General features: G+C 49.8%; 78 protein-coding genes and 1 CRISPR repeat array. Of the genes, 38 read left to right on the top strand and 40 right to left on the bottom strand.

What is annotated here, in order from left to right; translation table 11 throughout:
• Positions 1 to 61: 61 nt before the first annotated feature.
• A CRISPR array of direct repeats spans positions 62 to 3,929; the repeat unit is 37 nt; unit sequence GTCTTAATCCTTGTTTTAGTGGATGTGGTACTCTGAC.
• A gap of 318 nt (positions 3,930 to 4,247) precedes the next feature.
• Positions 4,248 to 5,723 (top strand): CotH kinase family protein, encoded by a 1,476-nt coding sequence (locus tag ACXIT9_RS13510; RefSeq protein WP_458056771.1) that lies wholly within the window; start codon positions 4,248 to 4,250, stop codon positions 5,721 to 5,723.
• A 48-nt stretch (positions 5,724 to 5,771) separates the two neighbouring features.
• Here the strand turns inward: ACXIT9_RS13510 and ACXIT9_RS13505 are convergent, their stop codons facing one another.
• The 3 genes from ACXIT9_RS13505 to ACXIT9_RS13495 form a co-directional block, all read right to left on the bottom strand.
• Positions 5,772 to 7,160: an NAD(P)/FAD-dependent oxidoreductase gene (locus ACXIT9_RS13505; protein ID WP_458056770.1), complete on the bottom strand. Its 1,389-nt coding sequence runs from the start codon at positions 7,158 to 7,160 to the stop codon at positions 5,772 to 5,774.
• 54 nt (positions 7,161 to 7,214) lie between these two features.
• A complete protein-coding gene (locus tag ACXIT9_RS13500; protein ID WP_458056769.1) occupies positions 7,215 to 7,955 on the bottom strand; it encodes a hypothetical protein in 741 nt (246 codons plus the stop codon).
• 68 nt (positions 7,956 to 8,023) lie between these two features.
• On the bottom strand, positions 8,024 to 9,439 hold the full coding sequence (locus ACXIT9_RS13495) for an NAD(P)/FAD-dependent oxidoreductase (protein ID WP_458056768.1): 1,416 nt from the start codon (positions 9,437 to 9,439) through the stop codon (positions 8,024 to 8,026).
• Between the two features lie 1,037 nt (positions 9,440 to 10,476).
• Here ACXIT9_RS13495 and ACXIT9_RS13490 point away from each other — a divergent pair.
• The 11 genes from ACXIT9_RS13490 (at position 10,477) to ACXIT9_RS13440 (ending at position 22,067) form a co-directional block, all read left to right on the top strand.
• Positions 10,477 to 11,823: a type I restriction-modification system subunit M gene (locus tag ACXIT9_RS13490; RefSeq protein WP_458056767.1), complete on the top strand. Its 1,347-nt coding sequence runs from the start codon at positions 10,477 to 10,479 to the stop codon at positions 11,821 to 11,823.
• Between the two features lie 98 nt (positions 11,824 to 11,921).
• Entirely contained in the window at positions 11,922 to 12,419 is a 498-nt protein-coding gene (locus ACXIT9_RS13485; RefSeq protein WP_458056766.1) for a hypothetical protein, read from the top strand.
• Between the two features lie 49 nt (positions 12,420 to 12,468).
• Positions 12,469 to 12,822 carry a hypothetical protein gene (locus ACXIT9_RS13480; protein WP_458056765.1) on the top strand — a complete coding sequence of 118 codons (354 nt, stop codon included), beginning with the start codon at positions 12,469 to 12,471 and terminating at the stop codon, positions 12,820 to 12,822.
• 5 nt (positions 12,823 to 12,827) lie between these two features.
• Positions 12,828 to 13,685: a virulence RhuM family protein gene (locus ACXIT9_RS13475; RefSeq protein WP_458056764.1), complete on the top strand. Its 858-nt coding sequence runs from the start codon at positions 12,828 to 12,830 to the stop codon at positions 13,683 to 13,685.
• Entirely contained in the window at positions 13,682 to 13,993 is a 312-nt protein-coding gene (locus tag ACXIT9_RS13470) for a hypothetical protein (RefSeq protein ID WP_458056763.1), read from the top strand. Before ACXIT9_RS13475 ends, ACXIT9_RS13470 begins: the two co-directional genes overlap by 4 nt.
• Before the next feature lie 3 nt (positions 13,994 to 13,996).
• On the top strand, positions 13,997 to 15,070 hold the full coding sequence (locus ACXIT9_RS13465; protein WP_458056773.1) for a restriction endonuclease subunit S: 1,074 nt from the start codon (positions 13,997 to 13,999) through the stop codon (positions 15,068 to 15,070).
• Positions 15,071 to 15,175: 105 nt separating this feature from the next.
• Positions 15,176 to 15,595: a GxxExxY protein gene (locus ACXIT9_RS13460; RefSeq protein WP_458056762.1), complete on the top strand. Its 420-nt coding sequence runs from the start codon at positions 15,176 to 15,178 to the stop codon at positions 15,593 to 15,595.
• 15 nt (positions 15,596 to 15,610) lie between these two features.
• The gene (locus tag ACXIT9_RS13455; RefSeq protein ID WP_458056761.1) at positions 15,611 to 18,679 is read left to right on the top strand and encodes a type I restriction endonuclease subunit R; all 3,069 of its coding nucleotides are present in this window, start codon (positions 15,611 to 15,613) and stop codon (positions 18,677 to 18,679) included.
• Positions 18,680 to 18,839: 160 nt separating this feature from the next.
• On the top strand, positions 18,840 to 19,925 hold the full coding sequence (locus ACXIT9_RS13450; RefSeq protein ID WP_458056760.1) for a cellulase family glycosylhydrolase: 1,086 nt from the start codon (positions 18,840 to 18,842) through the stop codon (positions 19,923 to 19,925).
• Entirely contained in the window at positions 19,922 to 20,203 is a 282-nt protein-coding gene (locus ACXIT9_RS13445) for a DUF427 domain-containing protein (protein WP_458056759.1), read from the top strand. Before ACXIT9_RS13450 ends, ACXIT9_RS13445 begins: the two co-directional genes overlap by 4 nt.
• A gap of 355 nt (positions 20,204 to 20,558) precedes the next feature.
• Positions 20,559 to 22,067, top strand: a complete 1,509-nt coding sequence (locus tag ACXIT9_RS13440; RefSeq protein WP_458056758.1) for a M48 family metalloprotease — start codon at positions 20,559 to 20,561, stop codon at positions 22,065 to 22,067.
• A 28-nt stretch (positions 22,068 to 22,095) separates the two neighbouring features.
• Here the strand turns inward: ACXIT9_RS13440 and ACXIT9_RS13435 are convergent, their stop codons facing one another.
• Positions 22,096 to 23,949, bottom strand: a complete 1,854-nt coding sequence (locus ACXIT9_RS13435) for a carboxypeptidase regulatory-like domain-containing protein (protein WP_458056757.1) — start codon at positions 23,947 to 23,949, stop codon at positions 22,096 to 22,098.
• Positions 23,950 to 24,048: 99 nt separating this feature from the next.
• Here ACXIT9_RS13435 and ACXIT9_RS13430 point away from each other — a divergent pair, with 99 nt between their 5' ends.
• From ACXIT9_RS13430 to ACXIT9_RS13395, 8 genes are all read left to right on the top strand, one after another.
• Positions 24,049 to 25,470 (top strand): BACON domain-containing protein, encoded by a 1,422-nt coding sequence (locus ACXIT9_RS13430; protein ID WP_458056756.1) that lies wholly within the window; start codon positions 24,049 to 24,051, stop codon positions 25,468 to 25,470.
• Between the two features lie 45 nt (positions 25,471 to 25,515).
• A complete protein-coding gene (locus ACXIT9_RS13425) occupies positions 25,516 to 26,328 on the top strand; it encodes a DUF547 domain-containing protein (RefSeq protein WP_458056755.1) in 813 nt (270 codons plus the stop codon).
• A complete protein-coding gene (locus ACXIT9_RS13420) occupies positions 26,312 to 27,688 on the top strand; it encodes an NAD(P)/FAD-dependent oxidoreductase (RefSeq protein ID WP_458056754.1) in 1,377 nt (458 codons plus the stop codon). Before ACXIT9_RS13425 ends, ACXIT9_RS13420 begins: the two co-directional genes overlap by 17 nt.
• Positions 27,685 to 29,232, top strand: coding sequence for a 4Fe-4S binding protein (locus ACXIT9_RS13415; protein WP_458056753.1), 1,548 nt, complete (start codon positions 27,685 to 27,687; stop codon positions 29,230 to 29,232). Before ACXIT9_RS13420 ends, ACXIT9_RS13415 begins: the two co-directional genes overlap by 4 nt.
• A gap of 1 nt (position 29,233) precedes the next feature.
• Entirely contained in the window at positions 29,234 to 30,694 is a 1,461-nt protein-coding gene (locus ACXIT9_RS13410) for a cellulose synthase family protein (RefSeq protein ID WP_458056752.1), read from the top strand.
• 72 nt (positions 30,695 to 30,766) lie between these two features.
• Positions 30,767 to 31,459: a glycosyltransferase family 2 protein gene (locus ACXIT9_RS13405; RefSeq protein WP_458056751.1), complete on the top strand. Its 693-nt coding sequence runs from the start codon at positions 30,767 to 30,769 to the stop codon at positions 31,457 to 31,459.
• A gap of 110 nt (positions 31,460 to 31,569) precedes the next feature.
• The gene (locus tag ACXIT9_RS13400) at positions 31,570 to 31,920 is read left to right on the top strand and encodes a hypothetical protein (RefSeq protein WP_458056750.1); all 351 of its coding nucleotides are present in this window, start codon (positions 31,570 to 31,572) and stop codon (positions 31,918 to 31,920) included.
• An 86-nt stretch (positions 31,921 to 32,006) separates the two neighbouring features.
• Complete coding sequence (locus tag ACXIT9_RS13395; protein WP_458056749.1) at positions 32,007 to 33,428, top strand: SLC13 family permease; 1,422 nt, start codon at positions 32,007 to 32,009, stop codon at positions 33,426 to 33,428.
• A 76-nt stretch (positions 33,429 to 33,504) separates the two neighbouring features.
• Here the strand turns inward: ACXIT9_RS13395 and ACXIT9_RS13390 are convergent, their stop codons facing one another.
• From ACXIT9_RS13390 to tilS, 7 genes are all read right to left on the bottom strand, one after another.
• Positions 33,505 to 35,187, bottom strand: a complete 1,683-nt coding sequence (locus tag ACXIT9_RS13390; RefSeq protein WP_458056748.1) for a mechanosensitive ion channel family protein — start codon at positions 35,185 to 35,187, stop codon at positions 33,505 to 33,507.
• A gap of 73 nt (positions 35,188 to 35,260) precedes the next feature.
• Positions 35,261 to 37,333 (bottom strand): LruC domain-containing protein, encoded by a 2,073-nt coding sequence (locus ACXIT9_RS13385; RefSeq protein ID WP_458056747.1) that lies wholly within the window; start codon positions 37,331 to 37,333, stop codon positions 35,261 to 35,263.
• Positions 37,334 to 37,461: 128 nt separating this feature from the next.
• Positions 37,462 to 39,525 (bottom strand): LruC domain-containing protein, encoded by a 2,064-nt coding sequence (locus ACXIT9_RS13380; RefSeq protein ID WP_458056746.1) that lies wholly within the window; start codon positions 39,523 to 39,525, stop codon positions 37,462 to 37,464.
• A gap of 145 nt (positions 39,526 to 39,670) precedes the next feature.
• A complete protein-coding gene (locus ACXIT9_RS13375; RefSeq protein WP_458056745.1) occupies positions 39,671 to 40,354 on the bottom strand; it encodes a LytR/AlgR family response regulator transcription factor in 684 nt (227 codons plus the stop codon).
• On the bottom strand, positions 40,354 to 43,065 hold the full coding sequence (locus tag ACXIT9_RS13370) for a hypothetical protein (RefSeq protein WP_458056744.1): 2,712 nt from the start codon (positions 43,063 to 43,065) through the stop codon (positions 40,354 to 40,356). The genes ACXIT9_RS13375 and ACXIT9_RS13370 overlap by 1 nt, the downstream gene beginning before the upstream one ends.
• 27 nt (positions 43,066 to 43,092) lie before the next feature.
• On the bottom strand, positions 43,093 to 43,617 hold the full coding sequence (locus ACXIT9_RS13365; RefSeq protein WP_458056743.1) for a Crp/Fnr family transcriptional regulator: 525 nt from the start codon (positions 43,615 to 43,617) through the stop codon (positions 43,093 to 43,095).
• Entirely contained in the window at positions 43,589 to 44,959 is a 1,371-nt protein-coding gene (gene tilS, locus ACXIT9_RS13360; protein WP_458056742.1) for a tRNA lysidine(34) synthetase TilS, read from the bottom strand. Before tilS ends, ACXIT9_RS13365 begins: the two co-directional genes overlap by 29 nt.
• Positions 44,960 to 44,997: 38 nt before the next feature.
• On the opposite strand from tilS, the gene ACXIT9_RS13355 reads away from it, so the two are divergent.
• From ACXIT9_RS13355 to ACXIT9_RS13315, 9 genes are all read left to right on the top strand, one after another.
• Complete coding sequence (locus tag ACXIT9_RS13355; protein WP_458056741.1) at positions 44,998 to 46,644, top strand: OstA-like protein; 1,647 nt, start codon at positions 44,998 to 45,000, stop codon at positions 46,642 to 46,644.
• Positions 46,645 to 46,804: 160 nt separating this feature from the next.
• The gene (locus ACXIT9_RS13350; protein ID WP_458056740.1) at positions 46,805 to 47,521 is read left to right on the top strand and encodes a T9SS type A sorting domain-containing protein; all 717 of its coding nucleotides are present in this window, start codon (positions 46,805 to 46,807) and stop codon (positions 47,519 to 47,521) included.
• Positions 47,522 to 47,578: 57 nt separating this feature from the next.
• Positions 47,579 to 48,535, top strand: a complete 957-nt coding sequence (locus ACXIT9_RS13345) for an outer membrane protein assembly factor BamD (protein WP_458056739.1) — start codon at positions 47,579 to 47,581, stop codon at positions 48,533 to 48,535.
• An 8-nt stretch (positions 48,536 to 48,543) separates the two neighbouring features.
• Positions 48,544 to 48,864: a DNA-directed RNA polymerase subunit omega gene (locus ACXIT9_RS13340; protein WP_009055441.1), complete on the top strand. Its 321-nt coding sequence runs from the start codon at positions 48,544 to 48,546 to the stop codon at positions 48,862 to 48,864.
• A gap of 1 nt (position 48,865) precedes the next feature.
• On the top strand, positions 48,866 to 50,092 hold the full coding sequence (gene coaBC / locus ACXIT9_RS13335) for a bifunctional phosphopantothenoylcysteine decarboxylase/phosphopantothenate--cysteine ligase CoaBC (protein WP_458056738.1): 1,227 nt from the start codon (positions 48,866 to 48,868) through the stop codon (positions 50,090 to 50,092).
• A 13-nt stretch (positions 50,093 to 50,105) separates the two neighbouring features.
• Positions 50,106 to 51,023, top strand: coding sequence for a type IX secretion system protein PorD (gene porD, locus ACXIT9_RS13330; protein ID WP_458056737.1), 918 nt, complete (start codon positions 50,106 to 50,108; stop codon positions 51,021 to 51,023).
• Between the two features lie 10 nt (positions 51,024 to 51,033).
• On the top strand, positions 51,034 to 52,683 hold the full coding sequence (gene recN / locus ACXIT9_RS13325) for a DNA repair protein RecN (RefSeq protein WP_458056736.1): 1,650 nt from the start codon (positions 51,034 to 51,036) through the stop codon (positions 52,681 to 52,683).
• Positions 52,684 to 52,787: 104 nt separating this feature from the next.
• The gene (locus tag ACXIT9_RS13320; protein ID WP_458056735.1) at positions 52,788 to 53,603 is read left to right on the top strand and encodes an enoyl-ACP reductase FabI; all 816 of its coding nucleotides are present in this window, start codon (positions 52,788 to 52,790) and stop codon (positions 53,601 to 53,603) included.
• Between the two features lie 9 nt (positions 53,604 to 53,612).
• On the top strand, positions 53,613 to 54,284 hold the full coding sequence (locus ACXIT9_RS13315; protein ID WP_458056734.1) for a DUF2911 domain-containing protein: 672 nt from the start codon (positions 53,613 to 53,615) through the stop codon (positions 54,282 to 54,284).
• A gap of 210 nt (positions 54,285 to 54,494) precedes the next feature.
• Here the strand turns inward: ACXIT9_RS13315 and ACXIT9_RS13310 are convergent, their stop codons facing one another.
• The 12 genes from ACXIT9_RS13310 to ilvD form a co-directional block, all read right to left on the bottom strand.
• On the bottom strand, positions 54,495 to 57,719 hold the full coding sequence (locus ACXIT9_RS13310) for a S41 family peptidase (protein WP_458056733.1): 3,225 nt from the start codon (positions 57,717 to 57,719) through the stop codon (positions 54,495 to 54,497).
• Between the two features lie 183 nt (positions 57,720 to 57,902).
• Positions 57,903 to 58,769 carry a bile acid:sodium symporter family protein gene (locus ACXIT9_RS13305; RefSeq protein ID WP_458056732.1) on the bottom strand — a complete coding sequence of 289 codons (867 nt, stop codon included), beginning with the start codon at positions 58,767 to 58,769 and terminating at the stop codon, positions 57,903 to 57,905.
• A gap of 72 nt (positions 58,770 to 58,841) precedes the next feature.
• A complete protein-coding gene (truA, locus tag ACXIT9_RS13300) occupies positions 58,842 to 59,618 on the bottom strand; it encodes a tRNA pseudouridine(38-40) synthase TruA (RefSeq protein ID WP_458056731.1) in 777 nt (258 codons plus the stop codon).
• A 144-nt stretch (positions 59,619 to 59,762) separates the two neighbouring features.
• Positions 59,763 to 60,824, bottom strand: a complete 1,062-nt coding sequence (gene leuB / locus ACXIT9_RS13295) for a 3-isopropylmalate dehydrogenase (protein WP_458056730.1) — start codon at positions 60,822 to 60,824, stop codon at positions 59,763 to 59,765.
• Between the two features lie 14 nt (positions 60,825 to 60,838).
• On the bottom strand, positions 60,839 to 62,404 hold the full coding sequence (locus ACXIT9_RS13290) for an alpha-isopropylmalate synthase regulatory domain-containing protein (RefSeq protein WP_458056729.1): 1,566 nt from the start codon (positions 62,402 to 62,404) through the stop codon (positions 60,839 to 60,841).
• 26 nt (positions 62,405 to 62,430) lie between these two features.
• Positions 62,431 to 63,021 (bottom strand): 3-isopropylmalate dehydratase small subunit, encoded by a 591-nt coding sequence (gene leuD / locus ACXIT9_RS13285; RefSeq protein ID WP_458056728.1) that lies wholly within the window; start codon positions 63,019 to 63,021, stop codon positions 62,431 to 62,433.
• A gap of 12 nt (positions 63,022 to 63,033) precedes the next feature.
• Positions 63,034 to 64,434, bottom strand: coding sequence for a 3-isopropylmalate dehydratase large subunit (gene leuC / locus ACXIT9_RS13280; RefSeq protein WP_458056727.1), 1,401 nt, complete (start codon positions 64,432 to 64,434; stop codon positions 63,034 to 63,036).
• Between the two features lies 1 nt (position 64,435).
• Positions 64,436 to 65,950 carry a 2-isopropylmalate synthase gene (locus ACXIT9_RS13275; RefSeq protein WP_458056772.1) on the bottom strand — a complete coding sequence of 505 codons (1,515 nt, stop codon included), beginning with the start codon at positions 65,948 to 65,950 and terminating at the stop codon, positions 64,436 to 64,438.
• Positions 65,950 to 66,996 (bottom strand): ketol-acid reductoisomerase, encoded by a 1,047-nt coding sequence (gene ilvC, locus ACXIT9_RS13270; protein ID WP_458056726.1) that lies wholly within the window; start codon positions 66,994 to 66,996, stop codon positions 65,950 to 65,952. Before ilvC ends, ACXIT9_RS13275 begins: the two co-directional genes overlap by 1 nt.
• A 26-nt stretch (positions 66,997 to 67,022) precedes the next feature.
• Entirely contained in the window at positions 67,023 to 67,520 is a 498-nt protein-coding gene (gene ilvN / locus ACXIT9_RS13265) for an acetolactate synthase small subunit (protein WP_458056725.1), read from the bottom strand.
• Positions 67,521 to 67,530: 10 nt separating this feature from the next.
• Positions 67,531 to 69,213: a biosynthetic-type acetolactate synthase large subunit gene (ilvB, locus tag ACXIT9_RS13260; protein ID WP_458056724.1), complete on the bottom strand. Its 1,683-nt coding sequence runs from the start codon at positions 69,211 to 69,213 to the stop codon at positions 67,531 to 67,533.
• A gap of 18 nt (positions 69,214 to 69,231) precedes the next feature.
• On the bottom strand, positions 69,232 to 70,914 hold the full coding sequence (ilvD, locus tag ACXIT9_RS13255) for a dihydroxy-acid dehydratase (RefSeq protein ID WP_458056723.1): 1,683 nt from the start codon (positions 70,912 to 70,914) through the stop codon (positions 69,232 to 69,234).
• 553 nt (positions 70,915 to 71,467) lie between these two features.
• Here ilvD and ispE point away from each other — a divergent pair.
• Positions 71,468 to 72,280 carry a 4-(cytidine 5'-diphospho)-2-C-methyl-D-erythritol kinase gene (gene ispE, locus ACXIT9_RS13250; RefSeq protein ID WP_458056722.1) on the top strand — a complete coding sequence of 271 codons (813 nt, stop codon included), beginning with the start codon at positions 71,468 to 71,470 and terminating at the stop codon, positions 72,278 to 72,280.
• 96 nt (positions 72,281 to 72,376) lie between these two features.
• On the opposite strand, the gene ACXIT9_RS13245 is transcribed toward ispE, so the two are convergent.
• The 5 genes from ACXIT9_RS13245 to tgt all read right to left on the bottom strand — a co-directional run bounded on the left by ACXIT9_RS13245 (position 72,377) and on the right by tgt (position 77,300).
• Complete coding sequence (locus ACXIT9_RS13245) at positions 72,377 to 72,835, bottom strand: hypothetical protein (protein ID WP_458056721.1); 459 nt, start codon at positions 72,833 to 72,835, stop codon at positions 72,377 to 72,379.
• A 6-nt stretch (positions 72,836 to 72,841) separates the two neighbouring features.
• Complete coding sequence (locus tag ACXIT9_RS13240) at positions 72,842 to 74,047, bottom strand: 6-bladed beta-propeller (protein WP_458056720.1); 1,206 nt, start codon at positions 74,045 to 74,047, stop codon at positions 72,842 to 72,844.
• A 98-nt stretch (positions 74,048 to 74,145) separates the two neighbouring features.
• Positions 74,146 to 75,093, bottom strand: a complete 948-nt coding sequence (locus ACXIT9_RS13235) for a DMT family transporter (RefSeq protein WP_458056719.1) — start codon at positions 75,091 to 75,093, stop codon at positions 74,146 to 74,148.
• On the bottom strand, positions 75,093 to 76,166 hold the full coding sequence (locus ACXIT9_RS13230) for an LptF/LptG family permease (protein ID WP_458056718.1): 1,074 nt from the start codon (positions 76,164 to 76,166) through the stop codon (positions 75,093 to 75,095). Before ACXIT9_RS13230 ends, ACXIT9_RS13235 begins: the two co-directional genes overlap by 1 nt.
• A 3-nt stretch (positions 76,167 to 76,169) precedes the next feature.
• Entirely contained in the window at positions 76,170 to 77,300 is a 1,131-nt protein-coding gene (gene tgt / locus ACXIT9_RS13225) for a tRNA guanosine(34) transglycosylase Tgt (protein WP_458056717.1), read from the bottom strand.
• A 383-nt stretch (positions 77,301 to 77,683) separates the two neighbouring features.
• Between tgt and ACXIT9_RS13220 the strand changes: the two genes are divergently transcribed.
• From ACXIT9_RS13220 to ACXIT9_RS13210, 3 genes are all read left to right on the top strand, one after another.
• Positions 77,684 to 78,295: an RNA polymerase sigma factor gene (locus ACXIT9_RS13220; RefSeq protein WP_040670614.1), complete on the top strand. Its 612-nt coding sequence runs from the start codon at positions 77,684 to 77,686 to the stop codon at positions 78,293 to 78,295.
• 176 nt (positions 78,296 to 78,471) lie between these two features.
• Positions 78,472 to 81,915 carry a pyruvate carboxylase gene (locus tag ACXIT9_RS13215; RefSeq protein ID WP_458056716.1) on the top strand — a complete coding sequence of 1,148 codons (3,444 nt, stop codon included), beginning with the start codon at positions 78,472 to 78,474 and terminating at the stop codon, positions 81,913 to 81,915.
• Positions 81,916 to 82,107: 192 nt separating this feature from the next.
• A complete protein-coding gene (locus ACXIT9_RS13210) occupies positions 82,108 to 82,620 on the top strand; it encodes an SHOCT domain-containing protein (RefSeq protein WP_458056715.1) in 513 nt (170 codons plus the stop codon).
• A gap of 23 nt (positions 82,621 to 82,643) precedes the next feature.
• Here the strand turns inward: ACXIT9_RS13210 and ACXIT9_RS13205 are convergent, their stop codons facing one another.
• The 7 genes from ACXIT9_RS13205 to ACXIT9_RS13175 form a co-directional block, all read right to left on the bottom strand.
• Positions 82,644 to 83,231 (bottom strand): GNAT family N-acetyltransferase, encoded by a 588-nt coding sequence (locus ACXIT9_RS13205; protein ID WP_458056714.1) that lies wholly within the window; start codon positions 83,229 to 83,231, stop codon positions 82,644 to 82,646.
• Positions 83,232 to 83,299: 68 nt separating this feature from the next.
• Positions 83,300 to 85,189, bottom strand: a complete 1,890-nt coding sequence (locus tag ACXIT9_RS13200; RefSeq protein ID WP_458056713.1) for an alpha-amylase family glycosyl hydrolase — start codon at positions 85,187 to 85,189, stop codon at positions 83,300 to 83,302.
• A 159-nt stretch (positions 85,190 to 85,348) separates the two neighbouring features.
• The gene (locus ACXIT9_RS13195) at positions 85,349 to 85,990 is read right to left on the bottom strand and encodes a hypothetical protein (RefSeq protein ID WP_458056712.1); all 642 of its coding nucleotides are present in this window, start codon (positions 85,988 to 85,990) and stop codon (positions 85,349 to 85,351) included.
• Positions 85,991 to 86,030: 40 nt separating this feature from the next.
• Complete coding sequence (gene murA, locus ACXIT9_RS13190) at positions 86,031 to 87,335, bottom strand: UDP-N-acetylglucosamine 1-carboxyvinyltransferase (protein ID WP_458056711.1); 1,305 nt, start codon at positions 87,333 to 87,335, stop codon at positions 86,031 to 86,033.
• A 6-nt stretch (positions 87,336 to 87,341) separates the two neighbouring features.
• The gene (locus tag ACXIT9_RS13185; RefSeq protein WP_458056710.1) at positions 87,342 to 87,992 is read right to left on the bottom strand and encodes a DUF4290 domain-containing protein; all 651 of its coding nucleotides are present in this window, start codon (positions 87,990 to 87,992) and stop codon (positions 87,342 to 87,344) included.
• A gap of 82 nt (positions 87,993 to 88,074) precedes the next feature.
• Complete coding sequence (locus ACXIT9_RS13180; RefSeq protein WP_458056709.1) at positions 88,075 to 90,333, bottom strand: ATP-dependent helicase; 2,259 nt, start codon at positions 90,331 to 90,333, stop codon at positions 88,075 to 88,077.
• Positions 90,334 to 90,389: 56 nt separating this feature from the next.
• On the bottom strand, positions 90,390 to 91,226 hold the full coding sequence (locus ACXIT9_RS13175; protein ID WP_458056708.1) for a lysophospholipid acyltransferase family protein: 837 nt from the start codon (positions 91,224 to 91,226) through the stop codon (positions 90,390 to 90,392).
• A 204-nt stretch (positions 91,227 to 91,430) separates the two neighbouring features.
• Here ACXIT9_RS13175 and ACXIT9_RS13170 point away from each other — a divergent pair, with 204 nt between their 5' ends.
• From ACXIT9_RS13170 to nadD, 4 genes are all read left to right on the top strand, one after another.
• Positions 91,431 to 92,036 (top strand): sigma-70 family RNA polymerase sigma factor, encoded by a 606-nt coding sequence (locus tag ACXIT9_RS13170; RefSeq protein ID WP_458056707.1) that lies wholly within the window; start codon positions 91,431 to 91,433, stop codon positions 92,034 to 92,036.
• Between the two features lie 57 nt (positions 92,037 to 92,093).
• On the top strand, positions 92,094 to 92,378 hold the full coding sequence (locus ACXIT9_RS13165) for an anti-sigma factor (RefSeq protein WP_458056706.1): 285 nt from the start codon (positions 92,094 to 92,096) through the stop codon (positions 92,376 to 92,378).
• Positions 92,379 to 92,470: 92 nt separating this feature from the next.
• Positions 92,471 to 93,046, top strand: a complete 576-nt coding sequence (gmk, locus tag ACXIT9_RS13160) for a guanylate kinase (protein WP_458056705.1) — start codon at positions 92,471 to 92,473, stop codon at positions 93,044 to 93,046.
• A 6-nt stretch (positions 93,047 to 93,052) separates the two neighbouring features.
• A complete protein-coding gene (gene nadD / locus ACXIT9_RS13155) occupies positions 93,053 to 93,619 on the top strand; it encodes a nicotinate (nicotinamide) nucleotide adenylyltransferase (protein WP_458056704.1) in 567 nt (188 codons plus the stop codon).
• Between the two features lie 197 nt (positions 93,620 to 93,816).
• Here nadD and dnaN read toward each other — a convergent pair whose 3' ends face one another.
• From dnaN to ACXIT9_RS13130, 5 genes are all read right to left on the bottom strand, one after another.
• Entirely contained in the window at positions 93,817 to 94,941 is a 1,125-nt protein-coding gene (gene dnaN, locus ACXIT9_RS13150; protein ID WP_458056703.1) for a DNA polymerase III subunit beta, read from the bottom strand.
• A gap of 105 nt (positions 94,942 to 95,046) precedes the next feature.
• The gene (gene gldG, locus ACXIT9_RS13145) at positions 95,047 to 96,726 is read right to left on the bottom strand and encodes a gliding motility-associated ABC transporter substrate-binding protein GldG (RefSeq protein ID WP_458056702.1); all 1,680 of its coding nucleotides are present in this window, start codon (positions 96,724 to 96,726) and stop codon (positions 95,047 to 95,049) included.
• Positions 96,723 to 97,445, bottom strand: a complete 723-nt coding sequence (locus ACXIT9_RS13140; protein WP_458056701.1) for an ABC transporter permease — start codon at positions 97,443 to 97,445, stop codon at positions 96,723 to 96,725. Before ACXIT9_RS13140 ends, gldG begins: the two co-directional genes overlap by 4 nt.
• Positions 97,414 to 98,397: an ATP-binding cassette domain-containing protein gene (locus tag ACXIT9_RS13135; RefSeq protein ID WP_458056700.1), complete on the bottom strand. Its 984-nt coding sequence runs from the start codon at positions 98,395 to 98,397 to the stop codon at positions 97,414 to 97,416. The genes ACXIT9_RS13140 and ACXIT9_RS13135 overlap by 32 nt, the downstream gene beginning before the upstream one ends.
• Positions 98,398 to 98,412: 15 nt before the next feature.
• The gene (locus ACXIT9_RS13130) at positions 98,413 to 99,249 is read right to left on the bottom strand and encodes a purine-nucleoside phosphorylase (protein ID WP_458056699.1); all 837 of its coding nucleotides are present in this window, start codon (positions 99,247 to 99,249) and stop codon (positions 98,413 to 98,415) included.
• 170 nt (positions 99,250 to 99,419) lie between these two features.
• On the opposite strand from ACXIT9_RS13130, the gene ACXIT9_RS13125 reads away from it, so the two are divergent.
• Positions 99,420 to 99,947 carry an NADPH-dependent FMN reductase gene (locus tag ACXIT9_RS13125; protein ID WP_458056698.1) on the top strand — a complete coding sequence of 176 codons (528 nt, stop codon included), beginning with the start codon at positions 99,420 to 99,422 and terminating at the stop codon, positions 99,945 to 99,947.
• The last annotated feature ends 286 nt before the right edge of the window (positions 99,948 to 100,233 follow it).

Below are 100,233 nucleotides of genomic sequence, written 5' to 3'. Positions count from 1 at the left end.
TTGTTTTAGTGGATGTGGTACTCTGACTGGATCCTAAACTACAACAGGAATTTTCTCAAGTGTCTTAATCCTTGTTTTAGTGGATGTGGTACTCTGACACTCTAGAAAGTCAATTAATTGTCTTTCTTGAGAAAAGTCTTAATCCTTGTTTTAGTGGATGTGGTACTCTGACGTTACTTATTGAATACTTAGGTTAACCAAATTAAACGTCTTAATCCTTGTTTTAGTGGATGTGGTACTCTGACCGTTCCAAATAAGGGATTATGTTTAACCTTTAATTGTCTTAATCCTTGTTTTAGTGGATGTGGTACTCTGACAATTCTACAATTAGATATTACGTAAAAAATAGAGAAGTCTTAATCCTTGTTTTAGTGGATGTGGTACTCTGACCGTTGGACATAATAAGGTTGGCTTTTCGGATTGTGGTCTTAATCCTTGTTTTAGTGGATGTGGTACTCTGACTATGTTGCAGGAGAGCCTTCATTGGTAATCCATGTGTCTTAATCCTTGTTTTAGTGGATGTGGTACTCTGACGATATAGTAGAAAGATTTAAAGATCTTTCTGTTATTGTCTTAATCCTTGTTTTAGTGGATGTGGTACTCTGACAACTTCTTACAGTTGGAGTACAAGTGGGATAGTGTTGTCTTAATCCTTGTTTTAGTGGATGTGGTACTCTGACCTTCCTATCAATGATGTTAACGGGAAAATCAAAATGTCTTAATCCTTGTTTTAGTGGATGTGGTACTCTGACCTTTTCTCAATGCCTCTAACGAGGCTGAGAACGTTGTCTTAATCCTTGTTTTAGTGGATGTGGTACTCTGACTTACATGCGTACTATTTTTTGGATGTAGAAGCAGAAGTCTTAATCCTTGTTTTAGTGGATGTGGTACTCTGACTATGCGCTTATTTCTGAAATAGAATATAGCGAAAGGGTCTTAATCCTTGTTTTAGTGGATGTGGTACTCTGACAACTAATGGCGGAATCTATCGATCACTGCGGAAGGGTCTTAATCCTTGTTTTAGTGGATGTGGTACTCTGACAAAATCAAAGTAAAGTACACAATTTCGGGAGAACGTCTTAATCCTTGTTTTAGTGGATGTGGTACTCTGACTTAAAAGTTGTATCGCATTAAAACAGGGGCGTTTTGTCTTAATCCTTGTTTTAGTGGATGTGGTACTCTGACAGTAGGAAAGTCCATCGAAACAAACAAGCAAACAAGTCTTAATCCTTGTTTTAGTGGATGTGGTACTCTGACAATTTTAACATTAAACAATGACATGATGAAAAATTGTCTTAATCCTTGTTTTAGTGGATGTGGTACTCTGACGCCTCTAACGAGGCTGAGAACATATATTTTTCAGTGTCTTAATCCTTGTTTTAGTGGATGTGGTACTCTGACAATGGTTTACAAGTTAAAGGGCAAATTATTGACCTGTCTTAATCCTTGTTTTAGTGGATGTGGTACTCTGACGGTGACAAAAGCATTTTATGTGCTGATGTCACCTTGTCTTAATCCTTGTTTTAGTGGATGTGGTACTCTGACACTAACCAAAATTATGAAAATAATCAATATCAAAGAGTCTTAATCCTTGTTTTAGTGGATGTGGTACTCTGACCTTGGCGTAGAGAAAATTTTCACCTTGGAAGAGGTGGTCTTAATCCTTGTTTTAGTGGATGTGGTACTCTGACATTGACCTTTTAAAAGACAACTACGTATTAGTTAAAGTCTTAATCCTTGTTTTAGTGGATGTGGTACTCTGACTTTAGCCGAAACCGATCCTATGTTAAGGTATAAAGAGTGTCTTAATCCTTGTTTTAGTGGATGTGGTACTCTGACCCTGAACACGATTATTATATTGAGGTTGAAACACAGTCTTAATCCTTGTTTTAGTGGATGTGGTACTCTGACCCTCCTAGCGTGTTTAGCTTGTTAAGTAATCAAAGTCTTAATCCTTGTTTTAGTGGATGTGGTACTCTGACTAAATGGAGAGTTGATTTATAGAAAGAGTTATATAGTCTTAATCCTTGTTTTAGTGGATGTGGTACTCTGACGTTTTTAACTTTCTTGTCAGCCTCTAACGAGGCTGGTCTTAATCCTTGTTTTAGTGGATGTGGTACTCTGACAGGCTCTGTTTTTTATTTTTATTTTGTACTAACTAAAGTCTTAATCCTTGTTTTAGTGGATGTGGTACTCTGACAAGAACGGATACCCGTTCTTAACTTTCTTGTCAGCGTCTTAATCCTTGTTTTAGTGGATGTGGTACTCTGACGGAAGTGGACAGATCTTCTGGTATTGAAATCCTTTGTCTTAATCCTTGTTTTAGTGGATGTGGTACTCTGACATGGGTTCCTCTCAACTTTTGGGACGAAGTCCAGTGTCTTAATCCTTGTTTTAGTGGATGCGGTACTCTGACATCTCAAGGCGTAGATTTATGGATTCCAGTATGTAGTCTTAATCCTTGTTTTAGTGGATGTGGTACTCTGACCAAGCCCGTGTTCGCTCACGATTGCATTCTGGGGTCTTAATCCTTGTTTTAGTGGATGTGGTACTCTGACAGAAGCTTATTTAGCCTTGTCCCTTAAAGGAGCTGAGTCTTAATCCTTGTTTTAGTGGATGTGGTACTCTGACTAAGATTAAAGAGGCGGGAAAGATGTTAGACATTGGTCTTAATCCTTGTTTTAGTGGATGTGGTACTCTGACCTTACAGATGAGGAGAAAGGAATAGTAGCGGCGTTGTCTTAATCCTTGTTTTAGTGGATGTGGTACTCTGACACTTTTGTCAAGTACATGAAGAGTATTTTTGCGGTGTCTTAATCCTTGTTTTAGTGGATGTGGTACTCTGACCTTGCTATGAAAACTACATTAAAATTAATGCTCGGTCTTAATCCTTGTTTTAGTGGATGTGGTACTCTGACACCGACAATTTTCTTAACAGCGCTTATTTTGAAGTCTTAATCCTTGTTTTAGTGGATGTGGTACTCTGACAACTCGAAAACCTCGGCTGGGATTTCACAAACATTGTCTTAATCCTTGTTTTAGTGGATGTGGTACTCTGACAAGTTATGACAACTACATTAAAAATTATGATCGCGAGTCTTAATCCTTGTTTTAGTGGATGTGGTACTCTGACTATGAAAATAACGAACATAAAAGATTTTTGCGAAGCGTCTTAATCCTTGTTTTAGTGGATGTGGTACTCTGACAGTCTGTTCATTGACGAAATCATGGGGTTGTTTAGTCTTAATCCTTGTTTTAGTGGATGTGGTACTCTGACGCTGAGCTCAAGCAAGTACTCCGCATGATGGGTGCTGGTCTTAATCCTTGTTTTAGTGGATGTGGTACTCTGACAGGGAGAAACAGTTTTTTCTCTCTTTTCTGGAGGGGTCTTAATCCTTGTTTTAGTGGATGTGGTACTCTGACACTTCTCCGTCTCATGCTCCGACCTTAGAGGGGGGTCTTAATCCTTGTTTTAGTGGATGTGGTACTCTGACTTAAATTAAATTCAATTGCTATGGAAAATGCACAAAGTCTTAATCCTTGTTTTAGTGGATGTGGTACTCTGACAAATCAACCAGTGATGTCCTCGTACAGATCGAGGAGTCTTAATCCTTGTTTTAGTGGATGTGGTACTCTGACTTGACAATTAAAAAAAGCTTGCTACCTTTGAAATGTCGTCTTAATCCTTGTTTTAGTGGATGTGGTACTCTGACTATGGATTTCATAACCTGACAGCCTATATTAAGGCGTCTTAATCCTTGTTTTAGTGGATGTGGTACTCTGACTGTGTTTAATAGTGTCAACCATGCGTTTAATTATTGTCTTAATCCTTGTTTTAGTGGATGTGGTACTCTGACTCCTCCATTTGACGCATTAGAATATTCGTCAAATTGTCTTAATCCTTGTTTTAGTGGATGTGGTACTCTGACAGCTAACTCCAGTTCGTTTTGATTTTCAGTGAGTTACAAATTAAAACTCTATCAAAAATCTTTAGTTTTACGTTTATAAACTCCATCTTGGCGTTAACAATAGCCGAAAGATAGGGTATTTTTCGCACCAGCGCAAGGAAATAAAAGAGATTTTAAAGCGCTGAAAGCAGCCCTCAAACACTAGCAACATTCGACCTTTCCTATCACCATACCTGCAGATTTTTCCACAGCTACACTTTCCCCCGAAAACATAAAATCACCCTAAAAATTGAATTTATCGCTTGAAAGCACTAAATTCCCTATCGACCCATAAAAACCATGAAGAAAAAGTTCCTACCGACATCCCGTCACGCGCTGCCCCCCCTTATGTTGGCTGTACTAGCCCTACTCTTTACCGCCTGCCAGGAACCCTTAGAAAAAGAACTCCCGAAGGGAGATGATGAACAAGTGTTCGCCCTAGATGTAGGCGATAGCGAAATCCCTTATCTAGTCATCAGCAGCGAAAGCGACATCCCCTTTGAACCGAAGGTTCCCGGCTCCCTAAAAGTCTACCAAAAGAAGAAATTAGTGCAGGAACAGCGGATCGGAATCGAGTACAGAGGCAAGACTTCCTTCCGGCTCTCCGAAAAAAAGGGGTTTAACATAGAAACAGTCGATGACGCCGGAAACAGCATCGACGTGGCATTTTTTGGGATGCCCGAATTAGATGACTGGAGGATCGTCGGACATGTCGTCAATGTGCAAGACAACTATATATGGGACAAAAGCTTAATGTATAACCCATTAGGATATGCACTCTCCCGAAGCATCGGACGGTACGCCGCCAGAAGCCAGTTCGTGGAAATAGAAGTCAATGGCGTCTACATGGGCGTCTATGCGTTCATGGAAAGACTAAAAAGAGGTCGGGATAGAATCGATATCCGTGCCCTGCGAGCAGACTCAGAAAATATTTCAGGAGGCTACCTCCTGACCATCGATAAGTCTTCCATAGGTGAAGCAGGCATCGGACTGCCCTTGAGTTACTTCTATAACAACTGGGACGATGATGCCCGCTACACAGCCGAAAATAGCTTCCGAAGTCACTATGACATTTTAGGCCAAAAGCTGGAAACAGAGCCCTTTGGCCCTCCTTATCATCCCAACATGTATCGAGAGACCTATTTTCTTTACGACTACCCGAGAAGAAGAAACACCATTCCGGCACACGATGCCTACATCCAAAACTACATACATGCTTTTGAAACGGCACTGAGCAGCGATGACTTTTCGAAAAACGAAAGGAGCTACCTCGACTACATCGAAATCGAAAGCTTCGTGGACTATTTTATTCTCAATGAGCTCTGTCGAAATGTCGATGCCTACAGGATTAGCACCTACCTGCAGAAAGATCGGGATGGAAAGTTAGCCATGGGCCCCATCTGGGATATGAACATAGGCTTCGATGAAGGAGAACGTATCCCCATGAATACTTGGGTGATGCGGTATAATGATCTTGTAGGAAACGACCCCTGGATGGTTCCCTTCTGGTGGCCTAGACTCATGGAGGACTCCTACTTCAGAGCTGTGCTAAAGGAAAGATGGACGCACTTCCGTCGTGGCCCACTAACTGACCAGGCCATGCTTTCCCTCGTGGACAGTTTCGCGGATTACCTCGTCTCAAATGGAGCCGTAAAAAGAAATTACGAGCTCTGGGACCAAGGCATCGGTGTGAACTACGAGGAAAGTATAGAAGCATTAAAGCAGTTCCTGAAAACCCGCGCCAGCTGGATGGACAGTGAAATCGCCAGCCTGTAACCTTTATATGACCAGCACGAAACCTTTACATACCTTGCAGGCAAGCCATCACACGCGCTCATCCACCTTTGCCTTCGGATCTTCTACCATCCGCTCCCGCACCTCCTCGGCCTCAAATTTCGGCAGCACAGGACGAATCAGCAGACGTAACGATGCATCAAAAGACAAATAACTCCAGGCCCAATTTAAAAAGATAAACAAGCGGTTTTTCACCCCCACGATCGCCATCAGGTGCACAAACAACCACGCCAACCAGGCGAAAAAGCCCTGAAAACTGAAGAATGGTAAATCTACTACCGCTTTCTTGCGCCCAATCGTGGCCATCGTCCCTAAATCCTTGTATAAAAAGGACTTAAACGGTCTGTTTTTTAAGAGCGATTTAAAATTATACGCACAATTGCTCGCCTGCTGGATGGCCACCTGCGCCACCTGCGGATGGCCCTCCTGGAAATTTTCATCAGGAGTAAGGGCTAGGTCGCCCAATACATACACGCCATCCAAGCCCTCCACTTGATGGTAGGTGTTCGTTTGAATACGTCCCCCTGCGCCGAACACCGCTTCGGGTAAGCCGGGAACAGGGTTGGCCTGAATGCCAGCCGCCCAGATCAAGGTCTGCGTGCGGATCGTCTCCTCTCCAGCCAACTTGACCTCCTCTCCGTCGTAGTCTTCCACGGCACAGTTGAGACGCACCTTTACGCCCAGCCGCTCTAAAAATTCCAAAGACTTTTCTCCCGAGGCATCCGACATACCATTTAGCAGCCGCGGACTCATCTCCACCAGGTAAACCTCCATCTGTGTCCAGTCCATGGTCGGATAGTCATAAGGCAATGCATATTTTTTCATCTCCGCAATCGCGCCTGCTAGCTCCACGCCCGTTGGGCCACCCCCCACTACGACCACATTCATAAGGGTCTCCCGCTCCGCACGATCATTCGTGTTATAGGCTTCTTCAAAGTTACTGATCAACTTATTCCGTAAAAAAAGAGCCTCGGAAACAGTTTTCATAGGCGTGGCATACTTCTGCACATTTTTCATCCCAAAATAGGCGGTATCCCCGCCCATGGCCAGCACCAGATAGTCATAAGTAAGATAGCCTTTGTCTGTGATCACCCGCTTGCCCTCGGTATCCACTTCCAAAAGCTCCATCATTCGAAAAAATAAATTGTCATGCTTTTTAAACACCTTTCGAATCGGAAAAGAGATCGCACTTGGCTCTAAACCCGATGTGGCGACCTGGTAAAAGAGTGGCTGAAACTGATGGTAGTTGTTTTTATCCAGCATGACTACCTGATAGTCGGTCCCTTTCAGTTCGCGCGCCAGCCGGAGTCCAGCGAAGCCGCCTCCTACGATGACAATGCGCTGATAAGCCGCCTTCGGGATGCTATCGATTTCATGTGTAAATGGATCTATGGAAGTGTGGTTCTTGTTCGTTTTCATACTATATAGAACGAAAACGGGAAAAAACTGTTCGCCACAGCAGCCTACATCCCCTCAGCTGGCCCGTTTGTCCGGAAAATCTTCCTCCTTCTTGTCCTCCTCCTTGTTTGCGTCCAACTGGGCAGCCTGCTGCTCTTCCGCTTCCATTTCGGCTAACGTTTTGGCGCAGGCGCAAAACTCCTCATGCATGCACCCCTCTAAATCTCCGGAACAGAAGTTCAAATAAAGAGTCCCAAACTGCACGATCGGCTGAGGTGTCGATAGACAATGCAACAACAGCACATAGGCTCTTCTTACCGGCAGATGCGTCCGAAATATAGGTTCTAAGTTGTAGTACTGGAAAAGCTCGGCGATTTTATCCGACAAACTTCGGAGCTGCCGCTCATTAAGCAGCCGTTCTTCAGGGAAAGCCGCGAGGTCCAGACCACAAAAGCTCGCAAAACTTTTTGGATGCTGCTTGTGTAGCTTCAGGGGCTTGCTAAAATCCGGGTCCGGGAAGTCCTCTTCGATAGCGGCCGCCTCCTCGATGACCCTTAATCCCTCCTCGTAAACACTGAATAAAAAGATATCATCATCATCGTCCTCGTCATCCTCCTCTTCCTCCTCGAGAAAACCATATAGCTCTCCAGAAGCAGTAAAATCCATGAAAAGGGCATCCTCCTCTTCTAAAGAGGTGTCAGGAAGCCCCCCCATGGCATCCAAATCACCGACATCAAAGTCCATTCTTTCTATGTAGCGCGGCACGCGCAAAATTTCGTCGATGTCCTCCATCAGGTATTTCAGATAGTTTTCCATAGCATAAAAATTTAGTAAGGGTGGAAATATCGGAAACCCTGAGGAAAGAAGTCGGAGCAAAAACGTTTTTAAACGACTCGCGAGGTCTTGCGCTCCGAATCATCGTGCTTTGCCGCTGGCGGCACCTCCTGCCCTGCTTTTCCCACCTGCGCCAGCACCTGATCGGACCATTCGGTAGTAGCCGGCGCCTCCGGTTTGGGCTGCACCGGACGAATAAGTAGCCGCAGGGAGGCATCGAAGGAGAGGTAGCTCCAGGCCCAGTTGAGGAAGATAAACAAGCGGTTTTTTACCCCCACGATGGCCATAAGATGCACAAAAAGCCATACGAGCCAAGCGATAAAGCCCTGGAAGCTCAGGTAAGGAAGATCCACCACCGCCAGCTTTTGGCCCACTGTGGCCATACTGCCCAGGTCCTTATATTCGAACTCCTCCCAGCGCCGCTCCTTCTCAAGCGAGCGGAAGTTGTAGGCCAGATTTTTCGCCTGTTGGATAGCCACCTGCGCCACTTGGGGATGCCCCTTCGGGAATTTTGGCGTAGCCATCCAAGCCAGATCGCCGATGGCAAACACCCCTGGGGCGGACTCCACCTGGTTAAAGCGGTTCACCTGGATGCGCCCGTTCGGTAAAAACGCCTCCTCTGGAAGTCCGGGCACTGGGTTGGCACGCACTCCTGCTGCCCATATCAGAGTCTTGGCAGCGATTTTTTGGCCATCGGCCACCAGGACATGCTCGCCATCAAAATCCTTTACGGCGGCATTTAGCGTCACATCTACGCCTAATTTCTCCAAAAAGGCCAGCGATTTCTGTCCACTCGCTTCGGACATGCCATTCAGCAGGCGCGGGCTCGCCTCCAGCAGGCATACCCGCATGCGCTTCCAGTCCATGGTCGGATAGTCCAGAGGAAGGGCATCCCGCCGCATCTCCGCGATGGCGCCGGCGAGCTCCACCCCTGTGGGCCCACCACCCACGACGACCACATTCAGGAGTGCCTCCCGCTTCTGCAGGTCATCGGTATTATAGGCCGCTTCGAAGTTGCTAATCAATTTATTCCGTAAAAAGAGCGCCTCCGAGATGGTTTTCATGGGCGTGGCATGCTTGCGGATGTTTTCCATGCCGAAAAAGTGCGTATCAGCGCCGATGGCCAGCACGAGGTAGTCATAAGGCAACCAGCCGGCATCCGTTTCGATTTCACGGGCCTGTACGTCCACCTGCTTGAACTCCAGCATGCGGAAAATCATCTTGTCATCACGCTTAAACACTTTACGGAAGGGGAAGGCGATAGCGCTCGGTTCCAGGCCGGAGGTCGCCACCTGATAGTAGAGCGGCTGAAACTGGTGGTAGTTGTTCTTATCGATCATGACTACCTGGTAGCCAGTGCCTTTAAGTTCTCGGGCCACTTTTAGGCCGGCGAAACCTCCTCCCACGATCAAGACCCGCTGGTAGGTGGGTTTCGGTATTCCCTGCACATATTTTTTCGCTTCCATCGCTGCATGTATTTCGTTCGCCCTGTGTATACGGGAAAGGCAGTGGGCAGGACATCTTTTTACCGTTTATTTTCGGTAGCCGCCGCAGAGGGCCTAATTTGGCCGCTGGCCAAAAAGTAAGTCCTACTTCAGACCTTTGCTTCTCCTCCTTTCAAAGGTACGATTGAATATTATTTTTCGGTAACATTTAAGTGTTTTTTTACATATTTTTCAATGGAAAGCGGGATGCGCTTCAGTTTTTCTACTTAATAGGCGAAATCATGTGTTTATTTATAGATTGCTTTTTGGAGAAGGGGTGGTAGTGGAGCGGGATAGCGTACAAGCCTAATTTTGGTATGAGAAAAAGTTCCCCGCAACACTTTAGCATCTCCTTATTTAGTATCAATTTTGATATGACATGGATCAGCGGCCAACTCTTAAGCAAGTCGGGGTTATGGGCATTAGGCTCAAGGCTACTCTTGCTTTTAAGCGGAAAAAACCTAAAATTTAGCATTTGAAAGGCAAAACGCACTGATCAAAAATGAGACTGTCCTCACTTTTAACCTATCCAAGTTTTAAATTCTTAGGATTTCATTTATCTTAGACAGAAAATTCCACAGATTAGAGAAATTCCGTCAGCAGAGTGCTGAAAGCGAACGGTAAAGTACTAAGGCCAAAAATAAGTACTGGTTTTCTGTGGTTTTTCGCCATAGGTATTGGGTATTCTTTCTTTTTTTACCAGGAGTTACCTTGTCTATAATTTGTATTGTTACTGCTACTTCAGGAGCCCCCTATCGCATGCTCCTTGAGTTTGAAGTAAAAATCAAAAACTAATTTTACTTTGATAAATGCAGCTTTAGAAAATGATTTGATCTGAGTTCTTGAGTGAATCTACCCACGCTGATTGGATTTCTGTAAAGATGAAATCGATTGATACTTATCAGCATAATAACGGCGGAATAGTATTGACTCATTTATTATTTTTGTAGACACTTCTATTTAAATTAGGAAAAACCGACTCGACAACTTAAAAAAAAATAGACTGAACGAATTGAATTATGAACCAAACGGCACACACTAGACTCATCTCCTTTATCTGGTCCATAGCTGACGATTGCCTAAGAGACGTGTATGTCAGAGGAAAATACAGAGATGTCATCTTGCCCATGGTTGTGTTGAGGAGATTGGATGCTTTGCTCGAACCGACCAAGGAAGCAGTGATGGAAGAGTTGGCTTTTCAGAGAGATGAAGCGGGGTTTACTGAATGGGACGAAACGGGTCTGAGGGATGCGAGTGGTTATGTATTTTACAATACCAGTGAATGGACCTTGCAAAGGTTATATGATACGGCTACCAACAGCCAACAAATTCTACAAGCTAACTTTGAGGACTACCTGAACGGTTTCAGTCCTAATGTGAAGGAAATCATTGAGAAGTTTAAGCTCAAAAGCCAAATCAGACACATGGCATCCAAAGATGTCTTGTTGGATGTATTGGAGAAATTTACTTCTTCTTCCATCAACCTGACGCCTTTTGAAAAGGAAGATCCTGATGGAAGGAAATTACCCCCGCTTTCCAACCTGGGGATGGGTTATGTGTTTGAAGAGCTGATACGGAAGTTTAATGAGGAAAACAACGAAGAAGCGGGGGAACACTTCACTCCAAGAGAAGTGATTGACTTGATGACGCACATCGTTTTTGACCCTATCAAAGACAAACTGCCTCCCGTCATGACCATTTACGATCCTGCATGTGGTTCGGGTGGGATGTTGACCGAATCCCAAAACTTCATCAAAGACGAAGAAGGAGCCATCCGAGCAATGGGAGATGTATATCTCTATGGCAAAGAAATCAATGACGAGACCTATGCCATTTGTAAGTCGGATATGATGATCAAAGGCAACAACCCTGAAAATATCCGGGTGGGATCTACACTTTCAACGGATGAATTTTCAGGACACACCTTTGATTTTATGTTGTCTAACCCCCCTTATGGGAAGTCTTGGGCAAGTGAGGTCAAATACATCAAAGACGGCAAAGACATAATTGACCCCCGATTTGTAGTCTCTCTGAAAGATTACTGGGGCAATGAAGAAGAAGTGGACGCTACGCCAAGGTCATCGGATGGGCAATTACTATTCTTGATGGAAATGGTCAACAAAATGAAGCCTTTAAGCCAAAGTGAGCATGGTTCCCGAATTGCCTCGGTGCATAATGGTTCCAGCTTGTTTACAGGTGATGCAGGTGGCGGGGAAAGTAATATTCGAAGACACATCATAGAGAATGATTGGCTGGACTGTATTGTCCAATTGCCCAATAATTTGTTTTACAATACGGGTATAACTACCTACATCTGGTTTTTGACCAATAATAAGCCGGCAACCGACAAGGGAAAGTCATTTTAATCGATGCCTCCCAGCGCTTTGCCAAGCTTCGAAAAAATCTGGGTGCCAAAAACTGTGAACTGACTGCTACGCATGTCCGTGAAATTCAGGATGCGTATTTGAATTTCACAGCAATCGAGCGCAAGAATGAAGATGGACTAGCTGCCAAGGTTTTTAACAATACTGATTTTGGGTATTACAAAGTAAGCATTGATCGGCCGGCAAGACTGAAAGCCCAATTCACAGCCCAGCGCATAGCCGATCTGCGCTTTGATAAATCACTGAGAGAACCCATGCAGTGGGCTTACGAAACTTTTGGCGAAAATGTGTATACCGATATCAAAGCCCTTGAAAAGGAAATCTTGGAATGGTGCGAGAAAAGCGGTTTAGACTTGAATGCCAAAAAGCGTAAAGAACTTACTTCCAAAGCCACTTGGCAAAAGCAAAAAGATTTGCTGGAAATAGCTATCCTACTTTTAGAAAAAGTAGGTATTGATGAATACGATGATTTTAATGTATTCAGCGCCAAAGTGGACGGAGTCCTGAAAACTGAAAAAATCAAACTCTCTGCAAGCGAAAAAAAATCAGATTTATGGAGCCGTCACTTGGTACGATGAAACCGCAGCAAAGGTCATTAAGAAAATAGAAAAGCTCAGTGGAGATAAATTGGACCAGCTTTTACAGCATTTAGATTGTACGGTAGCCCAACTGCCTGATTTTGGTTATTTCCCCAATGGTAAAGCCAATGAGTACATTATTTACGAAACCCAATCCGACCTGAGGGATAGTGAAAATGTACCTTTGAATGAAAGCATACATGCATATTTTCTACGGGAGGTAAAACCGCATGTTCCCGAAGCTTGGATTGATTTGGACAAAACCAAAATTGGCTACGAGATCAGTTTCAACAAATACTTCTATCAGCACAAGCCTTTACGAAGTCTAGAAGAGGTAAGTGCCGAGATTTCAGCTTTGGAAGAGGAAAGCGAAGGCTTGATTATGGATATTTTGAAAATGTAGTCGCTGTGAAAAATGAAATCATTCTATATCAGTCAGATGAGTTACCACAACATATTGAGGTAAGGTTAGATGAAGCCAATGAGACTTTTTGGTTATCACTCAATCAGATAGCTGATCTTTTTGAAAGGGATAAATCTGTCATATCTAGACACCTGAAGAATATTTTTAAGGATCATGAATTAGATAAAAATTCAGTTGTTGCATTTTTTGCAACAACTGCTGCTGATGGTAAAACTTATAATGTGGAACATTTTAATTTAGATGCCATCCTTTCTGTAGGCTACAGAGTGAATTCAAAACGAGGAACTCAATTTAGGGTTTGGGCAAGTAAGGTTTTAAAAGATTACCTGATGAAAGGCTATGCCCTAAACCAACGGATAGACAGAATAGAAAGCAACTATGAGAACCTGAGCAAAGAAGTGCAACAGATTTCTTTACAGCTGAAAACACATGAACTACCAAACCAAGGCATTTTCTTTGATGGGCAAATCTTCGATGCTTATGTCTTTGCCTCTAACATCATCAAAAAGGCGAAGAAGGAAATCATACTGATTGACAATTACATCGATGAAAGCACCCTTACCCATTTGGCCAAAAAAAGCAAAAAAGTAAAGGTGCTTTTATACACGAAAACTTTGAGCAAACAATTGACCCTCGACCTCCAAAAAGCCAACCAACAATTCGGCAATAGCTTTGAACTCCGTGAGCTAAAAGCAAGCCACGACCGTTTTTTGATAATTGACCAAAAGGAATTGTACCATTTGGGAGCTTCCTTAAAAGACTTAGGGAAAAAGTGGTTTGCCTTTTCGAAGATGGATGGATTGACCCAAATGATTTTAACCCAATTAAATTCAGACCAATGACCATAACAGCTACAAATACAACATTTCAAAAATACCCTGCTTACAAGGATTCGGGGGAATATTGGCTAGCAGAAATACCAACGCATTGGGAAATTAAAAAACTAAAACATGTTTTTCAAGAAAAGAAAAAGGTGACAAATCCAGAGTTGCCATGTGGCTCTATAAGCTTTGGGAAAGTTGTCTATAAGGATGACGAGAAAATTCCAGAATCAACGAAAGCATCTTATCAAGAAGTTCTAGCAGGAGAATATCTAGTAAATCCGCTAAATCTAAATTATGACTTAATAAGCTTGAGAATAGGTCTATAACATATCAATGTTGTTGTAAGTTCAGGATACATAGTTTTGAAAAACGCAATTGAATTGGATAAATCATACTTCAATTATTTACTTCATCGGTATGATGTTGCATACATGAAACTTTTAGGTTCAGGAGTTAGACAAACAATCAGTTTCAATCACATCGCCAATAGTTTATTGGTTTATCCTCCCATTCAAGAACAAACCGCCATCGCCACTTTCCTTGATGATAAAACCGCCAAAATAGACCGTGCCATTACCCAAAAGGAAAAGATGATCGCCTTGCTCAAAGAACGCAAGCAGATTATCATTCAAGATTTGGTAACCAAAGGTCTGAACTATGATTTGTGTGATGATTTTGATTTAGCTGATTCTGATTCAAAAAATCAAAGTCCATCAACCAATCATAAAAAATCAAAGTTCAGACGAATGAAAGACAGCGGAGTGGGATGGATTGGGGAGATACCGGAGTGGTGGGAGGTGAAGAAAATAAAACATCTTGTTAAAAACTCCTTTAGTGGGGGAACTCCCTCCACAGACAAAATTGAATTCTGGGATGGAGGAATACCATGGATTTCATCAGTAGATATTAAAAGTGATTTTTTATCCAAAACTAATAGAGAGATTTCGGAAAAAGGATTGAAACGTTCTTCATCTAATATTGCTCCCAAAGGGTCAGTAGTATTTGTAACAAGGTCTGGAATTTTGCAGCACACTTTTGCACTTTCAATACTACTTAAGGACATGGCGATAAATCAGGATATTAAGTGCTTGATTTTTTCAGAACTTCTTTACGCGCCTTATTTTCTCAGATTAATTCAAGGAAATAACTCGAAAATCCTTACTGAAACAAGACAACAAGCAGCAACGGTGGATAGTATTAATATGGATTCATTCTTCAATCTGCCAATTCCAATTCCCCCAAAAGATGTACAAACCGCCATTGTCGCCCACATTGAAACCCAATCTGCCAAGATAGATCAAGCGATAAGTTTGCAGGGGCGACAGATAGAGAAATTAAAGGAATTTAAATCAACGCTGATAGATGGGGCTGTGACGGGGAAGATAAGGGTGTCTGAACTATGATTTGTTTGATTTATTGATTTTTGTGATTTCTTCTTATATATTATGAATTAGAGTAGTCATAGGATTCTGCCTCAGGCTTTAATGTTAATAATCAACTGATTTGAAATGATTAAGGAACAGTATAAATTTTCTGATTTAACCTCCCAAATTATTGGAAGCGCTATGAAGGTGCATTCAGCTTTGGGTAATGGATTTCAGGAAGTCATTTATCAACGAGCTTTAGAAATTGAAATGACGGATGAGGGCATAAGCTTTAAAAGAGAGTATAACATACCTGTTTATTACAAAAATCAGCAAATAGGCACCAGAAGAGTCGATTTTTTGGTAGAAGGGATCATTGCGGTAGAGCTGAAGGCGCTTGTTCAACTGGAGGATGTACATTTGGCACAAGCGATCAATTACCTGGAAGCTTATGATTTAGAAATAGGGCTTCTGATCAATTTCGGCGCAAAATCATTGCAATTTAAAAGGGTACAAAACAAAAAGTTCAATCAAAAGAATCAGGGTAATCCAAAAATCAAATAAATCAAAGTTCTGACAATGAGTCCAAGTAAAACCAACGAAGCAGCCCTAGAAGCCGCCATAGAAAAAGCCCTAACAGGTTCTCCCCTAGAAGAACAAGGCGGAGATGCCAGCCTAGTTTCTGAACCTCATGCGATCTATCGTGCTGGCAATGGTTTTTACATGGGAGATGCCAATGACTTCAATCCAAAATATGCTTTGGATGAAGTACGGTTTTGGCATTTTTTGGAAAATACACAGGAAGAAGAGTTGGGTAAACTCAAACGGTCAGCAGATTGGAAGCTTAAGATAGTGGAGCGCTATGACCGTATGATCAAGAAATATGGGATACTTCGATTGCTCCGCAAAGGCTTGGAAGTAGAAGATGCCCACTTCACTTTGCTCTATCAAGTTCCGATGTCAAGCAGTAGTCAGGCTGTAAAAGCTAATTTTGAAAAGAATGAGTTCAGCGTAACTCGCCAAGTTCGATATAATATCGACAATCAGCAGGAAGAAATTGACATGGTGGTTTTTATCAATGGCATGCCCATCGCCACACTGGAACTCAAAAATGCCTGGACCGGGCAAACAGCCAAGAGTCATGGCATCCGTCAATACAAGAAAGATAGAGATATTCGTCAGCCATTGCTGCAGTTTGGCCGATGCGTGGTGCACTTTGCAGTTGATACCGATGAAGTATATATGTGTACCAAGTTAGATGGGGATAACTCTTTCTTTCTACCGTTTAACAAAGGCAACAATAATGGCAAAGGAAATCCTGTTAACCCATTTGGGCATCGGTCTTCCTACCTGTGGGAGGAGATTTTTACGAGAGAGAGTTTGGCTACTATTATTCAACATTTCGTGAGGTTTGATGGAAAATCTACAGATCCATTAGGAAAAAGAACCCTATATTTTCCTCGCTATCATCAATTGGATGTTGTTCGGAAATTACTCAATCATGCTTCCAAAAATGGCGTAGGCCATACCTACTTGATTCAACATTCGGCAGGTTCTGGCAAATCAAATTCCATCACGTGGGCAGCCTATCAGCTGATAGAGACTTATCCAGAAAGGGATGATTTGCCCGGTTCAAAAGGGGTTCAAAACCCCCTATTTGATTCGGTAATTGTAGTTACCGATAGGCGTTTGCTTGACAAACAGTTGCGCGAAAATATCAAAGAATTCTCCGAAGTTAAGAATATCGTTGCCCCAGCCTTTTCATCTCGAGATTTGAAAGAGAGTTTGGAACAAGGCAAGAAAATCATCATTACCACCATTCAGAAATTCCCATTTATTGTAGATGGCATAGCAGACCTCAGCGACAAGCGATTTGCAGTTATTATTGACGAGGCCCACAGTTCACAGAGTGGGACAGCAGCCGGCAAGATGAATGAGGCTATGGGAAAGAATTACATCGAAGACCCCTTCGACAAAGCTCAGGGCGAGGAGGAAGAAGATGGCCAAGATATCATTTTGAAAGCCATGCAAGCCCGAAAAATGAAGGGCAATGCATCTTACTTGGCATTTACAGCAACCCCAAAAAATGCCACATTGGAACGATTTGGGACAAAGCAGGAAGATGGCAGCTTCAAACCTTTTCATCTGTACTCCATGAAGCAGGCCATTGAAGAAGGCTTTATTTTGGATGTTTTAGCCAATTACACCACCTATAAAAGCTACTATGAAATAGAAAAGTCCATTCAAGACAACCCCTTGTTTGACACCAAAAAAGCACAGAAAAAGCTCCGTGCTTATGTGGAGCGACACAAGCAAACCATAGCTACCAAGGCCGAAATCATCATGGAGCACTTCATCACCAAAGTGTACAACACCAAGAAGCTCAAAGGGAAGGCGAAAGCGATGGTGATTACACAAAACATTGAATCTGCTATCCGCTATTTTTTGGCCCTCAACCAAATCATTCATGACAAAGGGATGCCTTTCAAAATAGCCATTGCCTTTTCGGGTAAGAAAACAGTGGATGGAATTGAATATACAGAAGCCGATTTAAATGGATTTGCAGAAAAGGATACAAGAGACCACTTTGATTCTGATGATTATCGGATGTTGGTTGTTGCCAATAAATACTTGACTGGTTTTGATCAACCCAAGCTTTGTACCATGTATGTGGACAAAAAGCTACAAGGAGTTTTAGCCGTTCAAGCATTAAGCCGTTTAAATCGTGCAGCCGATAAATTGGGGAAGAAAACTGAAGATTTGTTTGTGCTGGACTTTTTCAATGATGTGGATGAAATTAAACTCTCCTTTGATCCATTCTATACGTCCACTTCACTTAGTGGAGCGACAGATATCAATGTTTTACATGAATTGAAAGGGACTTTGGATGATGTGGGTGTTTATGAATGGGAAGAAGTAGAAGACTTTGTAAGTAAGTATTTTGAAGGTGTAGACGCGCAACAACTGAGTCCCATCATCGATACAGCCGCCGATCGCTTCAATGCAGCATTGGATTTGGAAGACGATGAAAAGGCAGACTTCAAAATCAAAGCGAAGCAGTTTGTGAAGATATACGGACAAATGGCTTCCATCATGCCCTATGAGGTATTGCCTTGGGAAAAGTTGTTTTGGTTTTTGAAATTCCTGATTCCTAAATTGATTGTCAAGACTAAGGAAGATGAATTGATAGATGAATTGTTGGAATCTGTTGATTTATCGACCTATGGCTTAGAAAGAACCAAGCTCAACTACACCATTGGATTAGACGATTCGTCAACCGAATTGGATCCACAAAACCCTAATCCAAGAGGTGCCCATGGAGGCAGTGAAGAAAAAGATCCCTTAGATGAAATCATCAAATCATTCAATGACCGATGGTTTCAATGTTGGGATGCTACACCGAAAGATCAGCGGGTGAAATTCATATCGATCAGCAGACATATTCAAGCCCACCCAGATTTTAAAACCAAAGTAGCTGATAATAGAGATTCTCAGAACCGGGACTTAGCCTTTAAGAAAATTTTAGATGAGGTAATGGGGCAGCAGCGGAAAAAGGAGCTGGAGTTGTATAAATTGTATGCAAAGGACGAATCTTTCTACCAGGCCTTATTTGATACTATGAAACGGATGATCAACCTCTCCAAATAAAATAAATTGATAAGGCAAAGCGTGAGATAAGTAAATCAAACCATAAGCCTCCCCCACACCCTAAAATCACACCCTGACAGTTCAGGGCCCGTAAAAAGTCGAAAAACCCCTAGCGCTCTACAGCCGTTTAAGTAGCAGAAAATGATTACCTTGTATTCCTATGCTTCGATTTCCCAAAACCCTGCTCCTCCTGACCCTTTCCCTGCTGGCAGCCTGCGGCTGGCAAGAACCAGATAACCCGCCCCCCTTTCCGGATACGCCCCAACAGCCCTTCCTGCCCGAACAAATCGATAGCACCTACTACATCGCCGGACATCAAATTTTTTCCAAAAACCTCGGCCCCATCACTCCGAATGGCGTAAATGCCATGCAGTCCTTCGGACTCGTGGACCAAACACTCATGGATGCCTGGAACATCCAAATCGTACGCGAATTTATCGGTAACTTCAACGAACAGCCTTTGGCCGGAGGCCCAGTCCAAGGAACGGATGGCGCCTGGCTGCACCCCCTACAAACAATCGTGGATGCCAACCGCCAGCATGGACGCATCACCATCCTCTGCCCCTTCGGCTGGGTGGATGCGCAGGGAAAACAAACACTGCTCACCGGAAGAAATCCCTCCGACCAAAACTTCTACCCAGACTACTTAATACGCCTTCGTGCACTGGCAGAACAGTTTAAAGGACAGCCCGACGTCTGGATAGAGGTCTGGAACGAGCCCTACCACTGGAATAATGCCAATGCCTACAGCCATGAGCGCTGGCTGCGCGATATGAGCGAAATGAGTGATGCCCTCCGCGCTGTGCCTGACTTTACAAATATCATCCTCATCCCCGGAAATGAACAGGGCCAGTCCGAAGAAGCGCTCCTCGAAAAAGGCCATCAGCTGCTGGAAGGTCGCTACAACCTGCTCTTTGATCTGCATGCCTATGAGAAATGGACGGAAAATAGCAGCCAGCAAGCCATCGAAGCCCGCTTCCGTAGACTCCAAGAGGCCGAGCTGCCCTTCCTCATCGGTGAATTGGGCGTGCTGAATGTTGGCCAAGCACTGCCTGTGGCCCCCTTCCTAGCCGCTAGCACACGCATGCAAGTACCCGTACTGGCTTGGCTCTGGAACGACAACACCCCCTACCCGAATGCCCTGCGCCAAGCCGATGGAAGCCCACATGCCGATCAGGCCAACAACTTCTGGGGCGAGCGCATCTACGACTATTTGCTCCAAAACAACCTAAACGAGACCCCATGAAAGCCATCTGGAACCAAGAAATCATCGCCGAGTCCGACAGCACCGTACAGGTAGAAGGCAACCATTACTTCCCTGCCCACAGCTTGAAGCAGGCCTTTTTCCAACCCTCCGACACCCATACCACTTGCCCCTGGAAAGGGGTGGCCTCCTATTATCATGTAGTAGTAAACGGTGAGGTCAACCAGGACGCCGCTTGGTTCTACCCCGAAACCAGGCCCGCCGCCGCGAACATCCAAGGATATGTCGCCTTCTGGAAAGGGGTAGAGGTACGGCCCTAAAGCCAAGCCACCTAAATAGCAGTTCCCTGCTCCGCCGCAGCATCTGGGCTCCCCGCCTGAAGCAATGGCAACGTAAAGACCCACATAAGGCCCGATTGTAACTTCAGTTTTTTCAATAGCACGCTCCAGCTCCTATGGCATAGCTTCCCTCTAGAGAAGTGATTAACACCTTTCTTTATAGTTATAAAAAGAATAACTACATTATAAATGCTTTATTTTTTGCCCGTATCGGGCAATATTCTTTCGTGCAAAAACCAACCTCTTCCTAGCGCCATCCGTAAACTAGATTAATTCGATAGACAATTGTAAAAAGTCTGTCCGCATGTATTACTTTTGGTTTTTAACCCCAATGCTTATGGCTACCTTCCAGCACCAAAATCTCCTTCAAAAGGCCTTGCTCACGCTCCTTATGGCCCTTATGCTAGCCCCCTTTAGCCTACTACAGGCACAGGATGTCATCCAGATCCGTGGCGTGCTGCAGCGCAACTTCGGAGAACATAGCGCCGGCGATACCGTCCGCCTGTTTACCAAGAGGAAAAACCCGTCCAATCCTCAGGTCTATCAGTATGGCCTCACCTCCAATAACAGCCGTCGCTACATCTCCGAAGAACACGTCTTGCTCCTGGACACCGACTTGGACTTTTGGGAAGCCCGCTGGTTCGAAGAGCGCGGGCAGGCCATCCAAAAAGCCGGCTGGGAACAGGACAAGCGCCAGGAGCTCTTCGAAGATGCCATGGACTATTACAAGACCGCCAAAAACAATGGCCTTATCTTCGAAAATGAATTTTTAAGCGACTATATGTATCAGTTGCTCTACTTCATCCACCCCACCCCCATCCTAAAAGAACAGGAGCGCAACCTCAGCTTGCTCCTTTTGAAAAGCCCTGAGGCAGCCACCTTTGCTTTCGATAATGGCCTGATTGTCATCACGACAGGGCTACTGGCGGGCCTGAACACTGAAAAGGAATTGGCCACCGTCCTAGCCGAGAATATCAGTCATGTGGTGCTGGAGCATAATTTGGTGAATTTTAATAGAGCTCTGCGCCGGGAGCGCAATGCCCGAATATGGGGCGCCGTGGCCGCGGCAGCCGTTACCACTGCCATGGCTGTGGATGAGGTAAAAACCGGGCGCTGGCAAGACTATGGAGCCGCCATAGATTTCGGAAATGCCATTTACTTCGTGGCTTCCGACACACGCCAAAACATCGGCGCTTCTTATGATAATGAACAGCAGTTGGTTGCACGCCGTTTTGCCCTGCGCTTCCTGCGGGAATACCCTGAAGTGTTAACCCTCGACGATACAGAATTCCTCTACCAAATCGCCCCCGCCGTCAGCCAACATGCCGTGGAGCTTTATGCGCTGAAAAATTACGACCAGTCTGCCCGCCTCTTGCAGCGCCTGGAACAAAACGGCTTGGCTACCGATCAAGATTACCTCTTGATGAGCAAGATTTTGCGCCGGCAGGCGCATGACCGCGAAAGCAATCAGCTCGCCATGGACTACCTGATGCTCGCCAAGCAAAAAACGATGCGCCCATGGCCGGAAATCTATAAGGAAGAGGGCCTGCTGCAGCTACGCCTAGGCCAAAAAGAAAAGGCCCGCAGCGCTTTCGAGACCTACCGCGAGTTTTTGATCGCCGCGGATCAGGAGCAGCCTTCCGAGTTTTTCCAGACCGAGATGCGAAATGTAGAGCAGTTTCTGCAGCGCTCCGGAAACCGCATCCGCCTCGGTGATGCGCCGACTGCCGCTCCTGACGCCCCCATACTTCCTGAAAAAGCCGAGGATGCCGCCCGCCCCCAGCAGTCGGAACAAAAATCCGAAGAGGCGCAGCAAAACAGTGCAGGCTCCGCGGAGGAAGCATAGCCTCTCCTCTCAAGACCTGCCCGCACCCTTACGGATGCTGGCGTGCGGGGTAGGCGATCTTAAGCAGCTGCCCCTGAAAGCCCGAACCGCTGCTGCTGTAGGCATCCGTCCGGACGATATAGTAGCCCGGTTCCTTTAAGGCCGTGGTCTGAAGCCAAGCCCCTCCTCCCATGCGATGCTGCGGAAGAGGGGCTTCGTTTTGACCACGAAAGCCCTGCACCCTTCCGACTGAGCCATTGGCCAGCAGCCAGGTGCCTTCCTCCGGGCAGGCGGTACAGTACGCCACCGCGCCCGGCGCAAAAGGCGGAAAGCCCAAAGAGCGCCCTTGCCCCTGCTTCCAAGACGTCAGCCCGGAATGACGTATCAAGACCGTCTCTGTCAGCCGATCCACCAGCATCCAAAAGGGGTCCGGCTCCTCCTCGAAAGGTGCCAAGACCTGTGGCATCTCTGCAGCCCCGCCTAGCGCTAACAGGCCACGCTGGCCCCCACCCGTTCCGTAAGCAAAGAACCCTTTGCCGCCAGGCCGCACCTGAGGAAAGCGGAGCTGAGCAATAAAGCGCTGCGCATCCTCCTGCGCAGGGTGCGGAAACACCCGATGCCCCCCCTGTGTCTCCATGAATAGCCAGCCTTCAAAATCCGTCCCCGGGGCTTCCACCGACAGCAGGCCATTCCCCGCCGCATCGATGGCCAGTGCCACCGCAAAAAAACGAACTCCTTCCATAAAACCCGTCTCCGGTAGCAAGACCTCTTGGACCTGCTGCCCGCTGCCCGGATTAAAGAGGCGAAGGCCCCGCTGGGTACTCACATACAGCAAGCCATTAAAAGGATTAAAGGCCAGGTCGTACACCTCCTCGCCCGGCTGCAGGGAGAAGGAAAACTTTTTCTCCACCTCCATGCGCGTGAAATCAAGCAGCTGCACAGTGGCCGGATCGCGGGTCAGCACCCACTGCTTGTCCTGGATGGGATCTGTTTTCGTGTTCACAATCACTCCCTCGAAGGGCAGCACCTCCTCATAAAAGCGCGCCTCCACATTTTCTTGGTAGCGATTGCCAAATTCATCGGAATAGTCCACCACGAAAGCATAGCTTCCCCCGATGCCTGCGCAGCCGTAGGAATAAAAAAGTGCCCGCTGGTCTTCGGAAGTGGTCCAGGGGACAAAGGTCGGAATGCAGCCTGTGTGGAGGGCACGAATTTCCTCCACCTCCACCGCCGCGGTGAACTGCAACCAGAACCCGGCGGGGCGCTCCTGACTTTCGTCACCATAATCCAGCTGCCCCACCGCTACACGCACGGGAGCAGGCTGCTCCAGTTCGAGGGTGACCTGCGTAGCACCCGAACTTATCAGGATACGCGCCTGGCGGGGCTCCTCGCCCGCGTTCGCATCGAATTGCATGCGAACGGGCGCATTTCCAGAGCCACTCGGGGAGAGCAGCCGCAGCCAGGGGCTGTCCGAGCTGGCCACCCAGGCGCCGGAAGCTTCCAGCCTCATCTCCTCCTGCCCGGCAAAAACGGGCAGGCGCAGAAAAGACTCCTCCAGCGTGAGCGTACCCGACTCCGCTTGCAGCTGCAGGTCTAAGGTCTGCACGACTTGCGCCGTGATCTGCACGGGAAAGGTCTGCTCCGCATAAAAAGGGTGCTTGATCTCCAGGGAGTAGCTCCCCGCTGGAATTTGCTCGAAAAGATAGGCTCCCGAGCTGCCCGTCTGTGTGCTGCGCTCGAATCCCGCCGCGAACAGCCGCAGCTGAACGGCATCCAGCGTCTGCCCGCCCTCATCCCGGACGATGCCCGCTAATTTACCTTGTGTAAGTGGGTCTTCCGCCGTCTCACGGCAGGCACCCAGCAGCAGCAGGCCTGCCAATAGCAGTCCCAGCAGGCTTGACATGTGTTTAGAAGTTTTCACAAAAAATACTTGTAAAATTTTTCACCAAGCTAAAAAAAATTCTTTGCAAAACACTATATTGCACCAAGAAAAATTTTACCCATGCGCCTAAAAACACTTTTTTACAAAATCATCTTTGGGACACTCCCTTTGATTCTTCTTTTGGGCTGCGGCCCTGAAGACAAGCCCCTCGGACAGGGCGTGCTCAGCATCAGTGACACCCAGCTCTATCTGGAGCATCGCGCCGATACCCGCACCCTCACCCTACGGAATACTGGTTCCGGACCCCTCACCTGGGAGATAAAAAGCAGTGCCCCCTACCTACTGGCCAGCCCGTTTTCGGGCACTTTAAAGGCCGGACAGGAGGTCAGCGCCCAGATCCGAACTTTAGCCGAAGCCGTGCCCCAAAACCCAGAGGAATTTCTACGCCTTTTCGTCGTGCAGGACGGAGATCAGGTGACCCCCATCCCCACATTAGTCAATCCTCAGTCCGACCGGCAGCGCAGCATCAGTGCCCAGCTTACGCATGCGCTATACGACTCTACACGGCAGCGCATCATCGCCTCCACGAAGCAGGCCGAGCTGCTGCTCATTCATCCAGAAACAGGGGCCATCCAGCGTGTTTCCCTACCGGAGCCTGCCCATCGCATCGCCCTCAGCCCATCGCATGAACTGCTGGCGCTTGCCTTCCCCTCCAGCGTAGGACTCTACGACCTGCGCCAGATGACAATGCGCACAAAAGACCCGCTGCCCTTTCGCCCCTTCGATGTCGCCGTGAGCAACAGCGGTTGGCTATACCTTTCGGACGACCTCTTCAATCACTCCTCCCTTTTCGCCTTAAGCCCCTCCCCTACCGATCGCCAGCTACAGGAATTCGAAGGGTATTTCGGACAGGGCCGCCTGATCCAGCACCCCTCCGGCAAAGACCTCCTGCTGGCCAGCACCGTGATCAGCCCTTCGAATATCACCAAGTTCAACATCCAAGAGGGGGCACCGCGCTACCGCTACCAAAACCCCGTACATGGAGGGCCACCCTTCGCTGGCATGGTCTGGTTCTACCCGGGTGGACAGCGCTTTATTAGCCGCGCCGGCCATGTCTTTCAGTGGACAGAAAACCGCAGCACCGACCTGGCCTTCCTCTTTTCCCTGCGTGCGCCTCATGGAGAGTTTCAGTCCCTGGGCTTCAGCCATATCACGATAGCCCCGCGTCGTGGCCGCATCCTAGGCGTTTATGACATGGGCGTCTACCGTTTTGGACAGCTAAATGGCACCGCCCCGCAGCTCTGGCACTACAGCATGAATAATGAACTGCTGCACCTCGACACGCTGCGCACCTTCCTCCCCGATCCGGATGGGCAGCGCCTGGTGGCGCAAAAAATGGACGTCGTACTTAGCTTCCTTTCGCCCGATCAGCAGCAAATTTACCTGCTCGAGGCCAGTTATCCCCATGAGCGGCAGCCCGAGTCGCGGCATTTCTTCCCTGAAAATGCCCACTGGAGCTTGCGGACCATCCCCTTGCGCTAGCCCCCCTGCTACATCTTTTCAGTGGCAGAGTACGTATATACAAATATGAAACGAAAGCTAAACCCTCTTTTTATAGGTCTTTTCGCCCTGATTTTCTTCGCCTGCCAGCCGAACAGTGAGGCTGCGGGGAAGGGTGCAGGGAATGATGCAGGTCCATTGGCGCCGAGCGCCAAAGCTCCCGACCACAGCTCCTTTACCACCTTGCTGCAGCGCCACGTGGACCGCGAAGGCATGGTTAATTATAAAGGATTTATCCGAGACATGGCCGCGCTGGACCAGTATCTCGAGACGCTAAGCCGTACTGCGCCGGATAAAAAAACCTGGTCCGAAGCCGAGCAGATTGCCTACTGGATTAATGTCTACAATGCCTTCACCATCAAGCTGATCGCAGACAACTACCCCGTGAAGAGCATCCAGGACTTGCACCCCAAGGTAAAAATTCCGCTGGTCAACACAGTCTGGCATAAGAAATTCTTCCAGATCGGTGGCGAAGACATGTCGCTAGATCAGGTGGAGCATAAAATCCTGCGCAAGGAGTTCGAGGAGCCCCGCATTCACTTTGCGATCAACTGTGCTTCTTACTCCTGCCCGCCGCTCATGAATGCCGCTTTTACGGCAGAAAATTTGGACAAGGAGCTGGACAAAATGACACGCGCCTTCATAAATGACCCGAAGCGAAATAAAATCACAAAAGACCGTGCCGAGCTTTCGAAGATTTTCTCTTGGTTCACGGGCGATTTTACCAAGAATGGGAATTTAATTGCGTATATTAACCGCTATTCGAAGGTGAAGCTGGAGCCTAAGGCGAAAATCAGCTACATGGAGTACGATTGGTCATTAAATGAGCAGAAAAAATAAGCATTTGGTCGTCATCGGGAACGGAATCGCGGGAGCTACCTGCGCACGCCACGTTCGCCGCTATGATCCAGACATACGGATTACGCTAATCTCAGAGGAAAGCCCCCATTTTTATTCACGCACGGCGCTGATGTACATCTACATGGGGCACATGACCTATGCGCATACCAAGCCCTATGCAGATGACTTCTGGCCAAAAAACCGCTTGGAGCTCTTGCAGACGCGTGTGGAGTCTGTCCATCCGAAAGAAAAAGTGCTACGCTTACAGGGGCATGAAAGCCCCTTTTCTTATGATCGTTTAGTCATCGCAACAGGCTCCCGCCCACGCCCACTCCCTGTTCCGGGTGCTGAAGGGCCAGGCGTGCAGGGCTTGTACCACCTCCAAGATCTGGAGCGCCTGGAAGCCATGAGCCCCTATCTGAAGCAGGCCGTCCTTATCGGCGGCGGCTTGATCGGCGTCGAGTGGGCCGAAATGCTCCTGAGCCGGGGCGTAGCCGTCCATTTCTTGGTGCGAGAAAAGCATTTTTGGAACAATGTACTCGATGCCCGTGAAGGGCAGCTCCTCGACCGGCACCTCCGCGAGCATGGCGTGCAGCTGCACCTGGAAACCGAAGCGAGCGAAATCCTGCGGGATGCAGCCGGGCAGGTAAAGGCGGTGCGCACCTCAGGGGGAGAACTACTCCCGGCCCAGCTGGCGGGCATTAGCATCGGCGTGCAGCCCAACATCGATTTCTTGACAGGCAGCGGAATCGAAACCGCCCGTGGGGTGCTTGTCGACGCTTTGAATCGGACCTCCGTGGAAGACGTCTACGCCATCGGCGACTGTGCCGAGTTTCGGGAAGCCCCTGCGCCAGGGCGCAAAACCCTGGAGCAAGTCTGGTACACAGGCCGCATGCAGGGAGAGGCCCTCGCCCACACGCTTTGCCACCCCCAGCAGCCCAGCCCCTATACCCCAGGTCCCTGGTTTAACTCGGCCAAGTTCTTCGATATCGAATACCAAACCTATGGCGATGTGCCTGCCCAGCTTCGCGAAGGGGAGCAGGACTTCTACTGGGAGCACCCCAGCGGGAAAATTGCCTTGCGCCTGCTCTTCAGTCAAGACCACACCGCCGAAGGAGGACCTCGCTTTTTAGGAGTAAACAGTTTCGGCTGGCGTCTGCGGCACGCCTATTTCGATCAAGCGCTGCGCGCGCGTTACCCCATCATGCGCGTGCTGGAGGAGCTAGAGTCCGCCTCCTTCGATGCGGAGTTCAGCCCTGTCCATGCCCCTGCCGTTCGCGCTGCCTTCCGTGCAGCTACAGGCCTTTCGGTCCGTGAACCACGAAAAAAATCATTCTTCAGCTTTCTCTTTTCCTCATGACCTTCCTCCAAAAAACCGGCACGCTGCTCGTACTTATCGGGTTGGGGCTATTTACCTACATGCTCTTTCAAGGCAGCTACCGCCTGGAGCGGGAGGCAGCAGCGTCCGTCATCAAAGACATCCATCAGGAAGCTCTGCTGCCCCTTCTAGAACCTCTTTACGGACAGGAGTACCCCTCCACCCATGCTTTTTTAGCTGCCTATGACGCTCTTTTTGAACCGTATAACCAAGCGCTGAAACAAGAGGAACGCTGGGACGAGGTGATCTGGGACGACTACCACTTTGCGCTCAGCCGCGCCTCCGCCTCCGGAGCAGCGGTAGAGCAGCCCTGGCGCTGGCTGGCCCTGACGGTAGGGCTAATGGTGCTGGGCGGCCTACTGTATATACTCCCCCTCCACCGAGGAGAACCTGCCGGCATTAAAAATAACGGCATCTTCTTCTCTTCCATGAAAAACAGAGGGATCCTCGGCATCCTGACGGGCAGCTACTTGATCAGCTTTTATGTGATCCTCTACTGGTTTCCCGCCTACATGACGCAGGCGGTATCTATGGTGGATCCCCTTTCGAAGGCCTTTTCCGGAAATCCCGCCTCCCAGTGGTTCTTATACGGTTTCCTCTATACGCTGATCATCCTAGTGATGGGCATTCGGATGTTTCGCAAGTACCGACACAGTCGCTACCATAAGATACGCACCAGCTCGCTGATGTTTTTTCAGCTGGGCTTCGCCTTTCTGCTACCTGAAATTCTAGTGCTGCTCAACCAGCCCTGGTATGATTTTAAAAATATCTGGCCGCTGGACTACTCCTTTTTCTACTCCTACCGCTTGGAAGATATGTTGAGCTCCGGGGGCTTTGGGCTATTTATGCTTATCTGGGGCATTCTGCTCATCATCATCGCTGTGCCGGTTTTCACCTACTTCTACGGCAAACGCTGGTACTGCTCCTGGGTCTGCGGCTGCGGAGGGCTGGCTGAAACCGCCGGTGACCCCTACCGGCAGCTTTCGGATAAATCTTTAAAAGCCTGGCAGGTAGAGCGCTACCTCGTACACGGCGTTTTGGTTTTTGCAGTCGGGATGACTTTCGTAACTTTGGCCAATTACTTCAGCAGCTTTGAACTCTTAGGCTACGCCACGGATCAGTTGCACACTGCCTATGGCTTCCTCATCGGCTCGGCATTCGCCGGGGTGATCGGCACGGGCTTCTACCCTTTTATGGGGAACCGTGTCTGGTGCCGCTTCGGATGTCCGCTAGCCGCCTACCTAGGGCTCGTACAGCGCTTTAAATCGCGCTTTCGCATCACCACGAATGGAGGGCAGTGTATTTCCTGTGGCAACTGCTCCACCTACTGCGAGATGGGCATCGATGTGCGCTGGTATGCGCAGCGGGGTCAAAACATCGTGCGCTCTTCCTGTGTGGGCTGCGGTGTCTGTGCTTCCGTATGTCCACGCGGGGTGCTGAAGTTGGAAAATGGTGCTGAAGCGGGCCGCATCCAGGAGGAGCTGCCCATCATCATCGGAAATGATTCGATCAAGATAAAACAGTAACATGTTGCTCCTTTATATAGCCCTAGCGATCTACCTCTTGGCGATGAGCTTTGTGGCTTTTTACAGTCTGGCGCAGGCACACCTGCTGGGGCAGTTTTTTCGCTTCCGCCGTGGCTTCCGAGCGCCGGCAGCTTTGGCCGATGAGGCCCTCCCTACGGTCACCCTGCAGCTCCCGCTCTATAACGAGCGCTACGTGGTGCAGCGCCTGATGGCTGCAGTAGCAAGGCTGGATTATCCGCGGGAAAAGCTGGAGATTCAGCTCCTCGACGACAGCACGGACGATACGGGCGAACTCCTGCGTGAAGAGATGCGGCGCTATCCGGACGTACGCTTTCGTTATCTGCACCGAGAAAATCGAGTAGGCTTTAAGGCCGGGGCCCTGAAGGAAGGGCTGGCGCAAGCGGAGGGCGACCTGATCGCCATTTTCGATGCCGACTTCGTACCGGAGCCGGATTTTCTCCGCCGGATGGTACCCCATTTTCAGGATCCGGAGGTGGGCTTGGTCCAAAGCCGATGGACGCACCTAAACGAACATTACTCGCTTTTTACCCGTCTGCAGGCACTGGCGCTGGACACCCACTTTATGGTCGAACAGATGGGCCGAAATCAGGCCGGCGCCTTTATCAACTTTAACGGCACGGGGGGTGTCTGGCGCAAAGCCTGCATCTTGGATGCCGGCAACTGGGAGGCAGACACCCTCACGGAGGACTTGGACCTAAGCTATCGGGCGCAGCAGCGAGGCTGGCGTTTCGTGTACCGCCCCGACGTTCCTGCTCCTGCAGAACTCCCTCCGGTAATGGCCGCTATCAAGTCCCAACAGTTTCGCTGGACGAAGGGTGGCGCAGAGTGTGCGCGTAAGCATTTGCGAAATGTCTGGCAAAGCCCCGCACCACTGCTGACCAAGGTCCACGCTACGGCACACCTGTTGAATGCGGCCATCTTCATCGCCGTCCTGCTCACCGCCCTAAGCAGCATCCCCCTCTGGTGGGGCTTTTATGCGGGGCACATCCCCTTCGATCTGTATGCAGCGGCACTTTTCTTCCTGCTAGGCTTCGTGCTTATCGCGGCCGTCTATGCGGTGGCCAACTTTACGCTTAGTCCGAAAACCCCGGGAAGCCTGCTGCGCTTTTTCTACGAGCTTCCGCTGTTCCTTTCCGTCTCCATGGGGCTATCCCTGCACAATGCAGGCGCGGTCTGGGAGGGCCTGAGTGGAAAAAAATCCGCCTTTATCCGTACGCCTAAGTATAACCTAGCGGAGGGGCAGCGTGGGGCCTGGGCCCAAAATGTGTACCACCGCTTTCGCATTCCCCTGAGCACCTACGTGGAATTTGGCCTCTTTTTGGTATTCGGCGGCATGGTGCTGCTCGGCTGGTGGACCGGTACACGCGAGCTATTGCTCTTCCACGGCATGCTCTGCTTAGGCTTCGGTCTGGTCAGCATCGCCTCCTTCCGAAGCACCTAGCCCTGCCTCTACCTGAAATGAAAACTTTTTAGGTAGTCGCCACAAACTTGAACCCAAACGAAACCCCTATACATGCGAATAGACGTCCTAATCCCTGCTTATAACGAAGAAAATGCTGTCGGCCATGTGGTGCGGGCGCTGCCCAAAGATCTGGTGCGCCATGTTTTAGTTGTCAACAATGCTTCCCGCGACCGCACAAGGCAGGTAGCGGAGGAAGCGGGCGCCTTGGTGCTGGACGAGCCCCAAAAAGGCTATGGCAGAGCCTGCCTGAGTGGCATTGCTTATTTGCGCCAGCTGGAAAGCCCTCCCGACATCTTAGTCTTCATCGATGCAGACTTCAGCGACTACCCAGAGGAACTACCGCTGGTGGTGGCGCCCCTTCTGGATGGCAAAGCACGCATGGTTATCGGTTCCCGAGCCTTGGGCCGCCGTGAAAAAGGGAGCATGACCCTCCCCCAGCGCTTTGGCAACAAGCTCGCCACCTACTTGCTGCGCCGTGTATACGGTGCGAAATACACCGATTTAGGACCCTTTCGGGCGATCTTTTTTCAAGACCTCCTGGACTTGAATATGGTAGATGAGAATTTCGGATGGACCATCGAGATGCAAATTAAAGCATATCAGCAGGGGATGCGCCATGTGGAGGTGCCGGTGAACTACAAAAAACGGATCGGGGTCTCCAAAGTAAGTGGCACCGTCTCGGGTGTTATCGGGGCAGGTTATAAGATTTTATACACCTTATTTAAATACCGCCCCAAAAAATAAAGAATGCAGGCGAAAACCATTTTTCCGCCTGCATGTAATCGAAAAATCAGTAAGCTTCATCGAAAAAAAATGCGTTAGCTTTCGAGAGCAACTAACTTTACCCGTGTATCATGAAAAAGGAACCGATGTACGACTTTGGCTACCTACGAGAAATTACCGACCACGATCAGGAGTTGATGCAGCAGGTGGTGGACGAATTTTTACTGCTATGTGAGGAAAGCACTCATGCCTTCAGCCACGCGAGTAGCGCACAAGACCCCGCGATGCTCTATACCTTTGCCCATAAAATCAAACCGAACCTGGTGATGCTAGGGGTTCCGAAATCACTGGTGCAGGAGGTGGTATACCTAGAGGCTTCCGGCAAAGGAGCCACTTGGACAGAAGAACTTCAAACACGAATCGAACAGGTGGTCAGTCTCTTGCATGTCCTGAGACGGGAGCTAGCTGCTGCTACACTTTGAATGAGATACCTCTCGTTTTTCCCTATCACATTAGGTTTATTTTTTAGAGTTCCCTAATTTTAGGCCATTGACCAGCTCTAACCACAATGGCCTATAACGACTCTCGACTCGCCGCAGCCCGACTGTACCGTCGCCTGCGTTTAAATTGGATTTTTACCACTTCGACCTTTGCAGGCAATTTCCTTTTAGCCCTATTTATCACGTATTTTTTCCGGCAGCTCGGCTACGATGACGGCGTAAATTACGTCTTTTTTATGGCCCTGCTGGCGATTGGCCTCTGGGTAACCGAGGCGATTCCCCCTTTTGCGGTCGGCATCTTTCTTATCGCGGGGCTGCTGGTAGGCTTCAGCACAGATTTTATCCTCGATGGCTTTTACACGCCGGTAGATGTTTATCTGGGGACCTGGACCAGTAACGTCATCTGGCTCCTTTTGGGCGGATTTTTCCTGGCCGAAGCTATGAGCATTGTCTACTTGGATCGCAAGTTATACCAGTTTACCGTCCGGCGCTTCGGCGCCAAACCTGACCGGCTACTTCTGGGCCTCATGCTCACCACCGCCGTCGGCAGCATGGTCATGTCGAACACCGCCACCACCGCCATGATGATTTCTTCGATTTTACCTTTGGCCAGAGGCCTGGGCAAGAAACATCCTTACACCATTGCCTTACTTATCGGCATCCCGGCGGCAGCCACACTGGGCGGGATGGGCACCATCATCGGGAGCACACCCAATGCCATCGCAGTGGGTGCCCTGCAGGAGCGAGGCATCAGCATCACTTTCGTCGAATGGATGGCCTTCGGGCTACCCACAGGCATGCTGAGCGTGTACTTCTTCTGGCGCTTTTTAGTGTGGAAATTTGGGCTTAAACAGCTGGAAGTTGCCCTCGGAAGCCTACAAGAGGAAAGCCGTGAGGTGAGCCGTTTCGAGGTAAATGCCGTGCTTTTCACCCTCATCGTGACAGTGAGCATGTGGCTAACGGAGCCCCTACATGGCATTCCCGTGGCGGCCACCTCCGCGGTCCCGATCGTTTTACTCACCCTCTTTCAAGTCATCAAAGCCGAACATGTTCGCCGCCTTCCCTGGGATACCCTAATGCTGGTGGCGGGGGGTCTGGCACTGGGCATCGCCATGGTGGATGTGGGCTTAACTACGATCATTATGGAGGAACTGGACAAATTATCTATCCCGATTTTTGGGGTCGTGATTGTCTTCAGCCTACTGAGCGTATTGATTTCAAATGTGATGAGTAATACCGCCGCGGCGGCCATCCTGGTGCCGCTGGGGCTGTCCTTACCGGGGAGTTTCGGCGTAGCCGTACCCCTGATCGTAGCGCTGAGCTGCAGCTGTGCGCTCCTGCTGCCCGTCTCCACCCCTTCGAATGCCATTGCCTTCGCTACGGGAATGGTCGAGCAGAAGTCCTTTCGCTCCGGAGGCTTCCTCATGATCCTGCTTGGCCCACTTTTGGCCATCGCCGCCGTACTCCTATGGGCGTGGATATTCATGTAAACAAGCGCGGAGTACCTCTGCCGAGCGGAAAGGATTGCTCCACTTGTTCCTTATGCCTACAGGGCTCCGCGAAATCCTAATTTCGAGGGTCTCCGTTGGGCTCCCGCCCAAAGAAGCGAGCCGTGGCCTCTTGATAGTCTTTCGCGCTCTGTGCATACTCGGGCACCAGCGTCTTCTTCTCCGGAAAAGACTCCATGTGCAAGGTCTGCGTTGGAAACGCAAAACGTACGCCCAGGTGATTGGCTAGTCGTACCACTTGAATTAGCACCTCATGCCGGGCGCGCAGCTCCTCCCCCCAAGTGGGCACCTGAAAGAAGATATAGAACATGATGTCCTGACTATAGGCATTCAGGTCATTAAAATATACGTGATAATTATCCTTCCAGGTATCCGGATGCTGGCGGACGATCTCACGCAGGCCCTGCACGAATTCTTCGATCAGCTCTGGCGGAGTGTCATAGGTAATGGTCAGTTTCGTATAAAAACGGCGGTAGCGACGCAGGCCATGATTATCGATGGTAGCATCGGCGATTTTGCCATTCGGGATGTAGACCAGGGAATTACGGAAGGTACGCACACGGGTACTGCGGAAGCCTACCTCTTCTACAGTGCCATCCACATCGCCAGAGGTAATCCAGTCCCCCACCTGAAAGGGCTTATCAATAAAGATCATCACTGAGCCGAAGAAGTTCTTAATAGTATCTTGCGCGGCGAGCGCAAAGGCCAAACCACCGATGGAGAGTCCCGTCAAAAAGGGAACGATATCTACGCGCAAGCCCTGCTTGAGGATAAACAGCGTACCTACCAGCACCACGAAAGCCTTTAGGGTTTTGCGCAGCAGGGGCACCAGCTGATCATCCAGGGTAGAGGCTGTCTTTTCGGCTAGGCGCTGAAAATAAGCCGAGACGATGTCCACGATCTTATAAAAGACCACGGTGATAATAAAGGGTTTCGCAGCATTTAAAATTAAAATCAACCAAGACAGCACCTCGATCGGTAGCTGCAGCACGCGAATGAAGAGCAAGGTCAGCTCGACGATGATGTAGATGCTGATGACACGCGCCACCGGAAGCAGGTATTTTTCGGCTATATTCCCATACCCAAAGTACTGAAGGGTGTAAAGAAAGCCTCTGTCTAAGACGACCGTCATGATTTTATGCGCCAGAAAAAGGAGTAAAATCAAGCCAAAAAGTCCCACCAGCTGCCAAAGGTGCAAGCCAAAATAACTGTCCGTACCGATTTCAGGTAGGAGGTTCAACAGGCGGTCTGTGCCGAAAGGAAAGGTCTCCTTATGCAGGTCTGGAATACGATTTACAGTAAAAGAACTAAACTGCCAGCGATCCTCTTTCAGTTCCAGATAGACGAGCGGGAGTATTTGAGCATTAAAAAAGTAGCGGGGCTGGTTGCCCTGATTTTCTTCTTGGAAGTCCACCTCGCGGGGTACTTCCTGCAAGCGTACGAGCACTCCGTTTCCATCGAAAATTTGTTTCAGCTTAAGCACTAAATCCAGGCGCTGCGCCTCGGACATGCCGCTATAACCGCGCAAAGTGCGGGCGGCGAGGTCGGGGTTAAAATTATCCTCGCGGAGGTTATAAAAAAAAGTCAGCGCAGTCGTATAAGGAGAGCTGAGGTTGACATAGCCCTCTTCGTCGTTTATTTCGATGATTTCATCCCCTACGATGAGCTGTGCCTGTGTAGCTTGTAGTCCAAAAAAGAAAAAGAGCAGGAGTCCCACAAGCTGGGTCAGCGTCCTATGCATAGCACTTTATTTTTTAGTTCTCTGCAAAAATACGCAAAAATATGGAGCTCCTGCCCCCCCTGATCCGAAAACCTCAGGGTCTTGAGAAAATCAGGCTGTTGTTGATGTTTTGTTTAAACCAATTTTGGTTTTCATTTCCTCCCGAGCGCGCCCAGGCGGGGAAATCCCGGTAGGCCTCTGTCAGATCTGCATTTTCTATTAGATGCGGCACGAAAGCGGGCACATTGATGGCCCAGTTTAGGCCTGAGCGACTAAGGAAAAAGCGCTGCGCGGAGAAGCTCGAGTTATCATCTCCCCTTCCGAACAGGTTTCTGTTGAACTTATCCGTAGGCTCCTGCCCCGGCAGGTGAATTTCATGGCTGCGGTCGCTACGGCGGAACGTGTAGGGGTTATAGGGGGCGCTGCCCAAAACAGCTCGGCTGACGGGCTCTTCGAAGAGGATGTCCACCGTAAAGGCTTGTTCCTCCACGGGGGGCTGACCGGGCAGCACATTCGAAAATTCCGGCATGACTGCATTCGCATCCTCGAAGAAAATAACGTTAGCCAGACGCTGTCCTGCCTCTGCACCTGTGGGAAGTAGGCTGGTGATCTCCCCTACTTGGCCCGCTCCAGTGACGCTGCGGACATTTGCCGTAGGCGTCTGAAACTGAATCCCAAAGCCCGTGCGGAAACCAGCTCCTGTAGCACGGATGCGCAAGTGAAAGCGAACTCGGCTGATGCGCTGGTTGGCGTCTAGATGTTCTTCTACGCGATAGCCCAGCACGAGGTCATTCATATCATAATCCCCAAAAAAGGGCCATAAATCCTCAAACATCAGCGTGGCTTCTCCCTCTTCCGAGGGGTAGTAGCTGCGGAAAGCACGCTCGGGGTCGTTCGGAAAATCGTCAGTAAAGTCCGGCACCCCATCGCCATCGCTATCCGAGGCACCATCTCCTAGAAGCGACAGCCCACTACGCTGCAGGGCAGTGGGAGAGCCTGCGGAAATTTGGAAAATGTTATCATTAAAATCGTGATCGCTCTGATTACTGTCGCGGCGGGTTTCTTCCCAGGCCAGCAAGGCAGACTGGCTGGCGATATCGTAAAGAAATAAGCCCTGATCACGTAAGGCGGGATTCGTAATAAAGGTATTCAACTGATTTTCGGTAAAAGCAGTGAAGGACCCCACTTCTAGGCCCCGAGCGGCATTTTGCCAAGAATCTGCGATAAAAATAAAGCCCACGCGCGTTCCGGCAGGGAAAATCGCTCCATTCGGGCCTTCCAGTCGCACACGATCACCAGGGCGTAGTATTCCATTATGTACATGTGGAAAGATGATTGTTCTATTCAGCACATCCTGCATCGTCTGTGGGCGATCTCCGGGGCCATAGTAGTAGTAGCCGAGGGCATTTCGGGAGCGATTGCCATTTCCAGTTTTAAGAACGGTCACGAATAGCTCTGTATCTTCCTGCAGGGTCAGCACCCGCTGCCTGTTGGCACCCAGAAGTTCCGGGCTATGCACACGCACATCCCTGCCTTCTGGCAGTGCTGCTGCCACACGGTTTAAGAGGGCCGGCGCGGGAGGAAAACGTCCTAGTAGGTATTCCGGCGTACCATTTGGTCGCCAGGCCCCCAGGGTAAAAAAGCCATTCACCTGCTGCTGGGCTCGCTCATATCCGAGCGTCTGCTTAGCATTCACTTCCGTACCAGAGGTAAGCTCTGAGAGTATGCGCTCATAACGCACGACACCCTGCTGGACGGGCAGGCGAACGAAGCTTTCGACACCGGGAAAGCTGGAGCTCAGCCAGATGCTATCCTGCGTGCTCGGCAGGGCCAGCAGTCCATTAAAGGTACCTCCTTCATTTAGGCGAAATCGGGTGATCAGCTGGCCGCCCGCGTCTGGATCGGCAGTAAAAAGGCTGTACGGGACCCCAGCGGCCGCTTGTTCGGGGCTAAAGCGCACGCGAAACTCTAAGCGCACCTGCTCTTCTGACTGGAAGAGAAAGTTGGGGGGAATCTGTAAGCCTAAAAATCCCGCATCCGGATCGTCGGGACGCTCCACAGAAAGCCCATCATCCGGCGAACAGGCCATAGCTAATCCCAGCCCTAAAAGGACGATGCTGGAGAGAAAGCGATAGATGGGCGTTGTGTTCAGTTTAGGGTAGATCATTTGTATGTATTGCTTTTAGGGTGACTTTTTGCTGTTAAATGAGGCGCTAGGAAGGAAAGGATGTAAACGAAGAAGCCTTTGGGCCTGCGGCCCAAAGTGCATCATTCGTCTATCTTATCCTGAAATCCTTAACGCTTGAATAGAAGCGACTCGGCTATATTCTCGCGGAACCAATTTTGGCGCTCCACGCCTGCTGAACGTACCCATGCTGGAAAATCTTGGTAGACATCCGTCATGTCCACACGTTCTTTCGGATAGCGAACCTCTTGGGGAAGGTGTAGCGCCCAATTCAGATTTGTACGGCTGAGGAAATACTTCCCTGTGGCTGGGTCGCTGTCGTCTGCGGCGGTTTTAAATAGCGCCGTATTAAACAGGTCAGTAGGACGGAAATTCGGAAGGTGAATTTCATGGCTACGGTCATTTGTTCTGAAGATAAACGGACTATAGGGAGCAGCACCGAGGGCTGAGCGATTCACCGCCTGGTTAAAGGTAATTCTTAACTTGATCGTATCAGAGTCTACCACGGGGCGATCGAGGTACACATTCGCCATGGAAGGCATCAGTGTTCGCGTATCGTCGATGGCAATCACCACCGTACCAGACTGACCTGCTTCGGTCCCATTTCCATTGCGCTGAATGCTGTTCGTTGCCAAACGCTGGCCTGTGATGGAGGCCACATTTCCAGGGTTCATGTCGGGCATGAAGAACCCGAAGCCTTTTGGGATGACCCCTCCGGTAGCACGAATCATCAGATCCAGCTCCACATCTTTCACCTGATTTCGAGCATTTAGAATTTCACGGATGCGATATCCCACGACCAGGTCATTCATGTCATAGTCTCCAAAACCAGGCCACAGGTCTTCGTACATCAGCGTGCCAAAGTCCGAACCACTGGGGCCGAAGCTAGTAAATGAGCGTTCAGGATCATCGGGGAACTCGTCCGCATAATCCGGAATACCGTCGCCATCGCGATCCGTCACGTTCGTATCTCCTAATTTAGGATAATTATCTGGGGAAACCGAGGTAATCGGGTTCCAACTGGCATAAAATACGACATCGTTAAAGTCATGGTCGGAACCTTGATTATCACGGCGAATGTCTTCCCAGCCCATGAGCAAGGTTCTATTCACATTATTGTATAAGAAAACCATATGCTCGCGAAGACTTGCCTGAGGAATAAAGGTATTCAAGTTGCGATCTGCATACAAGGTCCAGCGGCCAGTACCAAGCGAGTTCGTGTTCGCAGACCACGCATCTGCTAGCAAGAACCAGCCGATTACTGTCCCGGCTTCGAAAACACCATTATTTGGACCTTGGAGTTTAATTTTATCACCCGTTACGGCTCCACTTCCTGAACTTCGTGTAATGTGAGGAAATAGAATCGTTCTGTTTTTAATGTCGTCAGGAGTTCTCGGCTTATCGTTCTTATTATAGTAATAATAGCCTACAGCATTTCTGTATCCGGCACCTGTATGAACGAAGGTAACCCACACCTCTGCGTCTTCTGTTAGCTCTAATTCACGAGAATAACGCTCATCGAGCAGCTCTGGGGAAGTATTCCGCAGGTCTCTGCTTTCAGGAAGAAAGTGATTAACCCGGTCTAAAAGCTCTTTGGTGATGATATCAGGATTGGTTAAATAATTCGGTCTTCCATTTATGGTCCAGCTGCCCATAGACTGAAAACCAGCAGGTACATTTTCCATCCGCGCAGAAAAAGCCGCCATACGTCCACCTGCTGTAGTCGAGAAAGTTTCACGAGCGGCAGCCAAGACAGCGGCTCCATCATAGCGGTACTGAATGCGCTGCTGCTCCACTTTTACAGGAGCCTGAGGCTCTATCCCGATGTAGTTCGTCTGCAAGTAGTAATCACTCTGAACACGTGGAAGCTCTATTTCTGTATCGACACGCCCCTGCTCATCCGTAGCAAAACGAGCTACCCTACGCGCTCCATCTTCAGACGGATTTCCCTGATACAGCGTATAGATTACTCCATTCAGCGCCTGCTTATCCATAGAAGTAGCTTCTATTTGCACACGTACCGTCTGCGTCGTAGCATAACTAAAATTATCTGGAACTTGCATCGCACGGAAACCTTCCGAGGCGTCTAAGCCAGGAGCTTCCTGTTGCTCTAAAGGAGAGCATGCCGAAAAGGCGATGAGAATAAGACTGAGGAAAAAGAGAAGCTGTTTCATAGGGTATGCAATTCAGGTTTGTGGGATAAAAGTACTTGAAACAAAAAAGAAGGGCTGTTTTTTTCGATAAAGACCCCCTTTTCTTCGATTTAAAGACAGAAAAAGTTCATGCTACAAGAAAAAATAAGCATACAACGCTCAAAGACTACTCCCAATCTTTTAACGCTTTTTTATAGGCGGGACCCAGCGGGACCTCTCTATCCGACAACCATAACGAGCGGGCACCCATTTTCGTGATGGCTTTAGGGTTTACTGCGAAACTTTTATGTACACGAACTAAATAAGGAGCACCTACACTCTCCACAAAAGCCTTTAGCGTGCTGTGGACCACATATTTTTTCTTTTCTGTCTGCACCAACATATAGTCAGAGGCAGCTTCTACGAGGAGTAAATCCTCGGCTGCGATGCGCACTTGCTCTCCATTTACTTTTAACGTGAGCATGAGCCGGTCTGCTTTCACACGCTCACTGTACAAAAGCTTATAACGTGCGCGCGCACGCTCGATCGCCTGCTGAAATTTATAGCGGTCTACGGGCTTGGTAATATAATGTACCGCCTCCTGCTCGAAAGCTTTCAGCGCATACTCATCCTTAGCCGTTACAAAAATCACGAGAGGTTTTTTTTCCAACTTATCCAAAAGCTCAATCCCTGAAATAAGGGGCATTTCCACGTCTAAAAAAAGGAGATCTGCCGTATGATGGGTTAAAAACTCCATAGCTTCGAGGGCATGACTGCAAGAGGCGACCAAGTCCAAGTCTTTCTCTTCGGAGATAAGCTTTTTTAAAATTTCTCTAAAGATGATGTCATCATCGACTATAACGCATTTCATTAAAAAGGTAGTTCGTAGTTATAAAAGGTATCTCCATCCACCACCACTATCTCAAAAAGCCTTCTGGACGAATTGAAAGCTACTGAGAAACCCGTTGATCCCGCTAAAGGCAGCGTGTGCATCATTTCCCCTCGTAGATTGTAAATATATACAAATTCCTGAGTTTTATCTAAAACCGCTAAAATACTTGCTTCCTTACCAAAATTATAAAAACGGAAAGCTACATCTTCCGAATAGCTGGTAATATCGAATAGCTGCTCTTGCTCTTGATCCAGGACCGTGATTTTCCCGAAGGACTGGACGATAAACAAAAAGCGATCCCCGAGGTGATCAGGCAAGAGGGAAAATCGTGCCTCCGCATCGGGCTTGGCCAGCTGGTTGCGGTACGCTACCTCCCCTTTAAAATTCACTTGCACTATCTCTCCCCCTTCAGAAACTGTCGTCAGCCGACTATCCGTGGCCTGACCGCGTAAAACCATGCCATAATCGGTACCTACCACGGCATTTAGGGTCACAGGGCTGCCGACTTGAGGCTCGCCACGCCGGTTAAAGATGTAGACATTACCATCCCGAGTCAGGGCCACCATACGATCCCCCAAACCTGGCACACGATGATGCTGCGGAGCAGTCGCCAGCGGCCCAGAAAGCCGGAGCGGATCCCAACCTTCTAGCAGCTGGCCCTTTTTGTCCATTAAAAAGAGCTCTCCTGAGCTGGTCCCTAAGAAATAGCGGTAATTTTTATTGCGGTCATAATCGACTAGGCTGAGATGGGTAATTTTGCCCTGCCCAGGCAAAGTCAAGGGAAAAGCATCTACGGGGTTCCCTAAACGATCCAACACATGCACGGCCTCTGCTGTCGCAAAAAGCATTTGCAGCTTGCCATTCTGATAATAGTCGATCTGATACACGGGTGTGACCAGCTGCCCTTCGATCTGGTAGGAAAACACCACCTGCTCTTCGTGAATGAGGTGCAGCACATTTTCAGCATCCTGCACCAGATAGTCCACCGAGCGGTCGGTGAAGTTCTGTAGGCGATAGGGCCCTTGCGTTAATGGAGTAGAGAAGCTCAGCCCCCGCTGTAAGATAGCAGCCTGCTGATCGCTCATCGCCTGTGCAGCTGCCATTCCGATCGGAAAGCTAATGCGTGCAAAAGGTTTTCCCGCTATCTCAGCATACTGGCCTTGGAGGGAACTGAAAGCACTGAGTCTACCGCCCTGCTGCTGGAGAAAAGGCCTCCAGCTGGGTAAGGAACGCTGCCCCAGCCCATTCCAAAAGCTCGGCCCATCGAAGTAAAAGGAAAGTCCCGGGCTTTGGCCCAGGCGGGCCCACTGCTCCTGCCCTTTCGCACTATTTTCCCATACCTGCTCCAGCGCTAGGTCATCTAAATAAAGTCGCATGGCCTTACTGCTATTCGTAAACACGAGAAAATCATCCACATGTGTCACGTAGCTATCTTTAAAGCCCTGGAAATTACCGTCTAGCAGATGTGCCGGGAACTCATCCTCTTCGATGTATACGATCAGGCGCTCCCGGTAGCGATCCGTAAATTGATCCTGCTGCCCGGGGCTTTGGCTTTGTACAAAAGCCAACAGCCGCTGCAGCTGCTCCTCTGCCTCACCCGTCTGCAGTAAAAGTACACGGTCGCGCGCCTCCCCTAAGCTCTGCTCCAGCACCATAAACAAGGCGCTGCCCGTTAACTGTTGGAAAAAACCTTTCGACTTCAGCTGCTGTTCGATTTCTGCATCCAGCGTCACCACGCGCTCAAATCGCGGATCACCGAAACCCAAGAGCTGGACAGGATTATCCAGGTCATACTGAAAAACATAACTACTCCGGTTCGACAGGTACTGCGCACTTCGGGAAGCCAGCTCCCCGCTTCCTGAGGCACCGAAGGCCCGCCCCCCGATAACGCGCAGGCTCCCTTCCAGCTCGACCCCTTGCTCACGCAGTAAAACCTGGAAGCTTCCACCCACTTGTCTATTTTTAAGTAAGTCCAGCATGTTTTCCTCTGCACTGTCCACGATGGAGCGGTTTACTATATACAAACCGTCCGCCGTCACCCGCAGCATCGCTAAAGGATCGGAAGGGTCACGGCCACTAAATAGCTCGCTGTAACTAGCCCGAAAGTTGGCCACTGCCTGACCCCGATGCACACGAATCGCCTGCTCGATTAAAAAGGAGGTATAGCTGACCAGCAGCACATTGTCTACCGCTGCGAGAGTAAGGCTAAAGTCGCTCCCCGTCTGCGTGACCTCGTACAGAGGCACGGAGCTGTAGGTCCTGGCTTGCAGGCGCACCCCCTCAGGTAAAATGCGCTCCAGCTGCTGGATGATCCGCTCGGCTTTGCCATCGGCTAGCGCCAAAAGGTACAGGAAGTCAAAACGCTCTTTCCCCACACTATGTAAAGAGACCGTAAAGCGCTGTCCTTTCAGTAGCGCATCCACCTCTCCGGAGCCGCCCAGCAGGGAGTCTAGGGCGAGGAGCTGCTTCCCTGCGGAGCGTATAGCCGGAAGTTCTTCCAAAGTTTCGAAATAAGGCATGCCACTCCATCGGTTCCAGAGCCGGATAGGATCCTGCGTCTCGAGGACAAAGAGCGCATCCGAGGCGATGAAGGCATAGTTGTCCTCTTTTTTCCCATCATACCCGCGATACACCCAAAAAAGGGCCGCGAGCAGCAGGAGGGAAACGATTATATAGCTTATTTTTTTCACGAAAGGAAAATACGATTTAAATCTTGTCTACTGATTGTCCTCATACAGCTGCGAAAGGCTAAAGAAGCCATAAGAGTTTCTGTAAGAAGAAAAGAGAACCTGATTATTTCGGTTATAAAAGGCTGCCAGTGCGGTCATCATCTTGGCTTGAATTTTCGGATGGCTGGCGAAAATTTCCTGAATGGAAAAGTAAGGAATAACGATCAGCTCGGCCTCTTCCGAGTCGACGATAGCACTGTAGACACGCTTGGTATCTGCCAGCAGGGCATTTTCTCCGAAGGCCTCCTGCGCCCGCGCCACACGGATAACTTCCATGTTTTCCTGAATGTCGATATTTAAATTAATCCTCCCCTTTTCGACCAAATAGAGTGCTTGACTCGGATCCCCCCGAAAGAAAACCACCTCCCCCTGCTGATACTTGCGTCGATGAATAGCCGGCAGAAAGCGCGCCATTTCATTCGGGCTCAAGGCCTGAAAAAACGGAATCTTACTGAAGAAATCGAAAATTTCCAGTTCGATAGCCTTAAAACTCTTCGAAAAAGGATTGATCATGAGTATAACGTATGGTCATGTGAAGGCAGCGACGCGCTGCAGCCGGGAGCCGAGTGGCAGCACTTCTGCCTACTCCCGCCACCCACAGCGGAATTTCTTGTGAAATTAGGACTAAAATATGGTTTTTATGTAGCAGTGACAATTTTTTATCGATGAAATAATCACTCAATTTTTTCTGTCCCCGCATGCCGAAAGGCTGCATACGATCGCCTTGCCGCCAGGGGCGCAGCAGGAGGGGCGCTGTCATAGTGTCTGGATCTAACCATACCTGAAAAGGATCCTTCGGGAATTTTTCGGGCACATGGGTATAGGCCCAGTCTAAAAACCCCTTGCCGCCAGGCAAAAGCACCGTGCCCGAACCTTCCTCTGGGAGTGAAAAAGTAAGCGATTCTAAAGGGCGCTGAGCATGGAGATATAGCCTACCACGGTCTATCAACAACTGATACTGTGCATGCGTTACACATTCTTTCGGCTTCTCCTCTCGAATACTTTCAGAAAGCTGGAGCAGCGCTGCGGAGTGAAAGCCTAGCGGCAGTAGCAGCTGGTGCAGGAAGGCGGGCAGGCCTGGACCGAGGGCACGAAGGGCTTCCAGCCCAAAGGACCCGATGCCGAAGGGGTCTATCGTCCACTCCTTTTGAACAAAATATCGCGTCAGGTGCTGCTGCAGCTGCCAGGTGCTCTGGGCATTTTCGGTACTCCGGCTTATGTTAGGGTAGACCTGCGGAAAACGCGCCTCCAGCTGGGGGAACACCACATTGCGCAGATAATTGCGCTGATAGTGGCTATCGGCATTAGAGGCGTCTTCGCGCCAGAGAAGCTGCTGTGCATGTAAAAAAGCGTGCAGCTCCTTTTTCGAAAAGGGCAGAAGTGGTCGCCAGTAGGGGCCCTGCGTGGCACGCATCCCGCCCATCCCTTTAAGGCCTGTCCCCCGCAGCAGCTGGAGCAGCAGGGTTTCCGCCTGATCCTCCTGATGATGGGCCAGTAGGAGCGCCTGCGCCTCGGGATGCTGCTTCAGGATGGATTCGAACCAAGAGTAGCGCACTATACGTGCAGCCTCCTGCGTGCCACCTCCCACTTTTTTTAGCTCCCCAGGCTGACAGCGCTTTACTAAAAGCGGCAGCCGATACCGGCTGGCCAGCTCGCGGACAAAAGCCTCATCCCCATCACTTTGCGCCCCGCGCAACCCGTAATTCACATGTGCCAGTAGCAGGGGAAAGCCCGACAGCCGCATCAGATGCAGCAGCGCGGTGGAGTCCAGTCCCCCACTGATGGCCAGCAAGGTAGGTTTTTTAGGATCAAAACCCGGGAATGTGCGAAGATGGGCCTGAAATTTGTCCAGCATAGCTCAAAACTATTAATTTTGCGGGGACTTCATACGACATGACAAAAATATTTACACCGCTGCTCCTGATTTTAGGGCTTTTTTCCCTGACAGTCCGGGCCCAAAATCAAAATGCCAACTACCTGGACTTTAAGCGAGCCGAACGTGTTCGCGGCGGCGCGGAGGTGGAGCGTTTTTATGGTAATGTGCTCATGATCAACAGGAACACCATCGTGGAATGTGATTCCGCCTTCTTTTTCAAGCGGGAGAATATGGCCAAGCTCTACGGAAACGTGCGCATCACAGACAAAGAAGATCCTATAGTGACGACGGCCGCTTATGCCGAATATGAGGGTGCTTCGCAAATGGCCCGGCTACGCCAAAATGTCGTGATGGACAACGAAGGCACACTGCTTTATACAGATTTTCTTGATTATGACCGCAGCACAGCTACCGCAAATTACTTTAATGGGGGGCGCGTGGTGGATTCCGTGAATGTCTTGACCTCGGAGAAAGCGGTCTATGAAACACAGATCGAGCGCATCACCTTTACCGAACGAGTGGATCTGGTAAACCCAGACTACCACATGAAAACCGAATATCTCATCTACCGTACGATCCCGAAGACAGCCGAGACGCTGGGGCTGACGAATGTGATTTCGGCAGAGGGCAACAGGCTAAACGCGCAGAAAGGGGCTTATTACGAGACTGAAGGGGGTATTTTTCGCTTTTACGATGGTGATGCTGAAACGGAAGATGCCATTATTTTCGGGGAAACCTTATACTACGATGAAAATAGGGGCTATTATGAGGCGCGAGAAGATGTGTCGATTTTATACAAAAAAGACGAAATCGAACTCTTCGGAGACGAGGGTTACCACCTGGAGCTGGAAAAATATAGCCGTATGTACGGCCGTGGGCTGGTACAAAAATACTTGGAGGCGGATACACTCTTCATGATTGCGGATACGCTCATTTATCGAGATGATGAGCTTCCTGCCAACCGGGAGCTTAGCGCCTTTTACAATGCCCGTATTTTTAAAACAGATCTGCAGGGGCGGGGGGATTCGATCGCCTATGTGTTTGCGGATAGCAGCATTCACTTGTATCGCGACCCGGTTTTATGGAGTGACAACAATCAAATTACAGCCGACTCCATTCGGATGCTGATCGTGGATGAGACGATTGAAAGGGCCTTTTTTGATCGGAATGCCTACTTGATCGGAGAGGATACCATCCAAAACTACAATCAGATAAAAGGCCGCAAGATGGTGGCCCATTTCAAGGAGGAGCAGATTCAGCAGCTGGATGTCAATGGGAATGGGGAATCTTTGTATTTCGACTTGCTAGAGGACAATACGCTACGGGGGATGAACTTACTGCTATGTGCGCGCATGATTATTTACTTCGAGGATGGGCAGGTGAACCGCATTAAATCCCTAGTGAAACCCGATGGCACCTTTACGCCACCCCACGAGATCGATGATAAAAAGCGGAAGTTGAAGGATTTCCGCTGGCGAATAGAGGAAAAACCAGACCGGGAGCAGATAGCAGCATGGCGAACGCCAAAAATTAGGCCAAGCGGCAGGCGCAATTTATTCGACCTTCCGGATGCACGCGTTCCGGCACCAGAAGATGAAGAAATCCAAAAATTATTAGACGAAAAGCAGATACAGGAGGGTGAAACTGAAAATCCAGCGCTTTAAAAAATTTAAAAAGGAATGTTAACGTCTCCGCTTAAAAAAAATTTTGCGGAGCTTAACAAAAATTAACCGGAAAATGAGACAAAAGCCAAACCTTCTACGTATTTTTATAGTATAGATTAGCATACAAAATATAAAGATTTGCCTATAGAATAGTATTTACATGAAACACCTTTTACGCATCGTTTTTTTTAGCATCCTGCTTTTCGGGGCACTTCCGGGATTTTCCCAGGTAGTGGTGCTATCTGATGCAGTGGAGTTTAGTGGAAAGATAGGCACTTCTCAGCGGAAGACACTCTTGATTCAAAATGAATCAGATGTCATCAAGCACTACACGCTCAAGTTTTTACGTGGCAATATCGGTTCTTCGCAGCAGCTAAGGCTCTGCATCGGAGAGACTTGTTATAATCCAACGAAAGATTTAGCGAAAGTAAAACTCACACTTCGCCCAGGAGAGCTTTTCACGGAGATGTATTTAGAGTTCGACTTAGGCATAACCGAAACGAAGGGCTATTTTAGCATGCAGTTCGTTAGCACAGAAAATATTCGAGAAATATTCAATATCGAGGCCAGGTATGACGTTTATGATCCGAATGCGGAAGGAAATGCCTTCACGCATCCGGATATTCGCATGGGGAATATTTATCCGAATCCAAGTAATCAAATTGCGACAATCGATTATGAAATGCTTAACCCATCGGTCCAAGCGAGCATAGCGCTGACGAGCTTCATCGGTAACCCTGTAGCCACCTACACCTTAGATCCGATGCGTGAGAGCCTTGTATTAAATACCTCCGATCTAAAGCCGGGTGTGTATTTTTATACGCTTTACGTAAACAACAAAAACATCGTAACGAAGAAGCTTTTCGTAAAGCGCTGATCTAGCACCCTCTTTCCATTTGATAACCAGAATAAATGCCGTATATTTGCGGTTCTTATGATGAAAAGCGTACGCCATATTACCCTGATTTTGTTTACAATAGGACTTCTCGCTTCCTGTGGACAGTTTTACAAGCTAGAAAAAAGTTCAGATTGGGAGGTGCTTTACGATGCCGCTAATATGTACTACGAAAAAGGTGAGTGGAATAAAGCGATTATCTTATACGACAAAGTACTTCCCATCATTCGAGGTTCAGAAAAGGCCGAGCTGGCAGATTTCAACTATGCCTATGCCCACTATCGTATGAAGCGCTATATCGAATCGGCGGGTTATTTCCAAACCTTCTATCAGACCTATAACCGAAGTCCGTTTGCTGAGGAAGCGCTTTTTATGAATGCTTACTCTCTGTATTTGGATGCGCCCGATTATAATTTGGACCAGCGCAGTAGCCGCGATGCAGTAAATGCGATCCAGCTCTTTCTGTCACGTTTCCCCGAGTCGGATTCATTCGAACGCGCGACTGGCATGATCGATGAACTGCAGCGACGCTTCGAAGAAAAAGCCTATCAAGAGGCTTCTCTCTACCTGCGACTTACGGAGGGCTTGTTCCCTGGAGAATTTTACCGCGCCTGCATCATACAATTTCAAAATTTCGCTAAAAATTATCCGGACAGTAAATACAATGAAGAGCTCGCCTATAAGCTTGTGGATGTGGCCTATAACTATGCCGAGCGTAGCCGCTTCGATAAAAAAGAGCAGAGGCTGAATGATGCTTTGGATTTTGCAGGGAACTTTAAGCGTCGCTATCCGAGCAGCCCCTACATCGGTAAAGTAGAAAACTTCGAAAAGAAAAGTCAGGCCGAATTAGTCGCCCATGCCAAACTTAAAAAGGAATATGACGAGCGCATGGCCAAAATCGAAGAAGAGCGTAAGGCGAATGAGGCCCGGGAGACCGTGGATCCCAGTGAAGCGCCCGTTCGCGCAGTAATACCTGAAACTATAAATAACAATTAATCTATATTATGGCGATCAATCCATCTATTGTTACCAGAAACTTATCCAAGATTTCTGAGCAGACCGGAAATGTATACGAATCTATCTACGTGATCGGTCAGCGTGCGCGCCAGATCTCGACTGCTCAGAAAGAAGAGCTAACAAACAAACTTTCTGAATTTGCTTCCTCTGTGGACAACCTGGAAGAGGTTTTTGAGAACAAGGAGCAAATAGAAATCTCTAAGTTCTACGAAAAAATGCCGAAGCCTTCCACGATCGCAATGGAAGAGTTTTTAGAAAAGAAAGTGTTCTTCCGTAAGCCAGAAGGGAATACCGAAGAGAGTTTCTGATATGCTATTAACCGGTAAACGTATTCTCCTAGGAGTCACTGGGGGTATCGCTGCCTATAAGGCGGCATTTCTTACGCGTTTATTGATAAAAGAAGGAGCAGCTGTGCAAGTCATCATGACCACAGCTGCTCTTGACTTTATCACCCCACTGACACTGGCTACCCTCTCGAAGCGGCCAGTCTACCATCACTTTTTTCAGCGAGACACAGGGCAGTGGACCAATCATGTGGAGCTCGGACTATGGGCTGACCTTATGCTCATCGCGCCTTGTAGTGCTCATACCCTGTCGAAACTGGCGAATGGGGCCACAGACAATCTCCTGACGGCCACCTATCTTTCGGCTAAGTGTCCCGTGATGATAGCACCCGCGATGGACTTAGATATGTACGCCCATCCTGCTGTACAGCGTAACATGGATACGCTGCGCAGCTATGGCAATATCCTGCTCGAAGCAGCCTCCGGAGAGCTTGCCAGCGGACTGAGCGGCCCCGGCCGACTGATGGAGCCCGAGGATATTCTCCGCCACATCCAAAACTTTTTTCACACACAAACGCCCAGCTTCCTTTCTGGCCAAAAAGTCCTGCTCACTTCGGGCCCTACACAAGAAGCCATCGACCCGGTACGTTATATTTCCAACCACTCTTCCGGAAAGATGGGCGCTGCACTAGCGGAAGCTCTCCTGGCGAAGGGAGCCGAGGTACATGCCGTCATCGGAAAAGGTGCTGTGCTTCCCCGTCCACATCCCCGGCTTCAGGTGTATCCCGTAAGCAGCGCAGCGGAAATGTTTGCGCAAGCGGAAAGCCTACATCTCGACATGCAGGGCTGTATCTTTACTGCTGCGGTAGCAGATTATGCGCCTGTACATGTGGCAGCAGAAAAAATCAAGAAACAAGGCGCAGAGCTGCAGCTAACCCTCACGAAAACAGTGGACATCGCTGCTACTCTAGGCGCCGCGAAAAAAGAAGGGCAATGGCATGTGGGTTTTGCACTCGAAACCGAAAACGGCCCCGCCCATGCAGAAGAAAAGCGTCTAAAGAAACACTTCGACCTCGTGGTGCTTAACTCCCCGAAGGAGGCAGGTGCCGCTTTTCAGCATGACACGAATAGCGTACAGTTTTTTTCGGCCTCCGGCCAAAGAGGAAGCACAGGGCTGGCACCTAAAATAGAAATCGCTTTTCGGATATTAGAACAACTCGAAAGCGTTTTGCAAGAGCAAAAATCGTCTTAAAATCACCGCATCCATGAAGTACTGGCCGTGCATTTTCATTCTACACCTTTTTCTCTTTGGAAGCCTCCCTTTGCCGCTGGCGGCTCAGGAACTTAATCTCCAGGTGATTATCAATTCGGAACGCGCCCGTACCCAAGAAAAAGAGGTGTTCGAGGACATGAAAGTCACCTTCGAACAGTTTTTAAACAATCGGAACTGGACAAACGAAGACTTCTTGCCCCATGAGCGCATCAAAGGCAATATGCTCATCACCATTAACGACATGCCACAGGTGGGCTTCTATAATGCCACCGTACAAATTCAAGCTGTCCGGCCTGTGCATGGCACCAACTATGAGAGCATGTACCTGAATTTTATCGACCGCAACTGGTCCTTCGAGTTCCTCCAAAACCAGCCGCTCGAATTTAACCGCTTTTCCTTTCTTAATAATATCAGCAGTTTACTTTCCTATTATGCCTATATCATTCTGGGACTAGATGCAGACACCTTTGCCCTGCGGGGCGGAGATCCTTACTTCGAGATCGCAAACAATATCGTAAATAATGCCCAGCAGTCGAACAGAGCGGGCTGGAGCGCCAGTGGTTCCGACCGTCGAAATCGCTACTGGCTGACGAATGACATCTATATTTCCTCCGTCTATGGCCCCATTCGCGAAGCCCTATACCTCTACCACCGCCGAGGCATGGACCTACTAGGTACACGACAGGAGGAAGCGTTTGTAAACATGTTAGAGGCAATAAAAAAGGTGGCAGATGCGAATGATGCCCAGCCAAATAGTATCTTTACCATCGCATTTATGGACGCAAAAGGAGAGGAAATCGCGAAAATTTTTCGCCAGGCATCTCCTGAAATCCGCGCAGAAGCTGTTAAAGCGCTCTTGCGCGTAGATCCCAATAATGCCAAACGGTATAACGAACTCTTAAAAGGTTGATGCTGCCACCATGCTGAAATCACTTACGATAAAAAATTATGCCCTCATCCAGGGCTTACAGTTAAGCCCCCATCCGGGCCTGAATATGATCACAGGGGAAACCGGTGCAGGGAAATCGATCATGCTGGGCGCACTGGGACTGCTGCTAGGTAATCGCGCCGATAGCAAAGTACTTTACGATAACACTCAAAAATGTGTGATCGAAGGCTTTTTTGCCATCGCAGCCTATGGGTTGCAACATTTTTTCGAAGAGGAGGAGTTAGACTACGATAACACCTGCATCATCCGTAGAGAAATAAGTGCCACGGGGAAATCCCGCGCCTTTATAAACGATACACCCGTGCGACTCGAGCACTTGAAGAAGCTAGGTGCTGCCCTAATGGACATCCACTCGCAGCATGACACGCTACAGCTGGCCAATGGAGAATACCAGCTTGCGCTCATCGATGCCTATAGCGAAAGTCAAGCTCTCCTGGAGACCTATCAAAGCGGCTACCGCGCCTATCGAAAAGCACAAAAACGACAAAAAGAGCTGCAGGAGCGGGCCTTAGCACTGCGTAAGGAGGCTGATTATAACCGTTTCCAACTGGAAGAAATCGAATCGCTTCAGCTGAAGGCCGGCGAGCAGGCGGATCTAGAGCAAGAACAAGAGTTGCTCACGCATGCCGAAGACATCAAGTCCCGCATTCAGGAAGTCGTGCAGCGCTTCGAGCAGGAAGAAGTAGGCCTTTCCGATCAGCTCGACGCCACCAAACAAACGCTGGGGCAGCTAGCCCGCTACAGTGAGCATTTCGGCAGCTATCAGCAGCGCTTCGAAAGCTGCCTCATCGAAATAAAAGACATCATGGAGGGGCTCTACGAAGAAGATGCCCGCGTGGAGGTAGACGAGGAGCGCCTCGGCCAGCTCCAAGAGCGCCTCAGCAGACTTTTCCAGCTGCAGCAAAAGCATGGTGTGGACAGCGTAGAGGAACTTTTGGCGCTAGCCGCGTCCCTGGCCGAAAAAGTTATCGAAACTGACCAGCTCGATGAGCAACTGGAGGCTGTGGCCGCAGAAGTTGTAAGCCTAGAAAAAAAACTTCAGGAAGCTGCTGTCGCTCTTTCGGCGCGTCGTCAGGAATTCTTCGCACCCTTTAGCGAAGCGCTGGCAAGCCTAGTCCGGCAGTTGGGCATGGAAAATGCCCAAGTACGCATCGCCCATACTCCGATCGCTCCAGGGCCTGCTGGCACCGATGAGGTAGAGCTGCTTTTCTCAGCGAATAAAGGGGTATCCCTTCAGCCACTTCGCCAGGTGGCCTCCGGAGGAGAGTTTTCGCGCCTGATCTTCGCGATCAAGTACCTGATGGCAGATAAAATCGCCATGCCGACGCTTATCTTTGATGAGATCGATACGGGAATCTCCGGGGAAGTAGCCCTGAAGATGGTGCAGATGATGCAAGATATCGCGCGCAAGCACCAGGTGATCTGTATCTCCCACCTTCCCCAGGTAGCTGCCAAAGGCGAGCGCCATTATTTCGTGTACAAAGACCACAGCGCGGAAAAAACTGTCAGCAAAATGCGTGAACTAGCTGGGGAAGAACGTGTGCTCGAGCTCGCGAAGATGATCGCAGGAGATCAGCCCCCCGCGGCAGCACTGGAGAGCGCCCGTTCTCTTTTGCCCTGAAGGCCAAAAAACCCTCACCGGACAAAAAGCAGGATGTCGGCACTTGTTTATAGGCTGAATTGCTGTAATTTTACGGTTTAGCTTGCATGTAAACAAGAAATAAAATGGCAGAAAAACTACTAGAAGGAAAGATAGGCATCATCACAGGTGCTTTAGATGAGAACTCCATCGCCTGGAAGACGGCTCTGAAAGCGAAAGAACAGGGTGCACGCTTTGTGCTGACGAATGCACCGATCGCTATGCGGATGGGTTCTATTCAGACCTTAGCCGAGCAGTGCGACACCATCGTCATCCCCGCCGACGCCACTTCCCTAGCAGACATAGAGAAACTATATACGGAAGCAAAAGAATATTTGGGAGGGGACTTTGACTTTATCCTTCACTCCATCGGCATGTCTCCAAACATCCGGAAAGGCCGCTCCTACGGAGATCTCAACTATGACTGGGCGATGAAGTCCTACGATGTCTCCGCCATTTCCTTCCATAAGATGATGCAGGTGGCAGAAAAAATGGATGTCATGAAAGAATGGGGCTCTATCCTAGGCTTGTCTTATATCGCTGCACAGCGCGTGTATCCTTTCTATACCGACATGGCTGATGCTAAGGCGCTTTTAGAAAGTATCGCCCGTGGCTACGGTTACCGCTTCGGAAAAGCGAAAAAAGTACGTGTGAATACGATTTCACAGTCCCCTACCAAAACGACGGCGGGAACAGGCATCGGTGGATTTGACAGCTTCTTTAACTTCGCTGATCAAATTTCTCCCCTCGGCAATGCTTCCGCTGAGGCTTGCGCCGAGTACATCATCACCCTTTTCTCAGACTTCACCCGCATGGTAACGATGCAGAATCTATTCCACGATGGTGGGTACTCCCATACCGGGATCTCCGAAGAAATCATGGACGCCTTTGGCACTAAATAAGCGCAATCGATGAAACACAAACGCAATCTACTTAGAAATTCAGCTTGGGCCTGCTTGCTTGCTGCAAGTTTTTTCGCCTGTGGGCAAGAAAAAGTAAGTGAATCCGCATCAGAAGAAAATGCTGCGGAAGGCACAGCGCTCAGCCGCTTAGAAGAAGAGCACCTGCTCGAAAAAGTAGCCTATGCAGATTCAGTAAATGCGGGACTCCTGGAAGATACCTTTAAAGGAAGCGCAAGGCGCGAAGCTACTGGCACGATTGGAAACAGCTTAATCACGGTCAACTACGGCTCCCCTGGCGTTCGCGGGCGGACGATCTGGAATGGCCTCGTTTCCTATGACCAGGTGTGGGTAAGTGGATCGCACTGGGCTACAGCAGTATCTTTTTCTTCGGCCGTTTCCATTAATGGTAAAAAAGTAGAGCCTGGTATGTATGGCTTTTTCACTGTTCCCGGTAAAGAGCAATGGGTGCTCATCCTAAATGAGGCCTACGACATGCACCTGGCAGAAGAATATTTTGAAGGGGAAGATGTGATTCGGCTCGTGGTGACTCCAGAAATCTTGGATGAACCCGTGCAGCGTCTCACCTACGAAATCGAGACTGTCTCCGATACAGAGGGCTTCCTTGTCCTTTCTTGGGAGAAAATTCGCGTGCGCCTACCTATTACAGGAGTGAATGCCTAAAGCCCTGTGCCGGCACTAAAGCGAAGCTAGCTGCCTGCACCTAAAGCAAAAAGTGTATGCGAGAAATATAAACTTTTGGGCCGGGAGCCCAAAAAGTCCAAAAAGTGGAATCCGATGCTAAAGCATCCTCTTGCTGCTACCTAAGGCAAAAAAGAAAACCCCGAACAGCTGAAAACAGCTCAGTTCGGGGTTTTTCCTTTTATGCGTGATTTAATTGTTGTTAAACGACTTATCCGGATAAGCCGGAGGATTCGGAACGGGCCGTGGATCCTTTTCGATAAGGGCCTTTAGGTGCTCGATGGCCGCCTCCAGCTGCGCATCTTTCCCTTCAAAGGTGGCCTTCGGCAAGTTGATCACCTCGATATCCGGAATGAAGCCGACACCCTCGATCAACCATTCCCCCTCTTCGCCATACACGCCCATCATCGGTGCGCGGGCGACTCCATTGTCGGAAAGGGTATTGGCCCCAGAAAGCCAAACTTCTCCTCCCCAAGTGCGCGCCCCGATCGTTTCACCGAGCTCCAATCTGCGGAATCCTTCCGCAAAGGCTTCCCCATCGGAGGCCGTAAACTCATCCACGAGAAGTACCAGGTGTCCACGAAAGGCGTACTGCATATTCCAGTACGGCTCACCTTCGCGGTTTTTCCAGTAGAAAAAGGCCTCCCGCATCAGGCGAGATAAAATAAAACTATCGATGTTCCCACCTCTGTTATGGCGGACATCTATGACGAGCCCCTGCTTTTTAAACTGCGGATAAAAATCTCGAAACCACTGATTGATGTCGCCAGCTCCCATGGCGCGCAGGTGGACATAGCCCAAGGCCCCATCAGAGGCTTTTTCCACCTCCAGTCTGCGGGTGTATTCCCAGTCGTTATAGCGCAAATTGGCCTCGGCACGGGAATTCATCGGAATTAAAACCTTGTCACCCAGCGTTTGCCCTGCAGGGTCACGCAGGGAAAGACGTACCTGCTGACCAGCCTTATCGCGGAGGAAATAGTTAAAATCGTAGGCCCCCTTCACAGGCTGCCCGTCTACATGGGTGATAACGGTACCGAGCGGTATCGCGATGTCCGGATGGGCTAAAGGCGACTGCTCATCGGGGTAATCTGGATCGCTCTGGTAGATATAGTCCACCTGAAAACCACCCCACTCTGCATGCGGCGACAAGCGGGCACCGAGAAGCCCCATGCTGATGTTATCCTGTCCGCGGCGCAGATCCCCGCCGCCCACACTGGTGTGCAGCACACTGAGTTCACCGATCAGTTCACCCATCACATCGGAAAGTTCTGCGCGCGTGGTTACCCGTTTGGCCAGGGGAAGGTATTTCGCATACATCTTCTCCCAGTCCACACCATGCATGTTCGGGTCATAATAATAATCGCGCTCCATCCGCCAAGCATCCGTGTAGAGCTGCACCCAGTCCTCGCGCGGATCGATCGAGAAGCTCCACTTGCTTAAATCCAGGCGGTACTCGGCCAGATTACTAATCGGGGAAGTTTTCAGCTCCACGACATGGTGCGTGCTGCCCACCGTCACGAGGAGATGCTTGTTGTTTTCCGAAGGCACGAAGCGGCGTACATTATCGATAAAGACCTTTGGCTCCGCCTTAGGGCTGATAAGCGTCATGGTGATGTTCGTTTTGCCATCATCATTCGGGTCATTTAGGTAGTACAAGGCCTTATCGCTAACGAGCAAACTGCGGTAGTTACCAGCAGGAACAGGCACCTCACGTAGGCGCTGCAGCAGTCCCTGCTCATCGATGCGCACGCTCACCTTTACATCCGACTTTTTCTCGTCTTTTTTCTCTTCGGCTTTCAGCTCATGGTTAAAGTGAAAAGGAGAAATTTCCCCCTCCTGTAGGGAGATATGGTAAATTTTCATCTGCTTATGCCAGTAGGGCTCCGGCTGACGCGTTCCCCAGGGAGAACCCACCTTGGTCTGGAAATTACGATCGGAAAGGAAGTAGAGCCACTTACCATCTGGGCTCCACTGCGGGCTGACACTATTCGCCCGATCGCTGGTCATGGCGATACGCTTGCCGGACGTAAACCCAAAAGCGAAAATCTGATTAAAGGTATTGGAGGCGGACTGCGAAAAAGCCAGCCACTCACTGTCGGGCGACCAGGCCATGGCCCCACTCAGGCCCTCTCGGTTCGTAGATGCCTTCACCTGCTTGCCGGTGGCCAGCTCCAGGATCCATAAGTCTCTATTTAGGTCGGTGTAGGCCAACTTTTTGCCGTCCGGCGAAGGGGTCAGGTTAAACCGCAAGGTGGTCCCTTCTTTTGTCAACTGCTTGCCCGCATCCAGCCCACGGCTATCGTACTGATGAATTTCGAACTCCCCGCTTTGATCAGAGAAAAGGTAAACGCTTTTGCCGTCAGGCGCAAACACCGCATCCCGCATGCGTACGCCATCATTTCGGTCGAGGCGGACGATGCGCCCCTCTTTCGCCGGCAGCACGAAGCTGCGCCCGCGCGCGGTGAGGACCACCTGCTGCCCGTCATTCGCCACAGAAATACCGGTGATGTAGCTTTCTGGGTTTTTAATCCACTTTTCTCGCATCTGCTCGAAGTCAGAGCTCAGCTGCACCGCTAGGGTCACGCTGCTCTCGCTGGCCAGGTCTAAGACCTGCAAGTCGGCCCCGACACGGTAGACGATACGTCCCCCCTGCGGAGAAAATTCACGCACGTCATAGCTACTTTCTTTTGTGTGCTGGCGCAAATCTCCTCCATCCGGACGCATGGACCAGATATTTTGGATGCCATCACGGGAAGACAAAAAATACACCCGACCTTGGTAAAAGGTAGGATGATGGTCCTCCCCATTATAGCCTTGGGTTAACTTTTCCGCTTCGGAGCTGCCTAGCGTATAGACCCATACCTGACGGGCAGTACCTCCCTCGTAGCGCTTGGTTACATTGTTATGAAAAGTAGGACGCACGAAAAAATACTGCGCACCATCCTCCGAAAAACTGCCTTCCGCAGCCATTTCTAGTGGCAGGACCTGCCGCTCACCTGTCTGGATGTCCACCGTCACGGTCTGCAGCCGCGGCAGGGTAGCGTACTGATTAGTGGTGTAGGCCAGTTCCGTTTCCGACTTCCAGGCGGTAGGCACGGAAGCGGCAGGCTCAAAGGTCAGTCGCTGGGGCAGTCCGCCATCGATGGGAATCAGGTAAACCTCCGTGGGGCCCTCGTAGGAAGCCGCATAGGCCACAAATTTGCCGTCAGGCGAAATTTTAGGAGAAAACTCCTCCCCATGATGCGTGGTGAGCCGCGTGGCTTTGCCCCCAGAGACCGGCACCTTCCACAGGTCGCCCTCCGAGACGAAGACGATAGTCTCTCCATGCAGCGCCGGCTGCATAAAATAGCCCAACTCCTGCGCCTGCACGCTGCCTATACAGCAGAAAAGCAGGATAAGTTTGCTTAAAATTTTCATGATTGCTTACATTCAAGATGAAGTAAGGAAGATACTGCTTCCCCTCTAGGACTACCAAACCGTTCCTATAAAAGCGGAAAATTACGTGGCGCCCTGCGCAAATAGCGATGCAAGATGAAGGAAAACCGCTCCCCTACCTACTTGTAGCAGGCTAGCCCTGCTCGACACGCTACACTCTTCTCTTTATGCAGCAGACTTTTGGCCGGCATTGGCCAGTAAAATGATGGGAATGGCTGTTAAGAACATAAGCAAGCTGTAGATGGCCACCGGAATCGTCATCTCCGCATTCCCCAGGAGGGTGGCGGTGATCATGATCCCCAGGGTGCCATTCTGAATACCCGACTCGATGGCGATGGTCTTACGCTGTGCTTTCGGCAGCAGGAAGGCACTCGCCAGCAAAAACCCTAAGACCAAGGTGGAGGCATTTAAAAGCAGCGCGATGGGACCCGTAAGCAGGAAAAAGGGCACGAGCGACTCCTTTTCCTTCAGGATGGCCGCCACCAAAATAAGGGTAAACAGCACCGCAGAGGCGATCCGTACAGGTCGGTCTGCCCGATCTACTAATTTCGGAAAACGCTTATGCAGGAACATGCCTATGCTCACTGGAATAAGCGTGACCCCCATGATCTGCAGGATGCTTTGCCCGATGGGCAAAAATACACTGCCCTCCTCTCCAAAATAACCAATCGAAAAATTCACGATAAAGGGAATGGTCATGATGGTTAAAATCGAGCTTAGGGCTGTAAGACTGATGGAAAGAGCCAGATCCCCTCGCGAAAGGTGGGCGATCAAGTTGGAGGTCGGCCCCCCCGGGCATGCTGCGATGACCATGACACCCACCGCCAGAGGTCCCGTAAGTCTGAAGGCCAGCACCAGCCCGAAACCCACGAGGGGCAGCAGGACAAGTTGATTAAACAAACCCAGCAGCACGGCTTTCGGCTGGAGAAAGAGCAACTTAAAATCATTTACCTTCAGACTCAGACCCATGCCCAGCATGATAAAGGCTAGGGCGAGTGGGAGAAATACAGCGGTGAGGATACTGCCTTCCATAGGCTATTTTAGGGTTTAGATAGCCTAAAATACCTCCTCTGAAACAAAAAACCTAATCGTGGCACCGGGAAATTACAGCCCTCGAAAGCTCAGGCGCTGCAAGACAAGTCCATGGGCAGGCACTGCAGCCACAAAAGCCTCCTTTTCTTCCGCTTGCAGGGCAGCTTTTAGGCTTTCCACCGTCTTTTCGCCACGACCCACCGCCACCAGGGCCCCCATCATCATGCGCACCTGATGCATGAGGAATCCACTTCCGCACACTTGGTAATAGCCCGTAAATGCGCTCGTAGCCGCGGGTTCCAACACCACGATGCGGGACTGAAAAATCGTACGTAAATAACTAGCACTTATTTTCTGTCGTGGGCAGAAACAACGAAAATCATGCGTTCCTTCGAAAAGAGCCGCTGCAGCATGCATCGCATCAACATCCATTTGGCCCGGAAAATACCCTTGAAAGGCACTATCTAGGGGAGCTGGCTTGGTCCCTAAGCGGAAATAATACCGATACTCCTTTTCCACCACATCTTGGATGATGTTAAAGGTGGGCGGCACCTCCTGGCAGCGCAGCAGCAAAATATCCGCCGGCAGCATGGCATTCACGGCATGTAGAAACTGCTCGGGAAGGATCGGCTCCGCGCTGTGCAGCGCAAAGGCCCCTTCCGCTGCCGAAACTCCTGAATCTGTTCTTCCAGCTCCTAAAACGGTGAACTGCTCATGCCCGAGCACAAAGCGGATGACGCGTTCGAGCTGCCCCTGCACGGTTTTTTGGCCCGCCTGCTGCTGCCAGCCCCGATAGCGTAAACCAAGGTACTGCATGAAAACGAGATACTGATGGGGGCGCTGCTGCATAAAAAGGAGAAGAAAGAAAAGGACATGAGCGCTTCCTTTGGCGCTTACAAAGCGCAAATAACGGCCATTCCACTCAAAAATAAAAAAATCCCCCTCGGACCTGCATCCAGAGGGGGGTAAGGCAAATAGGTTTGTATGTTGAGGTTATAAATGAGCAGCCAACCAGTCCCCCACCGCGGAGGTGCTGTGTGCCTGCCCGTGGTCGGCGATATCTTCTGTCACCACACCAGCTTCCAGAGATTTATTGACCACTGCTTTGATGGCCTCTGCTTCTTCCATGGCCCCGAAAGCATATTCGAAAAGCATGGCAGCCGAAAGGACTGTAGCCAGAGGATTCGCAATATTTTTTCCTGCCGCCTGCGGGTAAGAGCCATGAATCGGCTCGAAAAGTTTCACCTCAGCGCCTAAGGAGGCGGAAGGCATCAGCCCCATCGAGCCTGAAATTACGGAAGCCTCATCCGTGAGGATATCTCCGAAAAGATTTTCCGTAATCAGCACATCATAGGCTTTTGGCCACTGAATGAGGCGCATCGCTACGGCATCGACGAACTCATAGGCCACCTCCACGTCCGGATAGTCGGCGGCCAGCTCCTGAACCGTTTCCCGCCAAAGCCTAGACGTGGCTAACACATTCGCCTTATCGACGCATGTCAGGTGCTTACGGCGCTTCTGTGCTGCTTCGAAGCCCATCTTTGCCAGCCGCGCGATTTCTTCTTTCGTGTAGACATTCGTATCGAAAGCCTTTGTTCCCTGCTCATTTCTGCCCCTCGGCTCCCCGAAATAAATACCAGAGGTCAGCTCTCGGAAAAAGACAAAATCCGTTCCCTCCACACGCTCTAACTTGAGTGGCGACTTATGGATTAGGGAAGGAAACGTGAAGGTCGGACGCACATTAGCGAAGAGACCTAAGGATTTGCGCATGCGCAGAAGACCCTCTTCCGGCCGCACCTTCGCCTTCGGATCATTATCGTATTTCGGATCTCCGATGGCCCCAAAAAGGACCGCATCCGCCGCCTGGCAGATACGATGCGTTTCCGCAGGGTAGGGATCTCCATGCACATCGATCGCCGCCGCTCCCACGAGGGCCTCCTGATAGTGAATCTCATGTCCAAATTTTTTAGCCACAGCGTCCACTACTTTGACCGCCTGTGCGACCACCTCGGGGCCTATCCCATCCCCGGGTAAAAGTGCAATCGTTATTTTCATACCTATATTTTGGTTTACTTACTCGCTTGGTTGTATGCGACCTCCTCGGCTTCCGGTACCAGCCCGACACTGTTAAGCATCTTTTCTGTCGCCTTCATGGCCGCCACCGTCTGATCACTATCCAGCCCCTTGGTCTTAAAAATCCTACCGAAGTCCCAGGTAATCACCGTCTCCACGAAAGCATCCGTCTTGCCGCCTGGAGGAATCCGCACATGATAATCCGTTAACTTGGGCAGGCGAAAGCCCAATTTTTTATAGATTTTTTTTACCGCCTGCATAAAAGCATCGTACTGCCCATCCCCGGAAGCATGCGCCTCGTAGGCCTCACCGGCCAAAAGCAATTTCAGCTGCACCGTCGGCTTCAGCCCCCTGCTATGGGTCATATGATAGCCTTCGATGCGTACCTCCTGCTCGCCATTTTCCTGCTGCAGCACATCCGAAATGATGTAGGGAAGATCCTCTGTGGTCACCCGCTCCTTCCGGTCGCCCAGCGCAATAATCCGCTCAGTCACCTGCTTCAACTGCTCCTCTTCGAGGGAAATCCCCAAGGCTTGCAGGTTTTTTAAGATATTGGCCTTGCCAGAAGTTTTGCCGAGGGCATATTGGCGCTGGCGCCCAAAACGCTCGGGAAGCAAATCATTAAAATAGAGATTTTTCTTTTGATCGCCATCCGCATGGATGCCCGCCGTCTGGGTAAAGACATTTTCCCCCACCACCGGCTTGTTCGCTGGAATATGTAGTCCGGAAAATTGTTCTACCAACTTGCTGACACGATAAAGCTTTTGCTCCTGCAAGCCATGGCGAACCGAAGTAAAATCACTTAAGACGGCCAAAATACTTTCTATGGGCGCATTCCCGGCACGCTCTCCCAGTCCATTGACGGTGCTGTGCAAGCCTGAGACACCCTGATCTACTGCTTCCAGGACATTGGCCACGGCCAAATCATAATCGTTATGCGCATGAAAATCGAAATGCAGGTCTGGAAAATCCGCACAAAGCGCTCCGATAAAGGCACGCACTTCTTTCGGCCGCAGAATCCCTAAGGTGTCCGGCAGCATGATGCGATCCACGGCCTGCGTCTGCAGAAACCGGATCAGACTCCGCGTATAGGCCTGTGAGTGCCGCATGCCACTGCTCCAGTCCTCCAGGTACACATTCACGCGCATCCCCGCCGCTTGGGCATGGCCTATCGTGGCACTGATACGCGCGAAATGCTCTTCCGGCTGCTGCCGTAGCTGATGCTCCAGATGGTTCAGGGAACCTTTGGTGAGTAGGTTGAGCACACGTGCGCCCGCCTCCTTCAACCAGTCCACTGAGATGCTCCCATCTACGAAGCCCAGGACCTCTACCCGGTCGAGATAGCCCTTTTCTGCTGCCCAGCGCGTAATTTTTTGCACCCCGCGGAGCTCTCCCTCCGAGACTTTGGCGGACGCCACCTCGATCCGATCTACCTGTAGCTCCTCTAAAAGTAGCTTGGCGATCTGGAGCTTTTCACTCGGCAGGAAAGACACCCCAGAGGTCTGCTCCCCATCCCGCAGGGTGGTATCCATTATCTCTATGCGCCTGTTATCCTCCTTCATATCGACCTCCTTAAAGCCCTCAGGGCTTACCGCTGCAGCTCGAAGGCACGGATTTCCTCTTGCATGTGCAAGAGATAATCGATGTCGTCGAAGCCATTTTTCATATTTTCTTTCTTGTAGCTGTTGATCTCAAAAGCCTCCTCCGAGCCATCCGTGAGCAGGCGAATCACCTGGGCTTCCAGGTCGATTTCTACTTCTGCCTGTGGGTCCGCTGCTACCGCAGCAAAGAGCCTGTCCGCAAACTCCACACTCACTGTCACGGGCAACACTCCGATGTTCAAGCAGTTATTCTTGAAAATGTCCGCAAAAAAGCTGGAAACGACGCAGCGGAACCCGTAGTCATAAAGCGCCCAGACGGCATGCTCGCGGCTCGACCCTGAGCCGAAATTTTTACCTGCCACCAGCACCTTTCCGGAGTAGGTGGCATCATTCAGGACAAAATCCTCCTTCGGGCTGCCATCTGCATGGTAGCGCCAGTCACGGAAGAGGTTGTCGCCAAAACCTTTGCGCTCCGTAGCCTTTAAAAAGCGAGCGGGGATAATTTGGTCGGTGTCTACATTTTCAGCTGGCAGGGGCACCATCGTACTGCGCAGCTTCGTAAATTTATCGTAAGCCATAAGGTTGTCTCGTTAAAATACTTCTCTTGGATCCGCGATTTTGCCGGTGACGGCCACAGCAGCTACCGTCAGTGGGCTAGCCAAAAGGGTGCGGGCACCTGGCCCTTGCCGTCCTTCGAAATTTCGGTTCGAGGTGCTCACCGCATACTTGCCAGCGGGGATTTTATCGTCATTCATTGCCAGACAAGCAGAGCAGCCCGGCTGGCGTAGCTCAAAGCCTGCTTCTTCTAAGATGGCGACCAGGCCTTCCTGCTGCGCCTGCTTTTCCACCTCCCGAGAGCCGGGAACGATCCAAGCGGTGATGTTGGGAGCCTTTTGTTTGCCTTTCACAAACTGCGCCACTGCACGGATATCTTCGATGCGTCCATTTGTGCAGCTGCCCACAAAGACAAAGTCCACTTCACGCCCTTTAATCGGCTGGCCTGCTTCGAAGCCCATATACTGGAGGGACTTGATGTATGAGGTCTGCTCGCTACCGCTGAAGCGGGAGATTTCCGGTACGGAGGCTCCGATTTTGATGCCCATGCCTGGGTTTGTCCCATAGGTAATCATAGGTTCTATATCCGTGGCATCGAAAACGTATTCCTTATCGAAGACCGCACCCTCATCCGTACGCAGCGCGAGCCACTCCGCTTTGGCCTGCTCCCAGGCCTCCCCTTTAGGGGCATAGGGCCTGCCTTCAAGGTAAGTGAAGGTGGTGGCGTCCGGAGCGATAAGTCCACCGCGTGCTCCCATCTCGATACTCATGTTACAGATGGTCATCCGCGCTTCCATGCTGAGGCTTTCGATCGCCGATCCGGCATACTCAATAAAATAGCCTGTGCCGCCACTAGCAGAAATCTGCGCGATGATGTAGAGAATAATGTCTTTTGCACTTACTCCGGGCCCTACTTCCCCCTCCACGCGGATGCGCATCTTTTTCGCTTTCGTCTGCATGATGCACTGCGTGGCCAGCACCATCTCGACCTCAGAGGTGCCGATTCCGAAGGCGATCGCTCCGAAGGCGCCATGGGTAGAAGTGTGGCTATCGCCACAAACGATGGTCATCCCCGGCTGGGTCACGCCCAGCTCCGGGCCGATCACATGGACGATACCATGGTGATCACTTCCTAAATCGTGAAGCTCGATACCATACTTGCGGCAGTTTTCGCGGAGCTTTTCCACCTGCATACGTGAAAGGGCATCCTTGATGGTTTTATCTTGATCCACGGTAGGGACATTATGATCCGGCGTAGCAATGGTGCGCTCCGGATACATAACTGGAATCCCACGCTTCTCCAAGTTGAGAAAAGCAACAGGACTGGTCACCTCATGGATAAAATGTTTATCGATGAAGAAGACATCCGGACCGCCCGGGACACTGCGGATGACATGTGCATCCCATATTTTATCAAATAATGTTTTCGCTGCCATATTACTTAGTGGCCATAGCCTTTTCTTTAACAGGTATTTTATTTAGCGCGTCTACGAAGGCTTGTGCAGAGGCACGAACGATGTCCGTATCCGAAGCAAAGCCATAATAGGGAACCTTGCCTTTCATCAGCCGCATGTGTACTTTCGCCTGATCATCACTGCCTGCTGTAATGGCCTGAATCAGGAATTCTTCCAAAACTATCTGCGGTGTTACGATACTTTCTATCGCCTTCAGCGCTGCATCCACGGGGCCATTTCCAGTGGCACTCGCCTGCTTGAGCTCTTCGCCCACGCGTAAGGACACGCTCGCTTGGATGTGTCCGTTCGAGCTGTACTCCAGTTTTTCAAGTGTAAGGAGGTGTGACTCATCCATGTACTTGCCCACAAGCCCCATCAGGTCTTTCGGGCCTATGTCTCGCTTTTTATCCGCTAGCAGCAGGAAGTCCTCATACACCAGGCGCAGCTCCTCCCCTTCTAATGGCACACCCAGTGCATCGAGATGATGCTTGAGCGCCGCACGACCACTGCGTGCCGTCAGCACGATGGACGACTCATGCACACCCACAGACTGCGGGTCGATGATTTCGTAGTTTTCACGGTGCTTTAACACCCCGTCTTGGTGGATGCCTGAGCTATGCGCAAAGGCATTTCTTCCCACAATAGCCTTATTCGGCTGGACAGGCATGTTCATTAGTTTAGACACCAACCTGCTGGTCTCGTAAATTTTAGGGGTATGAATGGCTGTTTTTACAGGAATAGCATGGTGACACTGAATGGCCATCACCACCTCTTCCATAGACGTATTTCCGGCGCGCTCGCCGATCCCATTAATGGTCACCTCCACCTGCCTGGCACCCTGCTGCACCCCTGAAATAGTATTGGCCGTGGCCATACCTAGATCATTATGACAGTGGGTAGCGATGATGGCCTTGTCAATATTCGGTACCTCATCTTTCAAATGCCGGATAATGGCTCCATACTGCTCAGGCAAGCAGTAGCCTGTCGTATCTGGAATGTTGACGACGGTGGCGCCTGCCCGGATGGCTTGTTCCACGATCCGAGCGAGAAACTCCTTATCGGCACGCCCTGCATCTTCGGCATAAAATTCTACATCCTCGACAAAACGCTTAGCGAACTTTACAGCCTGCACCGCACGCTCGATGATCGCCTCCGGCGTAGAGCGTAATTTATACTGAATATGGTAAGGAGAGACACCGATTCCCGTGTGTATTCTACCCTTCTTTGCATAGCGAAGTGCCTCAGCCGCTACCTCTATGTCCTTCTCTACAGCCCGGGAGAGTGCACAAATAATCGGTTCGCTTACGGCCTTCGAAATCTCGACGACCGAATTAAAATCTCCCGGGCTGGAAATCGGAAAGCCCGCTTCTATAATGTCCACTCCCAGTGCTTCCAGGGCGCGTGCCACCACGATCTTCTCAGCTGTATTCAGCTGACAACCGGGCACCTGCTCCCCATCACGCAGGGTCGTATCGAAAATCCATAGCTTATTACTCATCATCCGTTATTTTCAGGTCTTAATTGGCGGACGGTAGCCCCAGCCTGCCACATTTCAGATTCTCTTAACTCCTTTAGCTCCTCTTCCAACTTGGCACGATAATCCGATTTACTGTTGGAATCAATCGACTTCTGCGCCTCCTGACCCGTTTTTACGCTTTCATAAAGCGACTCAAAAACCGGCTTGGTGGCATCCCGAAAAGGCTTCCACCAGTCCAGCGCTCCGCGCTGTGCAGTAGTGGAGCAGTTGGCATACATCCAGTCCATTCCATTTTCTGCCACCAGCGGCATTAAGCTTTGCGTCAGCTCCTCCACCGTTTCATTAAAGGCCTCGGAAGGGCTATGCCCATTCGCTCGGAGCACCTCATACTGGGCCGCGAAGATCCCTTGGATGGCTCCCATCAGCGTGCCGCGCTCCCCGGTAAGGTCCGAGGTTACCTCCTTATAAAAATCCGTTTCGAACAGGTAGCCCGACCCCACGCCGATGCCTAGCGCGATCACACGCTCCCGAGCGCGGCCCGTGGCATCCTGATAAATCGCAAAAGAAGAATTCAGCCCACGGCCTTCCACAAACATCCTTCTAAGTGAAGTTCCGGACCCTTTCGGCGCCACTAAAATCACATCCACATCCGCGGGAGGAATGATGCCTGTCTTTTCTTTATAGGTCACGCCGAAGCCATGCGAAAAGTAAAGTGCCTTCCCTGGCGTCAGATGCTTCTTCACCGTCGGCCAAAGCGCTATCTGCCCAGCGTCCGAAAGCAAAAACTGTAGAATAGTCCCCTTCTCACAGGCTTCCTCCAGCTCGAAAAGTGTCTCTCCTGGCACCCAGCCATCGGCTACGGCCTTGTCCCACGTCTTAGAATCCTTCCGCTGCCCCACGATGACATTAAAGCCATTGTCTTTTAGGTTCAGCGCCTGCCCCGGCCCCTGTACGCCATAGCCTAAAACAGCGATGACCTCATCTTTTAATACCTCTTGGGCTTGTGCTAAAGGAAATTCTTCACGTGTTACCACGTTCTCTTCTACTGATCCGAACGTTAATTTCATACGATATTAGGTTTTATGGTTTGATGTTATAAATAGGCATTAATAGTTTCCATCGGCTTCGCCACTGCCACACGCCCGGAGCGGGCAAACTCTAAAATTTCATAGGCTTTTAGTAGCTCCAGCAGCTGCTGGGTCTCTTCCTTATGGCCTGTGAATTCCAGAACCACGAATTCCGGCTCCGCCGCTATAATGTGGGCATTAAACTGCCGAATCACACTTTCTAGGCCAGCATCCAAGCAGCGCGTCGGGATCTTATACAGGGCGATTTCCTGGTAGACGACCTCTTCATCCACATAATAAAAGGCTTTTACCACATCGATGATCTTCTCAATCTGCTTGGTGAGGTGCACGATTTTTTCCTCCGTAGTCGTCACCTCTATCGTGATTTTGTGGATGCCATCCTGCCGACTTTCGGAGGCCGTGAGCGCATCGATGTTAATTCCCCTACGGGTGAAAATTATGGTGATGCGATTTAATATTCCGATAAAATTTTCTGTAAAAACAGAAATAGTATAACGTTTCATACAAGCGGGTTTAGCACAATCTAACTTCATCTACAGCACAGCCCGTGGCGATCATCGGGAAGACATTATCTTCCTTCTCCACGACGACCTCTAAGAAGGAAGGGCCTTCTTCGAAAAGCATCTCTGCCACCGCTTCACGCAGCCCCTCCCGTGTCGTCACCTTGCGGGCTTTAATGGCGTAGGCCTCCACGATCTTGATAAAATCCGGATTCTCTAACTCCGTAAAAGAGTAGCGCTTGTCAAAAAACAACTGCTGCCACTGCCGCACCATTCCGAGATAATTGTTATTTAACAGCACCATCTTCACAGGTGCCTTCGTCTGCATGATCGTGCCTAACTCCTGAATGGTCATCTGAATGCCACCATCTCCCATCACACAAATCACCTGACGCTGAAAGTCATGTAGCTGTGCGCCTAGGGCGGCCGGCAGGCCAAAGCCCATGGTTCCTAAGCCCCCAGAGGTGATATTCGTTCTCCCCTGCAGGAATTTAAAATACCTCCAAGCGATCATCTGATGCTGCCCCACATCGGTCACCAGCACCGCATCATCGGTTTTAAAAGCATTAATATGGTGCATCACCTCGCCCATGGTCAAGCCCGGCTTGCAGGGCTCCAAGTCACCACACACGACCTGCTGGTACTCTTGCGCCTCCAAGGCGCGAAACTCCGCCAACCACTCCGGATGGGCATTAGGTTTCACTGCTGCTGTGAGGGCAGCCAGGCTCAACTTACAATCTCCCTGAATGGCGACAGTGGTTTTTACATTTTTATCGATTTCGGCAGGATCCAGCTCCAAATGGATGACCTTCGCCTGCCGTGCATAGCGCTTTAAATCGCCCGTCACGCGGTCGTCGAAGCGCATCCCCACCGCGATCAAGACATCGCATTTATTGGTGAGCAAGTTCGGCGCATAGTTGCCATGCATCCCTAATTTGCCCACATAGCAGGGGTGATCTTCCGATAAGGAGCCCGTCCCGAGAAGCGTGGCCGCCGAAGGGATGCCCGTTTTTTCTACGAAAGCGCGCAACTCATCCTCTGCCTCACCGATAGATACCCCTTGGCCAAATAGCAAGTAAGGGCGCTCAGCTGCATCGATTAAGGCCGCGGCTTCTGCCACACGCTCCGTGCTAATGGGTACATAAGGCCGATAACTCCGAATATAGGAGCACTGCTCGTAGTGCATTTCTGCTAGCTCGATTTGCGCATTTTTCGTGATATCGATGAGTACGGGACCAGGTCGGCCGCTGCGCGCAATATGAAAGCCCTTCGCGATCGCTGGAGCGATATCTGCCGCATGGCGTACCTGATAGTTCCACTTCGTCCCCGGCATGGAAATCCCCACGACGTCGGTTTCTTGGAAGGCGTCGGAACCCAGCAAGTGGGCAGCCACCTGCCCAGTGATACAGACTAAGGGCGTGCTATCGATTAAAGCATCCGCCAGCCCAGTGATCAAATTCGTGGCGCCAGGCCCGGAAGTAGCCAGCGCTACGCCTACTTTTCCCGAAACCCGCGCATAACCCTGAGCGGCGTGAATGGCTCCCTGCTCATGCCGTGTCAGTACATGCTTGATGCGCTCATGATAGTCGTATAAAGCATCATAAACGGGCATAATAGCCCCTCCGGGGTAGCCGAATATGTACTCCACCTGCTCGGCTATCAGCGACTGAACGATGATATCTGCTCCTCTGATCATAAAATTAGGGGTTAAAGATTAGTCTTGATCTGTCACACAACCCTCTGATGCTGTGCCAACTAATCGATTGTATTTTTTCAGTGTCCCCTGTAAGCCCTGTGGCTGTCGGGGAGTCCATGTCTTTTTCCTTTGCGCCAGCTCCTCCTCACTCAAGGCGACAGAAAGCGAGAGCCCTTCCGAAGCGATCGTGATGAGATCCCCATCTTGCAGCAGCCCGATCGGCCCACCCAGATAGGCTTCCGGTGTCACATGCCCCACCACAAACCCATGGGTACCTCCAGAAAAGCGCCCATCCGTAATCAAGGCCACATCTGCCCCCAAGCCGGCGCCAATGATCATGCTAGTGGGCTTTAACATTTCCGGCATGCCTGGCCCGCCTTTTGGTCCTACATAGCGAATGACGACGACATCACCTGCCTGCACCTGCTTATCACGAATGGCCGCATTCGCCTCTGCCTCAGAATCATATACCTTCGCAGGCCCTTGAAAGGACTTGCCCTCTTTGCCGGAGATTTTAGCGACAGCTCCATCTGGAGCTAAATTCCCCTTTAAAATACAGAGGTGTCCTGTAGGCTTCAGGGGCTGCGTTAAAGGGCGAATGGCATTTACCGTAGCAGGCACGATCGGACTGATATCGGCTAGGTTTTCAGCCAGTGTTTTACCCGTGACCGTCAGACAATCACCATGTAAAAGGCCCTCGTCCAACAGGTAGCGCATAAAGGCAGGTAAGCCCCCCTGCTCATGGAGATCTTCCATTAAAAACTGTCCACTCGGTTTGAAATCGCCGATGACAGGCGTCTCTTCATTTATCCGTCGAAAATCCTCTAACGTAAAGGGAATGCCAGCTGTACGGGCGATGGCCAGGAGGTGCAGCACCGCGTTCGTGCTCCCACCTAAAAGTACCACCACGCGAACGGCGTTTTCCAGGCTCTTCCGCGTCACGATATGGGAAGGGCGAATGTCTGCTGCGAGCAGGCGTTTGATGGCTGCCGCAGCCTCCGCGCATTCCGCCTGCTTCTCTGGAGACAGTGCAGGATTCGTACTGCTATAAGGTAGGGACATGCCCATCGCCTCAGCGGCAGAACTCATGGTATTCGCGGTGTACATACCGCCGCAAGCGCCCGCCCCAGGGCAGGCATTTCGGATCACGCCATCGTAGTCCTCCTCCGAGATCTCGCCCTTTAGACGCTTGCCAAAGGCCTCGAAGGCAGAAACGATATTTAGCTTTTCCCCTTTATAGAGACCTGAGGCGATCGTGCCCCCATACACCATGATGCCCGGACGGTCCGTGCGGAGCATGCCCATGATGGCGCCCGGCATGTTTTTATCGCAGCCTGCCACCGTGATGGAAGCATCGAAAGAATGTCCACAGATAAAAGACTCTACCGAGTCGGCGATGATTTCGCGAGAAACCAATGAATAGCGCATCCCTAAGGTACCCATAGAAGTACCATCCGAGATGCCGATGGTAGTAAAAACAAGACCTGTCAACCCTTCCTTCCGTGTCGCTTCACGAATCGAGGCTGCCAGGTCGTTAAGATGCATGTTACAGGGATTACTCTCATAACCGCAGCTTCCTACACCCACAAAGGGCTGGTTCATCTGCTTGTCACTCATGCCAGTGGCATATAACATGGCTTTGCCAGCTGGATGCTCGGGATTCTGACTGATCTCCCAACTATGTCGTTTCATGTCCTTCATGTGATGTATTTACTCCTGAAATCGGTATAAAAAAAGTGCCCCTGTGTAGGAGGCACTTCCCGATTTATAGTTGTTAGATAGGTAAAACAGTGCCTCAGTTCATTTTACTAATGAGCAGTAGAAGAATAAAGAGGACGCTGATTACGTGGTACATGTGTTGTTTCTGTTGTAATGGTAACACAAACATAAGGGGTTAATTCGAATTTTCACAAACATTTATTTCATTTTTTAATAGATTAATAATTTATTCACATTGCTAAAAAGCATTTATGCCAAATTATATTCACTAACGATAAATTTTATAAGACTTTATTCTTGAATCCCGTAAAAAAACCCCAGCAGAACCAAACAATGTTTCGATTGTATAGTTGCTAAAAAAATATGGATACCATTGCGATTTTGAAAATATATAATAAAGTTTAACGAATTTTCGTTAACCCTCGCCTTCATTTTCTTCGGATGCCATTCACAAACAAAGAAGCGCCGCCTACGCACATAAAAGACATTTTCAAGCAGACCATGCCCTTTTTCCCTATCTTTACCCGAAAAAAAAATGCTTGCCTTTCCTAACGCAAAAATCAATCTAGGACTTTCCATTACAGCGAAACGCCCCGACGGCTATCATGAAATCGAAACCTGCATGGTACCCATCGCCCTACAGGATGCACTGGAAATCATCGAAAGCAAGCAGCAGCGCTTCTTTGCCCACGGCATCCCCATTCCGGGAGAGGAAAAAGACAATTTAATCCTAAAAGCCTACCGGCTACTTAAAAAAGATTTCCCCTCCCTTCCCGAGGTAGAAATCCACCTGCTAAAAAAAATCCCGATGGGCGCAGGACTTGGCGGTGGCTCTGCGGACGCGGCATTCGCACTGACCTTAATGAGCAAGCTGTTCAACTTACACCTGGAGGACTTCCTGTTGGAAGAATATGCAGCCAAATTAGGGAGTGACTGTCCGTTTTTCGTTCAGAACACGCCGAAAATCGCTACGGGCAGAGGGGAAATCCTAAATCCCATACAGCTACCTCCACAGGAAGGCCACCTGGTACTGGTCTATCCGCAGGTGCACGTCAGTACCCGCGAAGCATACGCTGGTATTCGTCCGAAAAAGCCGGCATGCGTACTCCGAGAGGTGCTGGCAAAGCCAGAATGCTGGAAAGAACAACTTATAAACGATTTCGAGCAGGGAATCTTCGCGCTGCATCCTGAGCTTGCGCACATAAAAGAATCCCTCTACCAGGCAGGCGCTTGGTATGCCGCCATGTCCGGTTCTGGCTCCACCCTATTCGGGATTTTCAAACACAGCCCCCCTCCTATGGACTGGCCCACGCAGTATCAGGTGTTTACCTTGCCTTGGAAGTGGTAAGAGCAGGTAATAGGCCTCTTTTAGCGTTTGCCCTCCGGGCAAAGGGGAAGTCAGATGCCCCCAAACGTTCCTCAATAACTGCTTAAACAAACTATTTTACTTGTGCTTCAACAGCTTGGCGATAGACCTACGCTTTAAAAAATTATCGTCTAGAACATGTAAATCATACATTCTTAGTCCATCTAATCGAAATAAGAAAGGTGTTGGCAAGGCTACGGCTTTGGAATGCACATTAAATACATCATTCTGTAATTGATATGCTTTTTTAAATGCATTCAAGTGTCGCTCGTCTTCGAAGTTCATTATTACATGCACGGCGGTATTTTCTCTGACTGTCGAAAGTATCTCTAGTTTACACGTTTGGCAGGTCAAGGCATCATCAAAATAGAGGTACCACACCTCTTTTGAATTTTCAGAAACGTTTACATCTATTTGCTCATAATAACTCGCAAACCAAGAGTAAATTTTCTGCGTGTAGGCTGCATCATTTTGCGGACCACGTTCACATGAGATCAGCAGCAACACGAAAATAAAGTAAAGAACTGAAATTCGCATCGTATATTAAAGGGTTAGGGTTAAAAAGGTGATGATGCCACTTGATCCAGAGTGGACTTCCTTAGCCAATTCATAAAAAACGTTATGTTGACTTCTAAATTCTAAAGAATCGCTCGTGTAAAAATACGTTTTCAATAAATCATCTACCATCTCCGAAGGTATCACTTTAATGATATGATCCTCTTTCATCGCGACAATATCGCCTATGAGTAAGAAATTTTGTGTAAGAGAACGATCAAAGGACTGGGCTTTATTCGTCTCTAGATCGATATAAACCTCTCGTAATTGTGGTATGCCATACCTGAAAAACAAGAACCTATCTGAACAATAGAAATCATGGAGACCTAGGGTCAGTCCATTTTCAAGAGCATACGCTAAGGATTTATCGAATTTGGAATTACGCTTTGAGTATTTAAATGCATCCGGAAGCCGATACTTCCCAAAATCAATCGCGTATTTTGCTTGGAGTTTTTGGTCTTCCATCTTAACTTCATAAATGGTATCATTAAAGAGCTCACTAAAAAAAACCTGCTCACCGTTTCGTGAAAAGGACATCTCTCCTTTATAATCATAATTTTTCAATCTATCATTGATCTGCAAATCACTTTTTAAAGTTGAAAAATCACTACCCAAAAACGAGACATTATGACAGCCATTTAAATTTCCACAGTGATTTGCGTGCATGCCGATATAGTGGGCATCCACTTTTTCAAAGGTATCTAAATAGGTGCTCCTATCCAGTGGGACTGTATGCATAAACGTACCAGTATCTGTAGCATACCTAAGTATTTTCTTTCCACCAAAGTCTAAAATAGCTAATGTCTTCGAATTCGGCGTTACCGTGAAATCACGGATCTCCCGGTATTCCTTAGGACCTTCGCCAAGACTTGCTATTTTAAACAGAAATTCGCCCTCTTCTGTAAATACAAAAAGGGAATGCGTCATCGTCTTATCTAAAATATAGATGCGCCCATCTACTAGGGCTACCTTATCATAACTCCCAATAAAAATATCCTCTCCACCTTCAAGCCGGATTACTTTTTTTACTTCTAATAAACTATCTAAAACGTATCCTTTCTGAAAGGGAATCTCATCCACCTGGATAAGCACTTCCTCCCCAGTCAGATTCTGATAGCTGAGAAACGAGTTCTTGGTTTCACATGCAAAGGCGAGCAGTATAAAAAAGGCAAAAATGCTAAAATTTTTCATCATCTGTTGTATAGAAGTAACGTATAAAAACCCCACTCGAGGATAACCCCAATTCCCGAAGAACACAGCCCCGCCCACCCCAAGACTAAGGGGAAGCGCCTTTATGCGCGAGGATATAGCTTAGCTGCTGAAGCAGCACGCCGCGCTTGACGCTTGCGGTAAAGAAATTGGAATAAGGGATACAGCAGCACGGAAATCAGAATTATTAGAGTTCCCAAGTAAAAGCCTGGGGTCATCTGCTCCTTCTCTCCGAAGATTAAAACAGCTAAGACAATTCCATAAACAGGCTCTAAATTGATCGTCAAATTCACTGCAAAGGCGGTAATTCTTCGCATCAGCTCCACCGAAACGGCAAAAGCATACACCGTACAGACGCCCCCCAAAAGGAACAACCAAAGCCAATCCAGTCCCTGAGGCAGCAGCTGAAGTCCCTCTTCCGCGAAGTACATGCTATAAATCGGCATACACAGGAGCGTAAACAAGCAGGCTCCCAGCATCTCGTAAAACGTCAGCGTGTACGGCTCATGCTTTTTCGTCAATTTACTGTTGATCACCGAAAAAACAGCCCCCAAGAAAGCCGAAGCGATGGCCATGCTCAGCCCCAACCAATAGCCCCCTTCAAAGCGGAAAATCACATACAGCCCCGAAATCACGAGCAGCCCGAGCAGCACCTCGTACCATTTTACCTTCGTTTTATACGCGAAGGGTTCGATAAATGCCGTCCAGAGAGAGGTCGTCGCCATTCCCGCCAGGCAGACCGAGGCGGTAGAGGCTCTAGCCGCACCGAAAAAAAGCACCCAGTGAAGCCCGATCAGCATGCCCGTTCCCATAATACGTATCAGGGAGGCGCGAGAAAGTCGTAGGCTTTGGCTCCGCCAAAGAAAAAACCCACCGATAACCACAACCGCCAGCAGCGTGCGGTAAAAGACGATTTCTAGGGCGGGGAGGCTAATCAACAAGCCTAAGATGGCCGTAAATCCCCAGATGAGCACGATAAAGTGCAGCATGGCATAATCTTTCAAGCCAGCAGAAAGCGGTGTAGTGGACATTAACGTGGAACTGTTTTGTATAGCGCCAGACCGGTGACAGCAAAGACAATATTCGGCAGCCAAACGGCTAAGACCGGATAAGAAGTCCCTGCCTCGGCGAAGGTCTTAGAGAGCAGAAAGAGGATGATGTAGATAAAGGCCAAAAAGAAACCTAGCGCGATCTGGAAGCCAGAGCCTCCTCGGGTCTTCTTCGAGGACACGATCACACCGATAAAGGTCAGTATGATCGCCGCAAAAGGAGACATGTACCGCACATAGCGCTCTATTTTGTAATAGTTGACATTATCCGCGCCCCGTTCTTCCAAGATTTTTATCTGCTTGGAAAGTTCAGGCGTCTTCAGCATTTCGTGGTGATTCAGTGGCAGGTCGAAGTCATACGGTGTAATGGAAAGCGCGGTGTCCAAGGATTCCCCCACCTCATAGCGCTCCCCCCAGTCCTCCAGCGAACGGATGCGGTAATTTTTTACCGACCAGACGCGCTTCGCTGTATCCCACACGATGCGATCCGAAGAAAGCTTGGCATGTAGAATCCTGTCTTCGATATGCTCTAAGGTAAAGCTGTAGCCCGTATTGCTGCTGGTATAGTAGCGAGAAATAAAAGCATAGTGATGGGGTGCCACCTTCACGTGTATATTCGACTCATTGTAATACTTGTCATCGTCCAGGTAGCGCGCCTTGAAGCTAGTCACCCCTTCCGTGGCTACAGGAAGTACCCAGCCATTGAGAAAAAAACTCGCAGTGCCGATAAGCGCTGCACTGAAAAAGAAGGGCACAAGCATACGGACGAAGCTGGTACCACTACTTAGGATGGCGATGATTTCCGTTCGCCCGGCCATCCGTGAGGTGATGAAAATCACGGAAATAAATACCGTAATCGGCGTGAGGAGGTTATTCAAATATAGGCCATAGTTCAGCAGGTACTTGATGATCTCCCCAGAGGGCACCTCATTTCGGATAAACGCATCGTTTTTCTCGGTGAAGTCCAGTACGAGGACCACCAGAACCAGCAGAAAGACCACGAAGAGGTAGGTCTTCAAGAAGTCTTTAATGATGAGTTTATCAAGTAATTTCATAGCTTACAATCTTCGGCTAACCACTTCTACCATGCGATTTTTCCAGCTGGCAAAGGTCCCCGCCTGAATTTGCGCCCGCGCCTCACCCACTAGCCACAGGTAGAAGCTCAGGTTATGGATGCTCGCGATCTGTGCGGCCAGAATCTCCTTTGAAATCACCAGATGGCGGAGATAGGCCTTGGAATAAAACTGACTCACATAGGAAGGGAAGCCACTATCTATAGGTGAGAAGTCCGACTTCCACTTTTCGTTTCGAATATTGATGATTCCTTCCGTGGTAAAGAGCATGCCGTTACGCGCATTACGCGTGGGCATCACACAGTCGAACATATCTACGCCGAGTGCGATATTTTCGAGTATATTTGCAGGGGTCCCCACGCCCATGAGATAACGTGGTTTATCGCGTGGCAGTATGCGATTCACATGGTCGGTCATCTCATACATCATCTCTGCCGGCTCCCCCACCGAGAGCCCCCCGATGGCATTGCCCTCGCGCTCACAGGAGGCGATAAACTCGGCAGACTGGGCTCGTAAATCTTTATAGGTAGAGCCCTGAACGATCGGAAAAAGACTTTGGGCGTAGCCATAGTGCGGCTCCGTCTGGTCCACACGCTCGATGCAGCGCTTCAGCCAGCGATGGGTCAGATGCATGGACTGCTCCGCATACTCATAAGTAGAGGGATAGGGAGGACATTCGTCAAAGGCCATGATGATATCCGCGCCGATGGTACGCTCGATGTCCATCACCCCTTCCGGAGTGAACAGGTGCTTGGAGCCATCGATGTGAGACTTAAAGGTCACACCCTCCTCGGTAATCTTGCGGCTTTGCGCCAGCGAAAAGACCTGATAACCGCCACTATCGGTAAGGATGGGCTTCGACCAACCATTAAAACGGTGCAAGCCCCCGGCCTGACGAAGCACCTCCAGTCCGGGCCGCAAATACAGATGATAGGTGTTGCCGAGAATGATTTGGGCCTGAATATCAGCCTCCAGCTCGCGGGTATGTACTGCTTTCACCGTCCCGGCAGTGCCCACCGGCATAAAAATAGGGGTAAGGATCTCTCCATGGTCGGTCTGGAGGCGACCAGCACGTGCTTGGCTTTTCGGATCTTCGTGTTCTAAGGTAAATTTCATCTCGGACTTTCCTACTGTAAAGAAGTGCACAAAAATAGGCTTTATTCATGAGCTTTCACATAGGCCTATGGCCATTCGCGGTCAAGACCCAGAAATTAGCAAGCAGATCGCCTGATAAATGGTCCCCAGCTCCCTTTCTCCTGTAAGACAAGAAGAATAGATTAAATAAGAAACTATGCAGGGCTAAAAAAATAGTGTATTTTTGCTACTCGACTTGCATGCTTTCCGGGAGGTGTTCTTTTTTTCGCAATTTAAGTTAAGGAGAAAACCTTCTTGAACCAATTTAGGTAAAAAGAAGTAGTGTAATTGGTTCTAACCTAATTTTAGCTGCTTGTATGATGGAACATGAGCTGGTGAGGCTTCAAGCCGAGAACGAAACAACTATGGATGTAAACGAGCGAAATTTTTCGAACAAGGCTTTAGAGGATTTTGACCTTATCGACCAGGCGGTGAGCGGCAAAGACCAGCAGGCGTATGCGACCTTGATGAAACGCTATAAAAAGGCTGTTTTTTTTATGGTGCTAAAAATGATTCGTGATGCGGATGATGCGGAAGATTTGACCATGGAGGCTTTCGCCAAAGCGTTTAAAAATCTGCATAAGTTTAAAAAGGACTACACCTTCAGCACCTGGCTCTTCCGAATCGCCACGAATAATACCATCGACTTTATCCGAAAAAAGAAGTTGAAGACCATGAGCCTTAACACCACGCTCAGCGATGATGGCGGGAATAGTGTGACCATCGATGTGGAAGATGATGATAATAATCCCCAGGATGAGTTTATCCGTTCCCAGCGTATCGAGATGGTGCGCATCTTCGTGGATAAGCTCCCCGCCAAATACCGAAAATTGGTCAAGCTGCGGTATTTCGATGAACTGTCCTATGAAGAAATTGCTGTGGAATTAGAAAAACCCCTCGGAACGGTGAAAGCACAGCTCCATCGCTCACGAGAGCTGCTGCTGGAGATTGCTAGAGAAAAGAAAAAACATATCTAAGCCTGCGAAAAACAAAAAAAATCTTTACTTTCGCTAGACTTTCAAACCTTTTTGAGGCACGTCACAAACACGTGCCTCCGTCTTTTTTGTTATCAAACTTGAAATAGGCGGACTTTTTGTGGATATTAGGTGTTGACAAACACTCATTTTATTATAAAATCCATAAAACAACCCAAATGACGGAGAGAAAAATCCAGCGTTTGCTTGTGGCGAACCGTGGGGAAATCGCCATACGCATTTTTCGAGCCGGTTCTGAGCTAAAAATCCGGACCGTAGCCATCTACACCCATGAAGACCGCTACTCTTTACATCGCTATAAGGCGGACGAAGCTTACCAAATCGGTAAAGAACATGACCCCTTAAAACCCTACTTGGATGTAGAAGCCATCATTCAGCTTGCGAAAGATAAAAAGATCGATGCGATCCACCCCGGATATGGCTTTTTATCCGAAAATGTCCGCTTCGCCAGGCGCTGCCGCGAGGAGGGGATACTCTTCGTGGGCCCCTCCCCTGAGGCTATGGAAAAACTGGGCGACAAGGTGGCAGCTAAGAAAATCGCCCGAGAATCAGAGGTCCCCGTTATCGAAGATTCACTCGTCGACCTACAGGATGCGGACTTAGCCCTAGCGGAAGCCGAGCGCATCGGCTTTCCTGTCATGTTAAAAGCTGCCTCCGGTGGTGGCGGTAGAGGCATGCGCGTGGTACGCGAAGCTTCCGAGCTAAAAAAATCCTTTAAAGAGGCCAGTAATGAAGCCCTAAAAGCCTTCGGTGAAGGAACGGTATTTATCGAAAAATTCATCGAAAACCCGAAACATATCGAGGTTCAGGTCTTGGGCGACCAGCACGGAAATATCGTACACCTCTACGAGCGGGACTGCTCCGTGCAGCGCCGCTTCCAAAAAGTAGTGGAAGTGGCTCCCAGCCCAACCCTCTCGCAGGAAACCAAGGATAAACTGTATGCCTACGCCTTAAAAATCGCCCATCATGTGGGCTACTACAATGCGGGAACAGTGGAATTCCTCGTAGATAAAGAGGAAAAGGTTTACTTCATCGAGGTCAATCCACGCATCCAAGTGGAGCATACCATTACCGAAGAAATTACGGGAATCGACATCGTCCGCTCCCAGCTGCTCATCGCACAGGGCCACCCGCTCTCCTTCCCAGGCATCTACCTCAGCAGCCAGGAAGATGTAAAAGTGAATGGCTTCGCGATCCAGTGTCGTGTGACGACAGAAGATCCTACGAACAACTTCCAGCCTGACTTCGGCACTATCATTGCCTACCGAAATGCCGCGGGCATGGGCATTCGCCTCGATGAGGGCAGCTCCTACTCAGGCGTGACCATCTCTCCATTCTTTGACTCTATGCTGGTTAAGGTCTCCAGCTGGGGGAGAACATTGCGCGGAGCCGCAGAGCGCCTAGACCGAGCCCTTTCTGAATTCCGCATCCGCGGAGTAAAAACGAATATTCCCTTCCTCCAAAATGTAGTCAAACACCCCATATTCGTTAAGGGGGAACAGACTGTCTCCTTTATCCAAGACCATCCGGAGCTACTCGAATTTCCAAAAGGAAAAGACCGCGCTACGAAGCTCCTGCGCTACCTTTCGGATGTCATCATTAATGGAAATCCAGACGTAAAAATCATTCAGGAGGATAAAGCCTTTCGCACTCCTGCGGTGCCGGACTTCGATCCGTATAGCCCCTTTCCCAAGGGTACAAAGAACCTGCTGACGGAGCTCGGCCCTGATAGTTTTAGCCACTGGGTGAAGGAGCAGCGCCCCATCTTGTACACCGATACCACCTTTCGGGATGCCCATCAGTCGCTCCTGGCCACCCGCATGCGAACTACCGACATGCTGGCGATCGCGGAAAGCTATGCTCGCCATCATCCAGAACTCTTTTCGGTGGAACTTTGGGGAGGCGCCACCTTCGACGTGTGCATGCGCTTCTTAAAGGAGGACCCCTGGGAGCGCTTGCGCAAATTACGCGCAGCCATGCCTAACATCCTGACACAAATGCTCTTTAGAAGCTCGAATGCCGTAGGCTACACCTCCTACCCGGACAACCTGGTGGAGCGCTTCATCGAGGAGGCGGCAGGAAATGGCATGGATGTTTTCCGCATATTCGACTCCCTTAACTGGACCGAAAACATGGAAATCAGCATCCGCGCCGTACGCGAGCGGACGCAGTCGCTGGCCGAGGCTTGTATATGTTATACCGGGGACATCAGCAACCCAGAAAAAACCAAATTTACGCTGGCCTATTATACGGAAGTGGCGAAAAAGCTGGAAGACATGGGCGCACACATCCTGTGTATAAAGGACATGGCAGGCTTGCTCAAACCCTATGCCGCCGCCGAATTGATCGACACCCTTAAACAGCATGTGCGGCTGCCGATTCACCTCCATACACATGACACCTCCAGCATCCAGAGTGCCACCTACTTAAAGGCGATAGAGGCAGGAGTGGATATCGTAGATGTAGCCATCAGCAGCATGAGCGGCTTGACCTCTCAGCCCAATTTCAACTCCCTGGTGGCCATGATGCAGGGTCATGAGCGGGAACAGAAAATCGACCTAGGCAGTTTGAATCGTTTTGCCAACTACTGGGAAGATGTGCGCGAGCTGTACTATCCGTTCGAAAGTGAATTGAAAGCCGGCACTGCACAGGTGTATGAAAATGAAATTCCCGGTGGGCAGTATTCAAATTTGCGCCCCCAGGCGCGCGGCCTAGGCATCGAGCACAAATTCGAGACGATAAAAGAAAATTACCGCGTCGCTAATACCCTCCTTGGAGACATTGTGAAGGTAACGCCTTCCTCGAAAGTGGTTGGGGATCTGGCGCTGTTTATGACCTCTAATGGCTATACGGCACAGGATCTGCTGAGCCGCGGCGAGTCCATTTCGTTTCCAGATTCGGTCATCAACTTCCTCAAGGGGGACTTGGGCCAACCTTACGGCGGCTTTCCGAGAGACTTCCAAAAAATCGTTTTGAAAGAGGTGCAGCCGTATACACACCGGCCAAATGAGCTGCTGGAACCAATCGATTTTGAAAGCGAACTACCTGCCTTTCAGGAGAAGTTCGGCAAGGAAAAAGATATCTGTGACTTCCTTTCCTACTCGCTTTACCCGAAGGTGTATCAGGACTTTCATCACTTCTGTGAAACGTACGGAAACGTACTTCCCCTGCCGTCTAAGGCTTTCTTTTATGGTATGAAACAGAATGAAGAAATCGTTTTCGAAATTTCTCCGGGTAAAAAAATCATCGTCAAGTACCTGAACACTACCGCACCGGATGCGGAAGGCAAGCGCTACGCATTCTTTAAATTGAATGGTCAGAATCGCCAAATCCAAGTACAGGACCATCAGGTGCTCGTCGAAACGGTGAAACATGAAAAAGTAGCCAAGGAAGGGGATGTAGGCAGCCCTTTGCAGGGCAAACTGACCCAGATCCTCGTCAATCGTGGCGACAAAGTGGAGAAAAACGATCCGCTTTTCCTCATAGAGGCCATGAAAATGGAAAGTACGGTAGTAGCACCTTTTGCCGGTACGATCGAAGAGATCATGCTACGTGAAAATACCATGGTGCAGCAGGATGACCTGGTGCTACGACTGAAATAAACGACCCAAAGTCTGTTTTTTTAGGAATCGGCCATCCAGCTGCTGCAGCTTTACAGCGGTAGGATGGCCGTATTATGTGTATCCGATAATTTGGAAGGCGTGGAGTAAATGCTTAAATAAACACACCTTTTTCATAGCTTTTCGGATAAATTCCCGAAACAAAAGTATCTTTGTGCATATAAACGAATTTTTATGCGAGCCTATTTAGCCCTTTTCCTTGCAGCGCTTCTGCTTTTTACCAGCTGCAGCAGTGCCACCCTCATTCAATCCACACCTAGTGGAGCGAAACTGTACTTGAATGATGAGCTGGTCGGAACCACTCCGCATAAACATCGAGATACCCGCATCGTAGGGAGCGTTACAGACGTACGTCTAGAATTAGACGATTATGCCCCTTTTTACAGCTACTTCGCACGGGATGAGGAAGTAGATGTAGGAGCGATCATCGGGGGGATATTTTTCCTAGTCCCTTTCTTGTGGACCATGAAATACAAGCCAAGTCGCATGTATGAGCTCACGCCACTTTCGGATCTAGACCCGCTCGAGCAGCACCTGCAGGAAGGCCCGAAGCAAGTACTAAAAGAAGCGGAGGCCATCTCTAATCTGGAACTGCGCCTACGTAAACTGAAAGCCCTGTTCGATGAAGGCTTGATCACAGAAGCAGAATATGAAATGGCGCGCAAACGAGCACTTGAAGAAATGTAAAATAGGCAGATGCGCCTTTTTTCTTAAGTTTTTCTTAGTGGCTCCCTTTGTAAGATCCGTCCGTACACGTAGTCATCCATGACATAGCCCTTCCCGATGTCGATGACCTCCTCACGTATCCGCACATAGCCGATGCGCTCATAAAAATGAATCGCAGCGCTATTGTACTTGTTTACGTTTAGGAAAACAGCCTCGCTCCCCTCCTTTAGAGCCAAGTCTTGTACGAAAGCGAAAAGGGAGCGACCAATTCCGGCACCTTGGCGCTCCGGAAGGAGGTAGGCCTTATGAATTTTCGTCGCCTTCGCGGATGTGGGCAGACTTTCTAATTCCCCGGGAGGAGAAAGCGCATGCTGAATGCCGAAAAACCCGATAGGCTCCTGCTCCTCCGCCACATACACCAAATAAAAAACATGTCCCTGTGCCTGCTGCGCGGCCAAATGCTGCGGTGCATACATCCAGTCTAGCATGTAGGTCAACTGTGAAGGGCTCAACAGCTGTCCGAAAGTATGCGGCCAGATGCGGTGCGCAAGCGCCGTAATTTTGTCCAGCGCCTCTTTAGACGCCAACTGAAACTGTATCTGAATCGACTTAGAGGAGAAGTTGTGTTCCATTTTTTTATCGCTGCGAAAACTGTCAAAAGAGCAGAGCTCCGGAAACCATTGGCGCTACGCCGCCCCTTTTAAGCGGGCAGACGTATGACCAGAGACTGAAGGGGTGCCACATCAACCCGAATGCTGCCTCGCTCCTGCACCTGTAATGGCTGCATGCTGGCACCTTCCAGTAGCTCTTCTACCGCATAAGTGCCCGGTGACCAGCCCCAAGCACGAACCAACTCTTCCGGGAGCTGCAAGTCAAAACCGTAGCTTTCCGCCGCACTAAAGTTACTAATGATGAGGATGCGCTCCGGCCCTTGCCAGCGGACGAAGCTATAGACACGATCGTTATACCATTCGGTATGCTGCCTGTTGAAGCCATGCAAAGAAGCATAGGCACCAGAAAAGGCAGCCTCACTCAGGGTAAGTTGTAAAAGTTTACGGTAGTATGCCCGTAGTTCCCGCTCTTCTGGGGACAGCAGCCCACCATCGAAAGCACCTCCATTCATCCAGCGCTGATGATGGGGCACGCCGATATAATCGAAAATCGAGGTACGGCTCGGCTTGCCAAAGCCCGCATCCTCCGCACCCGGCTCACCTACTTCCTGCCCAAAATAGAGCATCACAGGGCCACTGTCGAGCAGGGCCGAAAGCACCATGGCGGGTAAAGCTGCCTGCGCATTTCCCGCAAACTCCGGGCTGGCGATGCGCTGCTCATCGTGATTTTCCAGGAAGTGCAACATGTGAGGGTGGATGTCTGTGAGGTCTTGCTGCACCTTTTCGATGGCATCTGTAGATCCTTTGCCCTGTATAATACCTTTCAAGGTGTCGTATAAAGCCACCTTATCATAAAGGAAGTCCATCTTACCACTGTAAATATAGTCACGGTAGACGGCAGGATTGTATATTTCCGCCAGCAGGAAAGCCTCCGGATTTTTCACTTTAATGGCACTGTTCAGGTAGGACCAAAACTCCACAGGAACCATCTCCGCCATGTCGTAGCGAAAACCATCTACGCCCTTATCCATCCAGAAAAAGGCGATATCCCGCCACTTTTTCCACGATGCAGGGACGTCCTGTGTCTCCCAAAAAGCCAAGTGCGCCGCCGCGTCTGCTTGGTGGTAGCCTTCCGGCAAAGCGGGAAAATCCCGCGTTCCATCGGGACGTACACCATAGTTGACCTTCACCGTCTCGTACCAATCGTAAAAATGCGGCTTGGCATCCCGCGCACCATTCCCCGTCCACTTAGCCGGATTCTCTTCGAATGTACCATCTGCGAGCGGATGTGCCTCCCCGCCAAGCGGGCGATACCCCTCCAAAGGATCTGGAACCTGAAACGCCTGCCCGGGAATGTAATAAAAATCATTATCACGAGCGTACTCCACTGTCGTATCGTCGTCAGCCCCGAAATCGCGCACTCCTTCCGGTTTACCTATGCTTTCGTACTTGCGCGCTACATGGTTTGGCACGATGTCGATAATAACCCGCATCCCTGCTGCATGCGTCCGCTGCACCAGAGCCTCAAACTCTTCCATGCGTCGCTCCGGATCCACGGCCAAATCAGGGTTCACTTGGTAATAATCCTTCACCGCATAAGGAGAACCAGCACGCCCCTTGACTACATCAGGGTCATCATCTGAGATGCCGAGAGCACTGTAATCTCGAATTAGTGCATGGTGTGGCACTCCCGTATACCAAATATGCGTCACCCCCAAGTCTTTTATCTCTGCAAGCGCCTTTTCTGTGAAGTCAGCAAACTTCCCGACGCCATTTTCCTCTGCAGTACCCCAGGGCTTTTGGGCTGTGCCCGTATTGCCGAACAGGCGTGTAAACACTTGGTAAACGACTTTTTTATCTGTCTGCATGCGATGCGTTTCTATGGGTGGTGTGAGCGTAGTTTCTTTAGGACCACAGGCGGCTAAGCTGGCTGCGAGCAGCAAAAGAGTTCTGCTTACGCTGTAAAATTTCTTTTTCATAACCCAATATACTGGGATTTCACTAAAAGCTAGAGGCTAAAGTAGGGAAATGGACTAAAAAAATTGATGCAAACGTCTGCATCCTCCCTAAAAAGGAAGGCCGAAAACCTGCGGCACTCGTCTCGGTTTTCGGCCTTATGAAACGTTCTACAGCCCTATTTACTCAACTTCTATATCCGTCAGCCAGATAAAGCGCTCGCCGGCTGCATTTCGGTGCATGGTCGACAGGGTTATCCCCGCATGCTGCTCCTCTTGCTCCCAAGTAAAGGCCCTGCCTTCAGCACCATTCCCCTTTCGGAAGACCCACTCGCGAATCATAAAACGTTCATCCAAGTACAGATCGTAAGCATCCCCCGGCGTGTAACCATCGCTATCGTTATAGCGGATAATTAACTTGGTCGCCACAGCACCAGAGATCGGAGATTCTGCATTTTCCTCCACCTCATACGTATAACCAGAATCCCACATCAGCTGAAATGGAAACAGTGCCCAGTACTTGTCATTCACGAAGGCTGCATCGATTTCCGGTAGTGGCGTTTCGGTGAGTGCATACTGAAAAGTGGTGTCTGCGTCAGCATAGGTCACCCGCTGCTCTGCCATATTCCAGGTCCAGGTGCGGCTGATGCGGCGCTCGCCAGCCTGTACATTCCAGGTGTACTGCACCTGTTTAAGGCCTTCCAGGGCGCTAAAACCATAAGCTTCGGCTACTTTTTCAGGTAGCGACTGCTCCTTTGCTGCCGTTTGGCAGGCGCCCAGCGCCAAAACCATTAGCACGATCAGGTAATAGGAATACTTTTTCATGTGCTGTTTTAGAAGAAAAAACATTTCAGCGCCGAATTGTTTAGATACGCACGATATTCGCGCCGAGGGCATTTAGCCGCTCGTCGATGTACTGATAGCCCCGATCGATCTGCTCGATATTATCGATAATGGAGGTCCCTTTGGCCGACAAGGCCGCAATCAAGAGCGCCACTCCTGCCCGAATGTCCGGAGAAGTCATGCGGATACCACGTAAAGGATACTTGCGATCCAGGCCGATGACCGTCGCCCGATGCGGATCACAGAGGATGATTTGGGCTCCCATGTCGATCAACTTATCCACGAAGAACAAGCGGCTTTCAAACATTTTTTGGTGCACCAGCACCGTCCCTTTCGCCTGGGTGGCCGTCACCAAAATGATGCTCAACAGATCCGGGGTAAAGCCCGGCCAAATGGCATCGGCCACAGTCAAGATGGAACCGTCGATGAAGGTTTCGATTTCATAATGTTCCTGCGCGGGGATCACGATATCATCGCCATCGAACTCCAGCTGAATGCCCATGCGTCGGAATGTTTCCGGAATGATGCCAAGCATGGGTAGCTGCACGTCTTTTATCCGTAGGGCAGATCCAGTCATGGCGGCTAGTCCGATAAAAGAGCCGATCTCGATCATATCTGGCAGCATTTTGTGGCTAGCCCCTCCGAGGCGCTTGACCCCATCGATATGCAGGAGATTAGAGCCTATGCCTGAAATAGAAGCCCCCATGCGGTTTAAAAGCGCACAGAGTTGCTGCAGATACGGCTCACAAGCGGCATTATAAATGGTGGTGCGGCCTTCTGCGAGAACGGCTGCCATTACGATGTTCGCCGTTCCGGTAACAGAGGCCTCATCGAGTAGCATATACGTTCCTTTCAGGGCGCTGGCATCGATATGGTACAGCTCGCGCTCGGCATCGTAAGAAAAGCGGGCCCCGAGCTTCTGGAATCCTGTAAAATGGGTATCCATACGTCTCCTGCCGATTTTGTCCCCACCCGGCTTGGATAACTTTCCGAAGCCGAAACGTGCTAGCAAAGGCCCTAAAACCATTACCGAACCGCGCAGTGAAGAGGCTTGCTTCAGGTATTCCTCCGTCTCCAAATAGGCCAAGTCCACTTCATCAGCCTGAAAAGTATAGGACTCCTTGCCCGTTTTGGTGACCTTCACGCCCATATCCGCCAGCAGCTCGATGAGCTTATTCACATCGCGGATATTCGGCACCTTATGCACATGGACCGGCTCCTCGGTCAGCAGAACAGCGCATAAAATTTGAAGCGCCTCATTTTTAGCCCCTTGGGGCGTAATGCTCCCGGAGAGGCGGGCGCCTCCCTCTACTCGAAAAGATGCCATACTTGCTTAGCGACGATTATGTTTCTTGTAATTTCCTCCTCCACTTCGCCCCTTGTAATTTTTATGGCCGTAGGATTTTTTATTGCCATAGCCCCCCTGCTGTTCGCGGCTCGGCTGCGGTGGGGCATTAAAGTCCCGCTTAGTGGACGTATCGAAAAGTCCCTGCTCCCGTACGCGCTCCAGATCGATATGAAGACGCCCCTTGGACAGCGTCCGAATATCTTCTAAGATGATACCGTCATCGTAATTATCCCGGTTCCAAGCCGCCTGAAAGCTCTTCATCAGCTGGCCGATGTAAATGATAGCCGCCTCCTGCTCTTGGTCATCCTCCAGCTCGATCGCCTTCTCGATTAGCAGCTCGATATTCCGCCCATAATGCTTGAACTTAATTTCCGTCTCCGGGTAGCCTATCGGCAAAGGTGCTTTGCCTAAAAGTTCCTTTTCCGGCACTGGATAGGGACCGTCTACATCTAAGGTAAAGGACGACATGATGTACAAATCATCCCACAGCTTCTGGTCGCTTTCCGACTTCAACTGTGGATTCAGCTGCTTCATCAGCTCCACTAAGGTGTAGGCACTCTGCGTCCTTCTTTCCCTATCTTCCAGCCCCGCCACATGGTGCACGAGGGCCAAAATATTTTTCCCGTATTCTCTCAAAATGATTGGTATTTAATGCCTTTTAAGCGCTCCATGGCGCTTTATTTGGAGGAAAAACCCTCTCGTTACTGGGTATACACCCTTATAAAATGCGTAGTTTAGCAAAGCTAAGCAATAATGTCTTTTCTCCAAAATTCTCAAATCGGATGCTGGCCTTTCGGTTTAGACCCTCTACTTCGATTTTCTGTACCGTTCCAAAACCAAATTTCGGATGCTCTACTCGGTCGCCCTCCTGTAGCTGCTGGGTATTCGAAGGCTTGAAGTCCGGACTCGGCGTGTGCAGCTTGGCTGTGGTGCCGCTGCGCTGCAAAGGCTTCTTCTTGAGCCCCACATAACCGTTTTGGCCCTCCGAGCCTAGTCCCTCCCCACGAAGCGCTCCCATAGGTGCCGTACTGGCACGCTTGCTGACCTGCAGACAGTTGGGGTCTATTTCATCCAAAAAGCGACTCGGCTCACACTGCAGCAGACGCCCGTACCGATAACGCGTCAGGGCATAGGTCAAATATAACTTGTCCATAGCACGCGTCGTGGCCACATAGAAGAGCCTGCGCTCCTCCTCCAGATCTTCCCGGCTCTGCATCATCATCTGGGAAGGAAATAAATCCTCCTCCAGGCCTACCACGAAGACTTGCTTGAACTCCAAGCCTTTCGAGGCGTGAATGGTCATCATCGTGATGGCGTCTGATTGGTCTTTATCCCGATCGTTATCGGTAAGGAGTGCGATTTCCTGAAGAAAAGCGCCGAGCGACTTGTCGGCATTTTCTTCATTGTCCACATACTCTTTTATCGCATTTAGGAGCTCCTGGACGTTTTCATAACGATTTAGCCCCTCTATGGTTTTGTCCTCATACAGCTCCTTCAAAAGCCCCGACTGCTGCGCCACTTTTTTTGCCGTCTCGTACGCGTCTTTGCGCTCCGCTTCGATGCGGAAGCTTTTGATCAGCGTCGCAAAATCCGATGTACTATTGGCCGCACGGCCAGATAAAAAGTGACTGGCATTCGTAAGCACCTCCCACAGCGGAATGTCGTGCTCGTAGGCCGCCACCATAATTTTTTCCACCGACGTATCGCCGATGCCCCGCTTGGGGAAATTAATAATCCGCTTGAAAGCTTCCTCATCCTCCGAGTTTACCGTGAACCGCAGATAGGCCATCAGGTCCTTAATTTCCTTACGCTGGTAAAAAGAAAGGCCTCCCACGATCTTATAGGGCAAGTTCATCTTGCGCAGCGCCTCTTCTAGCGCACGCGACTGAGAGTTGGTTCGGTACAAAATAGCGAAGTCTGAATTAGCCAACTTCTTATTATTCCGTTCTTCAAAAATGGTCGTAGCCACCAGACGCCCCTCATCATTATCCGAGGAAGCCTTCATAAGTGCCACCAGGTCGCCTTTGTCGTTTGCCGTCCAGACGCTTTTTTCCAGCTGCTTTTTGTTCTTGGCGATAATTGAATTCGCCGCCTCCACGATATGGCGGGTAGAGCGGTAATTTTGCTCCAGCTTAACCACCTTTAAGTCGGGGTAATCACTTTCGAAATTCAAGATATTTTGAATATCCGCCCCTCGGAAAGCGTAAATACTTTGGGCATCATCGCCCACCACACAGATGTTTTGATGTACGGCCGCCAGCTTTTTCGTGATCAGGTACTGAGATAAGTTCGTGTCCTGAAACTCATCCACCATCACGTAGCGAAAGCGCTGTTGGTACTTGTTGAGCACGTCAGGATGATCGCGAAAAAGTACATTCGTATTAAAAAGAAGGTCATCGAAGTCCATGGCGCCGCTGCGGAAAAGGCGCTGCTGGTACATTTTATAGATATCGCCGATGCGCGGCTTCATGGCAGCCTCGTCGTCTGCCTTAATATACGGATCCTCCAGGTAGGCTTCCCAAGAGATCAGCCGGTTTTTAGCCCCTGAAATGCGAGACAAGACCGCCGCGGGCTTGTACACCTTATCGTCTAGACGCAGCTCCTTCACGATGGTGCGCACCAGCGACTTACTGTCGTCGGTATCATAAATGGTAAAATTACTGGTGTAGCCTAGCTTGGGCGCCTCCACACGTAAAATCTTCGCAAACGTGGAGTGAAAGGTACCCATCCAAGTATTCCGCGCCTCCAGACCGATAAGCTTCTCGATCCGGTGCTTCATCTCCGCGGCTGCCTTATTCGTGAAGGTGAGGGACAGTATCTGAAAAGGATCCACTCCCTTCGAATAGATTAAATGGGCGATTCTATAGGTCAGCACCCGCGTTTTGCCGGAGCCCGCCCCCGCGATGATCATCAGGGGGCCATCGGTGTGTTCTACTGCCTCTTTTTGTGGAGCATTTAGCCCCTTTAGGTATTCCATATCCTCTTTTCCTACTCAAGCACAAAGTTAAGGCTTTTTAGCGAGCCATAAAATCACTAAGCCTTCCAGCGGTTATGGCTCCATAAATATCCCGTCGGATTGGCACGCATGTCTGCTTCCACTCGCTCCACGAAAGCATCGGTAATGCTGTGCTCCGGGCTTCCCGCATAAGGGGGCTGCGCCAGTAGGGAATAAGTAAACACGTAGTGACCCCGCTTGGGCTTGCGCACCTCTGCATACACCACCGGCAAGTCGAAACGCTTCGCTAACTTTTCCGCTCCCTCGAAGAAAACCGTTTCCCGATGCATAAATAACCTTCGGTAGCGAATTTCCTGCTCCGTAGGACGCTGGTCTGCTGCCAGCACGATCAGGCGGGGCTGGGTGCGCTTGCGCAAAAAATCCCGCTGAAACCCCATGCGCGGCACCAGCTGCACCCCAAATCGGGTTCGGATCTGCAGCATCAACTTCTCAAAAAGGGGTGAGTTGACTTTTTGGTAGACCACATCCGCAGGGCTCTTCAGGTACTGGGAGGCCCCTAATAGATGCATTTCCCAGTTGAAAAAATGCCCCGTCAGGCCAAGAACCACTTTTCCCTCCCCCACTAGCTGGTCGACGAGCGCACTATTTTCGATTTTTACGCGGCGCCGCAGCGCTGCCTCCGAAAGAACCAGAAGCTTGAGTGTCTCGGCAAAAGAATCCGTCAGGTTCCGGTAAAAGGTCCTTGCGATCCTTCGGCGCTCGGCAGCAGACTTCTCCGGAAAAGCCGCCAAGAGATTTTGCTCCACTACTTTGCGGCGGTAGCCGATCACATAATAAGCCAACAAGAAAAGTACGTCTGTTAACAGATAGAGTACCCAAAACGGTAAAGAGGCGATGAGGCGAAAGAAAAACATAAATCTTTAAAGAAACCCAGCATGCCACACAGGAAAAGAGCTGCCGGCAAAATTGAATTTTATTCGTACACGAACTATATTTACAACATTAAGCATTACTGTAAGAGATTCCCACCCGTACTGCGTCTCAAAATAACGTAAAATCATAGACAATCCGCTGAAAAAATGGTTACAGTAAGTGAAGTTTATGTACATTTGAACTCTATGTCTGAAAGTCAAAGAAAAAAATACAGTCAAGAAGAGAAGGACAGCATCTTTGATGGGGAATTCATGCCCCATATGGATAGCATGTATAATTTTGCTTTCAGGCTCACCTTCGACGAGGACGATGCCAAAGACCTCGTGCAAGACACCTACCTGAAGGCCTATCGCTTCATCAACAGTTTCGAGCAGGGCACTAACGCGAAGGCTTGGCTCTTCCGTATTCTGAAAAATAGCTTTATAAATGAGTACAGAAAAAAATCTAAGCAGCCTGCCAAGGTAGATTATCAGGAAGTGGAAACCTTTTACAACAGTGATGACGTTGACTATCAAGGGACCACTGACCTGCGTGTGGATTCAGTGAAAGACATGCTCGGGGATGAGATCTCGAATGCGCTAAATAGCTTGGCAGTGGATTTCCGTACGGTGATAATCCTTTGTGATTTAGAGGGCTTCACCTATGAGGAAATGGCGAAGATTTTAGACATTCCCATCGGAACGGTCCGCTCAAGATTACACCGAGCAAGGAACTTATTAAAAGAGAAATTACGTTCTTATGCCCAGCATATGGGGTATAAAACAGACTCCGAAGAAGATGAAGAAGATTAATACGAATAAATTCGCACATAGATTATCCGCCCTGACGGGCAAAGAAAACAGAGTGAAATGGACAAAGAATTAGACAAATCGGGGCAAAGGAAGTTGGAATGTGCAGACGTCAGTCGCTGTTTTCAGCTATTAGAACGCATTATAGACGGAGATAATATCCCAGATTCGAAGGAGATTATTCAAGAGAAGCTCGCCAAATGCCAACCTTGCTTCGAGCATTTTCATCTAGAAAAAGCGATCAAAGAGGCGATACACACCAAGTGTACAAAATTTTGCATGTCAGAGGACATGAAATCTGATATCCGTAAAAAAATACAAGAAATAAAATTGGACGCGCGCTAAGCGCCACGTTCCACGTTTGAATCCATCAGAGACTTTCGTAAATTGCGCCCAATTAAAAATTTTACGCATACGTCTTCCCCTCTATCTTACTTATGGCGACTCAAGGTAAAGCGATCATCTTTTCCGCTCCTTCTGGTTCTGGAAAGACGACGATCGTCCGGCATCTGTTGACAAAATTCCCCCAGCTTGGCTTTTCCATTTCGGCCTGCACCCGTGATAAACGCGGCAGAGCAGAGGTTCATGGTAAAGATTATTATTTTTTGAGTCCGGAAGAGTTTAAAGCGAAAATCGATCAAGATGCTTTTATCGAATGGGAAGAGGTCTATGAAGGTAATTTCTATGGCACACTGAAAGAAGAAATTCAGCGTATTTGGGATAGTGGTAAGCATGTCATCTTCGATGTGGATGTTAAAGGGGGAGTCAACCTGAAAAATTATTTTGGAGAGCATGCCTTGGCCATTTTTGTAAAAGTACCCAGCCTCGAAGTACTAAAGGAACGTCTGACCGACCGTGGGTCTGAATCCGAGGAGAGCCTCTCCCGCAGACTTTATAAAGCGAAATTTGAAATGAGTTTCGAGAACAAATTTGACGTGACTATCGTTAACGATGACAAAGAAACTTCCTTCCAACAAGCAGAGACACTTGTTGGGAATTTTCTAAACTCCTAAGTCAGCGTGAAAATAGGCTTGTTTTTCGGCTCGTTTAATCCGATTCATATCGGACACTTAATCTTAGCGAACACACTCCTGGATCGCACTGACGTAGACGAAATTTGGTTTGTAGTAAGCCCCCAAAATCCTTTTAAAAAAAGGAAAAGCCTGCTACATGAATTTGATCGGCTAAAGATGGTAGAGCTCGCCATCGCCGATCATTTTTCGTTTAAGGCCTCTGATGTGGAATTTCACATGCCACGCCCTAGCTATACCGTAGATACGCTGGCCTACCTCACAGATAAATACCCGCAGCATTCCTTTAAGCTTATCGTAGGAAGTGACAACTTATCGCATTTCCATAAATGGAAAAATGCGGAGTGGATCCTGGAACATATCGGTCTCTTGGTCTACCCCAGACCTGGGGAAGTGCTGAGCTATCAGCACCCGAACGTACAGTTTGTCCAAGCGCCGCTACTTGATATTTCTGCTACCTTTATTCGCGAATCTATAGCGAAAGGTCATTCAGTAAAATACCTCCTCCATCCTGATGTAGCCCAATATATCGCGGATAAAAAATTTTTCCTCTAAGTTAGAAGAGCGCCCTTATGTTCACCTTTCCAAGGCACTTTGGCCTGCCTCTGCCGCGGGCATTATATCCTGGATAGGTTAATACCAAGCCTTACAAGACACAAAATGCCCCCAAACTTGCAAACCGCATCTTTTGGGGGCATTTTTCAGGATGTATGTGGGCACAACTCCGGCCGTAAACCGAAGACGCTGTATCCTTACACGTAATTATTTAGCATTACCGGCATAATCAGCATCAGCACATCTTCCGCATCGCCAGAGTCCGTCGGCACCAGCAGACCCGCACGGCTAGGCGCAGAAAGCTGTAGCGTCACCTCTTTCGCATGTAAGTTATTCAGCATCTCCACGAGAAGCTTCGCGTTAAAGCCGATCTCGATATCCTCACCATCATGCTGGCAGGACAAGCGCTCATTCGCCTCATTCGAGAAATCTAAATCCTCCGCTGAAATTTGCAGCTCGCTGCCCGTAATTTTTAAGCGCACCTGATAGGTCGTCTTGTTCGCATAGATGGAAATACGCTTCAGCGAGCCGAGCAACTCCTGACGATCGATACGCATGTGGTTCGGGTTATCTGTAGGAATTACATTTTCGTAATCCGGGAAGCGCTCGTCGATAAGACGACAGATCATCTTAATGCTGTTAAAGCTAAAGTAGGCATTCGAACTGTTGAACTCCACCTTTACCGGCACGTTTTCAGAAGGAAGCGTCGATTTCAGCAGGTTGAGCGCCTTTCGGGGAATAATCAAGCTGGCAGGCTGCTCGGAAGCCACATCCACACGACGGTAGCGCACCAGGCGATGACCGTCAGTAGCTACGAAAGTCGCATTCGTATCGCTTAAATTAATATAGACACCCGTCATCGAAGGACGTAAATCATCACTGCTTGTCGCGAAGATCGTGTTATTAATCGCACTGCTTAGCACTTCGGTAGACATGTCCACCACGGTAGGGTTAGAGACCTCCACCACTTTTGGGAAGTCCGTAGCATTCTCTCCTGCCAATTTATAGCGACCATTATCTGAGCTAATTTCGATGCTATACGTTTCGTGGTCGATGGTAAAATTAACCGGCTGCTCGGGAAGGTTTTTTAAGGTATCGATTAAAATACGCGCTGGCACGGCGATGCTGCCATCCTCCCGCGCATCCACCTCGATGGAGGTCATCATCGACGTCTGCAGATCCGAGGCAGTGATGGTCAGCAAACCATTTTCTATCTGAAAAAGGAAGTTTTCCAAAATCGGCACTACCGGGTTTGTGGTCACCACCCCGTTAATGGCGGTCAGCTGCTTCAGCAAAGCGGACGAAGAAACAATGAATTTCATATATCTAGGCTATTTGAATACTAATTTTAAAACTGGGTAAAGTTAGAAATAAATTCAGAAACTCAGCCCACTCTCGGTGGATTCTCCCTGAAAAAAGCCGTAAAATTAGCGCCTTGCGTAGCGCATCCGACGCAGCTGCACGAGCCCCAGCCCCAGCAGCACCATCAGCAGTGGCGGCAAAAGCACATTTACCCCCTGCCAGTAGCGCCGCTCTTCTTGCACACGCACCTTATCGAGGGGCCGCACCCGAAATTCCTTAGCGCGGCTGGCGATCATCCCCTCTGGCTCCAGCAGGTACTGCATCAGATGCTGTACGAAACGCCGATTATCGTAGTCCTCGACCTGAAGGGGACTTTGGCCTAGGGCCAAAGGGGCCTGCCCCTCCCCGATCCGCTGGCTTTTAAACCAGGAGCCCGAGCCCGTCACCAGTACACGCCCCCTGCTCCCCTGCTCGAGAAAACCGGCAGCATCCACCCCCTCAGGTAAAAACCGATTCTTATAAAAGGAAGTAAATTCACCCTCTAAGAGATACATCAGCGGCAGGGAGCCCGCCTGAAAGCGCTCCACATCCGGCGCCCGCTCGGCATCCGATAGGGCCAGCCGCACAGGAGCTGCCTCCCGAAAACTATAGGAGGAGCTGAACAGCAGCGGTGTCTTACGCACACCCTCTGCCTTTACCGTATCTAAAGAAGATACATAGCGCACCAGCAGCGGATCCAGCCCCTTGGTGACCGGATGCTTGGCCAGCTGCGTAACCCGTACATAAAAGGGCCAAGGCAGGGGAACCAGCTGCTCCTGATTGCCAAAATTTCCCCCATAAACCGGCAGCAAGCCGAAATTCAGGTCTTGCACCAGGTCTTTATTTATCCGTACGCCATAGCGAAAGAGCATCTGATCGAAGCCATGATCAAAGGGCATGGCGATCGTTCCCTCCGGAGCACTCAGCGCATCCGGATCGAAGGCCAGCGCATCCAACGCAAACACCAGATGCCCACCTCGCATGAGGTACTGATCCAGAAAATACCGCTCCCGCTCCGTGTAGGCTTCCTTCGGCCCCATGATGAGCAGCACATCGAATGGGTCCAAGTCCTCCACCCGATTCGCCTGCTCCAGCGGCACCTTAAACACCTCAAACTCCTCGGACAAGGCTTCCACTAAGCCAAAACCCTCATCTTCGGCCATCTCCCCGCGACTCATCAGCATCCCGATGGTAGCCCCGCCCTCCTGCACTAAGTCCTTCAAGCCGCGCAGCAGCTCATACTCCAGATTCTCTATGGAAGTCTGTAAAATCTGCTCCGCCGGCATGTCGCGCAGCCCCCGCAGCAGCAGGCGCCCCGTCTCAAACTCCCGCGTGCGTAGCAGCACCCCAGGAAAAAGCAGTTGCGTCCGCTGCCCGAGCTCATTCCCTGTAAACACATTAGTCGGGTTAATCCCGAATTCACTCAGCCCCACGATAAACTCCTCCTGCTCCTCCTTAGGCAGGTTCAGGGGGTTCAGCTCCCGCACCGAGATCTTCACGGGGCTATACACATCGAAGGTCTGTACCATTTCGCGGATGGCGCGCTGCAGCCGCTTCATGCCTGGCGGCAGTGCCTCTCCTGTCAGCAAAAGCTCCACCGTCACCGGCTCTTCCAGGTCCTCCAAGAAAGCGATCGTGGCAGGGTTTAGGCTGTAACGCTTTTCTTCGGTCAGGTCGATTCGGTAAGGAAAAAATTGCGCAAGCGCAAAAAGCCCCAGCAGCAGCATCCCGATCGTGGCGAATCTCCTCCAGCTTCTCTTTTTCATGCGCGTTCTAATTTTTCAATACTAATGCCCAGTACAAGCACGATTAAACCGGTAAAATACGCGACATTTTCCATGTCGATCACCCCGCGGCTGAGCTGCACATAGTGGTAGCGCATGCTGAGTGCCTCCAAATAATAAGCCAGCGGATGCTCCCACTGCAGGTCCACCAGCGCCGAAAGTCCGCTGTAAAGCAGGAAGCTTAAAAACACCCCCCAGAGGAAGGCGATCATTTGATTTTGGCTGAAAGCCGAGCCCAAGACCCCTATCGCCACGAATGCCGCACCGATAAGAAAGAGACCGACCCAGGAGCCCGCAAAGCCCGCCACATCGATATTTCCCACGGGGTCACCGAGCTGATACAGACTATACAAGTAGCCCCAGGTGGGCAGCAGCGCCAGAAAAATGAGCAGCAATGCCGCCAGATACTTGGCCACCACCACCTTCCATACTGGCAGGGGCGCAGTGGCCAGCAGCTCCCAGGTGCCCTGCCGCCGCTCATCCGCTAGCAGGCGCATGCAAACAGCCGGGATGAAAAACATGAACACAAAGGGGCTCAAATAGAAAAGTGGCTCTAAGTCTGCGTAGCCGAAATCCAGCACGTTCGTATCCGGAAACACCCATAACAGCAGGCCCAGCGTAAGTAAAAACACCGCCACCATTAGAAAGCCACTTAACTGACTAAAAAAACTACTGATTTCCTTCCAAAGTAGCGCGCGCATTTTTTCCTTGGGTCAAATTATAAAACACATCTTCTAGGCTATCCCGCCTTACCTGCAGGCGGCGGATGGCCAGCGCTTCCCTTTGGATGAAGGCCAAGACGGCCGTCTGGAGGGCGTGTCGATTTTCTCCTTCGAAGAGGAGCCGCTGCGTACCTGCACCCGTCACCCGCTGCCAGGGACCTTCTCCTATGGCCCCTGCGAAAGGCTGTTCCAGCTCCAGCTCCACCTGCTCCATTCCTCGGGCGGTGGTCAGTTCGTCTAAGGTGCTTTTCGCCACCACACGTCCCGAGGAGAGGATGACCACATCGTCACAGAGCGCCTCCACCTCCTGCATAATATGCGTGCTCAGCACCACGATTTTATCCTGCGCCACTTCCTGAATCAGCTGTCGGATGGCCAAAAGCTGGTTCGGGTCCAGCCCTGTAGTCGGCTCATCGAGTAGCACCACAGCTGGATCATGCAGCAGGGCCTTTGCCAGTCCTACCCGCTGCTTATAGCCCTTAGAAAGCTGTTGGATTTTTTTATGCGCCTCCGGCAAAAGCCCACAGGCCTCCAGCAGGTACTGGATACGATCCTTTCTTTGGCCGGCAGGCACCTTATACAGCCCCGCCATAAACGCCAAAAATTCTCGCACATACATGTCCGTATAGAGCGGGTTCTGCTCGGGAAGATAACCCAGATGCCGCCGGAAAGCGATCGGATTTTCCCGTGAATCCCAGTCCTCTAAAAGCACCTGACCGCTATCTGCTTCCAGATAGCCCATGATGATCTTCATCGTGGTGGACTTTCCAGCACCGTTTGGACCTAAGAAACCCAGTATGCGGCCACGCTGCGCCTCGAATTGCACGTCGTGCAAAACCCACTGACCTTCATAGGCTTTCGTTACTCCACGGATGCTTAGCTGCTGCATATCGATAAAAAAGGGCGTAGGCCATACCGGGTGGCGGCCCACGCTACAGGTTTTTTTTTACAACTCTTTTACCAGGCCACGCATGAGGGTCGTCATGCCGGGCTCTGCTTTGGCGGCAGCGGCAAGCACCTCCGCGATTTCTACTTTTTTAATGTTCCCCGGCGAGCACAGGTCCGTGATCGCAGAGAGGGCCATCACCTTCACACCCATCTGATTAGCCACGATCACCTCAGGAATGGTGCTCATACCCACCGCGTCCGCACCGATGACACGGAGGTAATGGTACTCGGCTTTGGTCTCCAGGTTCGGACCCTGTACGCCCACATACACGCCACTGTGCAGGGTGATGCCTGCTGCCTGTGCGATGGCATGCGCTTTTTGTTGTAGGGCTTCTGCATAAGGCTCGCTCATGTCTGGAAAGCGTGGCCCCATCTCGTCGATGTTTTTACCCCGAAGGGGATTCTCTGGAAACAGGTCGATATGATCTGAGATGAGCATCAGTTCACCCACCTGGAAGCCCGGATTCAAACCACCTGCGGCATTCGAGACGAGTAAATACTTTAGGCCGAGCAGTTTCATGACACGCACAGGAAAGGTCACCTGCTGCATGGAATAGCCTTCATAATAGTGGAAACGGCCCTGCATGGCGAGCACATACTTGCCCTCCAAGCGACCGAAAATTAATTTTCCCGAGTGGCTTTCGACGGTCGATACGGGGAAAAAGGGAATTTCCTCGTAGGGAATCACCTCCTCCACCTCGATGGAATCTACAAGTTGACCTAGGCCTGTACCTAAAATAATGCCGATTTCCACGGTGACGGGAACCTGCTGCTGTATATGGGCGGCTGCAGCCTTAATCTTCTCCATTTCAGAGAGTTCTGCCTCTTGTCTCATGCTTACTGCGTGTTTTAAGGGTTTATTTTCGAAGGAATATACGCAATTCCCCCTCCTTTCTGGCACGAAAATACGGAATCCGTGTTTAGGAAGGTAGCCAAAGTGCTTTTTCTAGTCGCTGGCGCCTGCTGTGTGCGCCCGACCACCCATTCTTTTAAACCGATGATACTATGATTTTACTTATCGTGGGCACCAACCGCAAGCAGGCCCTTTCCAACAAAATCGCGGCGCAGTACCGTGAAATTTTAGTGGAGCAGGGAGCAGCAGAAGTGGAGACCCTCGCGCTGGAGGAGCTCCCAGCGGATTTTGCTTTTAGTGCGCTTTACGAGTATAACGGGAAAAATCCCGCATTTAATGCGCTGCTCGCCCGTATCTCTGCTGCTGAGAAATACGTCTTTATCGTACCTGAATATAATGGCAGCTTTCCCGGAGTTCTCAAAACCTTTATCGATGGCATGTCCTACCCGAATGGGTTTCGCGATAAAAAATGTGCTCTGGTAGGCCTCTCTTCTGGCATCGGGGGGGCTGGCATCGCACTGAGTCACCTTACGGATATTTTCCATTATCTCGGCATGCATGTGCTGGCGCAAAAGCCGAAGCTCGCCCAGATCGAGCGCAATATGCAGGAAGATCGCATCCAAAATCCTTTATACCTGGAGCTTCTTCAGGGACAAGCAAAGGCCCTGCTCCAATTTTAAACCAAAGCAGAGCGCTTCAAACTGAAAACGGTCGGCATACCTCAAAGAAGCATGCCGACCGTTTTATTTAGTTTACCTCACGAAAGACCTAGTACCTCCACTAGCTCATACCATTTGCAAAACAGTAAGGAAAATAAGCAAAACGGATATAAGCCAATGAAGTCCCATAATGTTTTTTTTACCCTAATAGATTTGAATTTCCTTACGATTCCAATAAGGGTTTGAAATCTTATGCCTACGTTTCAGTTCTGGGATGATATACAGCTGAATATTGGAATAATCAGCA

The organism is Nitritalea sp. (genome assembly GCF_054166705.1).
The sequence above is the reverse complement of the archived record's forward strand: the minus strand, read 5'-3'. Positions and strand labels throughout refer to the sequence as shown.

What these genes read in the sequence shown, in the direction of transcription:
- ACXIT9_RS13510 (WP_458056771.1), top strand. Translation starts at nt 4,248, where the DNA reads ATGAAGAAAAAGTTCCTACCGACATCCCGTCACGCGCTGCCCCCCCTT.
- ACXIT9_RS13505 (WP_458056770.1), bottom strand. Translation starts at nt 7,160, where the DNA reads ATGAAAACGAACAAGAACCACACTTCCATAGATCCATTTACACATGAA.
- ACXIT9_RS13500 (WP_458056769.1), bottom strand. Translation starts at nt 7,955, where the DNA reads ATGGAAAACTATCTGAAATACCTGATGGAGGACATCGACGAAATTTTG.
- ACXIT9_RS13495 (WP_458056768.1), bottom strand. Translation starts at nt 9,439, where the DNA reads ATGGAAGCGAAAAAATATGTGCAGGGAATACCGAAACCCACCTACCAG.
- ACXIT9_RS13490 (WP_458056767.1), top strand. Translation starts at nt 10,477, where the DNA reads ATGAACCAAACGGCACACACTAGACTCATCTCCTTTATCTGGTCCATA.
- ACXIT9_RS13470 (WP_458056763.1), top strand. Translation starts at nt 13,682, where the DNA reads ATGACCATAACAGCTACAAATACAACATTTCAAAAATACCCTGCTTAC.
- ACXIT9_RS13460 (WP_458056762.1), top strand. Translation starts at nt 15,176, where the DNA reads ATGATTAAGGAACAGTATAAATTTTCTGATTTAACCTCCCAAATTATT.
- ACXIT9_RS13455 (WP_458056761.1), top strand. Translation starts at nt 15,611, where the DNA reads ATGAGTCCAAGTAAAACCAACGAAGCAGCCCTAGAAGCCGCCATAGAA.
- ACXIT9_RS13450 (WP_458056760.1), top strand. Translation starts at nt 18,840, where the DNA reads ATGCTTCGATTTCCCAAAACCCTGCTCCTCCTGACCCTTTCCCTGCTG.
- ACXIT9_RS13445 (WP_458056759.1), top strand. Translation starts at nt 19,922, where the DNA reads ATGAAAGCCATCTGGAACCAAGAAATCATCGCCGAGTCCGACAGCACC.
- ACXIT9_RS13440 (WP_458056758.1), top strand. Translation starts at nt 20,559, where the DNA reads ATGGCTACCTTCCAGCACCAAAATCTCCTTCAAAAGGCCTTGCTCACG.
- ACXIT9_RS13435 (WP_458056757.1), bottom strand. Translation starts at nt 23,949, where the DNA reads ATGTCAAGCCTGCTGGGACTGCTATTGGCAGGCCTGCTGCTGCTGGGT.
- ACXIT9_RS13430 (WP_458056756.1), top strand. Translation starts at nt 24,049, where the DNA reads ATGCGCCTAAAAACACTTTTTTACAAAATCATCTTTGGGACACTCCCT.
- ACXIT9_RS13425 (WP_458056755.1), top strand. Translation starts at nt 25,516, where the DNA reads ATGAAACGAAAGCTAAACCCTCTTTTTATAGGTCTTTTCGCCCTGATT.
- ACXIT9_RS13420 (WP_458056754.1), top strand. Translation starts at nt 26,312, where the DNA reads ATGAGCAGAAAAAATAAGCATTTGGTCGTCATCGGGAACGGAATCGCG.
- ACXIT9_RS13415 (WP_458056753.1), top strand. Translation starts at nt 27,685, where the DNA reads ATGACCTTCCTCCAAAAAACCGGCACGCTGCTCGTACTTATCGGGTTG.
- ACXIT9_RS13410 (WP_458056752.1), top strand. Translation starts at nt 29,234, where the DNA reads ATGTTGCTCCTTTATATAGCCCTAGCGATCTACCTCTTGGCGATGAGC.
- ACXIT9_RS13405 (WP_458056751.1), top strand. Translation starts at nt 30,767, where the DNA reads ATGCGAATAGACGTCCTAATCCCTGCTTATAACGAAGAAAATGCTGTC.
- ACXIT9_RS13400 (WP_458056750.1), top strand. Translation starts at nt 31,570, where the DNA reads ATGAAAAAGGAACCGATGTACGACTTTGGCTACCTACGAGAAATTACC.
- ACXIT9_RS13395 (WP_458056749.1), top strand. Translation starts at nt 32,007, where the DNA reads ATGGCCTATAACGACTCTCGACTCGCCGCAGCCCGACTGTACCGTCGC.
- ACXIT9_RS13390 (WP_458056748.1), bottom strand. Translation starts at nt 35,187, where the DNA reads ATGCATAGGACGCTGACCCAGCTTGTGGGACTCCTGCTCTTTTTCTTT.
- ACXIT9_RS13385 (WP_458056747.1), bottom strand. Translation starts at nt 37,333, where the DNA reads ATGATCTACCCTAAACTGAACACAACGCCCATCTATCGCTTTCTCTCC.
- ACXIT9_RS13380 (WP_458056746.1), bottom strand. Translation starts at nt 39,525, where the DNA reads ATGAAACAGCTTCTCTTTTTCCTCAGTCTTATTCTCATCGCCTTTTCG.
- ACXIT9_RS13375 (WP_458056745.1), bottom strand. Translation starts at nt 40,354, where the DNA reads ATGAAATGCGTTATAGTCGATGATGACATCATCTTTAGAGAAATTTTA.
- ACXIT9_RS13365 (WP_458056743.1), bottom strand. Translation starts at nt 43,617, where the DNA reads ATGATCAATCCTTTTTCGAAGAGTTTTAAGGCTATCGAACTGGAAATT.
- tilS (WP_458056742.1), bottom strand. Translation starts at nt 44,959, where the DNA reads ATGCTGGACAAATTTCAGGCCCATCTTCGCACATTCCCGGGTTTTGAT.
- ACXIT9_RS13355 (WP_458056741.1), top strand. Translation starts at nt 44,998, where the DNA reads ATGACAAAAATATTTACACCGCTGCTCCTGATTTTAGGGCTTTTTTCC.
- ACXIT9_RS13350 (WP_458056740.1), top strand. Translation starts at nt 46,805, where the DNA reads ATGAAACACCTTTTACGCATCGTTTTTTTTAGCATCCTGCTTTTCGGG.
- ACXIT9_RS13345 (WP_458056739.1), top strand. Translation starts at nt 47,579, where the DNA reads ATGATGAAAAGCGTACGCCATATTACCCTGATTTTGTTTACAATAGGA.
- ACXIT9_RS13340 (WP_009055441.1), top strand. Translation starts at nt 48,544, where the DNA reads ATGGCGATCAATCCATCTATTGTTACCAGAAACTTATCCAAGATTTCT.
- coaBC (WP_458056738.1), top strand. Translation starts at nt 48,866, where the DNA reads ATGCTATTAACCGGTAAACGTATTCTCCTAGGAGTCACTGGGGGTATC.
- porD (WP_458056737.1), top strand. Translation starts at nt 50,106, where the DNA reads ATGAAGTACTGGCCGTGCATTTTCATTCTACACCTTTTTCTCTTTGGA.
- recN (WP_458056736.1), top strand. Translation starts at nt 51,034, where the DNA reads ATGCTGAAATCACTTACGATAAAAAATTATGCCCTCATCCAGGGCTTA.
- ACXIT9_RS13320 (WP_458056735.1), top strand. Translation starts at nt 52,788, where the DNA reads ATGGCAGAAAAACTACTAGAAGGAAAGATAGGCATCATCACAGGTGCT.
- ACXIT9_RS13315 (WP_458056734.1), top strand. Translation starts at nt 53,613, where the DNA reads ATGAAACACAAACGCAATCTACTTAGAAATTCAGCTTGGGCCTGCTTG.
- ACXIT9_RS13310 (WP_458056733.1), bottom strand. Translation starts at nt 57,719, where the DNA reads ATGAAAATTTTAAGCAAACTTATCCTGCTTTTCTGCTGTATAGGCAGC.
- ACXIT9_RS13305 (WP_458056732.1), bottom strand. Translation starts at nt 58,769, where the DNA reads ATGGAAGGCAGTATCCTCACCGCTGTATTTCTCCCACTCGCCCTAGCC.
- truA (WP_458056731.1), bottom strand. Translation starts at nt 59,618, where the DNA reads ATGCAGCAGCGCCCCCATCAGTATCTCGTTTTCATGCAGTACCTTGGT.
- leuB (WP_458056730.1), bottom strand. Translation starts at nt 60,824, where the DNA reads ATGAAAATAACGATTGCACTTTTACCCGGGGATGGGATAGGCCCCGAG.
- ACXIT9_RS13290 (WP_458056729.1), bottom strand. Translation starts at nt 62,404, where the DNA reads ATGAAGGAGGATAACAGGCGCATAGAGATAATGGATACCACCCTGCGG.
- leuD (WP_458056728.1), bottom strand. Translation starts at nt 63,021, where the DNA reads ATGGCTTACGATAAATTTACGAAGCTGCGCAGTACGATGGTGCCCCTG.
- leuC (WP_458056727.1), bottom strand. Translation starts at nt 64,434, where the DNA reads ATGGCAGCGAAAACATTATTTGATAAAATATGGGATGCACATGTCATC.
- ACXIT9_RS13275 (WP_458056772.1), bottom strand. Translation starts at nt 65,950, where the DNA reads ATGAGTAATAAGCTATGGATTTTCGATACGACCCTGCGTGATGGGGAG.
- ilvC (WP_458056726.1), bottom strand. Translation starts at nt 66,996, where the DNA reads ATGAAATTAACGTTCGGATCAGTAGAAGAGAACGTGGTAACACGTGAA.
- ilvN (WP_458056725.1), bottom strand. Translation starts at nt 67,520, where the DNA reads ATGAAACGTTATACTATTTCTGTTTTTACAGAAAATTTTATCGGAATA.
- ilvB (WP_458056724.1), bottom strand. Translation starts at nt 69,213, where the DNA reads ATGATCAGAGGAGCAGATATCATCGTTCAGTCGCTGATAGCCGAGCAG.
- ilvD (WP_458056723.1), bottom strand. Translation starts at nt 70,914, where the DNA reads ATGAAGGACATGAAACGACATAGTTGGGAGATCAGTCAGAATCCCGAG.
- ispE (WP_458056722.1), top strand. Translation starts at nt 71,468, where the DNA reads ATGCTTGCCTTTCCTAACGCAAAAATCAATCTAGGACTTTCCATTACA.
- ACXIT9_RS13245 (WP_458056721.1), bottom strand. Translation starts at nt 72,835, where the DNA reads ATGCGAATTTCAGTTCTTTACTTTATTTTCGTGTTGCTGCTGATCTCA.
- ACXIT9_RS13240 (WP_458056720.1), bottom strand. Translation starts at nt 74,047, where the DNA reads ATGATGAAAAATTTTAGCATTTTTGCCTTTTTTATACTGCTCGCCTTT.
- ACXIT9_RS13235 (WP_458056719.1), bottom strand. Translation starts at nt 75,093, where the DNA reads ATGTCCACTACACCGCTTTCTGCTGGCTTGAAAGATTATGCCATGCTG.
- ACXIT9_RS13230 (WP_458056718.1), bottom strand. Translation starts at nt 76,166, where the DNA reads ATGAAATTACTTGATAAACTCATCATTAAAGACTTCTTGAAGACCTAC.
- tgt (WP_458056717.1), bottom strand. Translation starts at nt 77,300, where the DNA reads ATGAAATTTACCTTAGAACACGAAGATCCGAAAAGCCAAGCACGTGCT.
- ACXIT9_RS13220 (WP_040670614.1), top strand. Translation starts at nt 77,684, where the DNA reads ATGGATGTAAACGAGCGAAATTTTTCGAACAAGGCTTTAGAGGATTTT.
- ACXIT9_RS13215 (WP_458056716.1), top strand. Translation starts at nt 78,472, where the DNA reads ATGACGGAGAGAAAAATCCAGCGTTTGCTTGTGGCGAACCGTGGGGAA.
- ACXIT9_RS13210 (WP_458056715.1), top strand. Translation starts at nt 82,108, where the DNA reads ATGCGAGCCTATTTAGCCCTTTTCCTTGCAGCGCTTCTGCTTTTTACC.
- ACXIT9_RS13205 (WP_458056714.1), bottom strand. Translation starts at nt 83,231, where the DNA reads ATGGAACACAACTTCTCCTCTAAGTCGATTCAGATACAGTTTCAGTTG.
- ACXIT9_RS13200 (WP_458056713.1), bottom strand. Translation starts at nt 85,189, where the DNA reads ATGAAAAAGAAATTTTACAGCGTAAGCAGAACTCTTTTGCTGCTCGCA.
- ACXIT9_RS13195 (WP_458056712.1), bottom strand. Translation starts at nt 85,990, where the DNA reads ATGAAAAAGTATTCCTATTACCTGATCGTGCTAATGGTTTTGGCGCTG.
- murA (WP_458056711.1), bottom strand. Translation starts at nt 87,335, where the DNA reads ATGGCATCTTTTCGAGTAGAGGGAGGCGCCCGCCTCTCCGGGAGCATT.
- ACXIT9_RS13180 (WP_458056709.1), bottom strand. Translation starts at nt 90,333, where the DNA reads ATGGAATACCTAAAGGGGCTAAATGCTCCACAAAAAGAGGCAGTAGAA.
- ACXIT9_RS13175 (WP_458056708.1), bottom strand. Translation starts at nt 91,226, where the DNA reads ATGTTTTTCTTTCGCCTCATCGCCTCTTTACCGTTTTGGGTACTCTAT.
- ACXIT9_RS13170 (WP_458056707.1), top strand. Translation starts at nt 91,431, where the DNA reads ATGTCTGAAAGTCAAAGAAAAAAATACAGTCAAGAAGAGAAGGACAGC.
- ACXIT9_RS13165 (WP_458056706.1), top strand. Translation starts at nt 92,094, where the DNA reads ATGGACAAAGAATTAGACAAATCGGGGCAAAGGAAGTTGGAATGTGCA.
- gmk (WP_458056705.1), top strand. Translation starts at nt 92,471, where the DNA reads ATGGCGACTCAAGGTAAAGCGATCATCTTTTCCGCTCCTTCTGGTTCT.
- dnaN (WP_458056703.1), bottom strand. Translation starts at nt 94,941, where the DNA reads ATGAAATTCATTGTTTCTTCGTCCGCTTTGCTGAAGCAGCTGACCGCC.
- gldG (WP_458056702.1), bottom strand. Translation starts at nt 96,726, where the DNA reads ATGAAAAAGAGAAGCTGGAGGAGATTCGCCACGATCGGGATGCTGCTG.
- ACXIT9_RS13140 (WP_458056701.1), bottom strand. Translation starts at nt 97,445, where the DNA reads ATGCGCGCGCTACTTTGGAAGGAAATCAGTAGTTTTTTTAGTCAGTTA.
- ACXIT9_RS13130 (WP_458056699.1), bottom strand. Translation starts at nt 99,249, where the DNA reads ATGAGACAAGAGGCAGAACTCTCTGAAATGGAGAAGATTAAGGCTGCA.
- ACXIT9_RS13125 (WP_458056698.1), top strand. Translation starts at nt 99,420, where the DNA reads ATGATTTTACTTATCGTGGGCACCAACCGCAAGCAGGCCCTTTCCAAC.